Source organism: Rhodanobacter sp. IGA1.0 (assembly GCF_040208325.1).
Classification (GTDB): Bacteria; Pseudomonadota; Gammaproteobacteria; order Xanthomonadales; family Rhodanobacteraceae; genus Rhodanobacter; species Rhodanobacter spathiphylli.
Map to the genome: position 1 here is coordinate 2,270,068 of NZ_CP157948.1, position 113,260 is coordinate 2,383,327.

Annotated in this window: 100 protein-coding genes and 2 pseudogenes (2 of these 102 running past the window's edge); 44 read left to right on the forward strand and 58 right to left on the reverse strand. The window is 66.3% G+C overall.

Annotation, left to right across the window (positions count from 1 at the left end; all coding sequences use genetic code 11):
* Nucleotides 1-123: the 3' portion of an EamA family transporter gene (locus ABNK63_RS10265; RefSeq protein ID WP_350017211.1), read on the forward strand. It extends 777 nt beyond the left edge of the window; 123 of the gene's 900 nt are visible here — the last part of the coding sequence; the start codon falls outside the window, past its left edge; its stop codon occupies nt 121-123.
* Here the strand turns inward: ABNK63_RS10265 and ABNK63_RS10270 are convergent.
* From ABNK63_RS10270 to ABNK63_RS10280, 3 genes are all read right to left on the reverse strand, one after another.
* Entirely contained in the window at nt 117-686 is a 570-nt protein-coding gene (locus ABNK63_RS10270) for a hypothetical protein (RefSeq protein ID WP_007805915.1), read from the reverse strand. The genes ABNK63_RS10265 and ABNK63_RS10270 overlap by 7 nt on opposite strands.
* A 269-nt stretch (nt 687-955) precedes the next feature.
* Nucleotides 956-1,222: a DksA/TraR family C4-type zinc finger protein gene (locus tag ABNK63_RS10275; protein ID WP_350015550.1), complete on the reverse strand. Its 267-nt coding sequence runs from the start codon at nt 1,220-1,222 to the stop codon at nt 956-958.
* 39 nt (nt 1,223-1,261) lie between these two features.
* Nucleotides 1,262-2,026 carry a hypothetical protein gene (locus ABNK63_RS10280; RefSeq protein WP_007805918.1) on the reverse strand — a complete coding sequence of 255 codons (765 nt, stop codon included), beginning with the start codon at nt 2,024-2,026 and terminating at the stop codon, nt 1,262-1,264.
* A 131-nt stretch (nt 2,027-2,157) separates the two neighbouring features.
* Here ABNK63_RS10280 and ABNK63_RS10285 point away from each other — a divergent pair, with 131 nt between their 5' ends.
* Both ABNK63_RS10285 and ABNK63_RS10290 read left to right on the forward strand, forming a co-directional pair.
* Nucleotides 2,158-3,918 carry an acyl-CoA dehydrogenase family protein gene (locus ABNK63_RS10285; RefSeq protein WP_350015551.1) on the forward strand — a complete coding sequence of 587 codons (1,761 nt, stop codon included), beginning with the start codon at nt 2,158-2,160 and terminating at the stop codon, nt 3,916-3,918.
* Between the two features lie 197 nt (nt 3,919-4,115).
* Nucleotides 4,116-4,532, forward strand: a complete 417-nt coding sequence (locus tag ABNK63_RS10290) for an OsmC family protein (protein ID WP_007805921.1) — start codon at nt 4,116-4,118, stop codon at nt 4,530-4,532.
* An 85-nt stretch (nt 4,533-4,617) separates the two neighbouring features.
* Here the strand turns inward: ABNK63_RS10290 and ubiM are convergent, their stop codons facing one another.
* Together ubiM and ABNK63_RS10300 are read right to left on the reverse strand one after the other, a co-directional pair.
* Nucleotides 4,618-5,829 (reverse strand): 5-demethoxyubiquinol-8 5-hydroxylase UbiM, encoded by a 1,212-nt coding sequence (ubiM, locus tag ABNK63_RS10295; protein WP_350015552.1) that lies wholly within the window; start codon nt 5,827-5,829, stop codon nt 4,618-4,620.
* Nucleotides 5,830-5,914: 85 nt separating this feature from the next.
* Nucleotides 5,915-6,154 (reverse strand): hypothetical protein, encoded by a 240-nt coding sequence (locus ABNK63_RS10300; protein WP_007805924.1) that lies wholly within the window; start codon nt 6,152-6,154, stop codon nt 5,915-5,917.
* 279 nt (nt 6,155-6,433) lie between these two features.
* On the opposite strand from ABNK63_RS10300, the gene ABNK63_RS10305 reads away from it, so the two are divergent.
* Nucleotides 6,434-7,093, forward strand: a complete 660-nt coding sequence (locus ABNK63_RS10305; RefSeq protein ID WP_007805927.1) for a glutathione S-transferase family protein — start codon at nt 6,434-6,436, stop codon at nt 7,091-7,093.
* A 119-nt stretch (nt 7,094-7,212) separates the two neighbouring features.
* Here ABNK63_RS10305 and ABNK63_RS10310 read toward each other — a convergent pair whose 3' ends face one another.
* The 5 genes from ABNK63_RS10310 to ABNK63_RS10330 form a co-directional block, all read right to left on the reverse strand.
* Entirely contained in the window at nt 7,213-8,037 is an 825-nt protein-coding gene (locus ABNK63_RS10310; RefSeq protein WP_040672856.1) for an alpha/beta hydrolase-fold protein, read from the reverse strand.
* Between the two features lie 13 nt (nt 8,038-8,050).
* Nucleotides 8,051-9,430 (reverse strand): D-serine/D-alanine/glycine transporter, encoded by a 1,380-nt coding sequence (gene cycA, locus ABNK63_RS10315; protein WP_007805930.1) that lies wholly within the window; start codon nt 9,428-9,430, stop codon nt 8,051-8,053.
* A gap of 95 nt (nt 9,431-9,525) precedes the next feature.
* On the reverse strand, nt 9,526-9,870 hold the full coding sequence (locus ABNK63_RS10320; protein ID WP_040672858.1) for a hypothetical protein: 345 nt from the start codon (nt 9,868-9,870) through the stop codon (nt 9,526-9,528).
* 66 nt (nt 9,871-9,936) lie between these two features.
* Nucleotides 9,937-10,353 carry a hypothetical protein gene (locus tag ABNK63_RS10325; RefSeq protein ID WP_007805933.1) on the reverse strand — a complete coding sequence of 139 codons (417 nt, stop codon included), beginning with the start codon at nt 10,351-10,353 and terminating at the stop codon, nt 9,937-9,939.
* Between the two features lie 174 nt (nt 10,354-10,527).
* Entirely contained in the window at nt 10,528-11,343 is an 816-nt protein-coding gene (locus ABNK63_RS10330) for a helix-turn-helix domain-containing protein (protein ID WP_007805934.1), read from the reverse strand.
* A gap of 103 nt (nt 11,344-11,446) precedes the next feature.
* On the opposite strand from ABNK63_RS10330, the gene ABNK63_RS10335 reads away from it, so the two are divergent.
* Nucleotides 11,447-11,932 carry a DUF3224 domain-containing protein gene (locus ABNK63_RS10335; RefSeq protein WP_238530889.1) on the forward strand — a complete coding sequence of 162 codons (486 nt, stop codon included), beginning with the start codon at nt 11,447-11,449 and terminating at the stop codon, nt 11,930-11,932.
* Nucleotides 11,933-11,953: 21 nt separating this feature from the next.
* Here ABNK63_RS10335 and ABNK63_RS10340 read toward each other — a convergent pair whose 3' ends face one another.
* On the reverse strand, nt 11,954-12,160 hold the full coding sequence (locus tag ABNK63_RS10340) for a hypothetical protein (RefSeq protein WP_007805938.1): 207 nt from the start codon (nt 12,158-12,160) through the stop codon (nt 11,954-11,956).
* Between the two features lie 46 nt (nt 12,161-12,206).
* Here ABNK63_RS10340 and ABNK63_RS10345 point away from each other — a divergent pair, with 46 nt between their 5' ends.
* Nucleotides 12,207-13,670, forward strand: a complete 1,464-nt coding sequence (locus ABNK63_RS10345; protein ID WP_007805940.1) for an FUSC family protein — start codon at nt 12,207-12,209, stop codon at nt 13,668-13,670.
* 77 nt (nt 13,671-13,747) lie between these two features.
* Nucleotides 13,748-14,602: an OmpA family protein gene (locus ABNK63_RS10350; RefSeq protein WP_350015553.1), complete on the forward strand. Its 855-nt coding sequence runs from the start codon at nt 13,748-13,750 to the stop codon at nt 14,600-14,602.
* 77 nt (nt 14,603-14,679) lie between these two features.
* Here the strand turns inward: ABNK63_RS10350 and ABNK63_RS10355 are convergent, their stop codons facing one another.
* The 3 genes from ABNK63_RS10355 to ABNK63_RS10365 all read right to left on the reverse strand — a co-directional run bounded on the left by ABNK63_RS10355 (nt 14,680) and on the right by ABNK63_RS10365 (nt 17,180).
* Entirely contained in the window at nt 14,680-15,042 is a 363-nt protein-coding gene (locus ABNK63_RS10355) for a YciI family protein (RefSeq protein ID WP_007805944.1), read from the reverse strand.
* 105 nt (nt 15,043-15,147) lie between these two features.
* Nucleotides 15,148-16,146 (reverse strand): VOC family protein, encoded by a 999-nt coding sequence (locus ABNK63_RS10360; protein ID WP_350015554.1) that lies wholly within the window; start codon nt 16,144-16,146, stop codon nt 15,148-15,150.
* A gap of 56 nt (nt 16,147-16,202) precedes the next feature.
* Nucleotides 16,203-17,180 carry an alpha/beta hydrolase gene (locus ABNK63_RS10365; protein ID WP_350015555.1) on the reverse strand — a complete coding sequence of 326 codons (978 nt, stop codon included), beginning with the start codon at nt 17,178-17,180 and terminating at the stop codon, nt 16,203-16,205.
* A gap of 145 nt (nt 17,181-17,325) precedes the next feature.
* Here ABNK63_RS10365 and ABNK63_RS10370 point away from each other — a divergent pair, with 145 nt between their 5' ends.
* Nucleotides 17,326-18,192 carry an AraC family transcriptional regulator gene (locus ABNK63_RS10370; RefSeq protein ID WP_350015556.1) on the forward strand — a complete coding sequence of 289 codons (867 nt, stop codon included), beginning with the start codon at nt 17,326-17,328 and terminating at the stop codon, nt 18,190-18,192.
* Nucleotides 18,193-18,337: 145 nt separating this feature from the next.
* Entirely contained in the window at nt 18,338-19,180 is an 843-nt protein-coding gene (locus ABNK63_RS10375) for an MnmC family methyltransferase (protein WP_350015557.1), read from the forward strand.
* A 4-nt stretch (nt 19,181-19,184) separates the two neighbouring features.
* Here ABNK63_RS10375 and ABNK63_RS10380 read toward each other — a convergent pair whose 3' ends face one another.
* Nucleotides 19,185-20,375, reverse strand: coding sequence for a serine hydrolase (locus ABNK63_RS10380; protein WP_350015558.1), 1,191 nt, complete (start codon nt 20,373-20,375; stop codon nt 19,185-19,187).
* A gap of 284 nt (nt 20,376-20,659) precedes the next feature.
* Here ABNK63_RS10380 and ABNK63_RS10385 point away from each other — a divergent pair, with 284 nt between their 5' ends.
* Complete coding sequence (locus tag ABNK63_RS10385; RefSeq protein WP_350015559.1) at nt 20,660-22,444, forward strand: GGDEF domain-containing protein; 1,785 nt, start codon at nt 20,660-20,662, stop codon at nt 22,442-22,444.
* Between the two features lie 80 nt (nt 22,445-22,524).
* On the forward strand, nt 22,525-23,088 hold the full coding sequence (locus ABNK63_RS10390; RefSeq protein ID WP_350015560.1) for a peroxiredoxin: 564 nt from the start codon (nt 22,525-22,527) through the stop codon (nt 23,086-23,088).
* 62 nt (nt 23,089-23,150) lie between these two features.
* On the opposite strand, the gene ABNK63_RS10395 is transcribed toward ABNK63_RS10390, so the two are convergent.
* Nucleotides 23,151-25,097: a peptidase M61 gene (locus tag ABNK63_RS10395; protein ID WP_350015561.1), complete on the reverse strand. Its 1,947-nt coding sequence runs from the start codon at nt 25,095-25,097 to the stop codon at nt 23,151-23,153.
* A 361-nt stretch (nt 25,098-25,458) separates the two neighbouring features.
* Here ABNK63_RS10395 and ABNK63_RS10400 point away from each other — a divergent pair, with 361 nt between their 5' ends.
* Both ABNK63_RS10400 and ABNK63_RS10405 read left to right on the forward strand, forming a co-directional pair.
* Nucleotides 25,459-26,049, forward strand: a complete 591-nt coding sequence (locus ABNK63_RS10400) for a hemerythrin domain-containing protein (protein WP_162098635.1) — start codon at nt 25,459-25,461, stop codon at nt 26,047-26,049.
* A 109-nt stretch (nt 26,050-26,158) separates the two neighbouring features.
* Nucleotides 26,159-27,835, forward strand: coding sequence for an AMP-binding protein (locus ABNK63_RS10405; RefSeq protein ID WP_350015562.1), 1,677 nt, complete (start codon nt 26,159-26,161; stop codon nt 27,833-27,835).
* On the opposite strand, the gene ABNK63_RS10410 is transcribed toward ABNK63_RS10405, so the two are convergent.
* Nucleotides 27,830-28,729 (reverse strand): LysR family transcriptional regulator, encoded by a 900-nt coding sequence (locus ABNK63_RS10410; RefSeq protein ID WP_350015563.1) that lies wholly within the window; start codon nt 28,727-28,729, stop codon nt 27,830-27,832. The genes ABNK63_RS10405 and ABNK63_RS10410 overlap by 6 nt on opposite strands.
* A 119-nt stretch (nt 28,730-28,848) precedes the next feature.
* Between ABNK63_RS10410 and ABNK63_RS10415 the strand changes: the two genes are divergently transcribed.
* Nucleotides 28,849-29,571 carry a pirin family protein gene (locus ABNK63_RS10415; protein WP_350015564.1) on the forward strand — a complete coding sequence of 241 codons (723 nt, stop codon included), beginning with the start codon at nt 28,849-28,851 and terminating at the stop codon, nt 29,569-29,571.
* 115 nt (nt 29,572-29,686) lie between these two features.
* On the opposite strand, the gene ABNK63_RS10420 is transcribed toward ABNK63_RS10415, so the two are convergent.
* The gene (locus tag ABNK63_RS10420; protein ID WP_007805981.1) at nt 29,687-30,406 is read right to left on the reverse strand and encodes a hypothetical protein; all 720 of its coding nucleotides are present in this window, start codon (nt 30,404-30,406) and stop codon (nt 29,687-29,689) included.
* A gap of 106 nt (nt 30,407-30,512) precedes the next feature.
* A complete protein-coding gene (locus ABNK63_RS10425; RefSeq protein ID WP_040672890.1) occupies nt 30,513-31,199 on the reverse strand; it encodes a GNAT family N-acetyltransferase in 687 nt (228 codons plus the stop codon).
* Nucleotides 31,200-31,380: 181 nt separating this feature from the next.
* On the opposite strand from ABNK63_RS10425, the gene ABNK63_RS10430 reads away from it, so the two are divergent.
* From ABNK63_RS10430 to ABNK63_RS10445, 4 genes are all read left to right on the forward strand, one after another.
* Nucleotides 31,381-32,391 (forward strand): hypothetical protein, encoded by a 1,011-nt coding sequence (locus tag ABNK63_RS10430; protein WP_162098636.1) that lies wholly within the window; start codon nt 31,381-31,383, stop codon nt 32,389-32,391.
* A gap of 48 nt (nt 32,392-32,439) precedes the next feature.
* Nucleotides 32,440-33,726, forward strand: coding sequence for a lipase family protein (locus tag ABNK63_RS10435; protein WP_007805986.1), 1,287 nt, complete (start codon nt 32,440-32,442; stop codon nt 33,724-33,726).
* 5 nt (nt 33,727-33,731) lie between these two features.
* Entirely contained in the window at nt 33,732-34,328 is a 597-nt protein-coding gene (locus ABNK63_RS10440; protein WP_157581883.1) for a hypothetical protein, read from the forward strand.
* A 106-nt stretch (nt 34,329-34,434) separates the two neighbouring features.
* A complete protein-coding gene (locus ABNK63_RS10445; RefSeq protein ID WP_350015565.1) occupies nt 34,435-35,058 on the forward strand; it encodes a glutathione S-transferase family protein in 624 nt (207 codons plus the stop codon).
* Nucleotides 35,059-35,083: 25 nt separating this feature from the next.
* On the opposite strand, the gene ABNK63_RS10450 is transcribed toward ABNK63_RS10445, so the two are convergent.
* The 6 genes from ABNK63_RS10450 to ABNK63_RS10475 form a co-directional block, all read right to left on the reverse strand.
* Nucleotides 35,084-36,121 (reverse strand): DUF1176 domain-containing protein, encoded by a 1,038-nt coding sequence (locus ABNK63_RS10450; RefSeq protein ID WP_350015566.1) that lies wholly within the window; start codon nt 36,119-36,121, stop codon nt 35,084-35,086.
* A 95-nt stretch (nt 36,122-36,216) separates the two neighbouring features.
* Nucleotides 36,217-37,518: an MFS transporter gene (locus ABNK63_RS10455; RefSeq protein WP_350015567.1), complete on the reverse strand. Its 1,302-nt coding sequence runs from the start codon at nt 37,516-37,518 to the stop codon at nt 36,217-36,219.
* Nucleotides 37,515-39,083 carry a glycoside hydrolase family 30 beta sandwich domain-containing protein gene (locus ABNK63_RS10460; protein WP_350015568.1) on the reverse strand — a complete coding sequence of 523 codons (1,569 nt, stop codon included), beginning with the start codon at nt 39,081-39,083 and terminating at the stop codon, nt 37,515-37,517. Before ABNK63_RS10460 ends, ABNK63_RS10455 begins: the two co-directional genes overlap by 4 nt.
* A 48-nt stretch (nt 39,084-39,131) precedes the next feature.
* The gene (locus tag ABNK63_RS10465) at nt 39,132-41,648 is read right to left on the reverse strand and encodes a glycoside hydrolase family 3 N-terminal domain-containing protein (protein WP_350015569.1); all 2,517 of its coding nucleotides are present in this window, start codon (nt 41,646-41,648) and stop codon (nt 39,132-39,134) included.
* A gap of 204 nt (nt 41,649-41,852) precedes the next feature.
* Nucleotides 41,853-44,780, reverse strand: a complete 2,928-nt coding sequence (locus tag ABNK63_RS10470) for a TonB-dependent receptor (RefSeq protein ID WP_350015570.1) — start codon at nt 44,778-44,780, stop codon at nt 41,853-41,855.
* Between the two features lie 232 nt (nt 44,781-45,012).
* On the reverse strand, nt 45,013-45,852 hold the full coding sequence (locus ABNK63_RS10475) for an endonuclease/exonuclease/phosphatase family protein (protein ID WP_350015571.1): 840 nt from the start codon (nt 45,850-45,852) through the stop codon (nt 45,013-45,015).
* 264 nt (nt 45,853-46,116) lie between these two features.
* On the opposite strand from ABNK63_RS10475, the gene ABNK63_RS10480 reads away from it, so the two are divergent.
* Both ABNK63_RS10480 and ABNK63_RS10485 read left to right on the forward strand, forming a co-directional pair.
* On the forward strand, nt 46,117-46,464 hold the full coding sequence (locus tag ABNK63_RS10480) for a YciI family protein (RefSeq protein ID WP_007806002.1): 348 nt from the start codon (nt 46,117-46,119) through the stop codon (nt 46,462-46,464).
* A 39-nt stretch (nt 46,465-46,503) separates the two neighbouring features.
* Entirely contained in the window at nt 46,504-47,715 is a 1,212-nt protein-coding gene (locus ABNK63_RS10485) for a DUF6596 domain-containing protein (protein WP_350015572.1), read from the forward strand.
* Between the two features lie 109 nt (nt 47,716-47,824).
* Here ABNK63_RS10485 and ABNK63_RS10490 read toward each other — a convergent pair whose 3' ends face one another.
* The 5 genes from ABNK63_RS10490 to ABNK63_RS10510 all read right to left on the reverse strand — a co-directional run bounded on the left by ABNK63_RS10490 (nt 47,825) and on the right by ABNK63_RS10510 (nt 50,469).
* On the reverse strand, nt 47,825-48,373 hold the full coding sequence (locus ABNK63_RS10490; protein ID WP_350015573.1) for a YdeI/OmpD-associated family protein: 549 nt from the start codon (nt 48,371-48,373) through the stop codon (nt 47,825-47,827).
* Nucleotides 48,374-48,395: 22 nt separating this feature from the next.
* Nucleotides 48,396-48,551 (reverse strand): hypothetical protein, encoded by a 156-nt coding sequence (locus tag ABNK63_RS10495; protein WP_350015574.1) that lies wholly within the window; start codon nt 48,549-48,551, stop codon nt 48,396-48,398.
* Nucleotide 48,552: 1 nt separating this feature from the next.
* The gene (locus tag ABNK63_RS10500) at nt 48,553-49,122 is read right to left on the reverse strand and encodes a DUF1801 domain-containing protein (protein WP_350015575.1); all 570 of its coding nucleotides are present in this window, start codon (nt 49,120-49,122) and stop codon (nt 48,553-48,555) included.
* A 5-nt stretch (nt 49,123-49,127) separates the two neighbouring features.
* Nucleotides 49,128-49,472 carry a YciI family protein gene (locus tag ABNK63_RS10505; protein WP_350015576.1) on the reverse strand — a complete coding sequence of 115 codons (345 nt, stop codon included), beginning with the start codon at nt 49,470-49,472 and terminating at the stop codon, nt 49,128-49,130.
* Between the two features lie 88 nt (nt 49,473-49,560).
* The gene (locus tag ABNK63_RS10510; RefSeq protein WP_350015577.1) at nt 49,561-50,469 is read right to left on the reverse strand and encodes a LysR substrate-binding domain-containing protein; all 909 of its coding nucleotides are present in this window, start codon (nt 50,467-50,469) and stop codon (nt 49,561-49,563) included.
* 105 nt (nt 50,470-50,574) lie between these two features.
* Here ABNK63_RS10510 and ABNK63_RS10515 point away from each other — a divergent pair, with 105 nt between their 5' ends.
* Complete coding sequence (locus tag ABNK63_RS10515; RefSeq protein WP_350015578.1) at nt 50,575-51,093, forward strand: lipocalin-like domain-containing protein; 519 nt, start codon at nt 50,575-50,577, stop codon at nt 51,091-51,093.
* A 78-nt stretch (nt 51,094-51,171) separates the two neighbouring features.
* Here ABNK63_RS10515 and ABNK63_RS10520 read toward each other — a convergent pair whose 3' ends face one another.
* From ABNK63_RS10520 to ABNK63_RS10535, 4 genes and pseudogenes are all read right to left on the reverse strand, one after another.
* A complete protein-coding gene (locus ABNK63_RS10520; RefSeq protein WP_350015579.1) occupies nt 51,172-53,253 on the reverse strand; it encodes an alkaline phosphatase D family protein in 2,082 nt (693 codons plus the stop codon).
* Between the two features lie 185 nt (nt 53,254-53,438).
* Nucleotides 53,439-54,242 (reverse strand): hypothetical protein, encoded by an 804-nt coding sequence (locus ABNK63_RS10525; RefSeq protein ID WP_350015580.1) that lies wholly within the window; start codon nt 54,240-54,242, stop codon nt 53,439-53,441.
* Between the two features lie 141 nt (nt 54,243-54,383).
* On the reverse strand, nt 54,384-54,983 hold the full coding sequence (locus ABNK63_RS10530; RefSeq protein ID WP_350015581.1) for a 2'-5' RNA ligase family protein: 600 nt from the start codon (nt 54,981-54,983) through the stop codon (nt 54,384-54,386).
* 100 nt (nt 54,984-55,083) lie between these two features.
* Nucleotides 55,084-55,419, reverse strand: a pseudogene (locus ABNK63_RS10535) (alpha/beta hydrolase); the annotation flags it as partial.
* Between ABNK63_RS10535 and ABNK63_RS10540 the strand changes: the two are divergent.
* The 4 genes from ABNK63_RS10540 (at nt 55,392) to ABNK63_RS10555 (ending at nt 59,072) form a co-directional block, all read left to right on the forward strand.
* Nucleotides 55,392-56,456 (forward strand): alkane 1-monooxygenase, encoded by a 1,065-nt coding sequence (locus tag ABNK63_RS10540; RefSeq protein ID WP_350015582.1) that lies wholly within the window; start codon nt 55,392-55,394, stop codon nt 56,454-56,456. The pseudogene ABNK63_RS10535 and the gene ABNK63_RS10540 sit on opposite strands and share 28 nt — an antisense overlap.
* 386 nt (nt 56,457-56,842) lie before the next feature.
* Nucleotides 56,843-57,226, forward strand: a complete 384-nt coding sequence (locus ABNK63_RS10545) for a hypothetical protein (RefSeq protein ID WP_007806029.1) — start codon at nt 56,843-56,845, stop codon at nt 57,224-57,226.
* 177 nt (nt 57,227-57,403) lie between these two features.
* Nucleotides 57,404-58,171, forward strand: coding sequence for an alpha/beta hydrolase-fold protein (locus ABNK63_RS10550; RefSeq protein ID WP_350015583.1), 768 nt, complete (start codon nt 57,404-57,406; stop codon nt 58,169-58,171).
* Between the two features lie 205 nt (nt 58,172-58,376).
* Nucleotides 58,377-59,072 (forward strand): DUF4336 domain-containing protein, encoded by a 696-nt coding sequence (locus ABNK63_RS10555; protein WP_350015584.1) that lies wholly within the window; start codon nt 58,377-58,379, stop codon nt 59,070-59,072.
* Between the two features lie 66 nt (nt 59,073-59,138).
* Here ABNK63_RS10555 and ABNK63_RS10560 read toward each other — a convergent pair whose 3' ends face one another.
* Entirely contained in the window at nt 59,139-60,797 is a 1,659-nt protein-coding gene (locus ABNK63_RS10560; protein WP_007806035.1) for a sensor domain-containing diguanylate cyclase, read from the reverse strand.
* 511 nt (nt 60,798-61,308) lie between these two features.
* Here ABNK63_RS10560 and ABNK63_RS10565 point away from each other — a divergent pair.
* Both ABNK63_RS10565 and ABNK63_RS10570 read left to right on the forward strand, forming a co-directional pair.
* A complete protein-coding gene (locus ABNK63_RS10565) occupies nt 61,309-61,962 on the forward strand; it encodes a hypothetical protein (protein WP_350015585.1) in 654 nt (217 codons plus the stop codon).
* Nucleotides 61,963-62,099: 137 nt separating this feature from the next.
* Nucleotides 62,100-62,873 (forward strand): hypothetical protein, encoded by a 774-nt coding sequence (locus ABNK63_RS10570; protein WP_350015586.1) that lies wholly within the window; start codon nt 62,100-62,102, stop codon nt 62,871-62,873.
* 162 nt (nt 62,874-63,035) lie between these two features.
* On the opposite strand, the gene ABNK63_RS10575 is transcribed toward ABNK63_RS10570, so the two are convergent.
* From ABNK63_RS10575 to ABNK63_RS10585, 3 genes are all read right to left on the reverse strand, one after another.
* Nucleotides 63,036-63,839 (reverse strand): DUF3667 domain-containing protein, encoded by an 804-nt coding sequence (locus tag ABNK63_RS10575; RefSeq protein WP_350015587.1) that lies wholly within the window; start codon nt 63,837-63,839, stop codon nt 63,036-63,038.
* A 669-nt stretch (nt 63,840-64,508) separates the two neighbouring features.
* Entirely contained in the window at nt 64,509-64,745 is a 237-nt protein-coding gene (locus ABNK63_RS10580) for a hypothetical protein (protein ID WP_350015588.1), read from the reverse strand.
* A 28-nt stretch (nt 64,746-64,773) separates the two neighbouring features.
* Nucleotides 64,774-65,217 carry a hypothetical protein gene (locus ABNK63_RS10585; RefSeq protein WP_350015589.1) on the reverse strand — a complete coding sequence of 148 codons (444 nt, stop codon included), beginning with the start codon at nt 65,215-65,217 and terminating at the stop codon, nt 64,774-64,776.
* Nucleotides 65,218-65,421: 204 nt separating this feature from the next.
* Between ABNK63_RS10585 and ABNK63_RS10590 the strand changes: the two genes are divergently transcribed.
* A complete protein-coding gene (locus ABNK63_RS10590) occupies nt 65,422-66,126 on the forward strand; it encodes a transposase (protein ID WP_350015590.1) in 705 nt (234 codons plus the stop codon).
* 1,033 nt (nt 66,127-67,159) lie between these two features.
* Here ABNK63_RS10590 and ABNK63_RS10595 read toward each other — a convergent pair.
* The 6 genes and pseudogenes from ABNK63_RS10595 to ABNK63_RS10620 all read right to left on the reverse strand — a co-directional run bounded on the left by ABNK63_RS10595 (nt 67,160) and on the right by ABNK63_RS10620 (nt 74,875).
* Entirely contained in the window at nt 67,160-67,675 is a 516-nt protein-coding gene (locus ABNK63_RS10595) for a DUF3696 domain-containing protein (protein WP_350017212.1), read from the reverse strand.
* 360 nt (nt 67,676-68,035) lie between these two features.
* Nucleotides 68,036-68,263 (reverse strand): annotated as a pseudogene (locus ABNK63_RS10600) (AAA family ATPase); the annotation flags it as partial.
* Nucleotides 68,260-69,444, reverse strand: a complete 1,185-nt coding sequence (locus ABNK63_RS10605; protein ID WP_350015591.1) for a DUF262 domain-containing protein — start codon at nt 69,442-69,444, stop codon at nt 68,260-68,262. The pseudogene ABNK63_RS10600 and the gene ABNK63_RS10605, both read right to left, overlap by 4 nt.
* A gap of 2 nt (nt 69,445-69,446) precedes the next feature.
* Entirely contained in the window at nt 69,447-73,094 is a 3,648-nt protein-coding gene (locus ABNK63_RS10610) for a methylmalonyl-CoA mutase family protein (RefSeq protein WP_350015592.1), read from the reverse strand.
* Nucleotides 73,095-73,359: 265 nt separating this feature from the next.
* Nucleotides 73,360-74,262 carry an alpha/beta fold hydrolase gene (locus tag ABNK63_RS10615; RefSeq protein ID WP_350015593.1) on the reverse strand — a complete coding sequence of 301 codons (903 nt, stop codon included), beginning with the start codon at nt 74,260-74,262 and terminating at the stop codon, nt 73,360-73,362.
* Between the two features lie 10 nt (nt 74,263-74,272).
* On the reverse strand, nt 74,273-74,875 hold the full coding sequence (locus ABNK63_RS10620; protein WP_350015594.1) for a TetR/AcrR family transcriptional regulator: 603 nt from the start codon (nt 74,873-74,875) through the stop codon (nt 74,273-74,275).
* A gap of 109 nt (nt 74,876-74,984) precedes the next feature.
* On the opposite strand from ABNK63_RS10620, the gene ABNK63_RS10625 reads away from it, so the two are divergent.
* The 5 genes from ABNK63_RS10625 (at nt 74,985) to ABNK63_RS10645 (ending at nt 80,468) form a co-directional block, all read left to right on the forward strand.
* Nucleotides 74,985-75,782 carry a M48 family metallopeptidase gene (locus ABNK63_RS10625; RefSeq protein WP_350015595.1) on the forward strand — a complete coding sequence of 266 codons (798 nt, stop codon included), beginning with the start codon at nt 74,985-74,987 and terminating at the stop codon, nt 75,780-75,782.
* A gap of 115 nt (nt 75,783-75,897) precedes the next feature.
* Nucleotides 75,898-76,233 (forward strand): YXWGXW repeat-containing protein, encoded by a 336-nt coding sequence (locus tag ABNK63_RS10630; protein WP_007806056.1) that lies wholly within the window; start codon nt 75,898-75,900, stop codon nt 76,231-76,233.
* A gap of 211 nt (nt 76,234-76,444) precedes the next feature.
* Nucleotides 76,445-77,548, forward strand: coding sequence for a Glu/Leu/Phe/Val dehydrogenase dimerization domain-containing protein (locus ABNK63_RS10635; RefSeq protein WP_350015596.1), 1,104 nt, complete (start codon nt 76,445-76,447; stop codon nt 77,546-77,548).
* Nucleotides 77,549-77,686: 138 nt separating this feature from the next.
* Nucleotides 77,687-79,231, forward strand: a complete 1,545-nt coding sequence (locus tag ABNK63_RS10640) for a phospholipase D family protein (RefSeq protein WP_350015597.1) — start codon at nt 77,687-77,689, stop codon at nt 79,229-79,231.
* Nucleotides 79,232-79,310: 79 nt separating this feature from the next.
* The gene (locus ABNK63_RS10645; protein WP_056715690.1) at nt 79,311-80,468 is read left to right on the forward strand and encodes an isovaleryl-CoA dehydrogenase; all 1,158 of its coding nucleotides are present in this window, start codon (nt 79,311-79,313) and stop codon (nt 80,466-80,468) included.
* A gap of 153 nt (nt 80,469-80,621) precedes the next feature.
* Here the strand turns inward: ABNK63_RS10645 and ABNK63_RS10650 are convergent, their stop codons facing one another.
* From ABNK63_RS10650 to ABNK63_RS10675, 6 genes are all read right to left on the reverse strand, one after another.
* Nucleotides 80,622-82,688 (reverse strand): enterotoxin, encoded by a 2,067-nt coding sequence (locus tag ABNK63_RS10650; protein WP_350015598.1) that lies wholly within the window; start codon nt 82,686-82,688, stop codon nt 80,622-80,624.
* 125 nt (nt 82,689-82,813) lie between these two features.
* Nucleotides 82,814-84,061 carry an RICIN domain-containing protein gene (locus ABNK63_RS10655; RefSeq protein ID WP_350015599.1) on the reverse strand — a complete coding sequence of 416 codons (1,248 nt, stop codon included), beginning with the start codon at nt 84,059-84,061 and terminating at the stop codon, nt 82,814-82,816.
* A 113-nt stretch (nt 84,062-84,174) separates the two neighbouring features.
* Nucleotides 84,175-87,114 carry a TonB-dependent receptor gene (locus ABNK63_RS10660; RefSeq protein WP_350015600.1) on the reverse strand — a complete coding sequence of 980 codons (2,940 nt, stop codon included), beginning with the start codon at nt 87,112-87,114 and terminating at the stop codon, nt 84,175-84,177.
* Between the two features lie 306 nt (nt 87,115-87,420).
* Complete coding sequence (locus ABNK63_RS10665) at nt 87,421-88,350, reverse strand: 1-phosphofructokinase family hexose kinase (RefSeq protein WP_007806078.1); 930 nt, start codon at nt 88,348-88,350, stop codon at nt 87,421-87,423.
* On the reverse strand, nt 88,347-89,270 hold the full coding sequence (locus ABNK63_RS10670; RefSeq protein WP_350015601.1) for a carbohydrate kinase family protein: 924 nt from the start codon (nt 89,268-89,270) through the stop codon (nt 88,347-88,349). Before ABNK63_RS10670 ends, ABNK63_RS10665 begins: the two co-directional genes overlap by 4 nt.
* Complete coding sequence (locus ABNK63_RS10675; RefSeq protein WP_350015602.1) at nt 89,267-90,430, reverse strand: tagatose-6-phosphate ketose isomerase; 1,164 nt, start codon at nt 90,428-90,430, stop codon at nt 89,267-89,269. Before ABNK63_RS10675 ends, ABNK63_RS10670 begins: the two co-directional genes overlap by 4 nt.
* Before the next feature lie 132 nt (nt 90,431-90,562).
* Here ABNK63_RS10675 and ABNK63_RS10680 point away from each other — a divergent pair, with 132 nt between their 5' ends.
* The 3 genes from ABNK63_RS10680 to agaR are packed head-to-tail and all read left to right on the forward strand — an operon-like array spanning nt 90,563 to nt 93,525.
* Nucleotides 90,563-91,468: a fructose-bisphosphate aldolase gene (locus tag ABNK63_RS10680; RefSeq protein WP_350015603.1), complete on the forward strand. Its 906-nt coding sequence runs from the start codon at nt 90,563-90,565 to the stop codon at nt 91,466-91,468.
* 25 nt (nt 91,469-91,493) lie between these two features.
* Nucleotides 91,494-92,735: an amidohydrolase family protein gene (locus tag ABNK63_RS10685; RefSeq protein ID WP_350015604.1), complete on the forward strand. Its 1,242-nt coding sequence runs from the start codon at nt 91,494-91,496 to the stop codon at nt 92,733-92,735.
* A complete protein-coding gene (gene agaR, locus ABNK63_RS10690) occupies nt 92,728-93,525 on the forward strand; it encodes a transcriptional repressor AgaR (protein WP_007806087.1) in 798 nt (265 codons plus the stop codon). The genes ABNK63_RS10685 and agaR overlap by 8 nt, the downstream gene beginning before the upstream one ends.
* A 16-nt stretch (nt 93,526-93,541) precedes the next feature.
* On the opposite strand, the gene ABNK63_RS10695 is transcribed toward agaR, so the two are convergent.
* A complete protein-coding gene (locus ABNK63_RS10695; protein ID WP_350015605.1) occupies nt 93,542-96,376 on the reverse strand; it encodes a S8 family serine peptidase in 2,835 nt (944 codons plus the stop codon).
* A gap of 226 nt (nt 96,377-96,602) precedes the next feature.
* On the opposite strand from ABNK63_RS10695, the gene ABNK63_RS10700 reads away from it, so the two are divergent.
* The 5 genes from ABNK63_RS10700 to ABNK63_RS10720 all read left to right on the forward strand — a co-directional run bounded on the left by ABNK63_RS10700 (nt 96,603) and on the right by ABNK63_RS10720 (nt 103,260).
* Nucleotides 96,603-97,787, forward strand: coding sequence for an acetyl-CoA C-acyltransferase (locus ABNK63_RS10700; protein WP_350015606.1), 1,185 nt, complete (start codon nt 96,603-96,605; stop codon nt 97,785-97,787).
* Nucleotides 97,788-97,948: 161 nt separating this feature from the next.
* The gene (locus ABNK63_RS10705; RefSeq protein WP_007806092.1) at nt 97,949-98,374 is read left to right on the forward strand and encodes a hypothetical protein; all 426 of its coding nucleotides are present in this window, start codon (nt 97,949-97,951) and stop codon (nt 98,372-98,374) included.
* Nucleotides 98,375-98,530: 156 nt separating this feature from the next.
* On the forward strand, nt 98,531-100,138 hold the full coding sequence (locus ABNK63_RS10710) for a carboxyl transferase domain-containing protein (protein WP_007806094.1): 1,608 nt from the start codon (nt 98,531-98,533) through the stop codon (nt 100,136-100,138).
* A gap of 42 nt (nt 100,139-100,180) precedes the next feature.
* Nucleotides 100,181-101,869, forward strand: a complete 1,689-nt coding sequence (locus ABNK63_RS10715; protein ID WP_350015607.1) for a molecular chaperone HscC — start codon at nt 100,181-100,183, stop codon at nt 101,867-101,869.
* Nucleotides 101,869-103,260: a J domain-containing protein gene (locus tag ABNK63_RS10720; protein WP_350015608.1), complete on the forward strand. Its 1,392-nt coding sequence runs from the start codon at nt 101,869-101,871 to the stop codon at nt 103,258-103,260. Before ABNK63_RS10715 ends, ABNK63_RS10720 begins: the two co-directional genes overlap by 1 nt.
* Here ABNK63_RS10720 and ABNK63_RS10725 read toward each other — a convergent pair.
* From ABNK63_RS10725 to ABNK63_RS10750, 6 genes are all read right to left on the reverse strand, one after another.
* The gene (locus ABNK63_RS10725; RefSeq protein ID WP_350015609.1) at nt 103,242-104,126 is read right to left on the reverse strand and encodes an FTR1 family protein; all 885 of its coding nucleotides are present in this window, start codon (nt 104,124-104,126) and stop codon (nt 103,242-103,244) included. The two genes, ABNK63_RS10720 and ABNK63_RS10725, sit on opposite strands and share 19 nt — an antisense overlap.
* A 4-nt stretch (nt 104,127-104,130) precedes the next feature.
* Nucleotides 104,131-104,457 (reverse strand): cupredoxin domain-containing protein, encoded by a 327-nt coding sequence (locus ABNK63_RS10730; RefSeq protein WP_040672893.1) that lies wholly within the window; start codon nt 104,455-104,457, stop codon nt 104,131-104,133.
* Nucleotides 104,458-104,657: 200 nt separating this feature from the next.
* Complete coding sequence (gene cgtA, locus ABNK63_RS10735) at nt 104,658-105,737, reverse strand: Obg family GTPase CgtA (protein ID WP_350015610.1); 1,080 nt, start codon at nt 105,735-105,737, stop codon at nt 104,658-104,660.
* A gap of 148 nt (nt 105,738-105,885) precedes the next feature.
* Nucleotides 105,886-106,143, reverse strand: coding sequence for a 50S ribosomal protein L27 (gene rpmA, locus ABNK63_RS10740; RefSeq protein ID WP_007806105.1), 258 nt, complete (start codon nt 106,141-106,143; stop codon nt 105,886-105,888).
* A gap of 19 nt (nt 106,144-106,162) precedes the next feature.
* Nucleotides 106,163-106,477: a 50S ribosomal protein L21 gene (gene rplU, locus ABNK63_RS10745; protein ID WP_007806107.1), complete on the reverse strand. Its 315-nt coding sequence runs from the start codon at nt 106,475-106,477 to the stop codon at nt 106,163-106,165.
* A gap of 152 nt (nt 106,478-106,629) precedes the next feature.
* Entirely contained in the window at nt 106,630-107,145 is a 516-nt protein-coding gene (locus ABNK63_RS10750) for a DUF2059 domain-containing protein (protein WP_350015611.1), read from the reverse strand.
* A 140-nt stretch (nt 107,146-107,285) separates the two neighbouring features.
* Here ABNK63_RS10750 and uvrA point away from each other — a divergent pair, with 140 nt between their 5' ends.
* Both uvrA and ABNK63_RS10760 read left to right on the forward strand, forming a co-directional pair.
* Nucleotides 107,286-110,228: an excinuclease ABC subunit UvrA gene (uvrA, locus tag ABNK63_RS10755; RefSeq protein WP_007806112.1), complete on the forward strand. Its 2,943-nt coding sequence runs from the start codon at nt 107,286-107,288 to the stop codon at nt 110,226-110,228.
* Nucleotides 110,225-110,680, forward strand: a complete 456-nt coding sequence (locus ABNK63_RS10760; protein ID WP_350015612.1) for a thioesterase family protein — start codon at nt 110,225-110,227, stop codon at nt 110,678-110,680. The genes uvrA and ABNK63_RS10760 overlap by 4 nt, the downstream gene beginning before the upstream one ends.
* A 50-nt stretch (nt 110,681-110,730) precedes the next feature.
* On the opposite strand, the gene ABNK63_RS10765 is transcribed toward ABNK63_RS10760, so the two are convergent.
* Nucleotides 110,731-112,284 (reverse strand): serine hydrolase domain-containing protein, encoded by a 1,554-nt coding sequence (locus ABNK63_RS10765; RefSeq protein ID WP_350015613.1) that lies wholly within the window; start codon nt 112,282-112,284, stop codon nt 110,731-110,733.
* A gap of 337 nt (nt 112,285-112,621) precedes the next feature.
* Here ABNK63_RS10765 and ABNK63_RS10770 point away from each other — a divergent pair, with 337 nt between their 5' ends.
* Nucleotides 112,622-113,260, forward strand: partial view of a DUF4139 domain-containing protein gene (locus tag ABNK63_RS10770; RefSeq protein ID WP_350015614.1) — the 5' end (the start) only. Its footprint extends 813 nt past the window's final position; only the first 639 of its 1,452 coding nucleotides appear in the window; the start codon lies at nt 112,622-112,624; its stop codon lies off the right edge, out of view.

The following is a 113,260-nucleotide window of genomic DNA, read 5'->3' on the forward strand; positions in this document are numbered from 1 at the left end:
ATCATCGCGGCGAGTCTGTACATCGCCTGGCGCGAGCATCGCCTGGCGCACGAACGGCGCCAGCAGGTGGCGCCGGCAACGAGTGTCGAGCCCACCATCTGGGCGGCGCGGCGCGATCAGTAGATGTCGGGCAGCTCGGGCAGGTCCGGCATGTTGGCCAGCTCGTCGAGCAGATCGACCGAAGGCGGTCCCGACGCCTCGGCCAGCGGCCAGCGGCCCACCACCTCGAAGCGTGATTCGCCGAAGAAGCTGCGGATCAGCACGAACTCGCAGGCGCGCCACTGGATCGGCACCACCGATTCCTCGATCGCATCGATGGCGGTGCCGTGCAGCAGGCTGACGTGGGGCAGGAAGCTGGACACCCCGCTGACCTGCAACCCCGCACGGGCCTGCCCCGCCGCAATCGCCTTGCGCAAACCCAGCGCCGCCTCGGCGGTGGCGCTGTCCGCGCAAAGCACGAACGGAAACTGGCCATCGCGGGCGGTGAACCGCATCGCCGCATCGAGGGTGGCCAGGAAAGCGTGTTCCTTCACTTCATTGCCGGCGGCAAGCAGGGCCTGCTCCAGCGGCTGCTGCAGTCGCTCGGGCTTGCCCATCGGGCACAGGGTCAGGTGCAGGCCGTCGACGCCCACCGGCGTGCCGCCGATGCGGTGGGTCTTGCGAAAACGCTCGCCCACGCCCGCCATCGCGGTTCGCGCGCACTCGTCCGGCAGCAACGCAAAGAAATAGTTGATGCCAGCCGCAAGTCCGGAAGGATTCGACGGATTGGAAATGATGGTGTCCCCCTGGTCGCGCCGGCAGCGCTTCGATCGATGCCGCCAAGCTTACCCAAATTGGCGGCGTCGATAGGTCAACGCATCGTCAGTCCGGCGACCTGCAGAGCTTGCCCCCAGCGGGGCGCCCGCACAAGCGGTGTCCGTCGCGACGGATGCCAGCCGGAAGCGTGCCGGGACACCTAGCGCAGCTGGCTGTCCTTGCTGCCCCGGCGGTTGTACGGGCCGCTGCTGCGCTGCTCGGCGTCCTGCGCCTGCTGGCAGCTCACGCACAGGCGTACGCCGGGGACGGCCTGGCGCCGCGCTTCGGGAATCGGCGCCTCGCACTCCTCGCAATGACTCAGTCCCGGGCCTTGCCGCAACTGCTGGCGCGCCCGCTGCACCGCGTCGCTGACGGTGGCGTCGATCTGATCCTGCACGGCGCCGTCGCCGGCCCAACCGGTTGCCATGGTTTGCCTCCGCGAGAGTGAACGGCGGGCGCCGGCAGCTCAGTGCGCCTTTGCCCGCAAATCCTGGATATATCCTAGTTCCCCCAATGACTTGGGTTCGCCGGGGACCAGTTTCAAGCAGCCCTGGTAGGCCTTGGTCGCCTCGTCGAGGCGGTGCAGCTCGACCAGGGCATAACCCTGGCCACGCAGCGCCACGCACTTCAGCTCGGTGGTCGCTTCCGGGGTCGTGCCGCTGATCTCCGCAGTCCCCTCGGCCTCCTGATACAGGGCCAGCATCCGGTTCCAGTCCCCGCTGCGCTGATAGGTGAACGCCAGCTCGTTCTTGTACTGGCTGTCCATCGGCGACAGGGCCAGCGCCTTTTCCAGCTCGGCCCGCGCATCCGCGTAGCGGGCCATTTCACTGTACGCGTAGCCACGCGCCCAGTAGGCCAGCGCCCAGGCCGAACCGATCACCTCTACGGGTACATCCGCCTTGCCATTGACCGTCTTGCTGCCGAGTGTGGCGTAGATCAGCGCATCGCCCACGCCGCGGGCGCAGAACACCATGCCCGCCCTGCCCTTGTAGAGCGCCTCGTACTTGTCGATCACCTCGTTCAGGGGGCCATCGATGGCCAGCTGGATGCGGCCAGCCTGGATCATCTCCAGGGCGCCCAGGACTTTCTTCATGTCCGCATCGGCCCCCGGCTTACCCGCGGCATCGACGTTCAAGGTGATGGTGCTGGCCGGCTTGACCGCGGCGTGCGGCGCGCAGCCGGCCAGCATGGAAGCCGCGACCAGCGCGGCGAAGATGACGAAACGATGCATGGACTTCCCCTGTTCAGATGCACGGCCAGCATAACCCGCCGGCTTGCGTGATCGGCCTGCGGCGATTGGCGCCATCGCCCGGCGCGCTGCAGGTGCCAGAATGCCGCTTCAGCCCCAGCCCGGAGAACGCCGTGAACACGCCCCTGCCTGCCACCTCCACCCTGCGCAGCGAGCACAGCGTCGCCAAACAGCTGTTCCTGGGCAACATCCTCGAAGAGAACCTGTTCCCCTATCCGGAAATCCGCGCCCGCGACCGGGAAATGCTGGGCGCGATGACCGACGCGATCGACCAGTTCCTCGCCGACAAGACCGCCGAGCTGAAACAGTACGACCGCGACGCCGAGCAGCCGGCCGAATTCATCCAGGCGCTGCGCGAGATGGGCCTGTTCGGCCTGATCATTCCCGAGGAGTTCGGCGGACTGCAGCTTTCCAATGGCGCCTATGCCCGCGTGCTGGGCCAGACCTCCAGCCACGACAGCTCGGTCTCGCTGACCATCGGCGCGCACAGTTCGATCGGCATGAAGGGCCTGCTGCTGTTCGGCAGCGACGAGCAGAAGCAGCGCTACCTGCCGAAGCTCGCCACCGGCGAGATGATCGCCGCGTTCTGCCTCACCGAATCCGGCGCCGGCTCCGATGCCGCCTCGATCCGCACCAGGGCGACGCGCAACGACGACGGCAGCTGGACGCTTTCGGGCGAGAAGATCTGGATCACCAACGGCGGCATCGCGGACTTCTATACCGTGTTCGCCCGCACCGACACGCCCGAGGGCAAGATCACCGCCTTCATGGTGGAAGCGGCATGGCCCGGCGTCAGCCACGGCCCGCACGAGGACAAGATGGGCATCCGCGCATCGAGCACCACCACGGTGGCGTTCGCCGACGTGCAGGTGCCGGCGCAGAACGTGCTGGGCCCGGTCGGCAAGGGCTTCAAGGTGGCGATGAGCATCTTGAACAGTGGCCGCACCGGCCTGGGCGGCGGTGCGGTGGGTGGCATGCGTACGCTGATCCGCCTGGCCTGCGCCCAGGCGAAGGAGCGCAAGCAGTTCGGCCAGTCGATCGCCGAGTACGGTCTGGTGCGCGAGAAGATCGCCCAGATGACGATGGACTGCTTCGCCGCCGAGAGCGCGGTGTGGATGGTGGCGCACCTGATCGACGCCGGCGGCAGCGACTATTCGGTCGAGGCGGCGATGAGCAAGGTGTTCGCCAGCGAGGCGGTGCAGCGCGCTTCGTACGAGGCACTGCAGATCGCCGCCGGCAACGGCTTCATGCGCGAGTTCCCGTACGAGCAGGTCACCCGCGACACGCGCATCCTGTCGATCTTCGAAGGCACCAACGAGATCCTGCACCTGTACATCGCACTGTCCGGGCTGAAGGACGTGGGCACCGGGCTGAGCGAGCTCAAATCCGCCGTGGGCGAGATCTTCAACGAACCGATCAAGGGCTTCGGCGTGCTCGGCAGCTATACCGGCCGGCGCATGCGCGAGGCTACCGGCTACGGCATCGACCGCATCGCCCACGAACTGTCGCCGCGGCTGCGCAAGGTGGCGGCCACCTACGAGAAGTACACGGTCGAGTTGTCGAAATCCTCCGACCAGCTGCTGCGTCGCTACGGCAAGAAGGCCACCGACATGCAGCACGCGCAGAAACGCCTGGCCGACATCGCGATCGACCTGTTCGTGGGCCTGTGCGTGCTGTCGCGTGCCGACAGCCTGGAAAAGAAATCGCACCCCGCCGCGGCGCAGGCAGTCAGCATCGCCGAGATGTTCGCCAGGCAGGCGCGCCGGCGGATGGCGCGCAACGTGCGCGAGCTGGAGCGCAACGAGGACGCTGCCGTGGAGCAACTGGCCGGCGCCGTGCTGGCCAACGATGGCTACATGTGGGACGTGATCTGAGAGGTTGTGATTTTTTCAACCTCGAAGCCCGGCCATGGATGGCCGGGCGCGGATCGGTCACGGAAGTGACTGATTCGCGTGAGTACGTCCGGGCACGTACCAGACGTGCGATAGAAGAAAACCACAGGAAGTGGTTTTCTTCACAGGCTCTGAGCTCGCCCGCCAACCTTGTCTTCCCTGCCGCAGGAACCATGCCGATGACTATCTATTCCGTCCACGCCGTCACCGGACAAACGCCGTACACGGTCAGCTTCACCGATGACCAGGGCAACGCCTGGCTGGCCGACGAACCGGTCGAGGATGGCGGCGCCAATGCCGGGCCGGCGCCGCACCGCCTGCTGCTGTCGGCGCTGGGCGCCTGCACCGCGATCACCCTGCAGATGTATGCCGCGCGCAAGCAATGGCCGTTGCACCGGGTCGGCGTGGACCTGCAGTTCAACCCCGAGGGCACGCCGGCCAGCGGCAACGACATCACCCGGGTGATCACCTTGCAGGGCGACCTCTCCGGCGAGCAGCGCGAACGCCTGCTGCAGATCGCCAATGCCTGCCCGATCCACAAGGTGCTGACCGGCGAAGTGCGCATCGCCAGCAGCCTGGCCAGCCACCCGGCCTGAGCAGGCCGGCTCCGGCCATGGCCCGTGAGGAAAACCGTTTCCGTGGTTTTCTTCCATCGCTTCGAAGTTGAAAAATCACAACCTCTCAGGTCGAGCGCCGGCGCAACAGGGCGGGGACGCCGGCCGACTCGGCGGTGAGCCCCGACATCACGAGGCGCTTGAATGGCCCCAGTCGGGCGCCCGCGCCCAATGCCAGCTTGCGCAACACCCGCGCCGGGCGGCGGTCGTCGGTGTACAGGCCGGCCAACATTCGGGTGGCCAGGTACAGCGGCCGGGTCGCCAGGCGATGCCGGCGCTCATAGCGCTGCAGCACCGATGCCTCCCAGAACGGCCGGCCCGCGGCCATCGCGGCGCGCATTTCACGCGCCAGTGTGTCCTGCCCCAGCAGGCCGAAATTGAAGCCGTGCGCGGTGACCGGATGCATGCCCACCGCGGCATCGCCGATCAGCGCGAAGCGCTCGGCCACGAAGCGCTGCGCGTACACCCCGACCAGCGGATAGGCGCAGCGCGGGCCGGCCACGCGCATCGCGCCCAGGCGCTGCTCGAAGCGTTCGGCCATGGCCTGTTCCAGCGCCGTGTCGTCCAGCGCCAGCATCTCACGCATCGCCGGCGGCGACAGGGTCAGCACTACCGACGAGGTGTGCGGATCGTGCAGCGGCAGCAGGGCCAGGGTCTGGCCATGGCCGAACCATTCCCACGCCACCTGCTCGTGCGGCGCCTCGTGGTGCATGCGCAGCACCAGCATGGTCTTGCCGAAATCATGCATGTCGGCGCCGATGCCCATGGCCCGGCGCGTGTCGGAGAAGCGGCTGTCCGCCGCCACCGCCAGCTGCGCGTGCAGTGTCTGGCCATCGGCCAGCTCGACCTCGGCGCCGTCGCGACCGGTGCGCACCGCGCTCACCTGCACGCCGGTGATCCGTTCCACTTCCGGCAACTCCATCACCCCGGCGTACGCGGCGCGACGGATCGCGTGGTTGGACAGCAGCCAGCCCAGCTGCGGCTTGCCCGCTTCGTCGTGGCGGAACATCAGCCCCTCGCGGTCGTCGCCGTCGAGCACCATCGCGTCGCGCAGCGTGCCGATCTCCTCCTCGCGCAGGCGCGTCCACAGGCCCAGTTCGCGCAGCAGGCGTTGCGAGTGATGGGTGATCGCGATCTCGCGACCGTCGTCCGGTGGCGCGATCAGGCCGGCTTCTGGCTGGCGCTCCACCAGCGCGATGCGCAGGCCGCTGCCTTTCAGAGCGCGGGCGAAACACAAGCCGGCGGGGCCGGCGCCGATGATCACGATATCGCAGGACATGGCAGGTACTCCGGAGGAAAGGCCCGCGCGCCGACGCGCGCGAGCGAATGGCGCGCGTTCAACAAGAGACGTGTGTCGATGCGGTTCAGCCGCTGCAGCCGCCGCAGCAGATCGTCGGCTGTTGCGCGACCTGTGCCGGCGCCACCGTCCAGCCGACCTGCCCCAGCACCTCGACCAGGTCGGTGACCGTGGCCGAGGACGATATGCGCATCACCAGTCCGCTCATGTCCAGGTCGACCACGGCCGTGGGATCGACGTCGAACAGCGCGTCCTGAACCACGGCGGGCTCGGGGGATGCGTCGACCAGCGCAATATGAAATTCCATCGAAGTTCCTCGCTGCACCGACATCTGGCCGGTGTCGCCGGTGTCGATCGTGGTCGCCCCGCCGCGGCCTTGCCTTGATCGCGGTCAAGCCCGGTCGAGACAGACGGCGATCCGTTGCACCCGCGGCGCCGCCGCTGCCCGCGCGAATCCGGCACGCCTCGCAGCCGCTGACGCAGCGCGACCTTTGCCGGGGCAATCCGGGAGCGTCGGGCATGGCCTGTCGATTCCGCCCACCTTCGTTCGTCGCCTCCGCATACCTCGCCACCCAGGTCTTCAACCATGACTGTCAAGCTTTACGCCCACCCGTTCTCGTCCTACTGCCAGAAGGTGCTGATCGCGCTGTACGAGAATGACATCGCCTTCGAGTTGCGCCTGCTCACCCCGGACGATGCCGAAACCGACCGCGAATTCACCGCCTGGTGGCCGCTGCGGCGCATGCCGTTGCTGCGCGACGGCGAACGCAACGTGATCGAATCCAGCATCATCATCGAGTACCTGGGCCAGCAGCATCCCGGTCCGCAGCGGCTGATTCCCGACGATGCCGAGGCCGCGCTGGAAGCCCGTTTTCTCGACCGCTTCTTCGACAACTACGTGCATACGCCGCTGCAGAAGATGGTGTTCGACCAGTTGCGCCCCGCCACCGAACGCGATGTCCGCGGCGTGGAGGAAGCCCGCCGCTTGCTCGACACCGCCTATGCCTGGCTCGACCACAAGCTCGCCGACAGGCACTGGGCCACTGGCGGCGACTTCAGCCTCGCCGACTGCGCCGCGGCGCCCGCCCTGTTCTACGCCGACTGGGCGCACCCGATCCCCGCCGCCTTCGCCCGTCTCGTCGCGTATCGGCAGCGCCTGCTGGCGCGTCCCTCGTTCGCCCGCGCGGTGGACGAGGCGCGACCCTATCGCTCGTACTTCCCGCTCGGCGCCCCCGACCGCGACTGAGCCATCACCCCGCCCGCAGAAGCACTCTGTGCGCGAGGCTTTTCGGCGTGCGTCCAGACTCGCCAGAGCATCGCGCACAGGGTGCGCTCCTGCAGGTCAGCCCTGCGGAGTGAGAACCGCTACTTCGGCGCGAACAGCTGGCGGAATATCGCGGGTGATGCGCCGCGATAGATGGTGGCGTGTTTCAGTTCCGGCCACGGCTGGTAGTACCAGCGCAGTCCGCGCGGCGCGTGCTTGCGCAGGGCGTCCCGCAGCAGGCCGCCGCCGCTCTCGTCCAGGCCATCGTCGCCGGTGCTGGCCACGTACAGGGTCGAGGCCAGTGATGGCTGCGCCTGCAGTCGCGCCGCGGCACCGCGGGCCAGCGCCATGTCGTTCCACCACAGGCTGGGGCTGAGTGCGATCCAGGTGTCGAACAGCTTCGGCTGGGCGAAGAACGTCTCGACCACGAACAGGCCGGCCAGCGATTCGCCCACGATCGCGCGATGGCCGTCCGTGCGATAGCGACGCTGCACTTCGGGCATCAGCTCGTCCGCCATGAAGGCGCGAAACGCGGCCGATCCGCCCACGCGCGGCGCGATCTCGCGGTCGCTGGCCAGCGTGGTCGGGCCGGTCATGTCGCGCCGGCGTTCGGTGTTCTCGATGCCGACCACGATCATCGGCCGCATCGCGCCGGCCCGGATCGCCGCGTCGACGTCGGCGGCCACATGCGGGAAGTCTTCCTGCAGGCCGCCGTCGGGCATGTACAACACCGGGTAACGGGCGTCCTTCGCCGTGGCGTAAGTCGGCGGCGTGTACACGTTGATGTGCCGCGCCTCGTGCAGCACCGTCGAATCGATGTTGAACGAGGCATGCGCCGGCATCGCGACGTCCGCCGCGGTGACCTGGCCCGCGACGACCAGGCCCAGCAGCAACAACAGGACTCCCCGCGTGGAACGCCGCTTCATGCCGGGACCGGACTCAGGCGCCGCGCGCCTTGCGCCCCTTCCACAGGTAGCCGATGCCCAGCAGCACGAACCACACCGGGCTGGCGATCAGCGCCTCGCGGGTATCCGGCTGCAGGCTCAGCAGCACCAGCACGAACACGAAGAACGCCAGGCAGGCCCAGCACATGAACACGCCACCGGGCATCTTGTAGGTCGACGCTTCATGCAACTGCGGGCGCTTGCGCCGGTACGCGATGTAGGCAAACAGGATCAGCGACCACACGAACATGAACAGCACCGCGGACAAGGTGGTGATCAGGGTGAACGCGGTGATCAGGTCGGGGATCAGGTAGATCAGCGCCGCGCCCAGCAGCAGGCACACGCAGGAGAACAGCAGGCCCAGCGACGGCACCGCGGCGCGCGACAGCCGCGCGAACGTCTTCGGCGCGTGCTGCTCCTCGGCCAGGCCGTACAGCATGCGACTGGTCGAGAAGATGCCGCTGTTGGCCGAGGACGTGGCCGAGGTCAGCACCACGAAGTTGATCAGGGTGGCCGCGGCCGGAATGCCGGCCAGCACGAACAGTTCCACGAACGGGCTCTTGCCCGGCTCCACCATGCGCCACGGCGTGACCATCATGATCGCCACCAGGGCCAGCACGTAGAAGATGATGATGCGCACCGGGATCGAGTTGATCGCCTTGGGCAGGTTGCGCTGCGGGTCGGCCGTCTCGGCCGCCGTGGTGCCGACCAGCTCGATGCCGACGAAGGCGAACACGGCGATCTGGAAACCGGCGAAGAAGCCGCTGAGCCCCTTCGGGAAGAAGCCGCCGTCATTCCACAGGTTCGCCACCGACGCCTGGTGTCCTGTCGGTGAGGTGAAGCCCCAGGCCACCAGGGCGAAGCCGGCGGCGATCAGCGCGCAGATCGCGATGATCTTGATCAGCGCAAACCAGAATTCCATCTCGCCGAACAGCTTCACCGTGACCAGGTTCAGGCTCAGCAGCAGCAACACGCACAGCACCGCGGGAATCCACGGCGCCAGGTCGGGAAACCAGAACTGCGTATAGGCGGCGATCGCGATCACGTCGGCGATCGCGGTGATGATCCAGCAGAACCAGTACGTCCAGCCGCAGAAGAAACCGGCCCACGGCCCCAGCAGGTCGGTGGAGAAGTCGATGAACGACTTGTACTCCAGGTTGGACAGCAGCAGCTCGCCCATCGCCCGCATCACGAAGAACAGCATCACGCCGATGATCAGGTAGACCAGCAGGATCGACGGCCCGGCCAGGCTGATCGTCTTGCCCGAGCCCATGAACAGACCGGTGCCGATCGCGCCGCCGATGGCGATCAGCTGCAGGTGCCGGTTGGAAAGGCTGCGCCGAAGATGGTCCGGGTGTTCCAGCGATGCGGTCATGCGGCGCGCCTTGGCGTTGGGAAGCCGCCAACATACAGAAAAGCGGGCGCGGCGGCCATGCGGTGTGCTTTCGTCACAAGGTGCGCGGGCGCACGTTACAAGTCCCTGGCGACCTTGTCCCTGACCTCAATGACATCGTGGACCGTGAGCACGTACTTCGAGGCACCCATGTTGCAGTAGTGACCCGGGGGGCCGAGTTCGCCACGAACCACCACGTAAGCCGAACCCCAGGGACCGCCGGGGCCCCTGGCCGGCAACTCCGCCTTGCGGAGATCCCCGCTCAGGCACCAGTTCTCGTTTGTGCCTTCGGGCGTAAACGAGGAAGACTCGAAATTGTAGAAGTACGTGCCGCGATAGATCTGGTCAGGGCGTGGCTTGACGCAGCTGCTGACGAGCAAGAGAAGCGCGATGCCCAATGTGGGGCGTAGGAAGAGTTTCATCGTGCGCTCTGACGAGGTTGTAGAAACCCATGCACCCAAGGCCATCCAGAATCTCCCAGGAAAATGTCAGCCCTCGAGCGCCACGCAAATTTTCTCCCACCGACTGGACAGCTTGCGGGTGATGAAAAAGGTGGCGGCGAACAGAAGAGGCGGCAACACAAGCCACCAGTAATGTTCCAGGAAGCGAATCACGGCGAGCACCGGCCTCCCAGCCGGATGGCCGAGTCGATCCAGTTGGGGTGCCACGAACATGGCATACATCTCGGCCAGGAAGAAAAGAGCAAACAGCAGGAAAGAAAAAATGCCGTACGACAAGCAGGCAACGACGACCACGAACAGGAAGCGACGCGGCATCAGGCGACCGCCCCGGTACGCAACCATGGCGGGCCACCAGACCGTCGCCCACGACATGAGGAAGTAAGTGAGCCCGACCGCAACGATCATCGCGGCCATATGAGGCGGGAAGCCAAGAATGTCTGTCATTGAAGGCTGGCGCCTGGTAGGCCACGCATGAGGGCATGTGCCATCGGATGGTCAGCCTTCAACATTGCCTGGTCAAGCGGCCCCATGCTTCGATCCAACAAGGGTTGCCGGATACAAGCGGCGCGACGACGTCGTCGAATCAGGACCACACCTTGACATCGCGCCGACGCGACCTCAGCCCGCTTGCACCCGCCGCGCATACCCCACCGGCGAACACCCCACCAGCGCCTTGAAGTCGCGGATGAAGTGGGCCTGGTCGAAGTAGCCCAAGTCCAGCGCCAGTTGCGTCCAGTCCATCGGCTTGCCCGCGTCGACGCGTTCGAGTGCTTCGTGCATGCGGTAGCGGTTGATCACCCACTTCGGGCCGATGCCCACGTACTGGTTGAACAGGCGTTGCAGGGTGCGCGGCGTGATGCTCCAGCGGGTCGCCAGGTCGTCGAGGGTGCGCAGGCTGCGGTCGATGGCGATGGCGTCCACCATCTCGCCCACGCGCAGCGCCTGCGCATCGGGTGGCGGCAGACGGGTGACCAGGAAGTCGCTGGCCAGCGACACCATGTGTTCGTCGTCCGGCGATGCCTGGATGATCGTGGCCAGTTCGGCGGCGACGGTGCCGAACACCTGTTCCGGCGCGATGGAGCGATTGCGCAGCACGGATACCGGTTGCCGCAGGAAGCCGTGGAAACCGCCGGGGCGGAACTTCACCCCGAACACGCCGCCGCAGCCTTCCAGCACGGTGCTGAAGCGGCCGGTGTGGATGCCATGGATGCGGTTGCCGGCAGCGTCGCATGCCAGGTGCACGTTCGGGTGCGGCAGCGTTTCGCGCAGCTGCGGCGGGCCGCCCTGCAGATCCCAGCGCACGATCCAGTAATGCTGCACCACGCCGGCCAGCGCCGGCGGTGGCGCGATGCGGGCGTGGTGGAACAGGCCCGTCGACGGCGCGCCTGGCGCCGGACGCAACACGCCACGGGCCTTGCCGACGCCACCGTTCATCCGCGTCGTCCGCAAGGGGTGGCACGCGCCTGTCGCGTTTTTACAATCATCGCGTCCCCAACCGTGTTTTCATTGTCGGCATGACATCACGCGGGAGTCTCCCATGAAAGCCATCCCACGGCTCCTGCTCGTCATCGCCGTTTCGCTGCCTGCGGCAGCGCTTGCACAAGCCCCCACGGAGTCCACCACCATGCACGCCACCGGCCATTTCGACGTCAAGGTTTCCCCGCAGACGCCCGACAATCCCCAGGCCAAAGCTTCGGGCCTGGCGCGACTGTCGCTGGACAAGCAGTTCCACGGCGATCTGGACGCCACCAGCCAGGGCGAGATGCTGGCCGCCGGCGACGGCAGCACGTCCGGCGCCTACGTGGCGCTGGAGACAGTCAGCGGCAAGCTGCACGGCCGCAGCGGCAGTTTCGCGCTGGTGCACCGCGCCCTGATGGTCGCTGGCACGCCGCGGGAATGGACCGTGGTGGTGGTGCCCGGCTCCGGCACCGGCGAACTGGCGGGCCTCGACGGCGCCATGACGATCACCATCGTCGACGGTCGGCACGACTACGACTTCAGCTACACCTTGCCCACGCACTGAGCCACGCCGCCGCCGCGACAATCAGGGCGTCGCGCTCAACGCGCGCATGCAGACCACGGCGATGACGGCCAGCACGGCGGCGATCGCTGCCGCCCACCCGCTCCATGCCTGCAGCCGGCGCCGGAACCGGTCCTGACGCTGCGCATCGCCGCGGAACATCTTCTGTTCGATCGACCGCCCCAGCAGCAGCACGGTCAGCAGCACCACGATCACCGCCACAACGTGCATCGACTCTCTCCCGCGTCGCCCGCCGGCTCGACTACTCTATGCCTCGATGACGCCCACCGACTACACGCCGACCACGGCCCGCAACGCCTTCGACGCCACCACCTCCGCGCTCGGTCGTGCCGGAAGGGAGGCGGTCGTGACCATGCTGGCGATGCTGGCCACCCTGGGCTGCGCCATGGCGATCGATGCCGAGCCCGGCCCCGCGGTGCTGGCCGTGGTGTTGTGCCTGTCGTTCGCGCGCAGCCATCTGGATCGCGACCTGCGCGGCCGACTGGAAGCGGCGGTGGCACTGCCGATCGTCGGCCTGCTGGCGACTGCGGTGGGCATGTTGCTGCTGCATGCGCCGTGGCTGGGCGCCCTCGTCTTCGTGGCCGGCATGTTCGTGTCGATCTGGCTGCGCCGGTTTGGCCCGATGACGCGCCGCGCCGGCTCGCTGATCGCGCTGCCGTTCGTGGTGATCCTGACCACGCCGCATGTACCGAGCCAGCGACTGGGACCGCTGATGGCGGCACTGGTGCCGATCGTCGTGGCGCTGCTGGCGCTGGTCTGGGTGGCGGCCTTCCACGCGCTGGCGCGGCGGCTGCGCGTGCTGCCGCCCGCGCAGGCAGCGACCACCACCGGAATCGCCGTTGCGCCCGCGCACGAGAGCTCGCTGCGGCCGATCGCGAGCACGCGCATGGCCATCCAGATGGCCGTGGCGCTGGCGCTGTCGTTCGTCGTCGGCTACACCTTCTTCGCGCAGCGCTGGGCGTGGATCGTGCTGACCGCCTTCATCGTCAACAGCGGCAACCGCGGACGGCTGGATGTGGCGTACAAGAGCGTGCTGCGAGTGCTCGGCGCCGCGTTCGGCACAATGCTGGCGCTGGGCTTCAGCGTGCACCTGGGCAGCCACGATGGCGCCACCGTCGCGCTGATCCTCGCCGCGGTGTTCTTCGGCATCTGGCTGCGTCCGCTCGGCTACGCCTGGTGGGCGCTGTTCGTCACCCTGGCGCTGGCCTTGCTGCAGGGTTTCGAAGGCCGCTCGGCCAGCCATGACCTGGGGCTGCGCCTGCAGGAGATCGTGATCGGCGCGTTGATCGGCGTGGCCGCCGCCTGGCTGGTCTACCCGGTGCGTTCGCGCAACGTGCTGCGCCGGCGCATCGCCGATGCACTGGCCATGCTCGGCGATGCCTTCGATCCGGCCACGCCGGCGCGGACGCGAGGCGACGTGCTGGCGGCGTGGACGCAGGTCGCACAGATCGCCCCGGCGTTCAGGGCCAGCCGATGGGCCATGCGCCGAGGCGAGGCGGCGAAGCCCGCAGACTGGATCGATGCCCTGCACGCCTGCATCGACCCGGCCATCGCCCTGCTGGAACAAGGCGCAGCGCCGCCGGTCGAGGTGCGCCGAAGCATCGGCGCGGCGCGCAAGGCGCTGCGCGAACCCGATCAGTTGCTGCCTGCGTTGCGGCAATTGCGCGACTGCCTGGACCAGGCCGCGCGCAGCCGACCGGAGCACGCCGACACGGCCTGATGCCGCCTTTCGCCCGGCTTCCCCTGGCCGGCCGATCGGGCGCATCATGCCGCCACCTGCCACTGCCGGTGCCCGCCATGAATCGGATCGTCCGTGTCTTCATGTTCGCGCTCAGCCTTGCCCTGCCCCTGCTTGCGCTCGCCGGCGACGATATCGCCGGTTCGAAGGATCACCCCCTGCTCACCCGCTATCCGGGTTCGTACATCAGCGAATACAGCAAGGCCTATAACGCCACCGAGTTCAAGGTCGGCAAGGGCGACAACCCCACCACGCAAACCGTGGAAGGCGACACCACCAGCCTGCGCTACTTCTACGGCAGTCCCGAGACCCAGGCCAGCCCGCTGCAGATCATCCGCAACTACCAGAACGCGATCAGGCAGATCGGTGGCGAGGTGGTCTACGAACGCCTGCCCAGCGAGGGCGATGGCGGCGAGACCACGCTGAAGGTGCACACCGGCGGCAAAGACGTGTGGGTCAAGCTGGTGCCGGACATCTACGGTGCGCCCACCCAGGATTACCTGCTGGTGGTCACCGAAGTGGCGGCGATGGCGCAGGCGGTGACCGCCAACCAGCTGCGCGACGAACTCGACAAGAACGGCTTCATCACCCTCCACGTGAACTTCGACACCGGCAAGGCGGTGCTGAAACCCGACGACCTGGCCACCATGCAGCAGGTCGCGATGATGATGAAGGCTTCGCCCGCGCTGAAGCTCCGGGTGGAAGGCCATACCGACAACGTGGGCGACGCCGCCTCCAACAAGGCGCTGTCCGAAGCCCGCGCGAACAGCGTGATGGACGCCATCGTGCAGGCCGGCGTGCCAGCCGAGCGACTCGGCGCCGCCGGCTTCGGCCAGGAACGCCCGGTCGCCGACAACCGCAGCGAGGAAGGACGGGCGAAAAACCGCCGCGTGGAACTGGTCAAGGCGGACTGATCAGGGCGACAAGATCGCCGGGCCTGAACCGGCCCGGCGATCCCTGGCCGCCGCGGGTCCCCGGCGGCCGCACCGGCTCACCGCTGCGGTGCGCACTCCTCGTCGACCTGGCGCACCTCGCACTCGATTTCCCAGTCGCTGCCGTGCACGTCGAGGAAGCGCCGGGTCAGCGCCAGCGCCTGCTCCATCGAATCGGCCTGCAGCAGCGCGTAGCCGCCGATCACTTCCTTGGTTTCGGCGAACGGACCGTCCGTGGTGGTCTGCCGGCCCTGCGACAGGCGCACGCGCACGCCTTCCGCCGTGGGCCGCAGGCCTGCCGTATCCAGCAGGCTGCCGGCCGCGGTCATTTCCGCCATCAGCTTGCCCATGTCGGCCATCAGCTGCTCGCTGGGCCGCTGCCCGCTGTTCTCGTTGATCCGGATCATCGAAAGGAATCGCATCGTCATCTCCTGTGGGAAGGCTGCGGTCGCGCGGCAAACCGCGCTCCTGGCATGGCGACGAACGAAGCGCGGCCGGATCGACAGGACGGCCATGCCCCCGCGGCATCAGCCGCCGCAGGGCGAGGTTGCGGCGACGCCGAAGCCTGCGTGGAATTCGACCAGCAGCCCGAGATCCTCCCGCGTCGGTGCCAGAAAGGACGGCCCCAGCAAGCCGCGATAGCCGGCCAGCGGCTTTTCGTATCCGCGTTCGACCTGCCGCCTTGCGCTCGCGATGTCCGCCACGGCCACGCTGATCGCGAGCACTTGCGGGCCACCGCTGCGCAGCGCATCGGCAGCGATCCCCGCGCCATCCGGCTGCAACACCAGAACGCGCTTGCGATCGATCGGCACGCAATACCCGCGCGCGCCCACCTGGGCCACGCTCACCGGCGTGGCGTCGGCAAAACCCATCGCGGCCAGTTGCCGCTGGTCCGTCTCGGCGTTCGACGAAAGCAGCCAGATCGCGGACAGCTCGCGCGCGCCATTGGGATGCACGCGCGCGCTCCGCGCGTCGGCGACGCGGGTCGGCGTGGGTCTGCCCGCGGCGTAGTCGATGAAGAACAGGTTGCTCGAGAGCGGCTGGCGCTCGAACGCGAACAGCCGCCAGCGCGGTGGCGCCGCGGGGCCGTCGCCATCGGGATCATTCGGCGCTGCCGAGAAAATCTCCGTCGGGGCGAAGCCGCGCTGGCGCAGCGACAGGCGCTCCCGATCGAGCGTCGACGAACGCAAGCCGAAGGTGCGGGCGCCCGGGCCACCACGCAGCGCGAACTGATCCGCGCGCATGCCCGGGTCCATCCGCGCGTCCGGCCGGGTGATGCCCTCCAGCTCGACATAGCTTCCATCGGACATCCGCACATAGCGATTGGCCACGCCGTCGGGATTGCGCCCTGGCCGGACCTGGAAACCCAGCTTGACGGTCATCACCGCGCTGACCTGGTCGATGCTGCGCCCCCACAACAGCACGTGGTCGATCCTGCTGGTGTCATCGGGTGACGGCGCGGCAGCGGCAGGCTGGCCCAGGCACAGGCCGGACATCAAGGCGGACAACAGGATGATCGATCGCACGCTACGCAGACTCCATCGGCTTGGGCGGGACGGGCAGCAGGCGGGAAGCCTTTCCATCAGCCGATGCCCCACAGGCGCCGCGCCTCTTCGGCGACGAGGTCGGGGAACTCTTCGGGAAAGAACAGCTTTGCGTCCGGCACGCGGCGCACGCCGCGCGACTGCGGGAAGGTGTGGTCCAGATACTCGGCATCCGCCAGCGCGAAGACCTGGTCGGCGGCGCCCCAGACGATGCGCACCGGTACCGCACTGCGCCTGAGCGCGGCCTCGATGCCGGCCAGCGGATTGGGCGCCAGCGCGATGTGGAACGCCTCGTACTGCGCCCGGCGCAGCGGCGAACTCACCAGCGGCGTGACGTAATACTCGATGGTCTCGTCGGCAAGGCGGGCCGGATCACGATAGACGGCCGCGCCGAACGTCGAGCGCGCCAGCGCCTTGTCGGTGAGCCATCGGGCCGTGGCCTCGGCCAGCGTGCCCGCGCGCGCCATCCCGATCGCCGGCATCACCCCGGCCGGCGGACTGTCCGGTTCGACATCGCAGTTCGTCAGCAGCAGGCTGCGCAAGCGCTCGGGATGACGAACCAGGAACAGCTGGGCCACCGCGCCGCCGCTGTCGCTGGCCACGATGTCGACCTTGCCGACCGCCAGCGCATCGAGCAGCGCGGCGAGCATGCCGGCCTGGGCATCGGCCGCCAGCGACTGCCCCGCGGGAACCTGCGAATAGCCCAGCCCCATGAAGTCCGGCGCGATGCAGCGCCGATGGGCGGACAGCCGATCGAGCGCGCCGCGCCATTGAAAACCGTTCAACGGCGCGCCGTGCAGGAACAGCGCCGCCTCGCCCGCGCCACGCTCGACGTAGGCGATGCGGCCACAGGGCAGTTCGGCGAAACGCCGCGCCTTGCCGAACGCCGACGCGTCGGTCGGCGGCATCGCCACAGCCGTGGCGCGCCGGACGATGTCCGTTCGCGCCATGCACACACCGGCGACACCGCCGGCCAACGCCGCCCCGGTCAACTGCAGGAATTGCCTGCGCTTCATTTCGATCTCCTTGCCATGCGCCGCTGCGCCGGGGACATGCTGACGCCTCGCCGCGGACCGGGCGCGCACAAACGGCCGCTGGCGGACACGGAAGGATGATTTTCGGCACTTGTGCACCACCCCGCGCCGTCGCGAGGATGCGCCGATGAGCGATCGCCCCGCCTGCTATCCCGCGCCACCGACACCGCTGCTGTCGGGCAGCGGCCCGAACCGCATGCCGCTGCTCGATGTGCTCACCTCGCCGGTGCCGTCGGGCCGGTTCGATTCGCCGCTGGACGATCGCCACGTGCTCTGCCTGCATCTGGGCGACCCGGTGCCGGTCAGTTACCGCATGGGCCGGCACGAACGGCGCGGCACGCGCATCCATGGCCAGTTCTGCGTCGTCCCCGCCGGTTCGAGCACGCGCTGGACGCTGACGCGGCCCGCGCGATCGCTGCTGCTGCGGCTGACCCCGGCACTGCTGGGGGATACCGCCGACGCGATGGGGCTGGCATCGCAGGACGCCGGGCTGGCGCCGTCGATCCACATCCGCGATCCCCAGGTCGAACGGATCGGCTGGATGATGCAGGCCGAGGATCACGACGCCTATCCGGGTGGCCGCCTGTTCGCCGACAGCCTCGCCGCGGCGCTGGCGGCGCGTCTGCTCGCCCTGCAATCGCGCAGCCCGGTTCCATCCCCGGGCCGCGCGCTGCCGGCGTGGCGGCTGCGCCACGTGATCGAGTACATCGAGGCGAATCTCGACCAGGACCTCACGCTCGCCGAGCTGGCCGGCGTGGCGGGCTTCAGCCTGTCGCACTTCAAGCCGCTGTTCCGCCAGGCGGTGGGCATGCCGGCCCATCGCTTCGTGATGGAACGGCGCGTGGAGCGCGCGCGAACGCGGCTGCTCGAAGGCGGCGCCAGCCTGACCGACATCGCGCTGGAAGCCGGCTTCGCCCATCCCGGCCACATGGCCCGCTGCATGCGCCGCCTGCTGGGCGTGAGTCCCTCGCAGATCGCTGCTTCGTCGCGCTGAGAGGCGGCTGTTTCGTGAGCGAGTCCGGGCGTGCTGCCGGCCGCGGCCTGTGCGGTTCGCGTGGTCGCCGTGTTCGCCACCGGGTTACGATGCCGCCCCTTCGCCCCGTTCCGCGCGCTGTCCTCGCCCAAGGAGATCGTCCATCGTGTCGCACTATTCCGGCCCCCTGCTCACGCGCCAGCTTGCCGAAGCCCTGCTGGCGGCACGCAACGCCGGCGCCGATGAATGGGCTGGCTCGCTGGACCTGGGCGTCAGCAGCGAGGCGGTCGCGCTGGAGCCCGATGCCTGGCAACGCGGCGGCCTGCGTTATCCGTATCCGGCACGGCTGAAGGACCGCACGATTTATCACTGGGACGGCGACGAGTTCGCCCCGGTGGCGCGCTACGCCAACTCGCTGATCAAGCTGGTGCCCACCGAATGGGGTGCGCCCACGTTCGAGATCGACGGCATCAAGATGCTGCCGACGTCGAAGGAATCACCGTTCGACGACGCCCGCCGCAAGGTGGCCCTGGTCGAACCGCGCGGCAAGGTGGTGCTGGATACCTGCGGCGGGCTCGGCTATTTCGCGGCGTGCTGCCTGGCAGCGGGCGTGGCGCGCATCCACTCGTTCGAGAAGAACGCCGACGTGCTGTGGCTGCGCACGCTGAACCCGTGGTCGCCCGATCCGGAATCGCCCGCCAGCGGCGGCCGCCTGCAACTGACCCATGCCGACGTATCGCAGGCGATCACGCAGATCGCCGACGCCTCGGTGGACGCGCTGCTGCACGATCCGCCGCGCTTCGGCATCGCCGGCGAGCTGTATTCGCAGGCGTTCTACGACCAGCTGGCGCGCGTGCTGCGTCGTGGCGGTCGACTGTTCCATTACACCGGCAGCCCGAACCGGCTGACCAGCGGCCGCGACGTGCCCCGCGAAGTGCAGAAGCGGCTGGAAAAAGCCGGCTTCAGGGCCGAGCTCGCGCTGGACGGGGTGCTGGCCACCCGACGCTGAAACGTCAGTGCGGGGTTCCGCCGTCGACGGCGCGCTTCACCGCATCGACGAAGTCGCGACGCGCGGCGACCAGCTCCTTCGAGGTCGCCTGCGGCCACGCGCCGACCTGCACGATGACCAGCTGGCGTGCCGGATCGACGTAGACCATCTGGCCGTAGATGCCGATTGCCGCATAGCTGCCGTCGGTGTCGGTCCACCACAGGTAGCCGTAGCCATGGCCGGGACTGTCCACGTCCTGCTGCTTGCGCATGGCGCCATGCATCCATGCCTCGGCGATCACCGGCTGGCCGCCGATCTTGCCGCCATCGAGCATGAACTGGCCGATCCGGCCGTAGTCGGCCAGCGTGGCGGACAAGCCGCTGCCGCCGGTGTCGCTGCCGTCGCATTCGTCCTTCAGCCAGTACGCGTCGGAGGCCATGCCGTAGGGCTTCCAGATCGCCTGCGACAGATACGCCGCCAGCGACTGCTTGGTGGCACGCTGGACCAGGATGCCGAGCAGGTCGGTCTCGGCGGTGTTGTAGTTCCAGTGCGTGCCGGCCGGATACGCGCGCGGCAGTTTGGCCAGGTACGAGATCACGTGCGCCTGGCCGTTCTCGCAGGCGGCGCGATACATCTGCGCCACGTCGGAATGCGGGTCGGCATAATCCTCGTTCCAGCGCACGCCCGAGGTCATCGTCAGCAGCTGCTCCACGGTGACCTTGGCATAGGCGCTGTCGCGCAGTTGGGGGATGTAGGTGTCCAGCGTGTCATCCATGCCGCGGATGTCGCCCCGGCGCAAGGCGATGCTCAGCAGGGTCGAGGTGACCGACTTGGCCACCGAGAACGAGGTCCAGCGCGTGCTGTCATCGAAACCCGGCGCATGGCGCTGCAGGCGGATGCGGCCATGCTGCAGCACCAGCACGCCGGCCAGATGGTGCGTCGTCATGTAGCCGGTCAGTGTGGTCGAGCCGTCGTTCCACTGCGGCGTCAGTGCGGCGCCCTGCGGCAAGGCATGCACGTGCGCGCCGTGATCCACGCGGTCGGCGGGAAAGATTTCGTACATGCGCGAGAAGCGCGCCGTGTGTTCGGCCTGGCTCCAGAACAGCACGTCTTCGCGCTGCTGGCCGACCGAGGGCGTTTCGCTGGCCGGCAAGGGCCAGGCTACCGCCCAGCACGACACGAGGCACAGCAGACGCAGGCAGATGGTCGAACGCATGACACTCCCGATGGCCCGGCGAGCGACGCCCGCACCGGACGGAAAGATGAGGAAGGAACCGCATCGCGATGGTGCCGCGATGGGCGAAAGCCCGGCCATTCTAGAACCTCCGCGAATGGCAGCGACCGGCGCCGGGTAGTGGCGGACAGCATCGCGCAACTGGCCTATGATTCCGGGGCTGCCTGCAAAGGGGGGGACAGCCCATGAACATGACCGACGCAACCCGGGCGGCGCGACCGTGCTGAGCGGAACGCGCGAACGCCATCTGGCCGGGCCCGGATCGCATGCGTGAATCACTCCGTGGACTGCGTCGGCTGGCCATGCTGGCCGCTGCGGCGACCTGCCTGCCCGGCCATCCCGTGCATGCGGCCATCCCGGACATATCGCGCATCGACCAGGTCGAAGCGCTGCGCACGAAGGACCACCCGCGCTTCGTGCAGAGGCTGCAGCAACTCCACCGGCAGGTCGACAGCCTGGGCGCCGCGGAGCGGTGGCAGCTGCGCTACCTCGACGCCTGGCAGGCCGCCTACGACGGCGACTACGCCACCGCCGATGCCTCGTTGCAGGACATCATCGACCACGCCGGCGATCCGGCGCTGGTGGCCAAGGCCTCCGCGCGGCTGATGGATGACTTCAGCATCAACCGCCGCTACCAGGCCGCGTTCATGCTGGCCCACCGACTGGTGCTGGACTTGCCGCACATCCAGGACAAACTGGCGCGTTTCATCGTCCTGGCCAATCTCTCCCAGGTCTTCGGCGCGGCCGGCCAGTACGAACTGGCGCTGGACTATGCCCGCCAGATGGAGGACTCGCCGCCCGCCGGGGAAAGCCTGTGCGCCTCGCGCTCGATGCAGGTAACGGCGCTCTTCAACAGCCAGAAGCTCACCTCGACCAGCCCGCTGCTGCCCCAGGCGGCGGATACCTGCACCGCTGCCGGACAGCCGGTATTCGCCGAGACCATGTGGCTGGTGCTGGCCAACCTCCACCTGGACGAAGGCCAGCCCGGCAAGGCCCTGGCCCTGCTGCAACGGATCGCTCCGGGCATCACCGCCAATCAGTATCACCCGCACATGGAATCGGCCGGCGTCATGCTGGGTCGGGCCTATTGGAAACTGGGTGATGCCCGCCACGCCCATGACTACGCGGCCGCTGCCGTGGCCATGGCCAGCCCTGACGAGGTCAACGAGACGCTGCGGGACGGCTACGAAGTGCTCTACCGCGTGGCGAAGCAGCGCGGCGATGCGGCCACCGCGCTGGCCTACTACGAGCACTACGCCGCCCAGGACAAGGGCTATCTCGACGAGGTCAGCGCCCGCGCGCTGGCTTACCAGATGGTGCAGCAACGGGTATTGGCGGAGCAGCTCCGGACCGCCGAACTGGGCCGCCAGAACGATGCCTTGCGCATGCAGCAGGCACTCGACACCCGGGCGGTGGAAACCGGCCGGTTGTACATCGCCCTGCTGCTGTTGACGCTTGCCTTCATCATGCTTTGGCTGTTCCGGCTCAAGCGCTCGCAGCTGCGCTTCAAGTGGATGGCGCGCCGCGACAGCCTTACCGGCATCCTGAATCACCAGCATTTCATCAGCGAGGCCGAACGGCTGCTTTCCACGCTGCAGAGGAAACCCGGTGACGCCTGCCTGGTGTCCATCGACCTCGACCACTTCAAGCAGGTCAACGACACCCACGGGCACGCGACGGGTGACGCCGTGCTGAGGCACGCCGTGGCGATCTGCCAGCAACACCTTCGACCCGGCGACCTGTTTGGCCGACTGGGCGGCGAGGAGTTCGGCATCCTGCTGCACGACTGTCCGTACGACCAGGGCGTGGCCATCGCCAACCGGATTCGCATCGCCATTGCCGCGGCGCCACTGGACAATGGCGATGCGACCGTGGCCATCTCCGCCAGCGTCGGACTGGCCTCCACCGACAACTCCGGCTACCAGTTGCTGCGCCTGTGCATGGAAGCGGACGCCGCGCTGTACCGCGCCAAACGCGCCGGTCGCAACCGGGTCCATGCCGACCACGGGGACGCCGGCGACGCCGGCATCCGGGGTGCGAAGCACGGCTGAATCCGCCGAGCGGACATCCACTCGCCGCGTTCCGGCGTATACAGGTACATTGGCGTCCCGCCCCCACCCCGGAGTCCCCCATGAAGCCAATGATGAAATTCGCCACGCTTGCCCTGCTTGGCGGTGCCACGGTCGCGATGCCGGCGTTCGCCGCCCTGAAAGCCGGCACGCAGGCACCGGAATTCAGCGCACCCGCCTACCTGGCCGGCCAGCCGTTCACCTTCGATCTGGCCGATGCACTGAAGAAAGGCCCGGTGGTGGTGTACTTCTTCCCCGCGCCGCACACCTCCGGCTGCAACGTCGAGGCGCATCTGTTTTCCGAGGCGATCGACAAGTTCAAGGCCGAGCACGCCACGGTGATCGGTGTCACCGCCGGCAACCTCGACCAGCTGGCCGCGTTCTCGAAGGAAACCGAACACTGCGGCGGCAAGTTCCCGGTCGCCGCCGATGCGGGCGCGAAGATCGCCAAACAATACGACGCCACCTTGCTGATGCGCCCGGGCTGGTCCGACCGCACCTCGTACGTGATCGCGCCGTCCGGCAAGATCACCTACGTCTACTCCGACCTCAGCCCCAACAAGCACGTCGAAGAGACGCTCAAGGCGGTGAAGGCGATCGAGAGTGCCGGCACCAGCGGCATGTGATGCCGGACTGATGACTGGCTGGCGCGGAACGAAGCAGGAACTTCGTCCCGCGCGAACCTGGCCTACTTCCGCGCCGCGATGATCTGGCTCAGGTAATCCGGCGTGCCCTCGATGCGCTGCAGGTGCGGGTACTGCAGGCCGTCGTGGTAGTCCACCGGTACGGTGCGGTAGCCGCCCTGGTATTTCAGCAGCAGCTGGATCGGTGCCTTGCCGCCTTTCGCCGCGGCGATCGCTTCCTTCAGCACCTCTTTCGAATAGGCCTGGCCGTTCACCGCTTCCAGCGTGGCGCCGGTGCTGACGCCGGCCTTGAACGCCGGGCCGTTCCAGCGCACGTCGTTGACCTCGCCCCTGTCGTTCATGGTCAGGCCGATCGACCAGGCGAAGTTGTACAGGTGACGCGCGGGCTCGGGCCGCGAGTTGTACTGCTTTTCGAATGCCGTGGGCTGGTCGGTGTAGACCAGCTTCCAGCCGGTGGCTTCGAGGCCGCCAGCCAGCAGCGGATTCAGCGTGTCGACCCGAGCGTGTAGGAAGCTCGCCCAGTCGTCCTTCACCACGCCGTTCAAGGTCGCCACCACGTCGTCGAAGGTGTAGGGCCGGGTCACGTAGCTGCCGTTGTCGACGCCGAAGAACGCATGGGCGAAATCATCCAGCGACTTGCCGTCGCGGGTGAGCGAGCGAATCCGCGCATCCACCGCCAGCCACAGCATCTGGCCGCCGCTGTAGTAGTCCTCGCTCATCTGCCAGCTGCGATACGGCAGGCTGGAACGATGCGCCGCGGTGGCGTCGTTGGTGGTGTCTTCCAGCGTGCGCCACTGGAAGCCGGGGCGGTTGCGATCGTAGTTCGCGGCGACCATCGCCAGCCCGTCGCGGAACTGCTGCGCCGTCCACATGCCCGAACGCGCGGTGAGCACGTAACCCCAGTATTGGGTCTGCCCTTCGTAGACCCACAGCAGCGAGTCGCCCATCGGCACGTTGAAGTTCGGCGTCCACAGGTCAGCCGGGCGGCGGAACTTGCCATTCCACGAATGGGCGTACTCGTGCGCCAGCAGGTCACGCTCCGGCGCATTGCTGTCCCAGGCGGTGAAGTAGTCGGCGCCCAGGCCGTTCTCGCTGGACTGGTGATGCTCGGTGCCGTTGCCGCCGAGCACGTCGGACAGCGAGAACAGGAAGTCGTAGTGGTCGTAGTGATGCGAGCCGAACAGGCTCACCGCCTGGGTGACCAGGGCGCGATGCGCCCTGAGCTGCTCGGGCGACATTTCCAGGTACTTCGGCGCATCGGCGACGATGTCCAGGTGCACCGGTGCGGCGCCACCCGGGTTGAGGTCGACCCGCTTGAAATACTGCCCCGCATAGATCGGCGAATCGACCAGGTTGTTGAACGTCACCGGCTTGAAGGTGGTGGTGTCACCCGACTGCGAGGCCGTCTCCAGCGCCGTGCCCATCCGCCAGCCGGGTGCCAGCGTCACGCTGGGGGCGAAGGTGATCGCGCGCGAGAAATGTCCGGCCGGATACAGCGACATCTTGCTCCATTCCATGTCCATCATGCGGTCGGTGATCTCGAAACCGCCGTCGCGCGGGGACATGTATTCGAACGCCACTTCCAGGCGGGTCACGCCGGCCGGCACGTCGAGATGGAACGCGAACACGTTGTACTTGTCGCGCTTCCACGGCACCGGCTTGCCGTCGGCGGTGATCCTGAGCCCGGCCAGCATGGCGATCGGACCGCTTGGGGAATGGTCGCCGGGAATCCACTGCGGATACAGCAGGGTCAGCGGACCGGCCGCGACGGGAATCGTCTCGCGTACCCGGAAGATGCCCTGCACCGTGTCGCTGGCATCGACATGCAGCGCGATGGTGCCCGGATACGGGGTGTCCTGCGGCGTCGGCACCTGGTCCGCGCCGATCGTTTGCGCCGGCACGGCCGTGGCGGCCAGGGCCAGCATCACGGCGGTGGCGAGCGCGGTCAGCGTGCGCCGGGGACGTGACCAGGTGGAGGTGGGAACGGACATGGGGGAACTCCGGCAGGCAGGTGGATGGACAAAACTATCACCACTGTTCTGCCGGCGGCGCCGCGCACCTGCCACCCAGTGTCACAAATCGTCCCGACCTGCCCGCCGGCTGCCGCCGGGCCGCACGCCGCCGGCCCCGTCGCAGCAGATCCGGTGGCCTGCCGGCGCGGGCTTCGCCACTTGGCGCCAGATGGCACACATTCTGCTTCGCCACTCATGCAGGCACCGCCGCCGGCGGCAGCGGAAGGCGGTCGGAAGGAGCCGGGGTTTGGCGTCTTGCATCGTCCGGGGCTTGCTGATGACCCGGGGCGACAGGGTCGGGTGGAACGGCACCAGCGCAATCAAGCAGGGAGACCAGACCATGAATTTCTTCGGAAGAAAACAGCAGGGTGCAAGATCCGAGGTGTCGCTGGAAGATCAGCTCGCGGAACAGCAGGTCGCCCCCGGCACCCAGCTCCACTACGACAGTCGGCTCGTCGGGCGCCTGTGCGACCACGCGGTCAGCTTGCTGGATCTGCTGGCGCTCGGCGGCAGCGCGGCGCGGGAGTCGAAATTCGACGAGGCGGAAAGGTGTCTGCACCGGTTCCGCCTGCTGTTCAACGAGCATCTGCTGGACAAGAACCTGCGCCTGTATACCTATCTGGGCTGTTGCCTGAAGTCGAACCCGGAGGGCCTGGAATTCATGCGCAACATGCGCCGGGAGACCGGCGAGATCTCGCGCCAGACCACGCGCTTCCTCACCCGTTGCCAGGAAGTCGGCATCAGCGAGGAAAAACGGGACGAGTTTCTCGACGAACTGGCCCTGATCGAGGACCTGCTCCGGCATCGCTTCACCCGCGAGGAGCGCTCGCTGTATCCGATGTACCGACCGCCCCGCGCCTACCAGGCTGCACCGGCGCAGTCGTCTTCCATCGGCAAGCGCGCCCGGGTCTGCTACGGCCTGCCCTGCTGACGGCACGGGCGACGGGCGAGATGGCGGCCCTGTGACAAACGACAGGACCATCGTAAGGTATCGGCAGCGGGGGAATGCGGCATCGGCAATCAGGGCGGGGGACGCTGAAGTGCTCAAACCATTCGGCAAGCATGTGCCCTCGGCGCTGAGCCGGGCCGATTTCCCCAACGTCGCCAGCGCCGCCTTCGACAGCGGCCAGACCCTGCCGCAGATGCTTGTCGACGCATGCCGGCGCCACGCCGGGCGTCCGGCCTTCAGCAACCTCGGGCACAGCTTGAGTTTCGGCGAGGTCGATCGCCTGAGCGGCCTGCTCGCCAGTCATCTGCGCGAAGGCCTGGGACTGGCCAGCGGCGAACGTGTGGCGATCATGCTGCCCAACCTGCTGCAGTTCCCGGTGGCCGTGCTGGGAGTCTTGCGCGCCGACCTGGTCGCGGTGCTGGTGAACCCGCTGTACACCGCGCGCGAACTGCATCACCAACTGGTCGATTCGGCCGCGGCCGCGCTGATCGTGCTGGACAACTTCGGCGCCGTGGCAGCCGAGGCACTGGAAGGCACCACGGTCCGGCACGTCGTCACCACCCGCGTGGGCGACATGCTGCCGTGGCCGAAATCACTGCTGGTCGACGCAGTGCTCAAGCATGTCCGGAAGATGATCCCGCCGTTCCATATCGATGGCGCCATCCGCTGGCCCCGCGCGCTGTCCGCAGGGCAGCGGCTGCCGGCCGTGCAGTCACGCGCCAGCACGACCGACACCGCGCAACTGCAATACACCGGCGGCACCACCGGCCTGTCCAAGGGCGCCGTGCTGTCCCACTCGGCCCTGATCGCCAACGTGGCATCCGCCGAACAATGGCTGGGACACCGGCTCGACCCGGCCACCGACGCGGTGATCGTCTGCCTGCCGATGTATCACATCGCGGCCTACAGCAACGCGCTGTACAACATGGCGCACGGATTCCATTCGGTGCTGGTCACCAACCCGCGCGACATTCCCGGCCTGGTGGCCACGTTTGCCAGGGTCCGGCCGGCCGCCTTTGCCGGCGTCAACACGCTGTACGACGCCCTGCTCAACTCGCCCGACTTCGCCAGGCTCGACCTGTCCGGGCTCAAGCTGTGCCTGCAGGGCGGCACGGCGCTGCGCAGCGGCACCGCCGAACGCTGGAAGGCGCTGACCGGAATGGCGGTGGTCGAGGGCTATGGGCTGTCCGAAACCAGCGCCGCGATCACCTTCAATCGCTGGGACGCGGACAACCCGGTCGGCTCGATCGGCCTGCCGCTGGCCGAGGTGGAAATCACCCTGCGCGACAGCGACGGTCGCGTGGTGGCCGAGGCGGAAGCCGGAGAACTGTGCGTGCGTGGCCCGCAGGTCACCACCGGGTACTGGCAGCAGCCGGGTGAAACGCGCGAGGCCTTTTTCGAGGGCGGCTGGTTCCGTACCGGGGACATCGCCCGCGTCGACGAGAACGGCTATTACTTCCTGCTCGATCGGCGCAAGGACATGATCCTGGTGTCGGGCTTCAACGTGTTTCCCAACGAAGTGGAAGACGTGGTCGGCATGCATCCGGGCGTGCTCGAGGCCGGCGTGGTCGGCATGCCGGACGAGAAGACCGGCGAAGCCGTGCGGCTGGTGGTGGTGCGCAAGGACCCGGCGCTCAGCGAGGAAGAGCTGCGCGCCCATTGCCGCCGGCATCTCGCCGCCTACAAGCAACCAAAGCAGGTCGAATTTCGCGACAGCCTGCCCAAGACCGCGGTAGGCAAGGTGCTGCGACGCGAACTGCGGTCATGACGGCCGCGGCGCCGCCGCGCCGAACTGTTCCACCAGGAAGTCGCTGAACGCGCGCACCAGCAGCGAGGACTGGCGATGCTGCGGATACACCGCGTGCACGGTGAACCCGTCGGGCCGGAACGCCTCCAGCACGGCGCGCAGGCGTCCATCGGCCAACGCGTCGACCACGATGAAGTCCGGCAGGCTGGTGATGCCCAGCCCGGCGATCGCGGCGTCACGCAGCATCTCGCCATTGTTGGCGCGCATCGGCCCGCTTACCGACACCTTGCGCAGCCGCTCGCCCACGCGATACGCCCATTCCGTCCGCGACGCATGACCGTAGATCAGGCAGGCATGCGCCGCCAGTTCATCGGGCGCGGACGGCGTGCCGCGCCGTGCCAGATAGTCGGGGCTGGCGCAGGTGATCAACTGCACCGTGGTGATCGCCCGCGCGATCAGGCTGGAGTCGGCCAGCGTGCCGATGCGCACCGCCATGTCATAGCCCTCGCCGATCAGGTCGACGGTGCGGTCGTTGAGTTCCAGCTCCACCGTGACCTCGGGATGGCGCTGCATGAAGGCGGGAATCAGCGCACCCAGATGCAGGGTGGCGAACGACATCGGCGCGCTGAGCCGCAACAGGCCGCGGGGCGCGGCGGTCTGGCTGGTGATCAGCTGCTCGGCGGCATCGACCTCCTCCAGGATGCGCCGGACGCGCTCGTGGTAGGCCAGGCCCAGGTCGGTGGCACGCAGCTGCCGGGTCGAGCGCAGCAGCAGCCGGGCGCCCAGCCGTTTCTCCAGGGCGGCGATGCGCTTGCTGACGAACTGCTTGGACAGCCCCAGCCGCTCGGCCGCCGCGGTAAAGCTTTGCGCCTCCACCGCTTCGGCAAAGATGCGCATGTCCTCCAGCTGGTTCATTGTCGCTCTCCGGTTGACAGTATTAAGCAACTCACCGTCTTTATTGAAGCATGTGGCGACTCTAACATTCCGCTTCAGATGCAGCAGAAGCTGCGCCCCCTCAACGAGGAGAGAACACCATGATGCAAGTACGCAAGGCTGCCGATCGCGGCGTCGCCGACCACGGCTGGCTGAATTCCCGCCACACCTTCTCCTTCGCCAGCTACATGGACCCCGGCCAGATCGGCTTCTCCGACCTGCGCGTGATCAACGAGGACCGGGTGGCCCCGGGCCAGGGCTTCGGCAAGCATCCGCATCGCGACATGGAGATCTTTTCCTACGTGCTGGAAGGCGCCTTGGCGCACAGCGACAGCATGGGCACCGGCTCGGCGATCAGGCCGGGCGACGTGCAGCTGATGAGCGCCGGCAGCGGCGTGACACACAGCGAGTTCAACGGCTCCGACGAGGCGCCGGTGCACTTCCTGCAGATCTGGATCGTGCCGGAGAAGGCCGGTGGCGCGCCGGTCTACCAGCAGCGTCATTTCTCCGACGCGGACAAGCGTGGCCGCCTGCGCCTGATCATCTCGCCCGACGGGCGCGACGGGTCGCTGCGCATCCAGCAGGACGCCTCGGTGTACGCCGGCCTGTTCGATGGCGATGAAAGCGCCACGCTGACCCTGGACGGCGACCGCCATGCCTACGTGCACGTGGCCCGCGGCAGCATCGAGCTGGACGGCGTGAAGCTTGAGGCCGGTGACGGCGTGCGCCTGCGCCATGCGCGCAGCTTGCGGCTGGACGCCGGCGACAACGCCGAGGTACTGGTGTTCGACCTGCGCCCGCAGGAACTGCCGCAGATGCCGTGAGGCAAGGCAGGCCGGCGGACGGATCGATGCGTTCGATCCGTCCGCCGGCGCTGGCGCGATCGCGTGGCGGCTTCAACGCCGCAGAATGCTCGAAGCACGCAGGGATGCGTTGCCTTTACTGCACGTCGGAAACGCGGCCACCGATGAAGGTCACCTTCATCGTCGGGAAATAGTCGATCTCCTTGCCGCCGCCGAGCTGCACCACCGTGGTCGGCTGGCCGAGGATGGCCAGCACCTGCGTCCTGCTCTGCCCGATGGCCAGCGTGCGCGAGGACGACGCGGCCACCGGCTCCTCATGGCTGGCCGGCTGCACCGACAGCACCTGCGCCAGGGTCTGCATCACTTCGTCGGCCGCCGGGGTGCTGCCCTTGGCGAACGGCAGCACCAGGAAAGCCTTGTAGTGATGGCCGTTGATCATTTCGCTGAGCAGCGAAAGCTGCACGCCGTCGTCCTTCATTTCCACGCCCGTCAGCAGCACCTTCTCGCCGGCCACGAACATGCGCGTGGGCACGGTCGGCTGGTTGCCGCTGGCGGTGAAGAACTTCATCTTGTTGAGGAAGCTCTGGCGGATCTTGCCGCCCTTGTAGGTGTTGTAGGACGGGATCGCCGAACTGATCGCGCACATGAACAGGTCGTCCTTGTTCAGCACCAGCACGGCGCCGGGCTTGACGATCTCGGTGAGGTCGGCGGTGGGCTTGGTCAGCGCGTAGGTGGCCTCGATCCGATCGGGGATCGAACCGGCCTGGGCGTGCGCCGCCGGTGCGGCGATCGACAGCGCGGCAGCGAGCGCGAAGACGGAAACGGCGACGGAAGCCGAAGAACGGAGAGTGCGCATGGGCAATCCTTTGCATGTGGTGGCTCCCTCTGCGGGAGCAGGTGGTATCGGCGCGCGTGGGCGCCGAAAAAAAGGCTAGCATCCTTCAACCGGTGGCACAAACCGATCAGCCGTCCCGGCGCTCCAGCACCGCCACGTTGACCTCGCAGCGCAGCGTGAAGCCCAGCGTCCGGTACAGCGAGATCGCCGCCACGTTGTTCTTCCACGCATGCAGGAAGGCTGTTTCGCCACGCGCCGCGATGGCTGCGGCGACATGCCGGGACAATCGCCCGGCAAAACCGTGGCCGCGAAAATCGGGATGCGTGCACACGCCGCTGAGCTCGGTGCAACCGGCGAAACGGAAACGCTCGCCCGCCATCGCCACCAGCCGGCCATCGACGCGGATGCCGAAGAAACTGCCCATGCGGTGGGTCTGGCGCAGGAACGGACCGGGCTCGGTCAGGGTCGCCAGCGCCAGCATCTCGTCGGCATCCTCGTCATGCAGCGCGAGGATGTCCTCGCCTGGCGGTGGCGGCGCCACCGGCGACGGCGCCACCATCTGCACGCCGCGGGCCAGCTTGACCGGCACCAGCCCGGCGGGAATCGCGATCTCCGGCACCTGCAGGATGAACACCTGCTCCGCGGGCTGCAGCAGTGCCGCCAGCGCCGCCAGCGCGGCCGGGCTGTCGTCACGGGCGGAGGCAAAACGATTGACCTGCGGCTGGTAACGGCGCGCCAGTTCATCGCCGATCGACAGCGGCGCGTGGACCGAGGTCAGGCTGGACCATGCCGGTCGGTCAAGCAGGTTCGTCATCATCAGGCTGGCCTCGCCGGGCTTCGCGAGCGGAAATGCGGGCAGCCGATGATGCCGCAAGCGCCGCCCCGCGTCGAAAAATCCGCCTGTCCGCGCCGCCCCGACCGGCTGCCTTGGCAGGACGCGCACCCGTGCTAATCTTCCGCGGAACAGCCGCCAGTACCCACCGCAGGGAGGCGAGATGCGTCCACGGCCTGATCCCTCGAAGATCGACTCCACCCATCGCCCGCAGGCGATGACGTCACCGCCTGCGTCGGCACGGGCAGTGCCCGGGCGAAGCTGGCGAACCCTGGGCAAGGTGCTGGTCGTCTGCCTGCTGGTCACAGGCTGCCAACCCGACATGGCCGGCGACGGCGGGAGTACAGGAATGTTCGGACTCTTCAAGAAGAAAGCCGAGGCGCTGCCCTCGACGGTGGCGCCCGAGCTGCACGCGACGCTCAAGCGGGAGACGACATTCCCGCACAAGACCGAGGTCGCGAATGGCAACGGCTGCACCGAGGCGCGCGTGGACGGCACGCCGCCGGATGCACGGTTCGTATCCCCTGATTTCACCGGTTCGGTCCATGACGCGTTCCGCGTCGCGAGCCGGCCGGGCTTGCCGGCGCTGGCTGTCGTCAATGGCGCCAGCGAGGTACGGCTGCCGCAGTTCTGGGAACTGGCCTCCGACACCACGCCGACCTTCGTGCGCAACATTCCCGTCCAGCTCGATCCTGCGCAGGGCAGCTGGATCACCGCCAGCGCGGTCAATGTGGGCTGTCTGCCCGGCCCGCTACTGGCACTGGGGCTGGCCTATGCGGATTCCAAAGGCCGTGCGCTCCAATCGATCGTCGTCTACGACCGGCAAACCCATCAGGCCCGCAAAGTTTCCGACGCCACCTATGACGGTTTGTCGGGCACCGTCGACAACCTGTTGGCTACCCGTGATGTCGGGCCAGACCATGCGTTGCTGCTCTACTGCACGGATCAGCTGCGCCTGCGCGCCGAGGTCTACGTGCGCAAATACGATCACATCCTGGTGTTCTCGCCGCGCCATCCGCAAGGCCTGGAAGTCGTCAAGCTCGGCCTCGACGATGGCAATGTGGTCGACTGGATCGTCATCGACAAGACCCTGTGGCTGCACACCTACGATCGGCGCAACGACAAGCAACCGGATGGCATGATCTGGTCACTGGATCTTTCTTCCGTGCTCTGATCGCATCACTTTCCACGCAACGAATCACCAGACTCAAGGAGGGGGAACATGGCGGATTTTGCACTGGCACCGAAAGAGGCAGCCAACATTGCCCTCAATGCCTATTTCGCGCTGAAGGACTGGTCACTGAAGCAACCCACGGCCGGCGTGGAATCACGCGGCAAGGTGCAGGATCTGGTACTCGGCTCGGGTGACACCAAGGGTGTCTTCAAGACCAACAGTTCGGTCGGCAAGAGTTTCCCCGGCGCGCAACTGGGCCAGATCTTCAGCGGCACCACCGGCTGGAACACGGCCTCGGGTTTCGGCTATGTGCTGCATTTCGAGCGTGGCGGGCAGCGCCACGCAGTCATCGCCGTTCGCGGCACCCGTCCCGAACTGGGCTGGTATGACATCGGCACGGATTTCCGCTTCGCACATACCGGTTTCGGCGACTTCGGCCGGGTACACAAGGGTTTTGCCAACGCATTCGGCAGCATCCTGCCGCAGCTGCAGCGCGAACAGGGCGCGATCCTGGCAGCCGACGTCATCCATTGCATCGGCCACAGCCTGGGCGGCGCCATCGCGACCCTGATCGCCGGTCACTACGCCGCGCTGAACCGTCCCGTGCGGCTGTACACGTTTGGCAGTCCACGCGTAGGCTATCGCGACGCGCACCAGGCGTTCGAGCGGCGCATCGGCAAGGAAAACATCTTCCGCACCGCACACAACCGCGATCCGATCACGATGATCGCCACCTACCCCTACAAGCATGTGCTGGCGCCGTATACCGATCCGAACAACTTCACGCTGAACTCGCCGAACGCCAGCATCTCGATGGACAACCACGACATGGAGGCGTATGCGAGAAGCCTGCGCCTCGCTGACAACTGGAGCGCAGTGCGTGGCCTGGCCGCCGCCTGCGACCACTCCAACAGCAAGCTGGCGCAGGCGCTGATGGCTGATTCCAGCATGAGCTGGTTCAAGAAGCTCACCCTCAGCACGCTGGCCGCCCTGCTGACCCTGTTCGAGGACGTGCTGCGCGCGGCGGCACGCGGTTTCTACGACGCGGTGACCGGCGTCGACGTGCTCGCTGCCGTCATCTGCGACGGCGTGAAGTTGCTGGGCGAAGTGGGCGAGCGCCTGAAGTACCTACTGCGTCTGGCCGCCCGCTGGGCCGAGATCCACGTGGCCAACGAGGCGGCACTCACCGACACGGTGATCCGCGCGATCCTGCAGGCGATGACGTCCCGCATCAACCAGGTCGGCATCGCGGCCCTGCAGCGCGCCGCCTCGCTGCTGCGGCCGGCGCCGCTGCTGATTGCCGGCAGCCTGCTGATTTCGGCCTCGGCGCTGTGACCGCGATGGATCGCCGCGAGTTTTCCTGGTTGCTGCTGCATGCCAACGCCCTGCCGATGCTGGCGATGCAGCAGATGATGGACGAGATTCGCGACAGCATGGCGCATGCCCCGCCACCCGCGGACGACGGGCTGACCGAGGAACAACGCGAGGAGCAGTCGCGCATCGCGATGAACGAGCTGGCCGACCGCATCGAGGCCGATCCGGAACTGGCGGCGCTGACCGTCTTCAACTTCGCCGCACCGGCGATGTCGGACGAGGAGATCGACCGGCTGGAGCGGCAATCTCGCGAAGAGGACGCCGCCGCGAAGCAGGCCATGGCCGAGCTGGACGAGCTGCCCGACGGCCCGCTGGACATCGGCAGCTTCCTCGCGCGCGCCTATGCGAAGCCGCTGCCAGCCGCCCGCGTCGATGCCGCCTTCGCCCGTGCCGACGTGCCGTCGCTGCTCGCGGCGATCGCGCAGTTGCCCGGCGACCTGCCGCCGCTGACCGCACCCATGGACGGCGCCGGCATGGCACGCTGGCTGGCATTCTTCCGCACGGAAGACCCGCAGTGCGAGGCGCTGGTGTTCGCGGTCAGCCGTCTCGACGAAGGCGACTGACGCTCGCCTCGATTCCGTCCGTCCGCCCTTCCCCGTGCGTGTCGATTTCCCGACGCGCCATTCGTCGTCATCCCGAAACGCCCACGGGCATCATCGGGAGACACGCATGAAGTTGTACTGGTCGGATGTGCTGGCGCCGCGCAAGGCTTGCGCCGTGGCGAAATACCTGCAGTCGCCGCTGGACTATGTCTACCTCGACCTCGGTCGCGGCGAGCACAAGACGGCGGAATATCTCGCGCTCAACCCGAACGGCAAGGTGCCGACCCTGGTCGACGGCTCGCGCGTGCTGTGGGAGGCCGACGCGATCATCTGCCACCTCGCGGCCCGCAGCGATTCGGAACTGTGGCCCCAGGACGCCCGCCAGATCGACGTGATCCGCTGGTTCAGCTGGAGCGCCCAGCACTTCACCACGCACGCCGGCGCACTGTATTTCGAGTACATCATCAAGCCGCGCTTCGGCATCGGCGAGCCCGATCCGGTCGAGACGGGGCGCGCCACCGAAGCGTGGCGCCAGCACGCCGCCGTGCTCGACGGCCACCTGCGCGATCGCCGCTGGCTGGTCGGCGACACGCTGACCCTGGCCGACTTCGCCGTGGCCGTCGCCCTGCCCCACGCGGAGGACGCGCACATCCCGCTGCAGGACTTCCCCGCGATCCGGCGCTGGCACGACCGCATGAACGCACTCGACGCCTGGCGCGAACCCTTCCCCGAGCCCGCGATGAGCGGATGAGCCCGGGCCGTGCTTCGCGCATCCGTCACTTGATCTCGGTGACCAAGGTGGGGAGTTCCCAGGCGCCGCCGGGCGCCATCAGCTTGCACATGCCTGAGCCGGACAGCGCCGTCTGCATGAATTGCCGACCATCCCACGTCCATCGCTCGGAGGACAGGCAATCGCCCAGGCCACGCCCCTTCTGGCTGGACGCGATGCCGCCATCGGCATAGCCGGAGCCGTCCGTGGTGACCAGCACCGGATCGAAGGGCGGTTGGGGGTGGATGACCCAGAAGGCATAGCCCTCGTTGTAGGCGGCCTGCCAGCACGTGACCGAAACCAGCCAGTGTCCATCGTCGAGTCGCGCCGCCTCGAAGGAAAGCTCGTCCGGCCTGGCCTCGAACAGGTTCGCGCAGTCGTCCGCGCTGGTGGTGGCGGCGAGCTGCTTCTGCAGCGTGGCCGCCTGCCGCTGGAGGACGGGCGAAGGCGTGGTGGCGTGGTCCAGAACGTTCGCCGCATGCACCAGCGGCATCGGCTGCGCCGCCGGCACCTGCTGCTCGTCGTGCGGACCCTTCCTGACCAGTGCGCCCCGGGTGCCGATGCGCCCCTGCACGTCATCCATCTTCAGCAACACCGCGCTGGCACCGTCGCCGGAAAGACGCCATGTATCGCCGGCGGCAAGGAACTCGATCCGGCTCTGCCGGGACAGCGACCCGATCAGCGCCACCACCTGTTCGGCGGAAAGCTGGCCGATCGCGGTCTCGTGACTGACCGACACGGTGCCCAGGGCCTTGCCGTCAATGCGCATCTGCAAGATCGCCGGATCGGGCAGCCGCTCGAGCATCGCCACATCGTCATCGCCATACTGGCCAAGCATCAGTTGGCCGGCCACCGTCGTGCCCGGCCCGGGCTTGCGCGTCAACAGCACCGAGACGGCGTGGGCGTCATCGTCGGCCTGGTAGCCGGCAGCGCGACAGGTTCCGGTGTTGTCGCAGGCGATCTCCCAATCGCCGTGCTGGAACTGGATTCCCGGCCGGCTCGGGCCGGTGGCGCCGGCGTGTGCCGTCATCAAGAGAAGGGCCACTGCGAGAAATCCGTATCGCCTCATGATGCATTCCTGTCGGGGGGTTGATGGGTTGATCCGCGACTGCCGCGATCTTTCCATCTGCTGCTTGTCAGTCAGGTTACCCGCTCGCCCGCGGCCACACGAACCGCGGTCACGTCGGCCGGTGCGGGATGGATGGCCAGGCGCAGCCGGCCTCCGGTCCGCAGCAATCGCAGGTTGCGGTGCCTGACCAGGTAGGCCAGCGCCACGGCCGCCGCGGCCACGCCCGCCAGCGCGCCCACTCCCAGCGCCCAGCGAGCGCCGAAACGGTCGACCACCCAGCCGACCAGCGGCGCGCCGATCGGCGTACCGCCCATCACCACCGCAATCCGCAACGCCAGCACCCGGCCACGCATGCCGCGTTCGGTGGTGAGCTGCATCATGGAATTGCTGGCGGTCATGAAGGTGAGCGCGGCCACGCCCACGAAGAACAGCACGCCGGCAAACAGGAGCGGACCCGGCATCACCGCCGCCAGCGCCAGGGTGACGCCGAACGCGGCCGCAGCGCCGCCCATCAGCACCATGCCGGGCAGTTCACGGCGGGCCGAGAGCAGCGCCCCGCACATGGTGCCCGCCGCCATCGACGAGGTCAGCAGGCCGTACTGGCTGGCGTCGCCGTGGAACACCGTCACCGACATGGTCGAAATGAAGATGGCGAAGTTGAAGCCGAACGTGCCGAGCAGGAACAGCATCACCAGCACGGCCATCAGGTCCGGTCGCTGCCCAACGTAGCGAAACCCCGCGAGCAGGCTGCCGCGCGTACTGGCCGGCCGCGGCTCGGCATGCAGCTCGTTCACCCGCAGCATCCACAGCGACACCATCACCGCGGCGTACGAACCCGCGTTGATCAGGAACAGCCAGCCCTCGCCGACCGCAGCGATCAGCACGCCGGCCACCGCCGGTCCCAGCATGCGGGCGGCGTTGAACGAGGCGGAGTTCAGCGCCACCGCGTTGGCCAGGTCGTCGTCGGTGACCAGGTCCGAGACGAAGGCCTGCCGTGCCGGCGCGTCGAAGGCGGTGACGATGCCCAGCAGCAGGGCAAAGCCGTACACCTGCCACAACTGCACCACGCCGGCGAGGGTGACCAGGCCCAGCCCCAGCGCCAGCAGGCCCGAAACTGCCTGGGTGAACAGCAGCAGCCGGCGCCGGTCGAAGTGATCGGCGGCCAGCCCGGTCAGCGGCAGCAACAGCAGCGGCGGCCCGAACTGCAGCGCCATCACCGTGCCTACCGCAGTGGCGTTGTGCCGGGTCAGCACGGTGAGCACCAGCCAGTCCTGGCCCACGCGTTGCATCCACGTGCCCACGTTGGACACCAGGGCGCCTGCGGCCCACAGCCGATAGTTATGACTGCGCAGCGAATGGAACATGCTGCTCATGGGTCAACGCCCGGACTGGGGGAAACGGCGGCGGTCGGCGCGGCGAGCGTCGCGGCGGTTGGCGCAGCCGTGCCATCGCGTGCCCAGACAAACGTCGCCACGCTGCTGCCGGGCAGGTCGTACTCGAAGCGCAGCGCGCCCTGCCGTACCGACAGGCGGTTGGTCTGCGCGTTGCCGTTGACCGCCACCAGCACCACCGAGCCGTCATCCGGATTCTGGAAAGCCACTTCGTGCACGCCTGCGTTGGTGTTGCCGGACTTCACCCGCACCGCGCCCGGCAGCACGAACCGGCTGAAATGGGCGAACGCGTAATACTCGTCGTTGCGGCTGATCGCGCCCGTGGTGGAATCGATGGTGACCACGCCCTTGCACTCGTCGCAGCCGCCCGCGTGGGGTCCATGGTTTTCGTCCAGCGCCAGGTTCCAGTACACCACGCCCCGCGCCCAGTTCTTCACTCCCATCATCACGATGTTGCGCGCAAACAGCAGCAGCTCGCCGTTGCGGGCGGACGGCCAGTCACCACCCGAGCACTCGGTGAGGTAGGCATCCTTGTGGGGAAACGCGCGGTGCACGGTGGTCTGCGCACTCGGGTCGCCGCTGTAGCAATGCCAGGCGATGCCCGCGAGATAGCGCCGCGCATCGGGATCGGCCAGCACGCTCAGCGGCTGGTCCGGCGCGTCCCAGTTGTGGTCCCAGCCCAGGATCACCGTTCCCGGCTTGCGCCCCGCCAGGGCGGGGCCGAGATACTTGCCGATGATGCGGGCGCGCGCGTCGGCGGGCAGAGTCATGCCCGGGTACGTCAGCGGTTCGAACGCGGGCTCGTTCTGCACGGTCAGCGCGAAGATCGGAATGCCGGCACCCTGGAACGCATCCACGAAGCGCACCAGGTAGGCCGCATAGGTCGCCTCCCAGGATTCCAGCAAGGTGCCACTGACCAGGTTGGCGCTGCTCTTCATCCACGCCGGCGCACTCCACGGCGAGGCGATGATCATCGCACCGGGCTGGATGGCCAGGATGTCGTGCAGCACCGGGATCACGTTGCGCTGGTCCACGACGACGTTGAAATGCTGCAGGTCGGGATCGACCTGGCCGGCGGGCATGTCATCCGGGCTGTAATGCTGCAGCGAGAAATCCGAGGCGCCGATGGTGATGCGCAGCATGTTGAAGTTGAGCCCCGGCGGCGGACCGAACAGCTCCTGCAGCAAGGCGCTGCGCTGCGCAGGGCTGAGCCGGTTCTGGATCAGCCACGCCGACGAATCGCTGAGCGCCGCCCCGAAGCCGGCCATGGCCTGGTACTTCCGGTCGAGGTCGATGACGACGTCGGCCTCGCCGGCACCGGCGACCTGCCGCTGCGCGAAGGTATCGGGTTGCGCCGCCAGCTGCAGTCGTCGATCCGCCGTGCTCAGCCACACGTGGACCCGCGGGCCGGTGAGCGCAAGCACCTTGCCCGTGGTTCCCGCGAACAGGCCCGGGCGCGGCCAGTCCATCGCCGCCAGCGCCACCAGGGTCAGCAGCATCACCGACAGCAGGGGCGTCCAGCGACCCACCCCCGTCGCTTCATCCATGGCGCGACCGCTTGCCCCGCAAGGATCGGTGCATGCCCGCTTCCACGCTCATCGCGCCACCGTCCCGGGGCAGGTCGCCGCCGCGGCACCGGCGCTGTCCGCCGCGATCCGCACATTCGCGAACGCGGCCGAGAACGGCGCTGCGGCAAGCACGCCGAACGGCACGTCGACACGGGCAAGGTCTTCGCCGGACCGGATGAAGCACTGCAACGGGATGGACACCGCATGCCGCCGACCCGTCTTGTACGCGGCGAACATCGCGCCGACGTTCACCGTCCGAGTGCAGCCCTCGCCGCAGCCCATGTAGATCGTGATCGGAGCATGCGCCGGCGTGCCGATCACCAGGTCGAATTGCAACGCGGCATGGGTGGCCAGCAGCGGCATCAGGTCGATCGGCTGCGGACTCTGCGCGAAGAACCGGCCGGGCCCGTGCCAGGTGATCGACTTCGCATCCTGCTGCGTGTTGACCTGCACCGTGCGCAGGCTGAAAACAGGCTGGTCCGCAGGCCACTCGATCACCGCATTCAGGTCCGCACCCACCGCCTGCACCTTCCCGCCGTCACGGCCTGCACCCAGGTACAGCGAAAACGGCGACTGCGCCAGGGTGTGGAAGATCGGCAGCGTCGAGCTGCCGGCGCAAGTGATGACCTCGGCATGCAGCGGCAGCGCCGGCAGCTCGTGGTGGGCGGCGTAGTGCAGGCCGTAGCCACGCGCGAACAGCCAGTTCGCCGCCAGATCACCACCGGCGTGCGGGCACGGCACGCCCGGCCACGGCATCGACAGGGTGCCGGTGAAATCGAACGCGGGCTTGCCCTGCCCGTCGGCGAACAGCAGGTCGGCGATGCCCTCGCCTTCCGAGCCGGGCAGCCAGCCGGCCACGAACGCGTCGGAATGGTTGAGCAGCGCGTTGACGAAAAGCGGACGTCCGGACAGGAACACCGTCACCACCGGCTTGCCCGACGCCGCCGCTTTCAGCACGGCCAGGTCCTCGGGGTGACGATCGCCGTGGCGCAGCGTGGCCGAGGGAAGGATGTCGCCCATGGTTTCCGCGTACGGGGTTTCGCCGATCACCGCGATGATCGCGTCGAACGTCCCGGTATCCACGCCGTCGGGCGTGGCGCGGTAGCTGACGTTGGCCGCGCCGTCGGCCGCGCGGATGCCGGCCAGCACGCTGGTCGCGTGGGGGAAGTCGGCGTTGCCGTTGTCGGTGCCCTGCCAGGTCAGCGACCAGCCGCCGACCTGGTTGGCGATGCTGTCGGCGCTCTTGCCGACCACCAGCACCCTGCTGCCGCGCCTGAGCGGCAGCACGTCGTGGTTGTTCTTCAGCAGCACCAGCGACTCGCGCACCGCGCGGCGCGCCAGCGCCCGATCCTGCAGGCGGCTCGCGTCGCCGGCCCCCGCGCGCTGCGACGGACGCTTGTCGAACGCACCCATCACCAGCTTGGCGCGCACGATGCGGCTCACCGCATCATCGATGCGCGCCATCGGGATCTCGCCGTCCTGCACCTGGCGCGTGGTGTTGGCGATGAAGGCGCGCCAGTCGTCAGGCACCATCACCATGTCGATGCCGGCCTTGATCGCCTGGGGACAACTGGCATTGCTGCAGCCGGGCAGCTGGCCGATCGCGTTCCAGTCGGACACGATGAAACCGGGGAAGCCCATCTTCTCCTTCAGCGCGCCGGTCAGCAGTGCACGGGCGCCGCTCATCTTGCCGTAGTTGGTCCCGTCGACCGCGTCGTCCCAGCTGTTGTACGACGCCATCACGCTGAGCACGCCCGCTTCCAGCGCGCCCACATAGCCCGCGCCGTGCACGTTGATCATGTCGCGTCGGCTCACTTTCGCCACGCCCTGGTCGGTGCCGTTGACGGTCGCGCCATCACCGATGAAGTGCTTGGCGGTGGCCAGCACGTTGGCGTCGCCGAAATGCCCCTGCAAGCCGTCGACGTAGGCGCGTGCGTAGGCATGCACCAGCGGACCGTCGCTGGAAAAACTCTCGTAGGTGCGGCCCCAGCGCGCGTTCTGCGCCACCGCCAGCGTGGGTGCGAAGGCCCAGTCGACCCCGGTGGCGCGCACGGCGCGCGCGGTGGCCGCGCCGATCTGCCGGATCAGCTCAGGGTCATGCGCCGCACCCAAACCGATGTTGTGGGGAAACAGCGTGGCCCCGAACACGTTGCTGTGGCCGTGCACCGCGTCCGTGCCCCAGATGACCGGCACCTTCACCGGCGCATCGACCGCCATCGACGCGTCGTAGTAGCGATCCGCCAGCGCCAGCCAGTCCGCCGTGCCGGCGTGCTTGTTGCCCTGCGGCCACGAGCCGCCGCCGTTGAGCACCGAGCCGATGTAGAACTGGCGCACCTGGTCGGGCGTGATCGACTTGATCTCCGCCTGGGTCATCTGGCCGATCTTCTGCGCCAGGCTCATCCGCGCCACGATGTCGTGCACCCGGGCATCGAGCTGCGGGTCGACCTTCCGGGGCGAGGCGATGTGCGGCCAGTCGGTGTAGTGCGTGGGCTTGCCCGTTCCGGGCGATGCCGTCTGCGCTGCCACCGCACCACGGCCTGCCATCAACATCACCACGCTGGCGCAAGCCAGACCCGCCCACCGGCTACCAATCATCGGAACTCTCACTCGAATCATCAAATCTGCGCGCGAGGCCAGGCCCGTGCGCCACGTACTCATGCGAACCGCGAACCACCACCGCTTCCGATCGTCATCCCCGCCGATGCGGGAATGACGTCGGGGAGAGCCGTCCGGTTTTGCCGGTCCAGCCTACAACTTGTAGTTGATGCCAAACAGGACCGTGCGCCCCCAGGTGTCGTATTCCAGCGGCCGGGTCATCGGCACGTTGTTCGGCAAGGTGGCGACCTGCACCGAGGAATCCGACGAGTTGGTGAGGTTGTTGACCTGCAGCAGCAGCGACAGTCCATCCCAGCGTCCACCACTGAACGCGTAGCCCAGCTGCAGGTCGGTCTGCCGGTTGGCCAGGATCTTCGTGTAGCCCAGTTGGTCGAACAGGGCCACCGCCTCACCGGTGAACGACGAGCGATAACGTTCGGCCACGCGCACCGAGAAGCCGTAGCGCTCGTAGAACAGCGCCAGGTTCGCCACCTTGCGCGACAGGCCGGGCAGGGTTTTCGGGCCGCCCGGAACGGACGAAATCGACGACAGCGGAATCGAGCTGTTGGTCAGCGAGAAGTTCGCCTGCGCGCCAAACCCTTCCAGCGCATGCGCCAGCAGGCCGCCTTCCAGCGCGCCGGAAAGTTCCAGGCCATCCATCTTGCCGCCGGTACCGTTTTCCGGCGTGGTGAACGAACCGATGTTGCTGGTCGGCACCAGGGTCGGCGTGTCGTTGGTGTAGTTGGAGAAGTCGTAGTCCAGCACGGTCTTGTTGTAGATGTAGTTGAGCAGGTTCTTGTGGAACACCGCCGCGGCCACGTAGCTGGCGTTGCCGAAATACTTCTCCCACGACAGATCGGTGCCGACCGCCACGTACGGGCGCAGCTGCGGGTTGCCGCCGCTGCCCGACCACAGCACCTGGCCCGCGCCGGGACCGTCGGTGATCTTCGACACGCCGGCCGAGGTGGATACCTTCTCGTCGTCGATGCGACCGCGCGCCATGGTCTTGGCCAGGCCGAAACGCAGATACTGCCGTTCTCCGACCTCGGCCACCAGGTTCAGGCTGGGCAACACGTTGTTGTACGTCGCCCCATCCCGGATGCTGCCGACCAGGGTGTCGCCATTGGTCTGCAGCGCCTGCGACGACTGGTCGGTATGCACGAACTGCACGCCCACGTTGCCGCGCAGCGGGACGTCGCCCAGGCGCGTGTCGATGTTGAACTTCACGTAGGCCAGCGGCACCTTCTCCTCGACGGAGTAGTTGCGGCTCCAGTCACCCTGCCCGTTCTTGGGCACCCGGTAGAACTGGTTGCCATACAGCGCGCCCAGCACGTTGTAGTTGAGGATGCCGGGGATGCCGCCGTAGCCCAGCGAGGTGGGGTTGTACAGCAGCGAGGGATCGACCGGCGCGCTGAAGTGGTTCTGGTAGGTGTCCTGGGTGGAACCGTTGCCGTCGAGGTAGGCGAACAGCACGTCGGCGTGCTTGGTCTTGGTGCGGTCGGAATACGCCACGCCGAAATCCATGTCGCTGAAGATCCAGCCGACCGCATGGCTGGCCTGCAGGCGCAGCGCGTGGATGGTGTCGTCCTGGCGGTCCAGCTCCTCGCGACCGTTGTAGCCGTAGTTGTCCGGATCGGTGAACACCATCGTGCCGGGGTCGGCCAGATCGGCCACCGGGCGGAAGTCCGGATAGCCGAAGCCGCTGGACGTGTTGAACGCGACGTCGGTGAGCGCGCCGTTCGCCAATCCGCTGAACAGGTAGGCATCGTGCAGCTTCACCCGGGCGCTGGACGAGGACAGGTCGGCCATCAGCGTCCAGTCGCCCAGGTACAGCTTGTTGTTCCAGCCGATCGAGTAGAGCTTGTCGTGCTCCTTGGTGTATTCGTTCTGCAGGATCGGCGCGACGCCGAGGATGGTGCCGCCGGTGACGATCGGCAGCGGTTGGCCGGGCACGGTCTGCACGTTGTCGTAGCCCACGTTGTCGTAGGGGCTGCTCGACCACTGCGCGCCGTTGGTGAACTTGCGCTTGTTGAAAGTCGAGTAGTACATGTCCAGTTTCGAGTAGTAGACGTCGTTCGGCGCCCACTCCAGCACGGTCATCAGGCCGTTGCGCTTCTGGCTCTGCGACTGCGCGCGCAGCTGCATGCCTTCCTGCGAGATCACGTTGTCGGGCATGCCCGGCGTGTGCGGACCGCCCCAGTTCTGGTCGATGCCGGCGCTGCCGTTGTCGGCGCTCCACCACCACGCCTGGTACTGCTTCTCCTGGATCGGCTGGTCGACCGTGGCGACACCGATGGCGAGACCCAGCGTGTGGTTGAAGAACTGGTCGACGTAGGAAAAGCTGGCGCGATGGCCGTTGGTATCGGTGCCGGTGCCCGGGTTCAGCGAGCCGTTGCCGTTGTGTTCGCCGCGCAGGTTGAACACGAAGGTGCGCCTGGACAGATCCAGCGGATTGATCGTGTGCAAGTCCACCGTGCCGGACAGGCCCTGCCCGACCAGGCTGGCGTCGGGTGTCTTGTAGATGGTCACGCCATTGATCAGCTCGGCCGGGTACTGGTCGTATTCCACGCCACGGTTCTCGCCCACCGTGGCCTGTTCGCGCCCGTCCAGCGTGGTGCCGGCAAAATCCGGCGACAGGCCGCGAATGGCGATCGCGTTGGCATGGCCATCGGCGCGCTGGGTGGCCAGGCCCGACACGCGCGACAGGCTGTCGGCGATGCTGACGTCGGGCAGCTTGCCGATGTCCTCGGCGGAGATCGCCTCGACGATGTTGTTGGCATCCTCCTTGGTCTTCATCGAACTGGCGATGCTGCTGGCGATGCCGGTCACCACCACGCCGCTCATGTCCGTCACCGGCTGCTGCGGCTTCTTGGCGGCCTTGTCGCCGGGCTTCGCCTTGCCGTCCTGCGCTGTCGCAGGCGTGCTGACGGGCGCCGCCTGCGGCCGGTTCGTGGTGTCCTGCGCGGCGGCAGGCCCGGCGCCGGCGAAGGCAAGCAACGCGACTGCACACGCGGCAGCCAGCGGACGCGGATGGAAACGGACTGGCGCGGACACGCCACGCAATGCACGACGATGGTTCATGAAGGCCTCCCTTTTGCCCCTGATGTTGATTTGAAGTCGCCCTGGCAGCATGACGCCGATGTTGCGCCAGGCAGCCACCACGAAACGGCGACGCGGTCACTTTGCGATGTGTCGGCGGCCGAGCCTACTCCGTTTGGATCAAATGCCGGAGCACGGGCACGCCAACCGTTCAAGGCGGAGTCCACTCGCAAAAATTTGCGCCACATTCGCGAAGCCGTCGTTCGGCGTGGCGTTACCCGCCGAGTTCGGCCATCACCGGAAAATGATCGGAGGGATAGCGTGCGCCGTCGTGGGTGGTGATCGTGTGGACGGCGATCGCCTTGAAACCGCGGCTCAGTATCCAGTCGATGCGCTGGTCGGGATTGCCGGTGAAATTGTGGAACGTCTTCGCCGGGCCGGAGCGCGACGCCGCCGTCATCCACGCATCCTGCAGGTCATGCGTCAACGCGGCGTGCACCGTCGTGTCGGGCGCGCAGTTGAAATCCCCGGCCAGGATCACCCGCGTGTCCACGGGCAGCTTGCCGATCCACTGCACGATCTCCTTCGCGCTCAACATGCGCGGACCCACATCCTCGTCGCGATACGGGAAGTGCGTATTGAGATAGACAAAGCTGCCACCGCCATCGCGCCGGCGGAACCGGGCCCAGGTGACCATGCGGGGAAAGGGCTGACCCCAGGTCCGGCTGCCGACCACGTCCGGCGTGTCGGAGAGCCAGAAGTCGCCGGAGCGCTCCACCGCCAGGCGGTCCGTGCGGTAGAACACGCCCATGTGCTCGCCCTTGGTGCCGCCGTCGCGTCCCTGCCCGAACCACGCGTAGCCCGGCAGGTGCGCGGCAAGATATTCGCCCTGCTCCTCGGTCAGTTCCTGGGTGCCGAGCAGGTCCGGATGCTGCTCCTTGATCACCTGCACCATCAGGTCGCGGCGGTTCTCCCAGGCATTCATGCCGGTGTCCGCCGGCACCCGCACGTTGAACGTCATCACCCGCAGCGGCGCTTCGGCCGCGCGACCCGGAAAGCACAAGCCAAGCATCAGCACGCAGGCAAACACCGAAGACCAGTGGCGCAGGTTCATCAGCCATCTCCAGAACGGAATTGATGTGGGGACGTCGAGTCTAGCGGGATTGCCCGCCGCTGCAGCTCATGCAAAAACCTGCGGGCAGCAACACCGTCGCGGTCGACGATGACGGTCGACGCACCGCCCCGGGCAGCCGAAGGCACGCCCGCGGATCGACAGCCCCGCCGGGAGTCGACGCGAGGTGTCCAAATCGCCGAAGCTCGCGCGTCATGGAAATGGCGGCGCACACTGCCCGTCGATCACTCACTCTGGAGAACTCCGATGCAATATCTGTTGATGCTGTATGCCAACGAGAACGGCTGGTCGCAGATGACACCGGCCGAGCAGGCCCAGGGCGTCGCCGCCTATGCGGCCTATACGCAGGCACTGAAGGCCGGCGGCGCGCTGGTCGGCTCCAATCGCCTGCAGAACAGCACGACCGCCACCACCGTGCACGTCGCCGACGGCAAGTCGCAGGTGCTGGATGGACCGTACGTTGACTCCAAGGAGCAACTGGGCGGCTATTACCTGATCGACGTGCCGGACCTGGATGCGGCGCTGGCGTGGGCCGCCCGCTGCCCCGGGGCCAGCCACGGCACGATCGAAGTGCGACCGGTCTGGAGCATGTAGTTGGACGCCGCGGCACAGGCGCGCCGTACCGCAGACACCGTGGCACGTCGCAGCTACGGCAAGCTGATCGCCTTCCTGGCCGCCGCCATGCGCGACGTGGCGGCGGCCGAGGATGCGCTGTCCGAAGCATTCGCGTCCGCGCTGGCGGACTGGCCGCGCAACGGCTGTCCCGCCAACCCGGAGGCATGGCTGCTCACCGTGGCCCGGCGCAAGGGCATCGATGGCCTTCGCCGCCGTCGCAGTGGCGAAGCGGCCGCGGCACAGCTGCAACTCCTGGCGGAGATCGACGACACCGCTCCGGCGATCGTGGATGACGAGGCCATCCCCGACCAGCGCCTTGCGCTGCTGTTCGCCTGCGCCCATCCGGCGATCGACGCGGGCATCCGCGCACCGCTGATGTTGCAGGCCGTGCTGGGACTGGATGCGAAGACGATCGCCTCGGCGTTCCTCGCCTCGCCCGAGGCCATGGGCAAACGCCTGGGGCGGGCGAAACAGAAGATCCGCGAAGCGGGCATTCCGTTCGCCATCCCCGCGCGCGACGAGCTGGCCGAACGGCTGGATGGCGTGCTGGATGCCATCTACGCCGCCTACGCGGAGGGCTGGAGCGATCCCGGTGGCACCGACCTGGTCCGTCGCGATCTCACGGCCGAAGCGCTGTTCCTCGCCGACCTGGTGGCCCGGCTGCTGCCGCAGGAACCCGAGGCGCTGGGTCTGCTGGCCTGCCTGCTGCATGCGCAGGCCAGGTGTGGTGCACGCCGCAATGCGGCGGGCGACTACGTGCCGCTGGCCGAGCAGGACGTCGCGCTGTGGGACAGCGCGATGATCGACGAGGCGGAGGCGCTGCTGCTGCGCGCCAGCACGCTGGGCCGCATCGGTCGGCATCAACTCGAAGCGGCGCTGCAATCCGCGCACGTCGAGCGCCGCCGCAGCGGGCGCATCGACTGGACGCCCGAGGTGCAGATCTACGATGCACTGCTTGCGCTTTCCGGCTCACCGGTGGTCGCGCTCAACCGCGCGCTGGCCGTTGCCGAATGGCAAGGTCCGCGCGCCGCGCTGGATATTCTGGAGACACTCGCCGCGGGTGGACGGCTCGTGCAATACCAGCCTTACTGGGCCGCACGCGCGGCCTTGCTGGCCCGAACCCATGCCTATCCCGAAGCCCGTGACGCCTTCGACATGGCGATCGGCCTGGCCAGCGACCCCGCCGTCCGCCGTTTCCTGCAGGGACGCCGGGCCGCGCTGCCACGCTGAATTCAGCGCGAGGCAACCGTCGAGCCCGCGGCCTTCCCGCACATGCGGGCGGGTCTTCCTGATACGTCACTGCATCAAGGCTATCCGCAACCCGTGCCGCGCCAACGCCTCATTCGGCCGCTTCCGGCGCACTGAAAGCCTTGCTGTAGATGCCCGAGCGATCGAAGCAACAGGCGCGGCGCTTGCCGCTGGCAAGCATGTCGCAGGCCGTGCGGATGCGTCGTTCGCGCGTCTCCGCCTTCTTGCCCGAGCTGATCCAGTGAATCCAGTCCCGCCGTGCCACCGGCGTGATGTCGTCCCACGACGCGAGCGCCGCGGGCTGGGCGGCGAGTGCCTTGCGCAGGTCGGCGGGCAGCTTCGGCTCCGGCTCCTCCTCGACCGGTGCGAACGCCAGCGGAATCGTGTCGCCCACGGCGACCCCGGCGGCTTCCCGCAGAGCATGGTCCACCTTGAGCCAGTGGCTGCCCTGTCCGTCCGGCTCCAGCGTGGCCTGGAATGGATGGCCGTCGAACAGCCCATGCACCGTCACCATGCTGCGTGTCGGCAGCTTCGCGCTCGCGGCCGTCGGCAACACCAGGAACGTCCAGCTCGCGTCTTTCGGAATCGCGGGGCGCAGCAGCGTCGCCTCGCATCGGATCGTGTCGGCGGAAGGGTTCATGGCCAGAAATGGTACCCGAGCGTCACGGGCCATGCCGAACCAGGGTCAGCCGCGCACCCATCCGACCGGGTGATGCAGCCTCGACCGGCACACCGATCGGCACCGCATCGAGCACCACGTCTTCGAAGGAGGACGACCAGGGCTTTTCGTTTTCCCACGAACGTCGCCGGTGCAACACCTCAGCGCTTCTTCCCGCCGAAGCCGGGAAGCGCCGCAGCCTGTTGCATCCACGCGGCGAGCTGGCGTTCGTCGAGCTCATCCAGCGACGCAAGGTCCACGCCGCGCGAGTCCTTGCCCATCCCGATCGGCTTGACCGGCGGCACGGGCTGCAGCGAGGTGCCGCGGCCGAAGGTGAGCTTGACGTGGCCGATGAAACCACCGCACGAGAAGCACCAGCCGTCGCCAACGCCGTACCACGCCATGCCCCACTTCACCGAGCGCTTCAGGCCCGGCAAGGTCCTGGCCGCCAGGGCGTCGACGGATTCGGCGATGCCGCGTTGCGGTTGCGGCAGGCTGCGGATATAGGCAAAAACCGGCTCGTCTCCGTCCCTGGCCTTCGCCGAGCTCGCGCGGCCAGTCATGGCTGCCAGCAGCTTCGTGGCGACCACGGGCTCCGCCCTGGCGACCCGGCTGGCCCCGACCTTTGCCACCTTCTCACTTGTCTTCCCGGCGTCGACTGCGCGTGTCATTTCATGCCTCCCACAACAAGAAAGAACCGGGGCGTGGTGGTCCCGTCCGTCGTGCTTCATCCGGGCTACGACTTGAACCGGCGAACTTCCTGGGGCCAGCCGCAGGCTTCGGCCAGCTTGCCGGCCCATCGCCTCGCCGCGGCCTCGTCGGCCACGTCGATCGCGGCGAATCCGCCCAGAAATTGCGGATTCCGCACGTAGGGCCCGTCGCTGAATCTCAACGTGCCGCCGGTCGCATCCGCGGTGAAGGCCGCGTCCGGATCCTCCTCCAGGCCGCCGGCCAACAGATAGACTCCGGCCGCCTTCATTTCCTCCACCACCGCCCTGGCCAACGGACCGCGCGTCGCGAACCACGCTTCGGAATGCTCGCCGACCCACGCCTGGTTGAAGTAGATCAGGTATTCGCTCATGCCATGCCTTCCGGTTGCGCAGCCGCGGCGGCCTTCCTGTTCACGACGAACAGATGCCGTCCGTTTCGACAAACTGACGACACCTTGGTCAGCGGTCGCCTGGGCCGCTTCCCTTCCTCGCCATCCGGCCCAGGTGCAGCTGCGCCTGCTCCATCACGGCTTGCCGCAACCGGGTCAGCGCTGCCGACGGCGCGCCGGGAGCGGTGTGCAGGCACAGCTCCACGCCCGGCAGCGGCGGCAGGCCGTGCTGCTGGCCCAGGCGCATCAGCGTGGACGGAAGATCGGCGGCCGTGCGCACGGTGATGCCCAGCCCCGCGCCCACGCCCGCCCACAGGCTGTGCAGGCTGGCGGTGACGAAGGCCGGCCGCCAAGCAATGCCAGCCCGATCCAGCGCAGCCGTGCCGGCCTGGCGGAAGAAGCACGGCGGCTGATAGAGCGCCAGGTCCAGCACGCTGTCCGGCCGCACGAGCTTGCCCGTGCCTTTCGGCCCGATCCAGCTCATCGGCAGCATGGCCAGGTGTTCGGCGTCCGCGCGAGCGCCCTGGTTCATGGCCAGCACCAGGTCGAGCTCGCCGTGATCGAGTCGTTCGAGCAGCCGCCGGTTGGGTTCGACCAGCACGTCCACGCGCACCGCCGGATAGGCCTTGCGGAACTGGCCCAGCGCCGCCGGCAACCATGACTCGGCAAAATCGCCCGGCAGGCCGAAACGCACCGTGCCCTCGATCGCCGCACCGCGGACTGCATGCACGGCCTCGTCGTTGAGCTCCAGGATGCGCCGCGCGTAGGCGTGCACCCGGTCGCCCGCCTCGGTCAGCGCCACGCGGCGGCCCTGCTTGCGGAACAGCGGTTCGCCCAACTGCGCCTCCAGCTTCCGCATCTGCTGACTGATCGCCGAGGGCGAGCGGCCAACCCGCTCCGCGGCACGCGCCAGACCGCCCAGGCGTTGAATCGCCACCAGGCTGCGCAGCGCATCCATGTCGAGGTTGGGGAGCGGCATCGGTAAGCCATTCGAAAGTGTTGACCTCGAATTATTCGCTTTTTCCACAGGCTTTCAAACCCTACGATCAGTGCGGCCTCCCCCGATTCGACAGAGGAAAACCCCATGAAATCGCATCGCCGCTTCTTCCGTCTTGCCGCCATCGCCTGCCTGCTGCCCGGCCTGGCCTGCTCCGCCGACACTCCGGCAAACGACACCCATGGCGAAATCTCGCTGGCCGGAACCTGGACCCTGGTGGCGGCCGACCTGCTGCATCCGGATGGCTCGCGCTCGCGCGACTACGGCGATGCGCCGAAAGGCCTGCTGCTGATCGACCACGCGGGGCATTACTCGCTGCAGCTCTACCGCAGCGACCGTCCCCGCTTCGCCGACCCGAGCAAGGCCAAGGCGACCGCGCAGGAATACCAGGCAGCCGTGATGGGCTCGAGCACCCACTACGGCACGGTCGCGGTCGAGCCAGACCACCACCTGGTGTTCCGTATCGAAGGCGCCTCCTTCCCCAACTGGGAGGGACAGCAGCAGAGCCGCAGCTTCGAGTTGCGCGGCGACACGCTCAGCTACCGGGTGCCGCCGCGCCCGGACGGCAACGTGCCCATCTCGGTCTGGCGGCGCATCGGCGGTTGAGCCGCACGACAACACCAGTCACCGGCAGCTACGGAGTTGTTCCCGGCGGCATGCTGTTCCGTCTTGTCATGCGGACTTTCACACCGCCAGGCCCGGATCGCCCTCCACCACCGTCTGCCGCATCCGCGGACGCTCGCCGGCCTGCCACAACGGCACTTCGTGGCGGATGCGATAGCGCAGCGGCCCGCCGTCCGGGTTCGGGTTGCGCTGGATCGGGCGCGGGATGCAGACGAAGTCGGTGGCCATCGTGCTGGCGTCGACGCGGATGGTCGCGTAGCCGTGGCCGCCCATGTCGACGAAGGCGAGGTGCGGGGCCAGCTCGGGATTGCTGACGGCGTGCGCCTTCTTGAGGTCGCCGCTCCTGGCGAACTCCAGCGCCGAGCGCACGCCGTGATGCATCAGCAGGTTGACGGTGGCCTGCGTGGGTCCGTTGCCCGGATTGGCGACATACAACGGACGCAGCGGATCGTCCTTTTTCAGGTTGTGCTCGGAGGCTTCGAGCATCCCCGGTGAAATCAGCGAACCGCCCACGAAGGTGACGCCCACCGGCTCGAACGCGGCGGGCGGCAGGGCCTTGGCCGCGTAGCCGGCCCAGAAGCTGTGGCGGTCGCCGGAGACGATGGCGAAGCCAGTGATGCCGGAGTCGCGCACGGCATCGAAGATCTCCGCGCGTTCGTGGTACGCGCCGCCCCAGTCGCTGGTGGCCATCACGGCATAACCTTCGCCGGACCACGCGCCGAGTGCGGGCGGAAGGTGCTGCGGGTCCACGCGCCAGTCGGGCGTGCCCAGCGAATTGCCCCAGATCTTCCAGGTGGCTTGCGCGCCGCGCAGGCGATCGAGGAACCAGGCCTTCTGCTTCGCGCCCAACAGGGTTTGCGCGGACTCATGGACGCGGTAGTTGGCCACGCGCTTGCCGCGGAAGGACAGCTCCGCGGGCGGATGGCCGTCGGCGTAGTCGCGGCCGCCGTCGAGCTGCATCGCCAGTTCCTCCGGCACCCAGCCCAGCTGGTCGCCTTCGAACAGCGGGTTGATTTCGTCGCGCGACCCCGGGTCGCGCGAGCGGAAGCTGTGCTGGTCGGTGAGGATCAGGTCGATGTGCCGGCCCCAGCGCAGGGCGCGGTATACGATCAGGCTGTTGATGGCAGCGAGGTTGTTGGCTTCGCGCCCCAGTCCGTCGTCGTCGAACTCGGTAACCGGGGTATCGACGACGTGCGGCGCGGCGAAGCTGTCCAGGCTGGCGCCCGGCGCCGCAACCCGCGCGGGCTGGTATTCGAACCAGGCCTGGTTGGCGGCGACCTTGAGTGTCTGCGCGGGCACCCAGCCTTCCGTGCCTGGGAACTCCTGGATCGACTGCCAACCCTGCCAGGAGAATTCGTGGTTGTCCCACACCGCCACGAACGGCCAGCGCGCACGCGCATCCTGCAGGTCCGGGTCCTGCAGGTAGCCGTGGTAGAGGGCGCGGTAATCCTCCAGCGAGGCCGGCACCCAGTAACGGTTGTTGGCGACCGTCTTGCCTGTCGGGTAGTGCACCGGGAACGTGATGCGGCGGTCGTAGCGATGGCCGTTCCTGACCTGGTCGGGGTATTGCACGACCTCGTAGACGAAGTCGCCCAGGTGCAGCACGAAACCGATGCGGTCCTCGGGCGCGGCGCGCTCGTCTTCGAAGATCATGCGCCGGTAGGCATTCAGCGCGCCCTCGCAGACGTCCTGGCAACTGACGAAGGCGAAGCGCGCCGGCCGTGCATCGTCGGGCGCGGGGGCCGTGATCGTACGGCCGATGCGGCTGCCGTTGCCCTCCTCGTCCAAGAAGCGATACCAGTATTCGCGGGCCGACGGCAGCTGGCCAACCAGCACCCGGCAGGTCCAGTCGGATGCGGCCGACACCCGCGCCACCGTGGTCGCGATCACCTTCGTGAAGTCCGTGTCTTGCGCCACCTCGACCCGCAACGTGGCGCTGGTGCGCCCATCCGCATACGGGCGCCGCGTCCACAGCAGAACGCTGTTGTCATCCGGATCGCCGGAGGCGACGCCTTGCGGATACACCTCCCGCCGCTCGCGCCAGCCGCTCGACGAAGGACGCAACGGCGTGCAACCCAGGGCCAGCGCCGCGCCCAGCGTGGCGGAAAGCTTCAGGAACTGTCGGCGGTCCATGGTCGGCATGACGTCTCTCCCCCGCAGAGGATCGTGGTGGTCGGTGCGCGGAATGCTGGACCTGACGGCGGGCCGAGGGAGTGTGCCGGAAGTACCGGGAGCCACTGGAGCTCGCCACCACGAACAGGCGGTGGCGAGCAACTTTCATTGGCCATGTCCCTTCAGGTCGGCGTCGCTATTGAAGCCCGCGAGCACTACGCCGGAAAGTATCGATCGACATCCAGCGCCTTGATCCCCGAGGGATGCGCCTGCGCCTGGTAATTCTCGATCGCGGGGTCGTCGTGGGCGCGGCAATTGAGGTAGCGATAAGACGACGCGACTTTCGGGATCGCCTTGTCGAACACGCTTTTGCAAACGCTGCATTGCCGCTTGCAACCATACAGCGCCAATGTGCCGCGCACACTGTCGGGTACCCGACTCAAGGCCGCGAGCAGCTTCTGCTCAGCATGCTCGTTATCCCCCGAACCCACAGTACCTTCGTAGTTGCCAGTGACAAAAACGATGCCCGAGACAGCTGGCGCCGTACCCGTGCCCGGTGGCTGCAACGCGTAACCGACGGGCTTCTTGCCGGCAACTGGCAAGGCGCCGAGGGCAAGCGGATAGGCCAGGTCACGCTTGCCCCCGGCATCGTCGAGGCCGGCAAGTTCGGCGAGCAGAATTTCCGCGGGTGAACCCGGCGGCACGAAAATCTCCTTCGCGCCGAGCTTCATGCGTTTGAAGACGCGTGTCTGGCAGGCCTCGACATGCTCGACGAGTGCTTCCGGCGTCCCGATCAGCAGCTTATCGAGTATGGCTTTCTGCAACACGGTATCGGCATCGTCGTTGTTGGCGACCCACAGCGCATCGCGCACGAAGAGTATCTGCGTCTCCTGCAGATTGCCGCCGCCACTGATCTTCGGTGCCCCCGGCCCCATCAGATAACGCAGGTCGCCATCCGCCTTGACCCGTGCGGCAGCGAGGTTGAGGTACAGGGCCACCTGGTTCATTGAGTAAGCCATGGAAATCCTTTCGATGGTCGAAAATCACGAAACGGCGGTACAGCCCGTGCAGGAGTATCGAGCAAAAGGCACGCCGCGGTCGATCAGGATCAACGACAAGGATCCGAACCCGTCACACGACGCCAAACGTCAGGGACCGCGTTACTGCAGAACCCAACGGGCCAGATGCAGATGCTCCGACTTGCCCACGTTGCTGGCAACGAGATCGACCGCTTCGACGTGGAAGCTGACGGGTTCGATCGACCGGCGTTCGGCCGGCAAGCCGTCGCCATAGCCCAGGGTGAGGCGCGGGACGATGGTTCCCCGGCTGGCGGAAAGACCGAACGGCTTTTGTGCATCGGCCAGCGCGACGCGCAAGCCGTTTACGCTGTTCGTGCTGGATGCATCCGCCAGCGCCACGAGTGCACGGCCGTCGCGCCCAAAGCCGCCCACCAGCACATCAAGGGTGAGCTCGAATGGCCGGTACGAAAAGCCCTCCGCGGCCAGACCCAGGGCCACTTCCAGCGGCTCTCGCAGCCGCCGGGGCACGCCGGCCTCCGCAACACTGACGTGCAATATATCGTCCGGGCGCAGCGTGACCGGTGGAACACCCTGCTGGCGACATGCCTTCTGCCGCCACGCAAGCACTCGTGGCAGATCGTCGGCGGATGGATAGAGCGCGAAGAACACGGGCGCGACGTCACGAATGGCGCCAAAGCCGATGGCTTCCGGCTGCAGTGATTCTGGAAAAAGATCGTTCATCCTCACTCCCTTTCGCAGCGATCGAGATCCCCTGCCGGGGCTGGCGAGGCGGCACGATCGCTCCGCCGCAGCACGACCAGTCTCGTCGATCGTACTCTCATCAATGGCCGTCCAAACCATCGCGCAGCGCCTCGGCGAACGCCTGCGGCTGGTCGATCCAGGCGCAGTGCCCGGCATCACGGATGACGCGAAGGCGGATCTTTCCCGCCTTGGCCAGGGCGGACCACAAGTGGGCCGACGGATCGAGACAGTCGCTGTCGCCCTGGATGACGGTGATCGGCACCGGTTGCGCAGCGATCGACGGACGCACGTCCCAGCCGGTTCGTCGGCGCGGCCGACCGATGTCGTCGCCCCCTGCCGCTGCGCGGGAGCCGTTGCCGTCCAGGCGCGTATCGGTAGACTGGGCCCATGCGTGCAAAAGATGCCGGGTTCCTGCTGGCCTTCTCCACCGCCCTGCTGCCGTGGAGTGCGGTCGCGCTCGTGCGCGGGGGCGTGTCGCCGGAACTGGCGGCGTGGTTCCCGCTGTTCTTCATCTTCGGAGTGGTGCCGGTGATCGACGCGCTGTGTGGCGACGACTACCGCAACTGGGTCACCGCGGACGAGGCCACGCAACTGGAGCACCGCCGCTACTTCCGTATCCTCACCATGCTTGTGCTGCCGCTTTGGCTGGGCACCCTGACGTGGTGCACCTGGCAGTTCCTGCATCTGCCCATGGGCATCGGCGGCCGGCTCGGCTGGGTGGTCTCCACCGGCGTGACCGGCGGCGTGCTGGCGATCAACCCGGCGCACGAGCTGATCCACAAACCCGGACGCCTGGAGCCGTTGCTCGGCGGCATCCTGCTGACCAGCGTGGGCTACCAGGGTTTCAAGGTGGAGCATGTCCGCGGCCATCACGTGCACGTGGCGACACCGCTCGATTCCTCCTCGGCGCGGCTGGGCGAATCGGTGTATGCGTTCGTGCCGCGGGCGCTGTGGCTGAACGTGCGCAATGCCTGGCGCCTCGAGGCCACGCGGTTGCGCGGACGCGGCCAGTCGCCATGGTCGGCGCACAACGAGATGGCCCGCTGGAGCCTGCTGTGGCTGGTGTTGCTGGCGGCTTCCGCCGCGTGGGGCGGCTGGGCCGCCGTGGGGTTCTTCCTGGCCCAGGGCGTGATCGCTGCAGCCACGCTGGAGGTGATCAACTACGTCGAGCACTACGGCTTGTCGCGACGCGAGCTTGCGCCGGGCCGCTACGAACGCGTGACCCACCGCCATTCGTGGAATGCGCCGCAACGCTATACCAACTGGCTGTTGTTCAACCTGCAGCGGCACTCCGACCACCACGCCCAGGCCCGGCGGCGCTACCAGGCGCTGCTGCACCATCCGGACAGCCCCCAGCTGCCAGCCGGTTACGCCAGCATGTTCGTGCTGGCGCTACTGCCGCCGTTGTGGCGCAGGGTGATGGACCATCGCGCCCTGGCGTGCCGGGGCTGACAGCCTGCGGCCGCAGCCGCAGCCGCGCGACAAGAAGAACGGGCCACAGGAATGGAAGGAACGAATCGGTCTTGACCCGCCGTGCGCCCTCGCCGGTCGACAAAGCACTGTTGGAAGAGCTGCACGCTCCGCCGCTGGCTGGTATCGCGCGCGGAGCCTGGGCGTTACCGCGCGGGTGATCGGCCAATATGTCCACGCCGGATCGCCCATGCAGGCGACCGTCGGTCAAATCGATACCGCACCGGACCAGGGCACGGGGTCAGCCCGACGGGCTGATGCACCATCGCCCTCTCCGCGACAATGCCGGCGGAGGCAAGTGAAGCCGAACTATTTTTGGTGCCACGCACCGGCGAACTTTGCCGGCAGTCAATCATCGGGAGATGGACATGAAATTTTCGCGCCGGGTATTCATGCTGGCCGCCGTTTACGGCGTGCTGGCGCTGTTGCCGATGTACTTCCAGGAATCGATGGTGGCGCGCATGCAGCCGCCGGCGATCACGCATGCGGAGTACTACTACGGCTTCATCGGCGTCGCGCTGGCCTGGCAGTGGGCGTTCGTGTTGATCGCGCGTGACCCGCTGCGCCATCGGACCATGATGTTGCCGGCGACGCTGGAGAAGCTGGCTTTCGGCATCGCCGCGCTGGCGCTGTATCTGCAGCACAGGTTGTCGTTGCTGATGCTGGGCGCCGGCGGCATCGACCTGCTGTTCGCCGCCCTGTTCATCGGCTCGTACTGGCGCACCCGCGAGGGTGCCCGCGTGCAGCGCTGAGCGACGCCCTGGCGTGCGCTTCGGTCGAGCGGAAAAATCGCTGCCGGCGCGGGCCCGGCGGCGGCCTCGTCCCGCTGGCGAAGCGCTGGCAGGACGTGTCGCCCGGCACAGGCATCCGATGGCCTAAGATCAACCCTGCCGTCGGCGCCGCGCCGACGATTTCCCAGGACCACGCCCATGCCTCGCTGGTTGCGAAACATCCTGCTGTTGCTGGCGCCGGTCGCGCTGGCCGCCTGCTCCGCGCGGGGCGATGCCACCCGCCCGGTGCCCACCACGTGGGTTGAGGCCTCGGGGCAAGTCCTGCCTGCGCACGAGCGGCGCGTGGTGGTGATGCTGCCCGGCCGCGGCGACGACCTTGCCGGCCTGCAACGACGGGGCGCGGCGCAGATCATCCAGAGCGAATGGCCCGACGCCGATGTCATCCTCACCGGCCTCACCCTGCCCTACTACACCAGCGGCGTGGCCGCGCGCCGCCTGCACGACGAAGTGATCGCGCCACTGAAGTTGCAGGGCTACCGCCAGGTCTGGGTGGCCGGCATCTCGCTGGGCGGCCTGGGTGCGCTGCTGTACGACCAGGCCTATCCCGGCCAGCTCGACGGCATGCTGCTGCTGTCGCCGTACCTGGGAGACCACGCGATCCAGCAGGAGATCCGCGCCGCCGGGGGGCTGTCCGCATGGAACCCGGGGCCGGTGCAGCCGATGGGGCCGCGCACGTTCCAGCGCGAACTATGGCGCCATCTCAAGCAATGGGCACGAGTTCCCGCCCGCACGCAGACGGTGTGGCTGGCCTACGGCGCGAACGAACGCTTCCGTGGGGGCATCGAACTGATGAGTCCGCAGTTGCCGGCCGACCACGTGCGCATGCTGCCCGGGCATCACAACTGGGCACTGTGGAATCCGGCACTACACCAGCTGCTGCGGGCCGTGCCGCCGGACTCGCACTGACGCGGTCCGGGCAGTCCAGCGGGCCGCGCCCTTCACCGGCGTTTTTCCCCGACGCCATTTCCGGGTACATTTTCCCGCGACTCCGGCTTCGAGCAGCTCCTGCTGTCGACAGCCGGCGTCGCTGCGGGCGCGCGAATGTCCCCGGCACGTTGGGGGTTCGGTCCCTGCAACCTGCAGCCTGTCTGCGCAACGGTTGACGATGCCCATGCAGTTGACTGAATTCATTCCGGACCAGATCTGGCTGCTCGATTATCCCGTCAACTACGCCGGGTGCCGTTTCAATGCTCGTATGAGCGTCCTCCGCCTGACAGGCGGCGCCCTGATGCTGCACTCGCCCTGCGACATGGATGACGCGACCGCGAACGCGATTGCACGGCTGGGCCCGGTCAGCAGCATCGTTGCCCCGGGATCGTTTCACCACATGTACGTGGCGAAGGCGCAGGCCCGTTTTCCTGCGGCCCGGACCTATCTTTGCCCCGGTGTTGAACGGAAGGTTCCAGGCCTGCGTTTCGACTGGATGCTGGGGGACCGACCGCCGACGGAATGGGGCGGCACGATGGACCAGGTGCTCATCCGCGGCTGCCGCTTCATGTGGGAAGTGGCCATGCTGCACAGGCCAAGCAAGACCCTGCTGCTGGTGGACGCCATCGAAAACTTCACGGACAGGACCGCCGACGTCAGCTGGCAGGTGAAAGCCTGGTTCAAGCTGTTTGGCATGTGGAACAGGCCCCGCCCTGCCCCCGAGTACCGGCTCGGCTGGAGCGACAAGGTGGCGGCACGTTCTTCGCTGGAAAAAATCCTGGCCTGGGATTTCGACAGCATCGTGCTGTCGCATGGCGACAACATCACCGAGAACGCCAAAGAGCAGGCGCGCCGTGCATGGACGCCGCCGCTCAGGTAGAGCCCGAAGGCAGGCCGGAGTGCGACAGGCCGCTCGTCGTGAGTTCGCGTCAGACCCCGTGCACGATCAGGTGAACCCGGTGCCTTTCCCCGGGTCGCCTTCTTCCGAAAAGACGCACACGCCCAATCCATGGCTCTTGGCCTGGTACATGGCGGCGTCCGCCGCGCGCAGGTAGCCATCGGTGGTGGCGAAGCCGGCCTGGCTGCTGACCACCCCGATGCTTGCACTGCAGGTCACGGCGTGCGGGCCGATCCGATAGGGCGCCGCGAGGGCGGCGGCCATCTGTCGGGCCCGCTCGGCTGCCCCGGCATGATCGACAGACTCAAGCAGTACGTTGAACTCATCGCCACTCATGCGGGCGACCAGATCAACCGCACGCACGCAGGACTCGAGCCGGCGTGCCACCTGCTGCAGCAGTTGGTCACCCACATGGTGTCCCAGCGTGTCGTTGACTGCCTTGAACTGATCGAGGTCCAGCAGCAGCACGGCAAACATGGTGGTGTCGCCCCGGGGCAGTGCGTCAGCAGCCTTCGAAACACTGTCCTGATGCAGCGCGATGGCGTGCTCGAGGCGATCGCGGAACAACGGCCGGCCAGGCAGGTTGGTCAGGGCGTCGTACGAGCTGCCCCGTTCCGCCAGATCGCTCAGTGACCCGGCCATCCGCACGGCCATGCCGTCCTCGAATTGGGCGACCCCGCGCCAATTGAGCCACACCAATCGCCCCGATCCGTGCCGCGCGCGAAAGTCCACTGAAAAGTTCGGGCGGTGGCCGGACAGGTGCCGGCGGTACGCCGTCTGCACGCGCTCATGGTCATCGGGATCAATCAGCTGTTGCAGAAAGTGCCAGCCGTCGTCATGCAGGCTGCCGGTGTCGCTCAGCCCGACGATCTCGCGGAAGCGCTGGGACACATGCAGCACGCCCGTCTGCAGGTTCCAATCCCAGATGCCGTCATTGGAGCCGCGGGTGGCGAGGGCATAGCGGTTGTCCGATTGCACCAGCTCCAGCTCGGTACTTTTTTGCCGGGTCACGTCGATCATCAGGCCGATCATGCGCGTCGGGCGATCGGGGTCGACATCCACGCGGCACAGGTCGCGTACCCAGATGACCTCGCCGGACTTGGCCATCAGCCGGTAACTCATCTCATACGCATAACTGTGCGTCGCGTGGTACGCGGCATCGTCAATGGCCAGTGCTGCCGGCAAGTCATCAGGATGCACATGCGCCCGCCAGAAACCCGGGTCGGACCGCCACTCTTCCACCGAGTAGCCAAAAAGGCGCTCGACCTGCGGGCTCAGGAACGTGTTGCCCACGCCGAGCTCGGCCTCCCAGACCACACCGTCGATGGTTTCCAGCAACCGCAGGAAGCGCTGGCGCACCTCCATCAACACCTGCTCGGTGAGCTCGGTAAGCTCGATCAGAACACCCTGGCGGCTGATCACCCGGCTCGCTGCGTCCGTCTTCGGCTGGAGCTGCAGACGCATCCAGCGATAGTCCGCGTCGGCCCGACGCAGCCGGAACACCGGCATGCCCGACCTCAAGGTTCCGATGTCGTCCGGATGCACGAACTCGAGCAGAGACCGGCCGAGCGCCCCCTCCACCGCATGGCCCGTGAGCTTGTGCCAGGCGGGATTCAAGTACGTGATGTTCCACAGGGCGTCCGTCTGCACCACCGCGTCGGGCAGCAGCTGCAGAAGCTCTTCGGAAGGCGTGGGATGGGCAGGCATGTGCTGTTCATGCTCACCGATGCGCCATCTTCCAGTCCAGCCCCTTGGCGGGATGCCGGGGCGGCACGAGGCTGACGGCCCACCCTCCCCACCTTCGGGTGGCACCGACAGGCGCCGGTGTGGTTTCGCATACGATGCAAGCCGTGGGTCGCCGCAATGTCGGCAGCTTCAATGCGCGCTACCGACGCACGGCAGGCCGCTTGTCGCGCCCTTGTCCACTAGCGCATGGACGAGGGACACCTCGACGATCTTCGCCGGCACGCCCAGCAACGGAGTGCCTGGGGCAGCGAACGCTTTCAGCAGCAAATCGAAGCGCCGACCTGGCGAGCGGTGGGCGCGAGGCCTCGCGGAGAGGCCACCCAAGCCAATCGAAAATCAGAATGAAATGGACCTGGCCCCTGTGTTTTCTGCACGCGCCCGACCTATACCCAGGGCGCATTCCCAGGCCAATGTGCCCGCAAGCATGTGGCATGCTGAGTGCCTCGCCCAGGCCAATTTTAGAGAAATCGACATGGAAGCGTCCGTACTCACGTTCGCCTCGCTGGATGAACGCATAGAAGCGCAGCCCGAGCACCCTTCCTACCAAATCATGCCTACCCGCAGTGTGCGGTGGGGCAACGCGCTTGTCGCTGTTTCGGGCATATCGGCCTTGCTCCTTGGGAAGATTGCGGCCAATGAGCCGTGGGTGGTTTTCGTCTTGCTCGCGTTGCTAGCCGTCGAAATCGGCGGATTGATCGTGGTGATCACGGCACAGCTACCAAGCCTCACGCTCACCTTTGCCAACCAGCGCCGGGAGTACGCCGAAACGTTGGACTTCGACCTGCCGCACCACGACAGCCTGGTGGCGTGGCTGCGCTCGTTCCCACGGACGCGCCTCCAGACAATGAGCTCGTTCGCCACTCACCGGGTTGAACGCTTTCGCACCAAGCTGCCTCTGATGACCGGCGGCATCGAGAGGCTCGGCGCACTGCCCGTCGTCGCGGCCCTCGTCGTCCAGTTCAAGGACATGCAATGGCCGCCGCATCCTAGCTGGACGCAGATCATCCTGTTCACGGGACTGATGCTCTTCTACTGGCTTTGCCTGCCAATGCTGAGCCAGCGCTTCCGGCTCGAACTCCATGACGCCCTTCTGAAGAAGGCGCTAGAGGCAAATGCCTCCAGTTGACCCGAAGAGCACGCCTGCGCACAGACCGCCATGCTGCGGTTCAAATGGCTGCAAGTGAACCTGCCCCGCTGTCCTTGCCGTTTCCCGCACATGAAGCGCTCACTATCATTGCCACATCACGTCAGGGGATTGAACCGTTGAGCCTTACACGAATCGTCGGTGCCTTCGGTGCCATCGCCTTGCTGGCCTTCTTCGTTCATCGCAGCCACGATCCGCTACGCACCTCGCTGCCATTCGGAACAAGCGACCTATCGACAGTGGAACCTGCGCTGCAGCGATTGAAGGCCGAGGATCGCGCCCTGGTCGAAGCCTATGTCAAACGCAGCCACGGCGATGTCCTGTTGCCGTCGATGGCGGACCCCGACCAGCCACTCACCGCCCGCAACTTTGCCGAAGCCATCGCCCTGGAAAAAGCCTGGGACGTCAAGCGTGATGCGCGCGATGCGGTGGCGGCAGAGCAGGTCTCCGCGCGTGACGAAGCGATGGCGCCCCTGCGTGCCATCGTCGAAGCGGATGTCCAGCGCACCGAAATCCTGTCGCCACGCCAGATGGTCGCGCCGGTCGCGCCGATCGACGGCATCAAGTCGGCCCTGCCGAGCGACCAGGCCACGATCTTCGTCGTTACCGTGTCACTGCACAATCTCGGCAGCAAGGCGATCGTTGCCGTGCAGGGGGCGCTCGAGGCAAGGAGTCGTGACGCAACCATGCCGCTGGATCTTTGCTGGGTCGATACCGGACCACACGACCGGATCGATCCGGCCAGCCGCACGGAAATCCGCTGTGCCAATCCCCATCAGCGCGTGAGCGACGAACAACGCGCCTTCATGGACACGCCTGAGCGGTTCACCGTCGTCTGGAACCCGAAAATGCTGCAGTTGGAGGACGGCACGCTTATCCGGAGCGGCCTTTGAAGAACAGCAAAAATGAAAGCAGAACCAGGGCAGAGTCTGAGATCAAATGAACCGGACCACTTTTCGGCCCGGGGCCAATCGATGCGCCATCTTCCTGGATGACAGGATGAAGGGGATGACGAGCTTGAGTCGGTGCCAGTCGTCCCTGGCGCGTTTTCCCTTTTAGCCATGCATCGACATGGAGACCAATACAAACCCCGCGGCAGCCGAGATCAGGGAGCTGACCACCGTGAACAGGATGAAGCCCAGCAAGGCGCGCAGCGCGGTCTTCCAGCGCGAGGAGCTCTGGAAGTACTGCACCAGTGAAAAGACCAGATAGAAGAAGGCAAACGGAACGACCCACATTTGCGCGCTTGGCAGCCACCTCTGGACGAGTACGGCAGCCGCCATGAAGATGAACGTCTGCACAGTCAGGAAGGCTGAGATCACCAGCCATTCGGGGTAATTCAGCCCCCTGCCCTTGAATGCCAGCCAGAAGGCCCCGGCCTGAAACGGCAGGAGAAGAAGCGTAAATGCGGCCAGGTGTGCATTGATCCAGTCTTTCACCGCAACGGCGGTCTTGGCCGACGCTGCAGCCGCTGCGCCTCCCTCAACCCCGACGCTGGAGCCCTCCACATAACCGGCGCCAGCCTGCAGGGAGGGGCCGATCAGATCGCCGCCCAGCAGAAACTTGCCAAGCAATACCACCAGCGCCGCCGAGATCATCAACAGCAACATCGGCTTGACCTGGTTGGCGCGCCGCCCTTCGATGTAGTCGCGCATCAAATGGCCCGGCCGCAGCATCAGCTCCTTGAGCGAATAGAAGATGCCCCGGTCCATGTGCAGCACACTGTGCTCCAGCTCATGCCCGAGGAAATGCCAATCGATGCGATGGGCGGGCGTGGTTTGGCCGCAGGTGGGACAGAATTTCTGGTCAGGACCGGCGATGGCGCGATCGCAATTGGCGCAAGCGCCCGATTGAAGCATTCTCACTGTCTGCCGCCCCCTGGAGTGTCCTGCCTGATTTTTGCACGAGCACGAACAGGAAGCGCGACCACATCAAGGAAAAACCGCGTCTGATCATGGGGGCGGAAGATCGGGTCAAACCGCACGGGGTCGGTTTCGCTTTCCCGCGCCAATGGGGTCTCGCCAACGAGGTCTGCCAACGGGTCAGGTTCACTTGCTGGCATGCGCGGTCGGTCAGCTCCCACGAAGTGGGATGTTCGAGGACGATACAGGCGAGACGGGCGCCCGCCGATCTTGTGGCGCTCGCGATGGGAAGCACCCAAACGAACGCGCCCGTGCCTATCAGCAATGCCTGAACGCAGGCATCGCACCCGACGACCTGCAGCAGCTGAGCGCGCACGCCAGCCAGGAGCGCGCCCTTGGTGACGAGCGCTTCCAGCACATGCTGGAAAGCACCCTCGGACGCCCGGCGGTATGTCGCCCGCGTGGGCGGCCACCGCGGGCGGGCAGTCATGAGTGAATTCAATTAGCCACATCCCCTTTAATATGGCGCGATCCTCGCGCCGCATGAAACACAGCGGCGGGTGGTCAGCGGCAAGACGGGCACTTACTCCTCACGATCACCGGGAAGGGCAAGTGCGCGTCTATTGACCCAGACGGCGAAATGGTGACCCCGTTCTCTTCTCCCGCCTATCCCCGCAAAGGAACCAACCTGTCGTACGGGGGAAGGTTGCTGCTGGCCAGCTCCTCGGCTTCATAGGCAACGCGCAGGGTGGCGGCGGCTCGCATGTAGCCCATCAAGAGATCCTCTTGATCACTGACGTCATCGTCCTCGCCTGCCTGGTCGATTTGCGCTTCCAGAGAGTGGATCTGCGTTTGCACCGCCTGCACGGCCATCAGCAGGGTCTGCCCATCAATATCAGCCATAGTTTTCGCTCATCGTTGGAGTACGGAATCAGGCGCGCTCTACCGAGCGGGCGATGGCGTTGCGTGCCAGGTTATCCAGCGCACCCTTGAATGCGTCGATACGGAGAGATTTGGCCGCGCATTCAATCTGGTAGTGATTTGCCTTGAAGCGCGAGTTGTAGCCGGTCTCGCGGACGACCAATGATGCCGGGACGACCGTACCCTCGGGAATTTCGAAGGACAGCCAGCTCTTGCCCTTGAACACACTTTTCACGTCGAACAGCGAGGTGCCGCCAGCGGATTTCACCCATTCCTGCCCGAGACTGTCGCGATACAGCACCACGTCTGCCTGCCGCATCGATCCATTCGGCAGTGTCCGCGCATAGAAATCGGGATAGAGCACGCCCGGAGCAGGATCATCACCGATCACCGTCCCGTCGGGAAATTCCTCTTTGCGCACGGATCTCCAGAGCGCTTTGTCCGTAGTAGCCATGATGCCCCTCCCTTCGCGTCGGTCCATTGAGCGACGAGTATGCAAGAAAACCATGCGAAGCGGAGTCAGGAAAAAGGAGAAAAGGGGGGAGAAAAAGGGACGTGGCCAATTAAGGGCACGCCTACCGTCGGCGGTCATACCGGCCGACAGCTCTGACCGATCAGTTGCAGCACAGTGGCAGCATGTGTCCCAGCAGCTACTGCCATGCCACGACTGCCGCGTCTCGAACTGAAGGGTGTTCCGTTGCATGTCACGCAGCGCGGCATCAACAAGGGCGCGATCTTTCTCGATGCGGACGATCGCTACCATTTCAGGCGCCTACTCCGCCGAGCTTTTCGCGATCATGGCATTGCACTGCACGCGTTCGTCCTTATGGACAACCACTTCCATCTGCTGGTTACGCCCGATGTCGTCGGGACGTTGTCACACGCCATGGGCTGGATCGGCCAGTCCTACGTGCAGGCCTTCAATCTCAGGCACAGTCGCTGTGGTGCGTTGTGGCAGGGACGCTTCAAGTCCTGTCTGGTGCAAAGTGAACGCTACCTGCTGACCGTCATGCGCTACATCGAACTCAACCCGGTGCGCGCCGCCATGGTCGGGGCACCGCAAGACTATCGTTGGTCGAGTGTGCACACGCATCTGGCCCGAGCCCGCGACCCGCTCATCACGCCGCACCCGCTCTACCTCGCGATGGGACGTGACCCAAGCGAACGCGCCGACGCCTACCAACAATGGCTGGACGCAGGCATTGCACCGGATGACCTGAAGCACCTGCGTACGTACGCCAGCCAAGAGCGCGCCCTTGGTGACGAGCGCTTCCAGCGCATGGTGGAAACCACCCTCGGACGCCCTGCCGTGTGCCGCCCGCGCGGCCGACCACCGCGCACAAGCAGCCAGGAAGACATTTAATTAGCCACGTCCCCTTTAATTCCGTTATTTGGGGGCGATTCAATCCCCTGGCAAAGGGAGATGATGACTAAAAATACCTATAACGATCTTTCCATCAGACTCCGGCACGGGGCCATGAAAGTACACCCGATTTTGATGGGGCTCGAGCTTCTCGTGCCACTCACAATATAACGTCCTCGACCCCAATACGACCTCTCGAGGAGCTCTATACCTAGCCTTCAAACCAACCTCATTTGCTTCTGGCGCCACGGTTAAACCGTAACCAGTGAATCTCCTTTGGATAATGTCCCTTGTCGCCGATCCCGCGGTTGCTGCGACATTCTCTTCAGGCCGTAGTGCAGGCGGGGGTGTAGTAAATATCCAAGATCCGAAGTCGTTCAATACCGATAAACATTTACGCAACTTTTCACTTACTGATGCATAGCCCCCAGCAAAACCTCTAACGCCTCGCCAGACATTGGGAGTAAAGCAAATGTCTGGAAAAGCATGAGGAGCCAATTGCTGAATTAATCGCTCGCCGTCACCGTCCGCAATTTGACTTCGCCAAAAGCCAACGTGATCACTTTCGGACTGTACCCACCACGCAGACGCCGTTCCTAAATGCGATGTTGTTTCGAAGCATCCGCTTCGGGAAAGACTTAGGCAGGCAACTGGGCGTCCTATTCTGTTGCAATGGTGGATCCAAGCTATGTCTGAATTTTCCTCAGCTGGCCCACCGCCAACCTCAACCCACAGGCCGCCTTCGATCCCCTCGGGCCATTCCGTATCCAAGTAACAAGGCGCGCGGCTCAACCAAGACGCAAGTTCTTGCCTCAGTTCACCAGATGCGCCGAGCTGAGATACAACACTCCAGAGATCCAACTCTCCATCCATCGACCTAGTTTGAAAGTCATCTCCTATCCAGACAGTTTCTCGACGATCTTCTGCGATATATGCCCGTTCGATGACCTGCTCAATAGCGCAGAAAAAATTTGCCGTGGACTCAAAACGGTCTAGACTCCACTCAGATCCGTCTATCACAAATGCCATAGACCTATTTGCTCCTTCGAATACGGCCTAACTCAGCAACATCTATTTGATATTGGTCAAAAAAATATTCCGGCCAATCGGAGAGAGTCCCGCGATCAGAAACTGAGATACGTTGAACCAGCGGAAGTCCAGATTCGGAGGAGTCAAAGAAAAGAAGCGACACAGCCTCGCACGCAATGTACTTCATCTTTCCTACAGCGAGGCGGATACCATTAATGACATGGTCTGAGTGAGTTTCAAGGATTACTTGTACACCTTTACTGGCAAGCCACGCTAGAAAGACGCCCATCGTCGACTGGCCGGCAGGATGCAAGTGGGCCTCCGGATTTTCCACAATAAATAGTCCTCCTGATATCGCGGACAATCCGCCTGCAACTATGGGGAGCGCGTACGACACACCGAATCCCATATTTGGCGCTCGGACCCACTCTCCGCCCGGCTGGCGAAATTTCAGAAGTGACACCATTGGATCGGGAAGTTCCGTAGCATCAATCTCAATGGGCCCAACAATCTCAGACATCCATTGCTCAACCTCGTACTTGAAGAGCGATCCTGATAGCTCACTAGCGGTCGGATGGACTCTACTTCCGTCGGAGAGCGGGACACTTCCGAGAGTTGCAAGCAACTGAGCGCAGTTTTCCCCTCTAATCCCAACCTCGACGTCCTCCGCAGGAACGGCGCTAGTCGCAAAGCTCGTGCGTGGACCGAGCCGCTCGGCCGAAAGGTAAGTAAAGCTTCGGGGCGGCCCACTAAAGCAGATCGGCAAATGTTGGGGAGAAGCTACCTTTTGGAGATATAGCGCATCTGACTTAGGAAGGCCAAAACTCCAATTACACCGCACCCCACCATCGTAAGTAAGCGACATCTCGATCATATTCTGCGAACGCCAGTTTTGAACGTCCTCTGCCGTGCCCAACTCCAAGCCAAATGGCCCATTCAACCTAACCGTGTTTCCCCTAGCCCTCACCGCTTCTGCCATCAATAGCAGTGACTGGACAAATGACGTTTTTCCAGCACCATTCAAACCCGTTAGAACTGTCAAAGGCTTTACATCAAACTCTTGATGAGCAAATCTCTTGAACGAGTTGATAGTTACAGAATTTATCATCCTACTATGCTCTTCAGAACGGTTTTTGTGACACTGAGCCTCATAGCAACCGACTTTGGATCGCCAGTTGCTACTGTAACCGCTTTGGAATATTCCGGATCGGAAAATAATTCCCGAAACCCCGTCGCTATCTCCCGCTTATTTGGAAGCAGCTGATCCAGCTTGAAGTCTGACAACGCGATAGCCTGGGATTCAAAAACAGCCCTATTAATAGGTCCACGACGCGCACCGATAGGCCACCGGCGAAACGCTGCATCATCTAAAATTGCCGAGGCATTCAACATGCCGCGTTCGAAGGCCAACTCCAACTCTTTCACCTCGTTTTCGCTAATCACGGGCGCCATGGTCGATACGCCGTCTAACCGGCGAGTAAACTCTACAAGAAAAGCATCGAGACTGGAGTGCTTGCGGTACTCCTCGGCGGAGTAATTTTTGAAAGCGCAAAACCGCAGGACAAGCTCACGGTTAGTCATTCGCCCGCTATCCCTAACGAAGCCACCATTTACGCTCCTAGACCAATAGTGTCTTTTTGTAGCTAAATCAAAAGCCTCTGATTCCGCGAGACGTTTCAGAAATGATCGCGAGAAATCTTTACTCATCGCGTGGCGAATCTCTTGCGCTGACAAAGGGCTACCCAAAGTATTGACACGACTAAAAATGTCGTACTTCACTTCGTCAGGAGTCTGTGGCTCGATAACGTGGACAACAATTTGAGTGCTCCGCAAGCGCCTTGATGCGGGAGGGTCCAGAGAGTCGAACGTGGCTCCATGAAGGTGTTCCAAATATTCGAGATCACTTTTATCTAAGGCGTGCTGATTTCTCATAAAGAGGCTGATTGTCGAGAGGCGCTGCACGCCGTCCACTACCTGATAGGTACCTTCATTAGACTGATTGAAATAAAACGCTGGTAATGGTATTCCCAAGAGTATCGACTCTATCAAACGAGTGCGCTGCCTCGCCTTCCATACGTAATCCCTTTGAAAATCTGGCGCAAGATCAATTTCCTTTTGGGCAATTTGGTCGACCACCTCCCTCAATGAGAAGTTCTTGGTCGTAATCCTTATCTTTGCGGGATTCCATGGCTTTACTTGGTCAAAGCGAGAGGTATCTTCCTCATCGACTAGCTCGGCCGGCTCGAATTCGCCTCGAATTGCGTCCAAATCTGACGGGCTCTGATTCATGCTCACATATTCCTCCGATACTCCCCACCCACCTCATAAAGCGCATGCGAAATCTGCCCCAATGAGTTGTACTTAACCGCCTCGATCAACTGCTCAAACACATTCCTACGCTCCCGCGCCGTCCCCTGCAACACCTTGAGACTGTCGGCAGCCAGCGAGTTCCTCGCCTCCCCATAGCTCCGAACATTGGCAATCTGCGCCCCCTTCTCCTCCTCCGTCGACCGAATCAACTCGATCTCCGTCGCAATCTCCCCAGCATGCTCCTTCGGCAAGAACGTGTTGACCCCGATCAACGGCAACGACCCGTCATGCTTCTTGTGCTCGTAATACATCGACTCTTCCTGGATCTTGCCGCGCTGGTACATGGTGTCCATCGCCCCAAGCACGCCGCCACGCTCGCTGATCGCCTCGAACTCCTTGTACACCGCTTCCTCCACCAGGTCGGTCAGCGTGTCGACCACGTAGCTCCCCTGCCACGGATTCTCGTTGAAGTTGAGGCCGAGCTCCTTGTTGATGATCATCTGGATCGCCACCGCCCGCCGCACGCTTTCCTCGGTCGGCGTGGTGATCGCCTCATCATAGGCATTGGTGTGCAGCGAGTTGCAGTTGTCGAACAGCGCGTACATCGCCTGCAGCGTGGTGCGGATGTCGTTGAACTGGATTTCCTGCGCGTGCAGCGAGCGGCCCGAGGTCTGGATGTGGTACTTCATCATCTGGCTGCGCGCGCTGGCGCCGTAGCGCTCGCGCATGGCGCGGGCCCAGATGCGGCGGGCGACGCGGCCGATGACGGTGTATTCCGGGTCCATGCCGTTGGAGAAGAAGAAGCTGAGGTTGGGCGCGAAGTCGTCCACCTTCATGCCGCGGGCGAGGTAGTACTCGACGATGGTGAAGCCGTTGCTCAGGGTGAAGGCGAGCTGGCTGATCGGGTTGGCGCCGGCTTCGGCGATGTGATAACCGCTGATGCTGACCGAGTAGAAGTTGCGCACCTTGTGGTCGACGAAGTACTGCTGGATGTCGCCCATCATGCGCAGCGCGAATTCGGTGGAGAAGATGCAGGTGTTCTGCGCCTGGTCTTCCTTCAGGATGTCGGCCTGCACGGTGCCGCGCACCTGGGTCAGCGTGTCGGTCTTGATGCGGGCGTAGGTTTCGGCGTCGACCAGCTCGTCGCCGCAGACGCCGAGCAGGCCCAGGCCCAGCCCGTCGTTACCCTTGGGCAGTTCGCCGTGGTACCGCGGGCGCGAGGTGTTGGCGTAGAGCTTGTCGATGTGTTGCTGCGCGGTGGCCCAGCGCTGCGCGTCTTCCTTCAGGTACTTCTCCACGTTCTGATCGATGGCGGTGTTCATGAACATCGCCAGGATCATCGGCGCGGGGCCGTTGATGGTCATCGACACCGAGGTGCTGGGCGCGCTCAAGTCGAAGCCGGAGTACAGCTTCTTCATGTCGTCCAGCGTGGCGATGTTGACGCCGGAGTTGCCGATCTTGCCGTAGATGTCCGGGCGCGGCGCGGGGTCTTCGCCGTACAGGGTGACGGAGTCGAACGCGGTGGACAGGCGCGTGGCGGCGCCGCCCTGGCTCAGGTAGTGGAAGCGGCGGTTGGTTCGCTCGGGCGTGCCTTCGCCGGCGAACATGCGGGTGGGGTCTTCGCCGCTGCGGCGGTACGGATAGACGCCGCCAGTGTACGGGTAGTGGCCGGGCAGGTTTTCCTTGCCCAGGAAGGTGACGAGTTCGCCCCAGTCCTTGGATTTCGGCGGGGCGACCTTCGGGATCTTCTGGTGGCTCAGCGATTCGCGGTAGTTGTCGACGCGGATGACCTTGTCGCGCACCTTGTATTCGTTGACGTCGGCGGTGACCGATTGATACAGCGCCGGCCATTCGCGCAGCTGGTGAATCGCTTCGTGGCTGAGTTCCTTCAGCGCCGCGTTGTAGCGCTGGCGCAGGGTGATGAGGCTGCGGTCGACGCTGCTTTCTCCCCTCTCCCCTTGGGAGAGGGGTCGGGGGTGAGGGTTCGGGGTCAGGTTGGAATCTCGCGCTCCGGCCGTACCCTCACCCTCGGTCCCTCTCCCGGAGGGAGAGGGATGCAAATCGGCGCTGCCGTACAGGTCGAGCGGGCGCGGCAGCTTGTCGTCGCCCAGTTCCTTCAGCGACTCGTAGTAGTGCTGCGCCTTGCTGGCGAATTCGGCCTGGGTCTCGATGCCCTTGTTGATCGCGCGGCCCTGCTCGGCGATCTCGGCGAGGTAGCGCACGCGGGCGCCGGGGATCAGCACGGTGGCGCGGGGTTCTTTCAGGGTGGTGTCGAGTTGCGGGGTCCAGCTGCATCCGGCTTCGGCTGGGGCTACCCCACCCTGCCCTCCCCTGGAAGGGGAGGATTCCAGAGCGGGCTGCCCTGCCTTGGAAGTGGCCGCGCCCAGATGCAGCTTTTCGCGCATCAGGCGGCACAGGTTGGTGAACATCCAGGTCACGCCCGGATCGTTGAACTGGCTGGCGATGGTCGGGTAGACCGGCACGTCGTCATCTTTCACGCCGAACGCGGTGTGGTTGCGCTTCCACTGCTTGCGCACGTCGCGCAGCGCGTCTTCGGCGCCGCGCTTGTCGAACTTGTTGAGCACCACCAGGTCGGCGAAGTCGATCATGTCGATCTTCTCCAGCTGGCTGGCGGCGCCGTAGTCGCTGGTCATCACGTAGACCGGGAAGTCGACCAGGTCGACGATCTCCGAATCGCTCTGGCCGATGCCGGCGGTCTCGACGATCACCAGGTCGTACGGCTGGCTCTTCAGGAAGTCGATGCAGTCGTGCAGCACCACGCTGGTGGCGGCGTGCTGGCGGCGGGTGGCCATCGAACGCATGTAGACGCGATGACTGCGCAACGAGTTCATGCGGATGCGGTCGCCCAGCAGCGCGCCGCCGGAGCGGCGGCGGGTGGGGTCGACCGCGAGCACGGCGATGCGCATTTCGGGGAAGGCGTGCAGGAAGCGCAGCAGCAGTTCGTCCACCACCGACGACTTGCCGGCGCCGCCGGTGCCGGTGAGGCCGAGCACCGGGGTCTGCTTGCCGGCCAGCTTCCATTCCTTGCGCAGGCGTTCCAGCTCGGCGTCGCCGAGGCGGCCTTCCTCGATGGTGGAAAGCATGTGGCCGATGGAGATTTCGTCGTCGACGTCGACCTTGCTGGCGGCGGTTTCGACGCGCTGGTCGACCGCGGCACGGGTGCGGTTCATCACGTCCTCGATCATTTCGACCAGGCCCAGCTTCATGCCGTCGTTCGGGTGGTAGATGCGCTCGACGCCGTAGGCCTGCAGCTCGCGGATTTCCTCCGGCGTGATGGTGCCGCCGCCGCCGCCGAACACCCGCACGTGGCCGGCGCCGCGCTCGCGCAGCATGTCGACCATGTACTTGAAGTACTCGACGTGGCCGCCCTGGTAGGACGACAGTGCGATCGCGTCGGCGTCTTCCTGCAGCGCGGCGCGCACCACGTCCTCGACCGAGCGGTTGTGGCCCAGGTGGATCACTTCGGCACCCTGCGACTGGATGATCCGCCGCATGATGTTGATGGCGGCATCGTGGCCATCGAACAGGCTGGCGGCGGTGACGAAGCGCAGCGGGGTGGTTTCCGTCTGCGGGGCGCTGGCGGGGACGTGCTTGGCGGGGGAACTCATGGCAACTCCGGCATCGATGCTTGAACCCGTCGATTCTAGTGGATCGACGGCGGGCTCGCGGGATTGCCGGCGTACCTTGGCGTACGGACATGCGGCTGTACCGACCCTTGCCATCGACGCGTGCGCGGGGGGCCTCACGGTCGTCATTCCCGCAAAAGACGGGAATCCATTGGCTTCTCGCAAAGCCGAAGGTGGATTCCCGCTTTCGCGGGAATGACGGCAACAGAGCATGGTCTGGAGGCGAAGGAGTCGCTGGCGGGAATGGCTAGAGGCAGAGCGCCAGATTGGGACTGCCAATCACGCGCGTACCCACGTCCTCGCCGCGCACGAAGGCCAGCGCGGCGTCGATGACTTCCGGCGCATCGAGCACGCGGCGATGGCCCAGGCCCTGGGTGGTGAACAGTCGCGCGCCGGGCCAGAACTGGGCATAGCGTTCGCCCTCGCCCCACGGCACGTCGGCGTCGTCGAGGTCGTGCACGATCAGTGCGGGCTGGCCCAGCGCAGGCAGGCGGCGATGCACCTGCAGTTGTTCGACGCTGACGCCGGTGCGGCGCAGCAGCCAGTCGTAGAACGGCTGGCGCAGGTGTTCGCCCAGGCGCACGAAGCGGAAAAAGCGGCTGGCCGCGGCCTTCATGTCGGCCGCGGGCGCCACCAGGATCAGCCGATCGGCATGCCAGTCCTCATCCTGGGCGAAGGTGACGGCGGCACCGCCCAGCGAGTGGCCGACGGCCAGCGCGGCGCGGCCGTAGTGTTCGCCGATCGCGTGGATGGTGGCGGTGAATTCGGGCAGCGTGCACAGCTTGCCGCTGCTGTGGCCGTGGCCGGGCTGGTCGAACGTGACCACGGCGAAGCCCAGCGCACGCAAGCCTGCCACCCACGGCAGGAAGCGCAGGCCGAAGCTGGACCAGCCATGCGCCAGCAGTGCGTACGGCTGGGTCGCGGGATCGCCCCACACGTAGGTGGCGATGGATTCGCCGCGGACCTCCAACTCGCCGCGCTGCATCTGCGCATCGCCCTGCACCGCTTCGGCGCGAACACGGCTGCTGGCGAACGGCGTGGCGAACAGGCGCGCGGCGCGGTTCACGGTGCGCTTCGGCGCGATCCGTCCGCCCAGCGCGAAGCCGGTGCGCACGGTGGTGAGCTTGAGACGGTCGATGACGGTGGACATGGGGCTTGCCTCAGGTTTGCCAGCTGCGCCACAGGCGCTCGAAGGCCGCGCGGGTGCACTGGCCGGCTTCGTCGAATCCGAACAGCCCGGCGTCGTGGTGCAGGCCGAGCATCAGGGCGTAGATCTCGAAGGCGAGCTGGGCGACCTCGGTGTCGCTGCGCAGGTGGCCCAGTTCGACCGCCTGGGCGATCGCCTTCTGCAACTCGTCGCGCCAGCCCGATTGCTGCCGCACCACGCCGTCGTGCAGCGCGCCGTCGCGACCGTCGTATTCGCTGGCGGCGGACAGCAGCACGCAGCCGCTCTGGTGCTCACGCGCCCATGCGAACCAGTTCGCCACGATCGCCCGCAGCCGCGGCAGGCCGCGTGGCTGTCTCAGGGCGGGCATCAGCACCTGGCTCACGAAGCGGTTGCGGCCGGTGTCGAGCACGGCCAGCTGCAGCTCTTCGCGCGAGCCGAAGTGGGCGAACACGCCACTCTTCGACATGCCCACATCGGCGGCCAGGCCGCCGATCGACAGGCCTTCCAGCCCGTCGCGACGGGCCAGCGCGTAGGCGTGGTCGAGGATGGTTTCGCGGGTGGTGGCGCGTTTGCGGGGCTGGGTGGCGGTGGTCATGCGACGGAAAATAGCACGATCGTTCGTGCATTTCATCAACGCGATGTTGATCCCGGCCGTGATTTCCTGCGGTTATGCTCGGAACACGACCGTCCTCGGGGGATCACGCATGAAATACCGCCATCTGCTCGCCGCGCTGGCCGCCACGCTGCTGGCCGGCTGCGCCACCTCGCCCACCGGCCGCTCGCAATTGATGATGGTGTCGGACAGCCAGATGAGCCAGATGGGGCTGACCGCGTTCAACGACATGCGCAAGCAGGGCAAGTTCGTCGACGCGCCGCGCGAGCGCGCCTACGCCACCTGCGTGTCCAGCGCGCTGATCGCGGTGCTGCCGCCGCCGTGGAACACCCAGCAGTGGGAGGTGCAGATCGTCGACGACGACAGCGCCAACGCGTTCGCCCTGCCCGGCGGCCGCATCGGCGTGAACAAGGGCATGTTCAAGCTGGCCAGCAACCAGGATCAGCTGGCCACGGTGCTGGGTCATGAGTTGGCACACGTGGTGGCGCGGCATGGTGCGGAGCGGGTGTCCGACAACATGGCGACCCAGGCCGCGGTGGCGGCCGGCACGATCTACGCCGGCACCCGCGGCACCAATGCCGGCTATGCGGCCGCCGCGCTGGGCATCGGTGCCGAGGTGGGCATCCTGCTGCCGTTCTCGCGCACCCAGGAGAGCGAGGCCGACACGCTGGGCCAGCGCTACATGGCGCAGGCCGGTTTCGACCCGCGCGCCGCGGTGACGCTGTGGAACAAGATGGGCGCGCAAGGTGGCAGCAAGCCGCCGGCGTTCCTGTCCACCCATCCTGCGCCGGGAAATCGTGCGCAGGCACTGGACCGGCAGGCGCAGCAGCTGCTGCCGGTGTATCAGCAGGCTCGCAGCGGCGGCCACGCACCGGCCTGCCGGCTGTAGTCGCGGGCAGGCCGGGCGCAAGCTGAACGGCCTGAGGCAGGCGGGTCAACTGCGCAGCGCGGCCATCGTTTCCCTGACTGCCGACCGACGACTCGGCCAAGACCAGGAGATTCCGATGACCCGTACCCCACTGAACCTTGCCCTGCTGGCCGGACTGGCCCTGACCTTCGCCGGCGCCACCTACGCGCCACCCGCCGCCGCCCGGACGCAAGTGGCGGTGGGCGTGCAGATCGGTGTCGCGCCGCCTGCCCCGCGCTTCGAGCGGGTACCGCCGCCGCGCCGTGGCTACGTGTGGGCTCCCGGCTACTGGCGCTGGAGCCCGCGCGCCCACCGTCATGTGTGGGTCGGTGGTTCCTGGGTGGTGGTTCGCCCCGGCCATCACTATCGGCCGGCGCACTGGGTGCGTCATGGTCACGATTGGCGTTTCCACCCCGGCTACTGGGGCCGCTGAGGCGCCCGCGCGGGCTCCATACGCCAGCGGCTTGCTGCGCCGCGGCACCACCTGCGGGGGCGACGTACTAAACTTGACGCTTTGATTCATCGCCCCGGCTCCGGTCGGGGCGATGAGTTTCCGGCGTTTCCCACCCCCGGCGGGGTGCCACCCCTCCCGCCACCCTCTGCAGATGCCCATCGGCACCGTAAATCATGGAGTCACCGTTGCAATGATCTTTGAAACCATCGAAAAGACGGGTCACGAAGAAGTCGTCTTCTGCCACAACAAGGACGCCGGCCTGAAGGCCATCATCGCGATCCACAACACGGTGCTGGGCCCCGCGCTCGGCGGCCTGCGCATGTGGCCGTACAAGACCGAGCAGGAAGCGGTGAACGACGTGCTGCGGCTGTCGCGCGGCATGACCTTCAAGAACGCCGTGGCCGGCCTGAACCTGGGCGGCGGCAAGGCGGTGATCATCGGCGACCCGAGCAAGGACAAGTCCGAGGCACTGTTCCGCGCATTCGGCCGCTTCGTCAATTCGTTGAACGGCCGCTACATCACCGCCGAAGACGTGGGCATCGACGTCAACGACATGGAATACGTGTTCCGTGAAACCGAATACGTCACCGGCGTGCACCAGGTGCATGGCGGTTCGGGCGACCCGTCGCCGTTCACTGCCTACGGCACCTTGCAGGGGCTGATGGCCGCGCTGCAGTTCAAGCACGGCAACGAGGACGTGGGCAAGTACAGCTACGCCGTGCAGGGCTGCGGCCATGTGGGCGGCGAGTACATCAAGCTGCTGCGCGAACAGGGCGCCAAGGTGTTCGTCACCGACATCAACAAGGACGCGGTGCAGCGCTGCGTCGACGAGCTGGGCTGCGAGGCGGTGGGCCTGGACGATATCTACGATGTCGATGCTGACGTGTACTCGCCGTGCGCATTGGGCGGCACCGTCAACGAGCAGACCATCAACCGCATCAAGGCCAAGATCATCTGCGGCCCGGCCAACAACCAGCTGGCCACCGACGAGATCGGCGACGAACTGCAGCGTCGCGGCGTGCTGTACGCACCGGACTATGCGGTCAATGCCGGCGGCGTGATGAACGTGTCGCTGGAAATCGACGGCTACAACCGCGAGCGCGCGATGCGCATGATGCGCACGATCTACTACAACCTGGGCCGCATCTTCGAGATCAGCAAGAACGAAGGCATCCCGACCTACAAGGCCGCCGACCGCCTGGCCGAGGAGCGCATCAGCGCGATCGGCAAGATCAAGCTGGCCCACATGGGCAATGGCGGCACCCGCTTCCAGGGTCGCATGCGCGGTCAGTAAGCGTGTCACCAGGGGCATGCCGGCAGACCGGCACGCCCCGTTTCCGCAAGGGCCTGCCGTCGATCACGGCAGGCCTTTGCGCATCTGCGACAGCCCACCAATAATCGGAAGCCGGAGGTGCCAGGGATGCGCAGGATCATGATCTGGATGGGTTGGGCCGTGCTGGCCGTGGTGCTGCTGGTCGCCAGCGGCCTGTTGCTGGCCGACCACCTGACCCCGCGCGCCAGCGGCGCCGCCAGCACGACCCTGCCGCTGCAGGCGGCACAGACTCCGATCGATCGCGAACTGGCACCGTATCTCGCCACCCGCCCGGGGCAGACCGCGGCGACCCTGCTGCATGACGGCCTCGACGCCTTCGCCGTGCGTGCCGCTTCCGCGCGCATCGCCGGGCGCAGCTTGGACCTGCAGTACTACATGTGGCACGACGACCTGGTCGGTCACCTGCTGGCGCGCGAGGTGTACGCCGCGGCCGAACGGGGCGTGCGCGTGCGCCTGCTGATCGACGACATCAACACCAAGGGCCTCGACCCGGCACTGCTGGCGCTCGATGCGCACCCGAACATCGAAGTGCGCCTGTACAACCCGTTCCGCAACCGCAGCGGCGTGTGGCGATTGCTGGAGATGGTGCAGCGCTTCTTCAGCGTCAACCATCGCATGCACAACAAGGCGTGGATCGTCGACGGCCGGCTTGCCGTGGTGGGCGGGCGCAACATCGGCGACGAATACTTCGATGCCTCCAGCCGGGTGAACTTCCGCGATCTGGACATGCTGCTGGCCGGTCCGGCCGTGGCTGATGCCAGCGGCATCTTCGACGCCTTCTGGAATTCCAGCGCGGCGGTGCCGATCGCCGCGCTGAACCCGCAGACGCCGCAGGCCTTGCATGCACTGGCCGCGCGACTGGCCAGCGAATCGGCACTGCCCGGGGCGCGGGACTACCTGCGCCGGGTCGCCGCTTCGCCGTCGGCACAGCGGCTGGTCAACCACGAACTGTCGGTGCACTGGAGCGCCAGCATCGTGGTCGCCTCCGACCCGCCGTTGAAGTTCCGTTCCAGCGATCGGGACAGCTGGCTGCAACACCGCCTGATCGCACATCTCGACGGCGCGCATCGCGAGGTATTGCTGATCTCGCCCTACTTCGTGCCCGGCACGAACGGCACGGCGACCCTGGTTGGGCTGGCGCACGCAGGTGCACAGGTCGGCGTGATCACCAATTCGCTGGCCGCGAACGACGTGCCGGCCGTGCACAGCGGCTACGAGCGCTACCGTCGCAAGCTGCTGCACGGTGGCGTTGAGCTGTTCGAGATCCGCCGCAACGGCCCCAAGCCAAACCAGGGCCTGTTCGGCAGCAGCGGCGCCAGCCTGCATACCAAGGCGTTCGTGATCGATGGCGAACGCGGTTTCGTCGGTTCGTTCAACATCGACCCGCGCTCGGCCAACCTCAACACCGAAATGGGCGTGCTGTTCGCCGACGCGGGACTGGCGCAGGACCTGCGCCAGGAATACCTGCGACTGGCCGCGCCGGCGCTGAGTTACCAGGTGCGCCGCGCTCCGGATGGCTCGCTGCAGTGGCTGGACCGCAGCAGCCAGCCGCCGCGCGTGCTGGACCACGAGCCCGACGCCGGCTGGTGGCTGCGCGCCACCACCCGCGTGATGAGCTGGCTGCCGATCGAGTCGCAGTTGTAGTCGCTGCGGTCGTGGTGGCGCGTCATGCGCTAAAATCGCCGTTCTGCATGCCTTGTCCTGCACACCCATGGAGTTCGTGATGCGCCCGTTTCCGCTTGGAGAAGACATCGACCTGCTGCGCGAATCCGTGCATGCGTTTGCGGAAAAGGAGATCGCCCCGCGCGCCGACAGGATCGATCGCGACAACCTGTTCCCGGCCGACCTGTGGCGCAAGTTCGGCGAGATGGGCCTGCTCGGCGTGACCGTGGCCGAGGAATACGGCGGCAGCGGCATGGGCTTCCTGGCGCACATGGTGGCGATGGAGGAAATCTCCCGTGCGTCCGGTTCGGTCGGGCTTTCGTACGGCGCGCACTCCAACCTGTGCGTCAACAACATCTTCCACAACGGCAACGAGGCGCAGAAGCAGAAGTACCTGCCGAAACTTTGCAGCGGCGAGTACGTGGGCGCGCTGGCGATGAGCGAGCCCGGCGCCGGCTCCGACGTGGTCGGCTCAATGAGCTGCAAGGCCGAGCTGCGCGGCGACGTGTGGGTCGCCAACGGCAACAAGATGTGGATCACCAACGGCCCGGATGCTGACGTGCTGCTGGTCTATATGCGCACCGCGCCGCGCACCGCCGGCAGCCGCTGCATGACCGCCTTCATCGTCGAGAAGGGCATGAAGGGTTTTTCCACCGCGCAGAAGCTGGACAAGCTGGGCATGCGCGGCTCCAACACCTGCGAGCTGGTGTTCGACAACTGCGAGATCCCGGCGGAGAACATCGTCGGCGAAGTCAACGAAGGCGTGCGCGTGCTGATGAACGGCCTGGACACCGAACGGCTGGTGCTATCCGGCGGCCCGATCGGCCTGATGCAGGCGGCGCTGGACCTGGCCCTGCCCTACGTGCGCGAGCGCAAGCAGTTCAACGCGCCGATCGGCACGTTCGGCGTGATGCAGGCGAAGATCGCCGACATGTACACCGCGCTGCAAAGCTCACGCGGCTTCGCCTACATGGTGGCGCAGCAGTTCGACGCGGGCGTGAAGTCGCGCATCGATCCCGCCGCCTGTCTGCTCAACGCCTCGGTCAACGCGGTGCAGGTGGCACTGGAAGCGATCCAGACCTTGGGCGGCAACGGCTACATCAACGAGTTCCCCGCCGGCCGTCTGCTGCGCGACGCCAAGCTCTACGAGATCGGCGCCGGCACGAATGAGATCCGCCGCATGCTGATCGGCCGGGAGCTGTTCCACGGCAAGGCGTGAGGCGAGGACGCCGATCACGAGCCATCGGCGCCGGCACACCATATCGACTTCCGCCGCATGGAGATCGGCCGCGAGCTGTTCCACGGCAAGACGTGACGAGATCTGGTGCGAATGACCGGCGTTTCCGCCCGATCATTCGCACCACCCGGAGTATCAGGATCCTGCCGCCACCGGCGTCAGCTCCAGCGTCAACACCTCGAACGGCGCCAGCGTGACCGTGCCTGGCTTGTCCGCATCAAGTGTCATTCCGGGCTTGGCCGCATCGCTTTTCCACGCACTGTGCGCATGGAAACGGCGCACCGCGTCAGCAGGAAGTTCCAGCTGACGTTGCAGGTCGATCACCGCCAGCTGCGCGTGTTCACTCGGATTGCGCAGGGTGATGATCGACTTGCGCGGCGACCACGCTGCCCAACCGTATACGTCGAGCCGATCCGGATCGCCGCCGATCCAGTGTGTGTCGCGCAGCACGTCGGCGTTCGCGCGCGACCAGTTCGCCGCTTCGGCCAGCACGTCCCAGTCGTGATCGCTCAGCAGCGACGGCGTGATGTACAGCTCCTGCAGCTCGGTGCCGCTGGCGAAGTACGAGTGCACCTCGTTGGCGAAGTCGTGGCCCGGATCGGTGTTGAGCTTGCGGTTTTCCTTCGCGTAGATGATGCCGTGGAGCATCAGCGAGTTGATCGGGAACAGCGGGCCCTTCAGCACGATGTTGCGGTAGGTCTGCGCATCGCGATAGGTGATCCACTGCTCGCGCGTGCTGCCGACACCGGTTTCGCTGTCGTCCTCGCCATCGCGCCAGATGGTGTCGGCGTAGCGCAGCCAGAACGGCGACGCCCAGGTGCCGGTGGTGAGGTTGATGAAGGTGTCCGGCTTGGCCGCGCGGATGTCGTCGATCAACTGGATCGCCGCCGCGAAGTCGCTGTCGAAACGGCTGCCCGGGAACACCTTGTCGGCGTTGCCGGTGCCGTCGAACTTGAACTGGTTGATGCCGTCCTTTTTGACCAAATCCATCACCGCGTCGTGGAAACGCTGGTAGTACTTCGGGCCAGACAGGGCCAGGCCACCGTCGATGATTTCGTAACCCGCCTGGGCACCGCGCTCCGCGCGCTCCTTCGCGGGCGGGCCGTAGCCGCCCCACGGCGACAGCCACACGCCCGGCGCGGCGCCGTACTTCGCGGCGGCTTCGCGCAGCGGCACGAAACCTTGCGGAAAGTCCTTGCTGAAGTGCCAGCTGCCGCTGCGGTCGTCCCAGCCGTCGTCGAACAGGAACGAATCCAGTTTCACGCCGCGCTTCACGTACAGCTCGGTGCCCACCATGTTGATGCGGTCCAGCGCCTGCGCCTCGGTATACGGCGTGAAGTAGCCGATGTCGTACCAGGAGTTGTAGTGCAGGAACGGCCGGTACGGATGCGCCCGCTCGCGCTCGACGTAGCTGGCGAAGTCGCGCCGCAGCTGGCCGTCGCGCACCACGCCGACCACCGCCGAATAGTCGACGGTCTTGCCCTTTTCCAGCGGCAGCGTGCGCGTCAGCGTGAGCTGCACGTCGTTGTGCCGTACCGTGCTGTCCGATTGCGGGTTCTCGAAACCGAGGTAGACGTTGCCGGCCACCACCGGCGAGCCGTTCACGCTGCCCACCACCTCGGCATCCACCAACTGCGTTTCCAGCAGCGACACCTTGGCGATCTTCTCGTCCTGCTTCAGCGCGGCGATGCTGACCACCTCGCGCAGGTAGGCCGAACCGTCACGCTGCACCAGCTTCCAGTCCACCCGGAAGCGGCCATTCGCGTCACCGAAGCTGGCCTCGACGGCCTTGCCAGGCTGGCGCATGGCAAGGCGCGAAGCCTTCGCGTCCACGGGCAGCGGGTATGCGCGTGGCGGCGACAGCAGCTTCATGTCGGAAGCCTCGATCGTGCTGCCGTCGGCCAGCAACAGCGCGAACGGCGCGGGCACGGCGAACGTCCGGTCGTGCGCCCGGTCGGTCATCGTCATGTCGACGAGCCGCGTGCCATCCAGCTTCCACGCCGCCTCGATCGCGGCGTTGCCGAAGCGCTCCACGCCGTGCCGATCGGCGAAGGTCGCTGCGCCGGGTTCGAGTACAGCCTTGTCCCGGACGGTGCCGTCACCGGCGTGTGCCGTGCTGAAACCCGTCAGCGCGGCCAACAGGCAGGAAGCCAGCACGCTCATGCGCGACAGGCGAAAGGAATGCGGATGCGTTGCTGCCATGGTTGCCTCTCATGTTGATTCATTGATATCCACCCGCCGGTTGCGCTGGATGCCCGGTGCCTGTGCGGCTTCGCATGACGATGGGCGATGGCGGCATCGAGCGACAGGTCGCCCTGCGGACACGCTTACGGCTGCCTGGGTATCCACTGCTGATAGTCGGACGAATCGCAATCCGCCAGATTCACCGTGCTGTTCTGGCCGGCATCGCCGGCTGCGTTCAGGCATTGATCGGAGCCCACGTTTAACCAGGCCTCCGAGCCCGGCATGTAGAGCCACTCCTGGCTGCTGTCGGCGGTGCAGCTTGCGGCAAGTACGGCACTGCTGCCGTTTGCCTGCAGGCATACGTTGCGATCGATCAGATTCAGCCGGTTGCCGACATCGTTCGCCAGCAGCTGGTTGCCCACCGCCCAGGACGAGCTGTCGCTGCCCGCACAGATATTGAGACCAAGGTGGTTGCCGCCCAACGTATCCGCGCAGTAGTGCTGGACGCGGTTCCGGGCGATGAAAGGCGCCCCGGGCGGCTGGTTGATGGTGGCGATGGCCGTCTTGTCCGGGTTCATCATCGAACTGGCGATGGACGCGCAATCGCCATAGGTTTCTGTCGAGGCGTTGTTGGTTTGCACGGCATTGCCCGCGGGGTCGTACATGACCGGAGCGTAGAACACCGCCGTCGTGGGCGGCACCTGGGAGCAGGAGGAATACTGCTGCGATCCCTGGGTGAAGTTTTCGACGAACTGCGGCACGACGGCCTGCAACAGGCCGTTGCCCGCCGGCGAGTGGATGGTTCCGATCACCGTGGTCGTGCCCATGTCTTCATCGGTGATGGAGGCCTGCCACAGGTAGTTTTCGCCGGCGTCGGCCGCGCCCGCGGGGATCGTCGTCTTTCCCGTGTACTCCACGTGCAAGGTGTACCTGGTCCCTCCCCTCCACGCCGGCTCCTTGCTGCCTTTGGTGGTGAACAGGCATTGGGTGCCGGTGCCCTCGCCACCGAATGCCCGGCATACCGCACCGGGGGCGGAGCCGGGTTTGTCGACATTGGAATCGTAGGTCTGGCCGAAGATCGAAAAGAGAACGGTCTTGGTCTTTTTCGAATTTTGCTGGATCCCGGCATAGCCGCCCTGGTTGACGTTGACCGTCCAGAAGAACTGGGTGGCGTAGAACGTATTGCCGTTGTTGCCAGGCTCATGGGTCACCCGGATGGAAGCATCGATCCCGTTGTAACCGTACAAGCCGTCGGCATTCGCGACGGTCGAGGCGGGGTAGTAGTAGTGATTCGCCGCCATGCCGCCCGCAATCACGGCGTGGGCCGGGCCGGCCAGGAAGGCTCCGATACCTGCAAGCCCATAGGCGAGATGCAACAGATATTTTTTCATGGGATACCTCGATGGATAAGCGAAGGTGATGCCGTCGGCCGCGTGGCGCGGGAGCGTGGTTCGCGGACAATCAGCAGGGGCGGCGCACCGTGTCGGCGCGACGCCCCGCGTCCTCATCGAAAGGTGTAACGGGCGATCAGCATCGTCGTCCGCGGTGCCTGCCAGGTTGCCGCGCCATAGCTCGGGTTGAGGATCGGCGAGCCATCGTTCTGGAAACTGCCGGTGTCGTAGCGCTGCTCCGCATCGATGCCACCCTGGCGATTGGTGACGTTCTGCACCTGCAGATCCAGGCTCAGGTGATTGGAGTCGTTGATGGCCCAGTCGTAGCCCACACCGAGGTTCCATTGCCAGAACAGCGGCGTACGCCCGGCCGCGCCCAGCGGTGCCGGTACGTTGTTGCAGAAGTGGCTGGCGGCGCCGTACTGCTCGGCGGGGTTGTCGATGTCCGGATAAGTGCCGAGGCAGTTCTGCGGCGTGCCGGTGGACAGGTCGAACGTGCTGCCGATACGCAGGCCGGTCGCGAAGTAGTAGATGCCGTTGAGCTTGAGGCTGTGCCGCACGTCGCCGGCCAGGTTGCCGGAGCTGTGCTCCATCAGGCCGGGGAAGTCCCACAGGATCTGCTCGGACGGTCCGCCGTTGGTGCGCGTACCCAGGTTGAGCAGACCGTCGTAGTTACCATACAGATGCGCCCAGGTGTAGCTGAGGTCGAGGAAGTACGGCTCTTCGCTGTTCTGCGTGTGCGTCAATTCCAGCGTGAGGTGGACGTACTTGCGCGTGGGCGCCGGGCCAAACACGCTGCCTGGCACGGTCAGCGATTCCAGCTTGCCGTCGCCGTCGTAGTCGCGCATGAATACCTGGGCGATGCCCGGGTTGATCATTGGGCAGCCGCTGGAATCCTCGTAGTCCGGGTAGCCATGGGCCTGCGCGTAGTCGGTGATGCCCTGGGTGTAGCAGGTGTCCTCGATGGCGCGCTTGAGCGAGGAGTAACCCAGCTCGGCCATCGACGACCAGCTGTTGCCCAGCGTCTTCTGCACGTACACCTGGAACTCGTACTGGTACGGCGCCTTGATGTTGGACGTGGCGACGTTCGCGGCGCTGGGCGCCTGGCCGTTGATCAGCGTCTCCTGCGGACCGATCTGGGTCAGCCCGGTCGGCGCCTGCGTGTTCGGATCCCTGCCGCCGTAGGTGTAGTAGCGGTACCACTGGGTGACGGCGCCAGCCGCACCGTTGTTGACGCTGGACGGGATCGGGATGGTGTACTTGCCGGCGTTCGCACCGACCTTCATCGTGCTGTCGCCGTACACATCCCACGACACGCCGAACCGTGGCGACAGCAGCGGCAGGTGCCAGAAGTTCTGGCCGTTGACGTTCTTGTTGATGAAGGTGTCGTCGCGCAGGCCGGCATACACGATCCAGCGGTCGGACGCCTGCCAGTAATCGTCGATGTAGAACGCCTTGTTGACCGTGTAGAAAGGGCCGCCGGTGCTGATGAAGTACTGCGCCACGTAGCGGCCATCAGCCGGTGCCGGCGAACCGTTCGGCAGCACGCTGCCGGGCTGGGTGTAATAGGTCCAGTCGCCGCCGTCGGTGGTGGTGCTGACGTTGTTGATGAAGTGTTTGTAATGCTCGCCGCCGATAGTGATCTTGTGGTCGCCCAGGTTCCAGGTGAAGTCGCCCTTGAAGCCGCGGCGCCAGTAGGCGAACGGATACAGCTTGCTGCTGGTGGTGGTGAGACCGATGTTCTTGTGCACCTGGGTCACCGGATCGACTTCGATCACATAAGGCAGGTTGGTGCCCGAGGTGGAAGTCGGGCTGAGCGAGGACTGGCTCAGGTATCCGCCCATCAGGCGCAGGCTCATGCTGTCGTTGATCTGCCAGTGGTAGTTGCCGATCAGGAACTGGTTCTTCACCTGGGTCGAGGTCCAGCCTGCGTACGCGCCTTGCGAGGACGGATCGTAGTCGCGCGTCAGGCTGTACCGGTTGTTGAACGTGTTCTTCCAGTCACGGTTGCCGACCACGTTGAACGACTGGTCGGCGTTGATGTTCCAGGTGAGGTTGAGCAGCCCGTTCTTGTCGCGGTTGGCCGTGTCGATGTGCCGGTTCTGCGTGTTGCTCTGACTGGTATTGGCCGGCGAGTTGCCCAGCATGGCGAAGAAGAACAGCTTGTCCCTGACCAGCGCACCGGATGCGAACAGGTACTGGTTGGCCACATTGGCGCTGTGGCTGTTGGAGGAATTGAAGCGGTAGTAGTCGCCCTGCGATGTGCGCGAATCGCGTGCATGCGGGTTGAACCACGAAGTCGCCGGCGTGAAGTACAGCGAATAGCCTGCCTGGAACCGGTTGGTTCCCTGGCGCACGGTGGAGGCGATCGTGCCGCCGGTGGTGCTGGTCCAGCTCACGCCCGCATTGGCGCTCAACACCTGGGTCGAGGTGATCGCCTCGGCCGGCAGGTAGGTGGCACCGAGCCCGTTGTAGTCGTAGGTGCTGTCGAATTCGTTGTAGTAGTAGCGGTTCTCGGCCGGACTCGCGCCGCCCATCTGGATCAGGCCGGTGGTCTGGTTGTCGTACTTCACCTTCGAGCTCAGCAGCGCGACGCTCTCGGGGCCGCGCCCGGTCGGCAGCTGGTTGACCACGCTCATGCTGTAGTTGTTGGAGAACTCCGGCGTGCTCACGTCGATCGGCATCACGTCGGCATCGATGGCTCGTCCGGACACCCGAATCGCGCCGAGATTGGTGGCGCTCGCCGACGCGGTGGCGGCGGCCTCGACGCCGGAAAGCGCCGGCACCATGGTCTGCACGTTGGCACTCACCACGACAGTGCGGGTGCCGATGGTGGAGCCGTCCTGCAACACGGTGACGGTGTACTTGCCCGGATTGAGGCCGCCCACGTTGTAGCGCCCATCGCTGTCCGGCTGCAGTTCGCGGTGGTAGCCGGTAGCCGGATTGGCTACTTCGAGCGTGACATGACTGCCGCCAGGCTCCCTGCCATACAGGCCGCCGGTGATCGATTGCGCCTGCGCGACATTCGCGCCCAGTGACACCAGCAAACCCATGGCGAGCAGCGTTCGCCGCAAACCGTCAGCCCTGTTCCCGGCGCCCGGGTGTGCGGCAGCGATCAACAACTTCCTGCTCCTGCCCGCGACGGTGAAACCATCATTCTTTTCAGCATGCATTGAAATGCCCCTCACGTAGTTCGTTGTCGCCCTGCGCAGAAATGCCCTCCCCTCTGCCACAGGCGGTTGTGGTTATCCGTGGGAACACCTCATGCCCACGAACTCGCTTGCACGTTCTCCAGAATTTCGGACAAAAGCCTCCCTGCCGGACCCATGACTGGCCCGGTTTGACTTCCTGCTTTTCAATCACGCCAGACGCTGCACTCGAACCTTTGCGAGCAACGTCTCAACCGCCCGTCGTTCGACGAAACCGGTTTCCTGACCTTGCGCATTGGCCGAGCCGCAGGCCACGCCCAGACGCAAGATCCCCTCCAAATTCATGTTTCGCGCCATGCCTACCGTCATGCCGGCCAGCAGGCAGTCGCCGGAACCCACCGTGTTGCGTACCTGTTCCAGTTCGATCAAGGCATGCCAGACGCCACTCGCATCGGCAGCCACCGCGCCCAGTGCACCCATCGTCACCACCGGCATCGCGATGCCGTCGGCACGCAGTTCGCGAACCGCGTCGACTGCCGCGGCGAGATCGCCGATCGGACGTCCGAGCAGATCGGCGATCTCGTCGCGATTGGGCTTGACCAGAAATGGTCGAGTCTGCGCCGCGTGCTGCAGCAGTTCGCCACCGGCGTCGATCAGGCAACGCTTGCCGGCATCGCGCACATGCGCTGCCAGTTCGGCATAGGTGGTCGACGGAAACCCTCGCGGCAGGCTGCCGGACAGCACGATCAGCTCGCTGTCATCGACGCCACGACGAAACGCGCGCAGCAAGGCTTCCTGCTGCGCGCCGTCCAGCAGCGGCCCCTGCCCGAGAATCTCGGTGACCTGGCCGTCCGCATCCTGCAACGCGATGCAGGTGCGCAGGCTCTCGGCAACCTCGATGCCGTGGAACACAACGCCGCGTTCGCACAGCAGTCGACCGATCATGTTGCGATGGGCCGGGTCGACCAGGCCGACCAGTTGCACGCGCTCACCCAGCGCGGCAATGGTCTGTGCCACGTGCAACCCCTTGCCGCCGGGATACGCCTGTTCGTCGAGTGCGCGGCTGACTTCGCCGGGACGCAGCGCATCCAGCCGGATGAGCCGATCGATCGCGGTGTTGAAACCGATGACCGTGATCACGACAGGTCCGCCAGCAGGGTGTCCACTTCCGCCACGCTGGCCTGGCCGACCGTGCCGCCGGTTCGGCGCGTGGAGAGGCTGCCGCAGGCACTGCCCCAGCGCATGCAGTCCTGCAGGGTCTGGCCACGTAGCCACGCATGCAGGAAACCGGCATCGAACGAATCGCCGGCGCCGGTGCTGTCGACCGGATGGACCGCAAACGCCGGCACTTCGAGCAGTTGTCCCTGATCCAGACTGGCGCAGCCGAGCTGTCCGCGCTTCACCACGGTTTGCGTGCGCCCGTTGTGCAGCGCATGCAGGCCATCGAGCACTCGCTCGCGGCCAGTGATGGCCGCCAACTCCAGCTCGTTGGGCAGAAACAGGTCGACTTCCTCCAGCGTGCCAAGCAGGTCGGACGCCCACGCCTGCTGCGGATCGAAGCCGGGATCGAGCGAAGTGCTCAGACCGGCGGCATGCGCACGCGCGAACAGCGCGCGGCAATCGGGCCGCAGCGCACGCTGCAGGTAATAGGAGGAAACGTGCAGGTGATCGGCGCTGGCAAGCAACGCATCGTCCACCTCGTCCGCGCGCAGCGTGGCGATCGCGCCGGGGAACGTCACCAGAGCGCGATCCTGCGGCGTCGACAGCGAGACGGTGACGCCGGTGCGCAAGCTCGCCTGCGGCTGCACGGCGGCAATGTCGATGCCGGCGTTACGCAACGCATCGAGACAATAGGCGCCCCAGCTGTCGTCACCGAGCTTGCCGCGGAATGCCACGGGATTGCCCAGCCGGGCCAGCCCCATCGCACAGATCATCGAGGAGCTGCCTGGCGTCATGCAGAAGTCGTCGGCCAGCACTTCGCGGCCTGGCGCAGGCAAGGCATGGCAGTGCTTGAAGACCAGGTCGACGTTGATTTCGCCGACGACCAGGATGCGCTTCATGCTTCCCCCTCATGCTCGTTTTCCGAGCTGCGCTCCCGGTGCATCGGAAAGTGCTCGACCACGCGCGTGAGTACGCCCTGCGACGGCGTGTCGGGTTTGCCACCCAGCTTGAGGCAACGGAAGAACGCGAGCAGTTGCCCCACCACCACATCCGCCAGCAGCGGCAATGCATCGTCCGTCGCGCCCAGGCCCGCCTGCTCGATCGCCACGTCGTGCGGCCCCAGCACATCTGCCGGGATGTGCTCACCCACCAGCACGCGGGTCATGCCCAGCTGCTTGCGTGACAGTTCGCGCAGCAGGTCGAGCTCGTAGGCACGCACCGCCGGGTCCGGTGACAGGAAGCCGACCACCAGGGTCCTGTCGTCCAGACTGGACATCGGGCCGTGGCGCAGGCCGAGATAAGTCTCCGCCATAGTGACCACCGCGCCACCAGTCATCTCCAGCATCTTCAGCGCACATTCGTGGGCCGCGCCGAGCGCGCCGCCACTGCCGAGATAGACGACCTTGCCGAACTCGCCACGGGCAACGGTCGCAAGCGCGTCGGCCTGTTCTTCGAAGATGCGCTGGACGCCGCGCGCCAACCGGGTTGTCGCCGCGATGGTGTCGCTGCCTCCGCGCTGAACCAGGCCGAAGCCGGCCAGCAACAGGTTGGTGAAGCTGCTGGTCATCACCAGGCTGCGGTCATTGGTGCGCTCGTCCAGCACCAGCACGGTGACCCGCGGGTCATTGCGATAACGGGTGGCGAGCTTGCCGTTGGCGTTGCAGGTGATGACCAGGTGGCGATAGTCGGGGGCATCCGCCAGCAGGCGATCCACCACGCCGCAGCTTTCCGGGCTGTCGCCGGAACGCGCCAGCGAAATCAGCAAGCCGGCGCCGGGTGGCAGCACACTGCGCCAGTGCGTGAGCAAGCTGCCGGCTGCAATCGCCTGGGCGGGGATACCCAACTCGACCTGCAGGCTGGGTGCCAGGCATTCGCCGATATACATGGAGCTGCCCGAACCGGTCAGCACGATATGGCTCGGGCGCGGCACCAGCGCTGCCAGCATCAGCTCGCGCAGTTGCGGCTGGCGCAGCAGCTCGGCCGTATCCGACCAGGTCGCCGGCTGCTGCAGGATCTCGCGCAGGGTATCGGCGTAGCCGTGCGCCTGCTGCGCCGCCAACGGGGCTGCATGTAAGGCGTCCAGCTCAGTCGAAACTTTCGTTTTATTGTTTAATTTTGACATTTTGCCAAATTCGATTGAATATGAAAGTATGTAGCTTCCGAACCGAGAGTATTCGAAATGAAACAAAGCTTGCAAGAGGTTTCGAACACCGGCAGCCAACTTTCCCGGCTCGCCCTGTCCCATGGCAAGCGCACCCGTCTGTGGCGGTTGCTGTACGGCTACGGTCCCCGCAACGGCAGCTTGCTGGTGCTCCCGCTCGACCAGGGACTGGAGCATGGTCCCACCGACTTCTTTCCCCACCCGCCGGCCGTCGATCCGAGCTATCAGTTCGAGCTCGCCGCAGCCGGTGGCTTTTCTGCCATCGCGCTGGGCATTGGCCTGGCCGAGAAGTACATGGCCGAGTACTGCGGCCGGGTGCCGCTGATCCTCAAGCTCAACGGCAAGACCAACATCGCCAGCGACGCCGAAGCCACCTCGCCACTGTTCGCCTCGGTCGAGGACGCGGTGCGTCTCGGTGCCGACGCGGTCGGCTACACCATGTACGTGGGTTCGCCGCGCCAGCACGACGAAATTCGCCAGTTCGAAAAGGTGCGCCAGGACTGCGAACGCTATGGCATGCCGCTGGTCATGTGGGCGTATCCCCGCGGTAGTGCGGTCAACGCCAGGGGTGGCACCAATACGCTCTACGCGCAGGATTACGCTGCCCGCGTGGCGCTGGAGATGGGCGCCGACATCGTCAAGCTGCACGAGCCGAACGACAGCGTGGCGAATGTACCGGCGCCTTACGACAAGTTGCAGGAGGATGCAGCTGCCCGCTGCGAACGCGTGGTGCGCTCGGCCGGTCGCACGATGGTGCTGTTCTCCGGCGGCGAGAAGAACGACGATGACGCGGCGGTACTGCGCAAGGTCGAGTTCTACATGCGGTCCGGCGCCAATGGCGTGATGTTCGGTCGCAACATGTGGCTGCGCCCGTTCGATCAGGCAGTGGCGCTGGTTCGCTCCGTCCACGACATCATGGCGAAATATCCGCGCTGAACAGGCAGACGAGGCACGCAACCCGATGAGCGACAGTTCCTCCCGATCGCAATTCCTGATGCAGGCCGGCTGCCTGTGCTGCGCGCCGCCCGGCGGCGCCGGTACGGTGCGCACCGAGGGCAGCAAGAATCCCCTGCAAACCCGGCCTGACGCTGGCAAGAGCGGGTTGCGACTGAAGGACTTCCAGCCGCGCAGCATGCTGCAGGTACCGAAGACGCGCGTCGAGCAACCGCGTTATCCGGTCATCGATGTGCACGCGCACCTGAGCTGGTCGAGCAACGTGCGCAATGGCATCTCGGTGGGCGAAGAAGTGACCTTGTTCGCCCGGCCCGAGGACCTGCTGCCGGTGATGGACCGCAAGGGCATCCGTACCCTGGTGAACCTCACCGGGGGTGTCGGCGCCGGCCTGGAAAAGAGCATCCGCAGCTTCGACCAGGCCGCACCCGGTCGTTTCCTCACCCTCACCGAACCGTCATACGAATATTTTGCCGAACCGAACTACGCGCAGTTGCAGGGAGATGCGATCGAACATGCCAAACATGTCGGCGCGCGCGGACTGAAACTGTTGAAGACGCTGGGCCTCTACTTGCGCGAGCGGATCGATGAAGGCCCGCTGGTGGCGGTGGACGACCGCCGCTTCGATCCGATGTGGGAAGCCTGTGCGGCCCACGACCTGCCGGTATTCCTGCACGTCTCCGACCCGGAGGCATTCTTCCTGCCTACCGACGAGAACAACGAGCGCTATGAGGAACTGGCCAATCATCCGGACTGGTCGTTCTACGGTCCGGAGTTCCCCGGCAATGCGGAGTTGCTCGCCGCGCGCGACCGCCTGATCGCACGCCATCCGAAGACCACGTTCGCCCTGCTTCACGTGGGCAACAACGCGGAAAACCTCGCCGCCGTGGCCGCCTGCCTCGACCGCTTCCCCAACACGGTGATCGACATCAGCGCCCGCATCGGCGAGCTGGGTCGCCAGCCACGCATCGCGCAACGCTTCTTTGACCGTTACCAGGACCGGATCATGTTCGGCACCGACGCGGTACCATCACCGTACGGGGACGACGTGCCGCAGCAGCTGTTCGGCGACGAGCTCTACGAGATCTACTACCGCTTCCTGGAAACCGAAGACGAATACTTCGATTACGCACCGGCGCCGACGCCGCCGCAGGGTCGCTGGTCGATCTACGGACTCGCCCTGTCGGACGAAGTGCTGCGCAAGGTTTACCATGACAACGCTGCCCGAATTCTGAAAATCGCCCATGAGTGAAACCCCCGTCGCCTCCCGCCGCCTGCTGGTCGAAGAACGTCGCCGCCTGATCGTCGAACTGGTCGAACAGCAGGGGCGCGCCACGGTGGAGGAGCTGGCAACCCGCTTCGGCACCTCCACCGTCACCATCCGTGCAGACCTGGACGCGCTCGCGCGCAGCTCGGCAATCGCCCGCTCGCATGGCGGTGCCTTGCCGGCTGCGCCAGCAACGAACGACACCCCGCTCAATATCAAGGAAACCCGCTGGCACGCGCAGAAGCTGCGCATCGGCCAGGCCGCGGCGAAAATGATCCGGGACGGCGAGACGATCATCCTCGACTCCGGCTCGACCACGGTGGAGATCGCCCGGCAGATCCGCCAGCTGAAGTTCGAATCGCTCACGGTGATCACCAACGCGCTGAATATCGCGATGGAGCTGTCCGGCCTGCCGCAGATTCGCGTGATGATGCTGGGTGGCATGCTTCGGCAGACTTCGTATTCACTGGTCGGCCCGGATGCCGAGCAGGCGCTGGCCAAACTTTCCGCGGATCGCCTGTTCCTCGGCGTCGACGGCCTCGATCCGGAGGTGGGCGTAACCACGCCCGATCCGCTCGAGGCGGCATTGAACGCGCTGATGATCCGCGTCTCGCGCCAGACCATTGCCGTGCTCGATGCCAGCAAGCTGGGCCAACGCAGCCTGTCGGTGATCACGCCGGTGAAGAACCTCGACATCGTGATCACCGACACCAGCGCGCCGGCCGAAACCGTCGAGGCACTGCGCGCCGCCGGCGTGCAGGTCGTGCTGGTCTGACGTCGGCGGGCGTCGCTCAGAAGTCCAGACGGAAGTTCGCCGTGGCCATCCTGGCCTGCTGTCGCTGACCGAGATACTCGTCGTAGCCCATCTGCAGGCTTGCGCGCGGGCCCATGCGCCAGTCCAGCGTGGTGCCGAGCACGCCACCATAACGCGACAGCCCGATGCCGCCGACCGGCGCGAACTGGTCGATGCCGCTGAAGCTCGCGTCGAACACTTCGCCACGCACGCCGAATGACTGCTGCCACGACACGCGTCCCTGCAGGCTGAGGCTGCCGCCACCGGGCAAGGCCCAGTCACGCGTGGCCCGCAGGCCCGCGCCGGCCTGCCAGCGCGCCGTGGTCTGAGCCGCCGATTTCAGGCCAAAGCCGTAGGCGCCCCGCTCGTTGAAACCGTCGCGCTGGATCTGCGCATATTGCAGGTTCATGTAGGGTGTGACCTGCGTGCGGCCCAGCGCCAGGCGATAGCCGCTTTCGCCGTAAGCCACGCCGTAACGACCGTTGCCGTCGCTGGCCACGCCGGCGAACTGATCGCCGAGCTGCAGCTGACGGCGCATGGTTTCGCGGTAGCTGCCGATGCCGAAGCGGCCCATCGTGTACCACGAGCCATGGATCACGCCGCCATACAGCATCGCTTCCAGCGCATGGCTGTAGCCCTGGTCCGCACGCTCGGCCAGCCGCCCCAGGCCCTGGCTTTGGCCCAGCGCGTAACCGACGATGCCGTTGCCGTCGACGCGATAGTCCTGTCCGACCAGCGCGCCGCCAAGGTCATAGCCGACGCTGTCGTAGCCACTGCGCGACAGGCCGCCGTGATAGCCGAGGTTCTGCGTCCAGCCACCCACGGCCGGTGCGTCGAGCAGGCTGTCGAAGCGATCGGACAACGCCCGCGTACCGGCATCGATCGCCTCGAACGTCATCGCCGCGCTGGCCGCGTGCAACTGGCCGGAGAGGCTGGTCAGCGAACGCTGCATCACGTCGGTGGTAACGGCGTGCTGCAGGCTTGCGGCGCCAGCGATGAAGCTGGCGCCGACGGGTGTCCCGCCACTGGCGCCCTGCAATTGGGTGTTGATCTGCGCGAACGCGTCCTGCGTGCGCAGCGCGGCGCCATAGCTCGCCGCGGTGTAAGGCAGGCCCTGGATCTGGCTCAGGTTCACCTGCTGCACGTCCAGCCAGGCGCTGGTGGCGTCATAGCCCAGCGTGGCGGTCAGCACCACGCTGGGCGCGGTGTTCAACGCCGAAAACGCCCCCGTGAGACCGCCGCTGGCAGTCAGGACCGTGGTGTGCGAGTCGAGCGTGTAGCCGGTGTTGGCGCCATACACGTAGAGGTCGCCGCCAGACAGGGTGGCCGTGCCATTGACGTGCAACTGCGACCCCAGCGATACCGCCAGTCGACCATTGTCCTGCTGCACGTAGTTGCCGCTGAGATAGACGTCTCCCTGACTTGCCACCAGGACGCCGGCGTTGGTCACGTTGTTGTAAACCGTGAAGCCGACGGGATTCTGCGGCGTGTCGCCGGACATCAAGGTGCCCTGGGCGCCGATCTCGACGGGGCTGCTCAACCCGGCCACGGCGAGCGTGCCCCCCTCGATCCGGGTGAGGCCGGTATAGGTGCTGCTGCCGCCCCAGAGGTTGAGCCTGCCCGGCCCCTGCTTGATCAACCCGCCAGCGCCGGAGATCGCGTTGCCCCAGGTCGAGGTGCCATTGAAATTGACCGTGACATCGCCCCAGTCGAACCTGGCTGGCCCGTTGACCGCCCTGAATGTATTGAGCATGCCGTAGCCAAACGTTGCATCGGGACCGCGTGCGCCAAGATCGTTGGCCGTGCCGAGCAGGGTCTGCCTCACCAGGTCGTTGCTGAAATACGGAAACGCCTGCCACACCAGGGCCGCGGCGCCAGACACCTCCGGTGCCGCGAACGACGTTCCGCTCACGATCCAGTAGGTCGGTTTGGTGCCCGCCACCGTATCCTTGTCGCTGACGATCACGTCACCCGGCGCGGCAAGGCAGTAACTCATCGCCTTGCCACACGCATTGGAATAGCTGGCCAACTGGGTCGGATGATTGCTGTCGACGGCTACCGCGACCAGCCAGCCCGCCTCCAGTTGCGGCGCCAGGCTGGGCAAGGCGGCGATGTCGCTGGGATCGCTGCGCGAGTCGTTGCCCGCGGCAAACACCACCAGCCCGCCATGCTGCACCACGAACGGCTGGTAGGCCTGGGCGAAGGCCTGGTTGATGCTGGCGTTGGCGGTGTCCCAGTAGATGCCACCCCAGGAGTTGTTCATCACCTGCACACCGGCATTGATCAGGGCGGGGTTGAGCGTCTGCGCGAAGAAGTCGGCATCGGCGGCAGTGACTTCGTTGCCCTTGCCCGAGCCGTCGTCCTTGGGCGTGACATCGCTGATGATTCGCGCCGACACCAGGCTGGCGCCCGGCGCGATGCCGCCGGGAAACTGATCGAACGCCTGGCCGGCGGCAATCTGCGAGACCCAGGTGCCGTGGCCGACGACGTCGTCGATCGCCGTGTTGTTGACCGAGGGATCGACATAGACCAGTTCCTGCCGCACCCGTCCGGCCAGCGCGGGATGGTTCCGCATGATGCCGCTGTCCACTACGCCGATGGTCACCCCGACACCCGTGTAGCCCAGGCTGTGTGCCCCGTACGTGTTGGTGAGCGCAAGCTGGGCATCCAGCGGCGGCTGGTTGTTCGAGGTGGTGGGTGGCGGCGAACTCGGTACCGTCGGGGGCGGCGTCGGCCTGACGTTGCCGCCACCGCCGCAGGCGCTCAGGCCCAAGGCCACCGCCACCAGCAGCGCCAACTCGCGGCGCCGCAAAACCGAATCGAGTCTGTTCATCCCGCCCCCCGCACGCGCGCTTCGATCTGACCGCCGTCGGTGCAGCCGCCACCCGGCGCAGTCCCCGCACGCATCTTCGCACAACGAAATTCCAATGAAACACACGCAAGCCCTTGCGCCTCAAGGATTCGTCGCGGTTTGCCCAGCCTCCCGGCGGACTGCGATAATCGTCGAGTTTCCTTTCAGGCGTTCGCGCCCCACCGAAGTCTTGCAAGCGGAGTTGTCCATGTCGGATGTCAGCGTCGTCATCGTCGGTTCGAAGCGCACAGCGATCGGCTCGTTCCTGGGCCAGTTCACCGGCGTCCCCACCCCGAAGCTCGGTTCCGTCGCCATTCGCGCGGCACTGCAGCAGTCCGGCGTGGCTCCGGCCGACGTCAGCGAAGTGATCATGGGTTGCGTGCTTCCCGCCAACCTCGGCCAGGCACCGGCGCGCCAGGCGGCGCTGGGCGCGGACCTGCCGGTCGGCACCGGCTGCACCACCATCAACAAGGTGTGCGGCTCGGGCATGAAGGCGATCATGCTCGGCCATGACCTGATCAAGGCGGGCTCGGCCAACGTGGTGGTGGCCGGCGGCATGGAGTCGATGACCAATGCGCCGCACATGGTCAACGCCCGCACCGGCATCCGCTATGGCGATGGCCAGCTGGTCGACCACATGGCCTGGGACGGCCTGACCAACCCCTACGACGGCAAGGCGATGGGCGTGTTCGGCGAACTGTGCGCCGACAAGTACCACTTCACCCGCGAAGAGCAGGACGCGTTCTCGATCGAGTCGGTCAACCGGGCCAAGGCGGCCCAGCAGAATGGCGCCTTCGCCGACGAGATCGCCCCGGTCACGGTGAGCGGCCGCAAGGGTGACGTGATCGTCGATACCGACGAGCAGCCGGGTCGTTCCGACGTGGCGAAGATCCCCACGCTGAAGCCCGCCTTCCGCAAGGAGAACGGCACGATCACCGCGGCCAGCTCCTCCAGCATTTCCGACGGCGCCGCGGCGGTGGTGCTGCTTTCCGCCGACGACGCGAACAAGCGGGGACTGAAGCCGCTGGCGCGGATCGTGGCGCACGCCACCCATGCGCAGGAGCCGCAGTGGTTCACCACGGCGCCGGTCAGCGCGATCCAGAAGGTGCTGGACAAGGCCGGCTGGAAGGTCGAGGACGTGGACCTGTTCGAGATCAACGAGGCGTTCGCCGTGGTCGCGATGACGCCGATGAAGGAGCTGGGCATTCCGCACGACAAGCTCAACGTCAACGGCGGTGCCTGCGCGCTCGGCCACCCGATCGGCGCCAGCGGTGCACGGCTGGTGGTGACCCTGCTGAACGCGCTGAAGGTGCGTGGCCTGAAGCGCGGCGTGGCTTCCCTGTGCATCGGCGGCGGTGAGGCGACCGCCATCGCGATCGAATCGATTGACTGATCCGGAGGCCGGCCGGCCACTGTCGCGCAATATTCACATGACGGCCGGTTAAATCTGTTTTTAATACGCACTGAAGGGTCGCCATAAACATCTGGCGCAATGTCCACGAAAGCGTTATTAATACACGGCCAAACGGCATTCCACGGCAAAGGAGATCCACCATGAAGTTTACGCGTACCCTACTCGCCGCCGCGCTCGTCGCGCTGTTGGCGGCATGCAGCAACGGCGCGCAGGATTCCGCGCAGGACGCCCAGAAGTCGGCTGATACCGCACAGCAGGCTGCCGATACGGCGCAGCAGGCTGCCGCGGCGGCTCCGACCCCGGCGACTGAGCAGGCTGCAGACCAGGCCAAGACCGCTGCTGACGCAGCTGGCCAGGCCGCCGACCAGGCTGCACAGGCTGCCGTCGCGGCTTCCGCCGCTGCTCCGGCCAACACCGACGCTGCGAAGGACGCCATGTCGCAGGCCAAGGACGCCGCCGGCAACGCTGCCGACGCCGCCGACAAGGCTGCCGACGCTGCGAAGGACGCCGCTGGCAACGCCAAGGATGCTGCCGACAAGGCCAAGGACGCGATGAAGGGTCACTGATCCCTCTCGGTTCTGCATTAAAGAAACGGTCGCCTCGTGCGACCGTTTTTTTTGGCCCGTGATTAACCCGCTGCACGGATTCTTTTGGTGGTGGCACGACGCCCCGCTATCATCCATGGTTTGTCCCCGACGGGAACCGACCGTGAGCTTCCATCCATGAGCGTCATTGCATCGCAGATCGATCCGCGTTCGCCCGAATTCCAGGCCAGCAGCCAGCAGTTGCGCACCGTGGTCGAAGACCTGCAGCGCGAACTGGCCCGCAGCGCGGAAGGTGGAGGCGCCAAGGCGTGCGAGAAGCACGTTGCCCGCGGCAAGCTGCTGCCGCGCGAGCGCATCCGCGCACTGCTCGACCCGGGCTCGCCGTTTCTGGAACTGTCGCCGCTGGCGGCGCACGGCATGTACGACGATGCCGCCCCCGCCGCCGGCGTGATCACCGGCATCGGCCGGGTCAACGGCACCGAGGTGGTGGTGGTCGCCAATGACGCCACGGTCAAGGGCGGCACCTATTTTCCGATGACCGTGAAGAAACACCTGCGCGCGCAGGAAGTGGCGCTGGAGAACCGCCTGCCCTGCGTCTACCTGGTCGACTCCGGCGGCGCCTTCCTGCCGTTGCAGGACGAGGTGTTCCCGGACAAGGAGCATTTCGGCCGGATCTTCTACAACCAGGCGCGGATGTCCGCGCTGAACATCCCGCAGATCGCGGTGGTGATGGGCAGCTGCACCGCCGGCGGTGCCTACGTGCCGGCGATGAGCGACGAGACCATCATCGTGCGCGAACAGGGCACGATCTTCCTCGGCGGACCGCCGCTGGTGAAGGCCGCCACCGGCGAGGTGGTGGACGCCGAAACGCTGGGCGGCGCAGACGTCCATACGTCCATTTCCGGGGTGGCCGACCACTATGCCGAGAATGACGCCCACGCGCTGGCGATCGCCCGCGACATCGTCGGCCACCTCAACCGCAACAAGCCGATGCCGCTGGCCCTGCGTGCGCCGGTCGAACCGAAGTACCCGGCCGAGGAACTGTACGGGGTGATTCCCGCCGACACCCGCCGTCCGTTCGACATCCGCGAGGTGATCGCGCGCATCGTCGACGGCTCGGAGTTCCACGAGTTCAAGGCGCGCTACGGCAAGACCCTGGTCTGCGGCTTTGCGCACATCCACGGCTACCCGGTGGGCATCGTCGCCAACAACGGCATCCTGTTCGCCGAGAGCGCGCTCAAGGGCGCGCACTTCATCGAGCTGTGCAACCAGCGCAACGTGCCGCTGGTGTTTTTGCAGAACATCACCGGCTTCATGGTCGGCAAGAAGTACGAGCAGGCCGGCATCGCCAAGGACGGCGCCAAGATGGTCACCGCGGTGGCCTGCTCGCACGTGCCGAAGTTCACCGTGGTGATCGGCGGCAGCTTCGGCGCCGGCAACTATGCGATGTGCGGCAGGGCTTATGGAGCAAGGTTCCTGTGGATGTGGCCGAACGCGCGCATCAGCGTGATGGGCGGCGAGCAGGCCGCCAGCGTGCTGGCCACGGTCAAGCGCGACGGCATCGAGGCGAAGGGTGGCGAGTGGTCGGCCGCCGAGGAGGAAGCCTTCAAGGCGCCGCTGCGCGAGCAGTACGAGCGCCAGGGCCATCCGTACTACGCCAGCGCCCGCCTGTGGGACGACGGCATCATCGACCCGGTCGACACGCGGCGGGTGCTGGGCCTGGCCATCTCCGCGTCGATGAACGCACCGATCGAGCCGCAGCGTTACGGCGTGTTCCGCATGTAAGCTTTGCCGTCACGCACAACGACTTCACAGGGGAAGTCAGGGATGATTGTCGGTATCGATCTGGGCACCACGCATTCGTTGATCGGCTGTTACGACGAAACGGGGCCGCGGCTGTTCGCGAATGCGCTGGGCGAGTTCCTCACGCCCTCGGTGGTCAGCGTCGACGAGGCCGGCCAGGTGATCGTCGGTCAGCCGGCCCGCGACCGCCTGGTCAGCCATCCGCAGAGGAGCGTGGCCAGTTTCAAGCGCTGGATGGGCACCTCGCGGGAGACCCGGCTGGGCACGCACGGCTTCCGCCCGGAAGAACTGTCCGCGCTGATCCTGCGCTCGCTGCTCGCCGATGCCGAAGCGGCGCTGGGGGAAAAGGTCAGCGAGGCCGTCATCAGCGTGCCGGCGTATTTCTCCGACGCCCAGCGCAAGGCCACCCGCGCCGCCGGCGAGCTGGCCGGCATCCGCGTCGAGCGGCTGATCAACGAACCGACCGCTGCCGCGCTGGCCTACGGCCTGCGCGAGCAATCCGACGGCGCCCGCTTCCTGGTCTTCGACCTCGGTGGCGGCACCTTCGACGTGTCGGTGCTGGAGATGTTCGAGGGCGTGGTCGAAGTCCATGCCAGCGCCGGCGACAACTTCCTCGGCGGCGAGGACTTCCTCGACCTGCTGGAGCAGACCTGCCGCGCCGACCTGAAACTCGCCGACGACGCGCTGGACGCCAGCCAGCGCGGCCAGCTGCGACGGCGGCTGGAGTTGGCCAAGCGCACGCTGGGCAGCGAAGGTCATGCACGCATCGAATTCCCGCTGGGCGACCGGCAACTGGACTGGCGGATCGACGAGGAACGTTTCAACCGGCTGGCCGATCCGCTGGTGCAGCGCATGCGCGCACCGCTGGAGCGGGCGATGCGCGATGCCCGGCTGAAACCGGAACAGCTGGACGAGATCGTGCTGGTCGGCGGCGCCAGTCGCATGCCGCTGGTCGCCCGCACGGTGTCGCGCATGTTCGGCCGGTTGCCGCTGCGTCACGTGAACCCCGACCAGGCCATCGCGCTGGGCGCCTGCATCGCGGCCGGGCTGAAGTCGCGCGACCAGCGCCTGGACGAGATCATCCTCACCGACGTCTGCCCGTATTCGCTGGGTACCGAAGTGGCGCGCCGCGACGAACAGGGACGCGCCGTGACCGGCTTCTTCGAGCCGGTCATCCAGCGCAACAGCACGGTGCCGGTCAGCCGCGAGGAGACGTTCTGGCCGGTCCAGGAGCGGCAAAGGCAAGTGCAATTGGACGTCTATCAGGGCGAGAGTCCGCTGGTCGAGAAGAACATCAAGCTGGGCGAGCTGACGGTGGACATCGACCCGATGCTGTCGATCGCGGAGAACGCGGTGACCGTGCGCTTCACCTACGACATCAACGGCGTACTGCAGGTCGAGGCGCACGTGCACGCCAGTGGTCGCCGCTACGAGCTGCTGCTGGAACAAAATCCGGGCCTGCTCGACGCGCAGCAGATCCGCGAACGCCTGGTGGCGCTGAACGACCTCAAGATCCACCCACGCAGCAAGCAGGAGAACCTCGCCATGCTGGCCCGCGCCGAGCGCCTGTACGAGGAACACCTGCATGCACGCGACCAGCTGCAGGAATGGATCGCGCGTTTCCGCACCGCACTGGAAAGCCAGGACGAGGCGGTCATCCGCGAGCATCGCCGCGAATTCGGCCGCGCGCTGGATACCCTGGAGTCGGCCTGATGTCGCCGTTCGAGCTGCTCGGACTGGCCGCCGACGCCGACGAACGCGCAATCAAGCGCGCGTATGCCCAACGGTTGCGGGGCACCCGCCCCGACGACGACCCGCAAGGGTTCCAGCAATTGCATGCCGCGTACCAGGCGGCGCTGGCCCATTGCCGGGCCGCGGCCGTCCGTGAGTCCGTACCATCGCATGAGCCGATGCGTGAGCCATCCCTGCCCTTGCCCTCCGCATCCTTGGCAGCCACGGCCGCACCGGATCTCCCGGCCGCCATCGAACCACCCGCGCCGCCTCGTTTCGACCTGGACGCCTTCTGCAACGCCGTGTTTGTGCAGGCTTCGATCGGCGATACCGCGGCACTGCAGACGTGGCTGGCGGGTCGCCAGGAACTGTGGTCGCTGCAGCTCAAGACGCGGGTCGGCCGATACCTGCTGAATGAGCTTCACGAACAGACGCCGCCGATGCCGGTCGAGTGCATGGAGACCCTGCTGCGCTTCTTCGATCTCGATCACGCACTGGCCGGCCACGATCCGCTGGCCTTGCTGCAGCTCATGCGACGTTCTCGGCTGGCCTGGCAACTGCAGGACAGCGACGAAGAAGGTCTTGGCGCGCGGCTGGAACTGCGTACGCCGCTGCAACGCTGGCGGGCGCACTGGGTTCTGCGCCAGTTGCAACGCCCGTTCCGCTGGCTGCGCGTGCTCTGGCTGGGTGTGAATTTCGTCATTCCCGAACGCATCGCGAACTTCGTCGCCGAGGTAAGCGACAACCACCCGGAAGACCTGCCCGAAACGATCGACCGCACCCAGCTCGGGTTCTGGCTGGCTGCGGCAAATCGTCAGCGCGTCACTCGTCCGCGGCTGATCCTGGGTGGCGTCCGCAGCACGGGCATGCTGCTGCTTGGCATCCTGCTGGCGCCGCTGCTGAGCTTGCTCTGCACCGACAGCATCGCGTTTCGCCCCATGCTGATCGTGGTCGGCGTGGTGATGGTGCCCAGTGCGCTGTGGGCTCTCTGGATGGCCTGGTCTGCGCTCGTCCTCTGGTACATCGAACGGGAACCGCGCGCCGCGCGCAAGTTCGTGGTGCCGCTCCTGTGCGCTGCCGGCGTGGTGCTCGGCGCCGTCGGGCAGGACGGTCCAGGACTCGTGCTCATCGCGCCGGCCTTGTGGCTGTCGGTTCGTCGCTACTGGTACCACCACGCGAGCCGGTACGCGGTCTTCAACTCGGGCTACGTCCGACTGGCGCTGCTATTGGCCATTCCGGTGCTCCACGCCGTATTGAACGCGGGCCTGGGCGCAGACCTGCTGTCGTCCGGTGACGTGATTGCGGCAGCAGCCATGCTGGCATGGACGGCCGATCTGCGAAGGCAGCCCCGGGGTCAGGCCAGCGTTCGCTGACCGAGGTTCGATGCGGCATCGTCAACGGACGTGGTGCGCGACGGCGTCGTGCCGGGCCGGACTCGCGGCGTTTGCTGACGCCGCATGAAGCGCGCGCCCCACCACAGCACCAGCAGGGTCATGGCGAGGAAGACCATCTGCATGCCGGCCGGGCGGGCGTCGTAACCGATCAGCACGTGGGCGGTCTGGCCCAGCAGCGAACCGTTGCCGAGCAGCCACGAGCTGTCCCACAACGGCTGCCCCCAGGCCGGCAGCAGGTCGGCCTGGATCAGGTAGCGTGCGGCGCTGGAGGCCAGACCGGCAGCCAGCAGCACCAGCATGGCGTTGGTGGCGCCGAAGAAGTGGCGCAACGGAATCCGCAGCAGGCCCGCATACAGGCCGAAACCCACGGCGGCCCCGGCCAGCACGCCAAGCGCCAGCCCGGCCCACAGGTGATCCGCGCCGCCGGCGCGCATGCCGTACAGGAACAGCACCACTTCCGAACCTTCACGCAGCACCGCCAGGGCCACCACCAGCAACAGCAGGCCCAGCGAACTGACGCCGCGGTGCACGGCCGTGCCCAGTGCCTGCATCTGCCGGCTCAACTCCCGCCCGTGGCTGGACATCCACAACACGTGCCAGCCGATCATCAGCACGGCGGCGATCAGGATGCCCGCGTTGAACAACTCCTGGCCCGCGCCGCTGAAGGCATCGGCCAGCAGGCTGGCCGACAGCGCCACCAGCACCGCGCCCAGCACGCCGAGCGCGATGCCACCGCCGACGAACCAGCCGCGCCGCGACACCCCGCGGGTGGCGGCGGCGACCACGGTGACGATCAGCGCCGCTTCCAGCACTTCGCGAAATACCAGCAAGGCGATGGCCCACATGGCGCTACTCCACCACCAGCGTGCCCTGGGCGGTGGGCTGGTGGAAGTCGCCGTAGAAGCGGTAACGACCCGGCTTGAACGGACCGATGAAGATGCTGATGCGGCTGTTCGGCATCACGATCTTCTCCGCCGGGAAATCATCGCTCTCGAATTCCTCCGGTGACGGGTCCTGGTTGACCAGTTCCACTTTCACCCGGGTATTGGCGGGGAGATGCAGCTCGGCGGGCTGGTAGCGGTGGTCTTTCAGGGTCAACGTGTAGCCGGGCACCTCGGTCGCGCTGGCCAGCAGTGGCAGCATCAGGGCGAGCACGGTGGACATCAGGGCTTTCATGGCTTGGGCATGCCTCATCAAGTTGATTGATAATCATTATCAACCATGGCGACAAGAAAGCCCGCATTCAAGTCCTCCCCCCACAAGGCACGGGTCTGGCATCGCTGCGGGCAACGGGCGTCATTCTGGCAGCAGAATGCAAGCGGGCCCCTGATCTGGATCAGGAGCCCGGGCCGCGAGGAGGACGGAGCCGTCGCAGTTCAGTCCTGCGGCGGCTCCCCGCGCAGGCGCACGTCGTTGGGCAACATGTCGGTACGCTCCCGGTTCTCCTCGCGCTGGGACTCGAAGAAGCGCTGCACCTGCTGGCAGACCGGCATGGTGTTGTCGCGGGTGGCGGCGGAAACCAGGAACCATGGCGCGGTCCAGCCCAGCTCGGCGACCACCTTCTCGGCGGCTGCCTGGCGTTCGTCCTCGGCCAGCAGGTCGGCCTTGTTCAGCACCAGCCAGCGCGGGCGCTCCAGCAATTCGGGGTTGAACTTCTCCAGCTCCTGTTCGATCGCCCGTACCTGGCCGGCCACGTCGGAGCCGTCGATCGGCGCGATGTCGACGATGTGCAGCAACAGGCTGGTGCGCGACACGTGGCGCAGGAACTGGATGCCCAGTCCGGCACCTTCGGAGGCGCCTTCGATCAGGCCGGGGATGTCCGCGATCACGAAACTCTGGTCGGTGCCCAGGCTGACCACGCCCAGGTTCGGATGCAGGGTGGTGAACGGATAATCCGCCACCCGCGGCGTCGCCGCCGACACCGCGCGGATGAAGGTCGACTTGCCGGCATTCGGGAAACCGAGCAGGCCGACATCCGCCAGCAGGCGCAGTTCCAGCTTCAGCTCGCGCACGTCGCCCGGCGTGCCCGGCGTGGCCTTGCGCGGCGCCCGGTTCACCGAGGTCTTGAAATGGATATTGCCCAGTCCGCCCTTGCCACCCTGGGCCACCAGCATGCGCTGGCCGTGGCTGGTCAGGTCGCCGATCACCTCGTCGGTGTCGACATTGGTGATCATGGTGCCGACCGGCACGCGGATCGTGGTGTCCTCGCCGCCCTTGCCGTACATCTGGCTGCCCATGCCGTTCTCGCCGCGCTTCGCCTTGAAGCTGCGCTGGTGGCGGAAGTCGATCAGCGTGTTCAGGCCCTCGTCGGCCACCAGCCAGATCGAGCCGCCGAAGCCGCCGTCGCCGCCATCGGGGCCGCCGAACGGGATGAACTTCTCGCGGCGGAAGCTGATGCAGCCATTGCCGCCGTCACCGGCCATAACCTTGATGTGTGCTTCGTCGACGAATTTCATGGGTGGGTCCGGGGAACGGGGAACGGGGAACGGGGAACGACAGTTACAGAGTACGGGAAGCGCATGCCCCGTTCCCTGTTCCCCGTTCCCCGCTTCAAAAACAAAAGCCCCGCCGAGGCGGGGCCTTCGCTATCGCATCGCGACAGGCTTACGCCTGGACGACGTCGACGAAACGGCGGTTCTTGTCGCCACGGATGGCAAACTTGACGGTGCCGTCGATCAGCGCGAACAGGGTGTGGTCACGACCCAGACCCACGCCCACACCCGGATGGAACTGGGTGCCGCGCTGACGCACGATGATGTTGCCGGCTTCGATGGCCTGGCCACCGTAGATCTTGACGCCGAGGTATTTCGGGTTCGAATCGCGACCGTTGCGGCTGGAACCTACGCCTTTTTTATGTGCCATGACTCAATGCTCCAGTTGCTCAGGCGTTGATGCCCGTGATCTCGATTTCGGTGAAATGCTGACGGTGACCCTGCTGACGCTTGTAGTGCTTGCGGCGGCGGAATTTGATGATGCGGATCTTGTCGGCACGGCCGTGCTTGCGCACGGTGGCGCTGACGGTGGCGCCTTCGACGACCGGCGCACCGACGGTGACCGACTCGCCCGAACCGACCAGCAGCACCTGGTCAAAGCTGACCGTGGCGCCCTCTTCGGCGGTCAACAGTTCCACGCGCAGGACGTCGCCCTGCATGACGCGGTACTGCTTGCCACCGGTCTTGATGACTGCATAACTCATGGGAATGCCCTTCTGTCGTTATTCTCTTGGGTATCGCCATGACCCTTTTCCGGTCTGGCGAACCGCGGATTATAGCGACGCGACCCCGCGCTGGTCAATTACTGACCACGCCAGACCCGAACGGCCTTGCCGGGGCCCCCGCGGTGAACCGTTCAGTGGCCCGACCCGGGCACCGGCACGGCCGGCTTCGCGGCCGCGGGACTGGCCGGACACTGGCCATTGGCGTCCAGCGTGCCCTTCTGCTGCAGCTGCCTGATCATCGCCTGGCCGCGCTCGCGGCCCCAGGCCTGGCCCACCTTCATGCCCTCGGCCATCGTTACCGGCATCTGGGTGATCACCTTCTGGCCCAGCGGGGAGCGATAGAACTTCAGCAAACCTGCCACATCCTGGGCGGTGAAATGGCGCTGGTAGATCGGCACCATCTGGTCCAGCAACTGCCGGCTGCCGCTGGCGTCGATGAAACCCTGCCAGTAGGACGCCGGAACGCAGGGCACGGCCTGTCCCATCACCGTGACCATCTGCGTGTTCATCTGCCCGAACATGCGATCCATGTGCATCACCTCGAACAGTTCGCGCACCTGCTTTTCGCTCGGCTGCGCGGCAACGGCCTGTCCGGCGGCGCCCAGCGCCAGCGCTGCGGTGGCAGCGATTCCCGCCCACTTGTGCATGACTTGCCTCCGTACGGGTGAAACCGGCATTTAGCCACAGCCGGCACGGTGAGCCAAATCCGGCCGCCACCTGACGCCGTCGACACTGAACCATCAAAACTCCTTGGTATAGTAATGGTTCCCCCCCATATCCGGCGTCCATGGACACCATACGCATCCGCGGTGCGCGCACGCACAACCTCAAGAACATCGACCTCGACCTGCCCCGCGATCAGCTGATCGTGATCACCGGCCTGTCCGGTTCGGGCAAATCCTCGCTGGCCTTCGACACGATCTACGCCGAAGGCCAGCGCCGCTACGTGGAATCGCTTTCCGCGTACGCGCGCCAGTTCCTGTCGATGATGGAGAAGCCCGACGTCGACCACATCGAAGGCCTGTCGCCGGCGATCTCGATCGAGCAGAAATCCACCTCGCACAACCCGCGCTCCACCGTGGGCACGATCACCGAGGTATACGACTACCTGCGCCTGCTGTACGCCCGCGTCGGCACGCCGCGCTGTCCCGACCACGGCATCCCGCTGGAAGCGCAGACGGTGAGCCAGATGGTCGACGCCACGCTCGCGCTCGATGCGGAGACCCGCTACATGCTGCTGGCGCCGGTGATCCGCGAGCGCAAGGGCGAGCACGTGCAGGTGTTCGAGCAGTTGCGCGCGCAGGGCTTCGTGCGTGCCCGCGTCGACGGCGCGGTGTACGACCTCGACGCGGTGCCGCCGCTGACCTTGCGCCAGAAGCACACCATCGAGGTGGTGGTCGACCGCTTCCGCCCGCGCGACGACATCAAGCAGCGCCTGGCCGAGTCGTTCGAGACCGCGCTGCGGCTGGGCGACGGGCTGGTGATCCTGGCGAACATGGACGATCAGTCCGCGACGGAGCAGCTGCTGTCCTCGCGCTACTCCTGCCCGGTCTGCGACTACTCGCTGCCCGAGCTGGAGCCGCGACTGTTCTCGTTCAATTCGCCGGTGGGCGCCTGCCCGTCCTGCGACGGCCTCGGGGTGACCCAGGTGTTCGACGCCGCGCGTGTGGTCGGCCATCCCGAGCTGGCGCTGTCCAGCGGCGCGGTGCGCGGCTGGGATCGGCGCAACGCGCACTATTTCCAGCTGATCCTGTCGCTGGCGGCGCACTACGGCTTCGACGTGGACGCCCCGTGGCAGAAGCTTCCGGTGGACGTCCAGAAGGCCATCCTGTACGGCAGCGGCAAGGAACGCATCGCGTTCCGCTACATCACCGAACGCGGCGGCAAGGTCACCCGCGAACATCCGTTCGAGGGCATCCTGCCGAACCTGGAACGGCGCTACAAGGAGACCGAATCCGCCGCGGTGCGCGAGGAGCTGGCCAAGTACATCAGCGACCAGCCCTGCCCGGTCTGCGAAGGCCAGCGACTCAACCGCTCGGCGCGCAACGTGTTCGTCGCCGACCATGCGCTGCCATCGCTGACCCATCGTTCGATCGACGACGCGCTTCAGTTCTTCGAAGAACTGAAGCTCACCGGCTGGCGCGGCGAGATCGCGGTGAAGATCGTCAAGGAAATCCGCGAGCGGCTGACCTTCCTCAACGACGTCGGCCTCAATTACCTCACGCTGGATCGCCAGGCCGACTCGCTCTCCGGCGGCGAGGCACAGCGCATCCGCCTTGCCTCGCAGATCGGTGCCGGCCTGGTCGGCGTGATGTACGTGCTGGACGAGCCCTCGATCGGCCTGCACCAGCGCGACAACGAGCGCCTGCTCGGCACACTGACCCGCCTGCGCGACCTCGGCAACACGGTGATCGTCGTCGAGCACGACGAGGACGCGATCCGCATGGCCGACCACGTGCTCGACATCGGCCCCGGCGCCGGCGTGCACGGCGGCGAGATCGTGGCACAGGGCAGCGTGCAGGACATGCTGGACTCGCCACGCTCGGTCACCGGCCAGTTCCTCTCCGGCGCGCGCGCGATCGAGGTACCGAAGGAACGCCGCCAGCCGATCGACGACGAGTCGTGGCTGCACCTGAAAGGCGCCAGCGGCAACAACCTCAAGAACGTCGACCTGGCGATTCCGGCCGGCCTGTTCACCTGCGTCACCGGCGTGTCCGGATCGGGCAAGTCGACCCTGGTCAACGACACCCTGTTCCGCCTCGCCGCGGCCGAACTGAATGGCGCCGGCACGCAGGCAGCGCCGCACAAGTCCGTCACGGGCATGGACCTGTTCGACAAGGTGGTCGACATCGACCAGTCGCCGATCGGCCGCACGCCGCGCTCCAACCCGGCCACCTACACCGGCCTGTTCACCCCGCTGCGCGACATGTTCTCGCAGGTGCCCGAGGCGCGTTCGCGTGGCTACACGCCGGGCCGCTTCAGCTTCAACGTGCGCGGCGGCCGCTGCGAAGCCTGCGAAGGCGACGGCATGATCAAGGTGGAGATGCATTTCCTGCCCGACGTCTACGTGCCCTGCGACGTCTGCCACGGCAAGCGCTACAACCGCGAGACGCTGGAGATCCTGTACAAGGGCCACACCATCGCCGACGTGCTCGACATGACGGTGGAGGACGCGCTGAAGCTGTTCGAGAACGTGCCGACCATCGCGCGCAAGCTCGACACGCTGCGCGCCGTGGGCCTCGACTACATCAAGCTGGGCCAGAGCGCGACCACGCTGTCCGGCGGCGAGGCGCAGCGCGTGAAGCTGTCCAAGGAACTCTCCAAGCGCGACACCGGCCGCACGCTCTACATTCTGGACGAACCCACCACCGGCCTGCACTTCCACGACATCGAGCAGTTGCTCGACGTGTTGCATCAGCTGGTCGACCAGGGCAACACCGTGGTGGTGATCGAACACAACCTGGACGTGATCAAGACCGCCGACTGGGTCGTCGACCTCGGCCCCGAAGGCGGCGCGGGCGGCGGCCGCATCCTGGTTGCCGGCACGCCGGAAACCGTGGCGGCCACGCCCGGGTCGCACACCGGCCATTTCCTCGCGCCGCACCTGAAACCGGCCAAGCCGAAAAAGCCCGGCACCGCCGGGCGCGTCAAGGCCGCCACCAAGCACATCGCCTCGGCCGACAAGTACAAGCCGATGCGCGGCAGCGGAAAGAAGAAGAAACCTTCATGAGCAACTCATCGACCGGCATCGCCGAAAGCGCAACCGGTGCGTCCCATGCGCCGCTGTTCGTCGCCTCCCTCGGGGTGCGCTGGCGCGACCTCGACGCGTTCAACCACGTCAACAATTCCAACTTCCTCACCTACCTGGAAGAGGCGCGGCTGCAATGGCTGCAGCATGTGCGCGACTGGTTCAGCGAGGACGCGATGCCGGTGCTGGCCGCCAGCGAACTGCAGTATCGGCGCCCGATTCCCTGGCCTGCTTCACTGCACATCGAACTGCGCTGCACTCGCCTCGGCACCAGCTCGATGACGATCGCACATCGCATCGTCGACGCCGATGACGCCGGCCGCCTGTATTGCGACGGCCACGTGGTGATGGTGTGGATGAATCCGGTCAGCGGCAAGGCAATGCCGCTTCCCGCCACGATCCGCACCGCTGCCGGTGTCTCGAGCGGCGGCTGATCGCGCTGCCTGGGGCGCCGGAACCGGGAATCCGGTCCGATGACCGAAGGTCACCTGGTCGACCTCGCCGGGCTCTGCGGCGGGGCCGCCCCGCGGGAGCGCGCCTTGCGCGCGAATCGGTCGCCATTCCAGTCGATCGCGTCGCGGGCGGCGTCGTAGCGGAATTCCTCCGGCGGATCGAGCGTCTGCGGCCACGCTGCGAACAGCCCCGCTGCCGCCGGCTGCAGGCGCAGGCGCTGTGCACCGAGTATCGCCACCAGCGCGTCGCCGTCACGCTCCACGCGCAGCGTGCCCAGCCGAGGGCTTTCGAACACGCCGGCGTGTGCATCCAGTTCGCGGAGTGACGGGCGCCAGGCGAACCCGGCCCACCTGGCATCCGCCCGTGCCGTGGCGATGGCATCGCCGCGCCGCTTCACCAGTTTCGCCAGGCGCGCCGGATAGTCGATCACGATCCTCCGCAGGCGCGCATCTTCGCCGTCCTTGCCGGTGGACAGGCCGATGAAGGCCTTGATCGTTTCCAGTTCGAGCCCCTCGATGGCACTGTCACTGTTGATGACCAGCGACAAGCCCGCGTGGCGCGTCGGCAGCAGCACGGTCACGGACACCACGCCGGGATAGGAGCCCGGGTGCATCAGCACCCGCTCGCCCCGGTAACCGCAGCTGTACCAGCCGAGGCTGTAGCCATCACAGTCGATTTCGTGGTCGGCCAGATCGGCGTGGACGATCGGCCGCTGCGCCCGCTCGAAGCTCGCCGTGGTCGGCGTGCCGGAGGGCGAGAGCCGCGCCAGATTGACGCGCGTCCAGCGAGCCATGTCGTCCGCTGAAAGTGCCAGCCCGCCAGCGGCGTGCATCAAGGCATCGGGCTTGGGCGGCAGCGCGCGCCAGCGCTCGCCATCCCACTGATGGTTCCACGCCAGCCGCCGCGGCGCGACAGTCGAGGTCGCGGTGAGCGCATCGGCCAATCCCAGCGGCTGCAGGACTTCGCCGTGCAGCCAGTCCTGCCAACTGCGCCCGGTCCGCACCTGCAGCGCCGCGCCGTAGATCAGGTCGCCGAGATTGGAGTAGCGAAACCCGGGCTTGCGCACTTCGGTGTAGTGCGCAAGCAGATCCGGATAGTCCGTCGCCGGCACCGTGCGCACGTAAGCGGTCAGGTGGTTGAGCGTTTCCGTCGTCAGCGGCTCCTGGTGCGAAAGCAGATCCGCGAGGGTGATCGCTGCCGGATCCGCCGGCGCCGGCAAATGCAGGTCGGGCCAGATCCCGGCCAACGTCGTGTCGAGCGGAAGCACGCCTTCCGCGTCGAGTTGTGCCGCCAGCAGGCCCATGAAGGACTTCGTCTGCGAAGCAACATAGAACAGCGTGGCGTGATCGGCGCGCACGCCGGTGCCGGCATGCGCCTCGCCGTTGACGTAGAGCAACCGGGTGGCGTCACCTTCGACGACAACGGCGGAAACCGCCGGAAACGATCCCGGCACCCGTTGCACCTGTTCCAGCATGTGACGGATCCGCATCGCCGCGACCTGCACGGTCGTGGCCCGTGACGGGTCGGCCGCTGCAAGTACGGGACTTGCAGCGAGCAGCAGCACGCACGCTCGGAGGCCGCTCACCCGGGCTTTCCGCATGCCTCCAGTCCACCCGCCGGCTTCGGGCATCTTGCGGTATTCGCCGACAGCAGCCTTGATCGCACAGGCGATGCCGGGGAAGAAGCTGCCGGGGGTCAGCCGTATGAAGTTCATGGACGCACCGATGGCGAATGTCGGAGCAAGGGATACCATCCGCGCCGAACCGGTTGCAGGCCGGCCGCGGGAACACTCGCCACGGCGCGCGCCGGGCGCATCCCGGTCAAGATGGAAGCGCGGCGTGGTCGAATCGAGTCACCCGCGATTTCCTTTCGCCCATCATCGCTATCATGGTCATCCACTCCCCACGATGGAATGCGCCCCCATGACGACGCCACATCGCACCGCCCTTGCCCTTGCCTGCATCGCCGCCATCGTCGCGTCCGCGGCACATGCCAGCGACACCACCGAACTCACGCTGTACCGTAGCGACAGCGCCGCGCTGTATGCCGGCAACGACGGCGGCAGTGTCAACGACGGCTACGCCGTGGTGCGCGAACAGCGCACGCTGGATCTCGCCACGGGCACACATGATGTGGTGATCGGCGACCTGCCGAATTCGCTCGACGCCGAGGCGCTGGCGCTGGGCTTTCCCGACGGCAACGCGAAGGTGATCTCGCAGCGGCTGCTGCTGGCACAAGGCGCGAACGCGGCCTTGACCGGACTGGTCGGGCATGCGGTGGAAGTGCTCGGCGCCGGCGGCCTGCCACTGGCCAACGGCACCCTGCTGCGCGCGGGCGACGGCCTGCTGATAGACGGCATCACCGGCACCACACTGGTACGCAGCTACGCCTCGGTACGCAGCACCGACGGCAAGTTCCCGCTCGGTTCCAGCCTGGCTCTGCGCGTGGACGCCGCACGCGCTGGCACGTCCCGCGCCGTGCTCAGCTATCCCACCTCGGGCCTGGGCTGGCGCGCTGCCTATGTGGCGACTTTGCAGCCGGGTGCCACCTGCCGCATGCAG

Excerpts from the sequence above, each read along its gene's own strand:
- ABNK63_RS10695 (WP_350015605.1), bottom strand. The coding sequence starts at position 96,376 with ATGAACAGACTCGATTCGGTTTTGCGGCGCCGCGAGTTGGCGCTGCTG.
- ABNK63_RS10300 (WP_007805924.1), bottom strand. The coding sequence starts at position 6,154 with ATGGAATTTCATATTGCGCTGGTCGACGCATCCCCCGAGCCCGCCGTG.
- ABNK63_RS10440 (WP_157581883.1), top strand. The coding sequence starts at position 33,732 with ATGGATCGCCGCGAGTTTTCCTGGTTGCTGCTGCATGCCAACGCCCTG.
- ABNK63_RS10705 (WP_007806092.1), top strand. The coding sequence starts at position 97,949 with ATGAAGTTTACGCGTACCCTACTCGCCGCCGCGCTCGTCGCGCTGTTG.
- ABNK63_RS10490 (WP_350015573.1), bottom strand. The coding sequence starts at position 48,373 with ATGAACCCTTCCGCCGACACGATCCGATGCGAGGCGACGCTGCTGCGC.
- ABNK63_RS10280 (WP_007805918.1), bottom strand. The coding sequence starts at position 2,026 with ATGCATCGTTTCGTCATCTTCGCCGCGCTGGTCGCGGCTTCCATGCTG.
- ABNK63_RS10270 (WP_007805915.1), bottom strand. The coding sequence starts at position 686 with ATGGCGGGCGTGGGCGAGCGTTTTCGCAAGACCCACCGCATCGGCGGC.
- agaR (WP_007806087.1), top strand. The coding sequence starts at position 92,728 with ATGAGTGAAACCCCCGTCGCCTCCCGCCGCCTGCTGGTCGAAGAACGT.
- ABNK63_RS10640 (WP_350015597.1), top strand. The coding sequence starts at position 77,687 with ATGATCTGGATGGGTTGGGCCGTGCTGGCCGTGGTGCTGCTGGTCGCC.
- ABNK63_RS10275 (WP_350015550.1), bottom strand. The coding sequence starts at position 1,222 with ATGGCAACCGGTTGGGCCGGCGACGGCGCCGTGCAGGATCAGATCGAC.
- ABNK63_RS10390 (WP_350015560.1), top strand. The coding sequence starts at position 22,525 with ATGAAGCCAATGATGAAATTCGCCACGCTTGCCCTGCTTGGCGGTGCC.
- ABNK63_RS10420 (WP_007805981.1), bottom strand. The coding sequence starts at position 30,406 with ATGCGCACTCTCCGTTCTTCGGCTTCCGTCGCCGTTTCCGTCTTCGCG.
- ABNK63_RS10505 (WP_350015576.1), bottom strand. The coding sequence starts at position 49,472 with ATGAGCGAATACCTGATCTACTTCAACCAGGCGTGGGTCGGCGAGCAT.
- ABNK63_RS10560 (WP_007806035.1), bottom strand. The coding sequence starts at position 60,797 with ATGCCTGCCCATCCCACGCCTTCCGAAGAGCTTCTGCAGCTGCTGCCC.
- ABNK63_RS10715 (WP_350015607.1), top strand. The coding sequence starts at position 100,181 with ATGATTGTCGGTATCGATCTGGGCACCACGCATTCGTTGATCGGCTGT.
- ABNK63_RS10625 (WP_350015595.1), top strand. The coding sequence starts at position 74,985 with ATGAAATACCGCCATCTGCTCGCCGCGCTGGCCGCCACGCTGCTGGCC.
- ABNK63_RS10370 (WP_350015556.1), top strand. The coding sequence starts at position 17,326 with ATGAGCGATCGCCCCGCCTGCTATCCCGCGCCACCGACACCGCTGCTG.
- ABNK63_RS10480 (WP_007806002.1), top strand. The coding sequence starts at position 46,117 with ATGCAATATCTGTTGATGCTGTATGCCAACGAGAACGGCTGGTCGCAG.
- ABNK63_RS10350 (WP_350015553.1), top strand. The coding sequence starts at position 13,748 with ATGAATCGGATCGTCCGTGTCTTCATGTTCGCGCTCAGCCTTGCCCTG.
- ABNK63_RS10630 (WP_007806056.1), top strand. The coding sequence starts at position 75,898 with ATGACCCGTACCCCACTGAACCTTGCCCTGCTGGCCGGACTGGCCCTG.
- rpmA (WP_007806105.1), bottom strand. The coding sequence starts at position 106,143 with ATGGCACATAAAAAAGGCGTAGGTTCCAGCCGCAACGGTCGCGATTCG.
- ABNK63_RS10525 (WP_350015580.1), bottom strand. The coding sequence starts at position 54,242 with ATGGCTTACTCAATGAACCAGGTGGCCCTGTACCTCAACCTCGCTGCC.
- ABNK63_RS10335 (WP_238530889.1), top strand. The coding sequence starts at position 11,447 with ATGAAAGCCATCCCACGGCTCCTGCTCGTCATCGCCGTTTCGCTGCCT.
- ABNK63_RS10760 (WP_350015612.1), top strand. The coding sequence starts at position 110,225 with ATGAGCAACTCATCGACCGGCATCGCCGAAAGCGCAACCGGTGCGTCC.
- ABNK63_RS10330 (WP_007805934.1), bottom strand. The coding sequence starts at position 11,343 with ATGAACGGTGGCGTCGGCAAGGCCCGTGGCGTGTTGCGTCCGGCGCCA.
- ubiM (WP_350015552.1), bottom strand. The coding sequence starts at position 5,829 with ATGTCCTGCGATATCGTGATCATCGGCGCCGGCCCCGCCGGCTTGTGT.
- ABNK63_RS10615 (WP_350015593.1), bottom strand. The coding sequence starts at position 74,262 with ATGTCCACCGTCATCGACCGTCTCAAGCTCACCACCGTGCGCACCGGC.
- ABNK63_RS10670 (WP_350015601.1), bottom strand. The coding sequence starts at position 89,270 with ATGAAGCGCATCCTGGTCGTCGGCGAAATCAACGTCGACCTGGTCTTC.
- ABNK63_RS10410 (WP_350015563.1), bottom strand. The coding sequence starts at position 28,729 with ATGAACCAGCTGGAGGACATGCGCATCTTTGCCGAAGCGGTGGAGGCG.
- ABNK63_RS10660 (WP_350015600.1), bottom strand. The coding sequence starts at position 87,114 with ATGGGTTTGCTGGTGTCACTGGGCGCGAATGTCGCGCAGGCGCAATCG.
- ABNK63_RS10435 (WP_007805986.1), top strand. The coding sequence starts at position 32,440 with ATGGCGGATTTTGCACTGGCACCGAAAGAGGCAGCCAACATTGCCCTC.
- ABNK63_RS10580 (WP_350015588.1), bottom strand. The coding sequence starts at position 64,745 with ATGGCTGATATTGATGGGCAGACCCTGCTGATGGCCGTGCAGGCGGTG.
- ABNK63_RS10635 (WP_350015596.1), top strand. The coding sequence starts at position 76,445 with ATGATCTTTGAAACCATCGAAAAGACGGGTCACGAAGAAGTCGTCTTC.
- ABNK63_RS10550 (WP_350015583.1), top strand. The coding sequence starts at position 57,404 with ATGCCTCGCTGGTTGCGAAACATCCTGCTGTTGCTGGCGCCGGTCGCG.
- ABNK63_RS10520 (WP_350015579.1), bottom strand. The coding sequence starts at position 53,253 with ATGCCGACCATGGACCGCCGACAGTTCCTGAAGCTTTCCGCCACGCTG.
- ABNK63_RS10620 (WP_350015594.1), bottom strand. The coding sequence starts at position 74,875 with ATGACCACCGCCACCCAGCCCCGCAAACGCGCCACCACCCGCGAAACC.
- ABNK63_RS10380 (WP_350015558.1), bottom strand. The coding sequence starts at position 20,375 with ATGCGTTCGACCATCTGCCTGCGTCTGCTGTGCCTCGTGTCGTGCTGG.
- ABNK63_RS10320 (WP_040672858.1), bottom strand. The coding sequence starts at position 9,870 with ATGAAACTCTTCCTACGCCCCACATTGGGCATCGCGCTTCTCTTGCTC.
- ABNK63_RS10515 (WP_350015578.1), top strand. The coding sequence starts at position 50,575 with ATGAAATCGCATCGCCGCTTCTTCCGTCTTGCCGCCATCGCCTGCCTG.
- ABNK63_RS10530 (WP_350015581.1), bottom strand. The coding sequence starts at position 54,983 with ATGAACGATCTTTTTCCAGAATCACTGCAGCCGGAAGCCATCGGCTTT.
- ABNK63_RS10340 (WP_007805938.1), bottom strand. The coding sequence starts at position 12,160 with ATGCACGTTGTGGCGGTGATCGTGGTGCTGCTGACCGTGCTGCTGCTG.
- ABNK63_RS10725 (WP_350015609.1), bottom strand. The coding sequence starts at position 104,126 with ATGTGGGCCATCGCCTTGCTGGTATTTCGCGAAGTGCTGGAAGCGGCG.
- ABNK63_RS10470 (WP_350015570.1), bottom strand. The coding sequence starts at position 44,780 with ATGAACCATCGTCGTGCATTGCGTGGCGTGTCCGCGCCAGTCCGTTTC.
- ABNK63_RS10645 (WP_056715690.1), top strand. The coding sequence starts at position 79,311 with ATGCGCCCGTTTCCGCTTGGAGAAGACATCGACCTGCTGCGCGAATCC.
- ABNK63_RS10445 (WP_350015565.1), top strand. The coding sequence starts at position 34,435 with ATGAAGTTGTACTGGTCGGATGTGCTGGCGCCGCGCAAGGCTTGCGCC.
- ABNK63_RS10595 (WP_350017212.1), bottom strand. The coding sequence starts at position 67,675 with ATGTCTGAGATTGTTGGGCCCATTGAGATTGATGCTACGGAACTTCCC.
- ABNK63_RS10700 (WP_350015606.1), top strand. The coding sequence starts at position 96,603 with ATGTCGGATGTCAGCGTCGTCATCGTCGGTTCGAAGCGCACAGCGATC.
- ABNK63_RS10610 (WP_350015592.1), bottom strand. The coding sequence starts at position 73,094 with ATGAGTTCCCCCGCCAAGCACGTCCCCGCCAGCGCCCCGCAGACGGAA.
- ABNK63_RS10710 (WP_007806094.1), top strand. The coding sequence starts at position 98,531 with ATGAGCGTCATTGCATCGCAGATCGATCCGCGTTCGCCCGAATTCCAG.
- ABNK63_RS10575 (WP_350015587.1), bottom strand. The coding sequence starts at position 63,839 with ATGCTTCAATCGGGCGCTTGCGCCAATTGCGATCGCGCCATCGCCGGT.
- ABNK63_RS10650 (WP_350015598.1), bottom strand. The coding sequence starts at position 82,688 with ATGGCAGCAACGCATCCGCATTCCTTTCGCCTGTCGCGCATGAGCGTG.
- ABNK63_RS10750 (WP_350015611.1), bottom strand. The coding sequence starts at position 107,145 with ATGCACAAGTGGGCGGGAATCGCTGCCACCGCAGCGCTGGCGCTGGGC.
- ABNK63_RS10685 (WP_350015604.1), top strand. The coding sequence starts at position 91,494 with ATGAGCGACAGTTCCTCCCGATCGCAATTCCTGATGCAGGCCGGCTGC.
- ABNK63_RS10555 (WP_350015584.1), top strand. The coding sequence starts at position 58,377 with ATGCAGTTGACTGAATTCATTCCGGACCAGATCTGGCTGCTCGATTAT.
- ABNK63_RS10510 (WP_350015577.1), bottom strand. The coding sequence starts at position 50,469 with ATGCCGCTCCCCAACCTCGACATGGATGCGCTGCGCAGCCTGGTGGCG.
- ABNK63_RS10720 (WP_350015608.1), top strand. The coding sequence starts at position 101,869 with ATGTCGCCGTTCGAGCTGCTCGGACTGGCCGCCGACGCCGACGAACGC.
- ABNK63_RS10585 (WP_350015589.1), bottom strand. The coding sequence starts at position 65,217 with ATGGCTACTACGGACAAAGCGCTCTGGAGATCCGTGCGCAAAGAGGAA.
- rplU (WP_007806107.1), bottom strand. The coding sequence starts at position 106,477 with ATGAGTTATGCAGTCATCAAGACCGGTGGCAAGCAGTACCGCGTCATG.
- ABNK63_RS10605 (WP_350015591.1), bottom strand. The coding sequence starts at position 69,444 with ATGAATCAGAGCCCGTCAGATTTGGACGCAATTCGAGGCGAATTCGAG.
- ABNK63_RS10590 (WP_350015590.1), top strand. The coding sequence starts at position 65,422 with ATGCCACGACTGCCGCGTCTCGAACTGAAGGGTGTTCCGTTGCATGTC.
- ABNK63_RS10415 (WP_350015564.1), top strand. The coding sequence starts at position 28,849 with ATGATGCAAGTACGCAAGGCTGCCGATCGCGGCGTCGCCGACCACGGC.
- ABNK63_RS10290 (WP_007805921.1), top strand. The coding sequence starts at position 4,116 with ATGACTATCTATTCCGTCCACGCCGTCACCGGACAAACGCCGTACACG.
- ABNK63_RS10395 (WP_350015561.1), bottom strand. The coding sequence starts at position 25,097 with ATGTCCGTTCCCACCTCCACCTGGTCACGTCCCCGGCGCACGCTGACC.
- ABNK63_RS10385 (WP_350015559.1), top strand. The coding sequence starts at position 20,660 with ATGCGTGAATCACTCCGTGGACTGCGTCGGCTGGCCATGCTGGCCGCT.
- cgtA (WP_350015610.1), bottom strand. The coding sequence starts at position 105,737 with ATGAAATTCGTCGACGAAGCACACATCAAGGTTATGGCCGGTGACGGC.
- ABNK63_RS10475 (WP_350015571.1), bottom strand. The coding sequence starts at position 45,852 with ATGAACCTGCGCCACTGGTCTTCGGTGTTTGCCTGCGTGCTGATGCTT.
- ABNK63_RS10425 (WP_040672890.1), bottom strand. The coding sequence starts at position 31,199 with ATGACGAACCTGCTTGACCGACCGGCATGGTCCAGCCTGACCTCGGTC.
- ABNK63_RS10355 (WP_007805944.1), bottom strand. The coding sequence starts at position 15,042 with ATGCGATTCCTTTCGATGATCCGGATCAACGAGAACAGCGGGCAGCGG.
- ABNK63_RS10345 (WP_007805940.1), top strand. The coding sequence starts at position 12,207 with ATGACGCCCACCGACTACACGCCGACCACGGCCCGCAACGCCTTCGAC.
- ABNK63_RS10400 (WP_162098635.1), top strand. The coding sequence starts at position 25,459 with ATGAATTTCTTCGGAAGAAAACAGCAGGGTGCAAGATCCGAGGTGTCG.
- ABNK63_RS10455 (WP_350015567.1), bottom strand. The coding sequence starts at position 37,518 with ATGAGCAGCATGTTCCATTCGCTGCGCAGTCATAACTATCGGCTGTGG.
- ABNK63_RS10430 (WP_162098636.1), top strand. The coding sequence starts at position 31,381 with ATGCGTCCACGGCCTGATCCCTCGAAGATCGACTCCACCCATCGCCCG.
- ABNK63_RS10460 (WP_350015568.1), bottom strand. The coding sequence starts at position 39,083 with ATGGATGAAGCGACGGGGGTGGGTCGCTGGACGCCCCTGCTGTCGGTG.
- ABNK63_RS10310 (WP_040672856.1), bottom strand. The coding sequence starts at position 8,037 with ATGAAGCGGCGTTCCACGCGGGGAGTCCTGTTGTTGCTGCTGGGCCTG.
- ABNK63_RS10365 (WP_350015555.1), bottom strand. The coding sequence starts at position 17,180 with ATGAAGCGCAGGCAATTCCTGCAGTTGACCGGGGCGGCGTTGGCCGGC.
- ABNK63_RS10500 (WP_350015575.1), bottom strand. The coding sequence starts at position 49,122 with ATGAAGCACGACGGACGGGACCACCACGCCCCGGTTCTTTCTTGTTGT.
- ABNK63_RS10545 (WP_007806029.1), top strand. The coding sequence starts at position 56,843 with ATGAAATTTTCGCGCCGGGTATTCATGCTGGCCGCCGTTTACGGCGTG.
- ABNK63_RS10325 (WP_007805933.1), bottom strand. The coding sequence starts at position 10,353 with ATGACAGACATTCTTGGCTTCCCGCCTCATATGGCCGCGATGATCGTT.
- ABNK63_RS10540 (WP_350015582.1), top strand. The coding sequence starts at position 55,392 with ATGCGTGCAAAAGATGCCGGGTTCCTGCTGGCCTTCTCCACCGCCCTG.
- ABNK63_RS10465 (WP_350015569.1), bottom strand. The coding sequence starts at position 41,648 with ATGGCAGGCCGTGGTGCGGTGGCAGCGCAGACGGCATCGCCCGGAACG.
- ABNK63_RS10305 (WP_007805927.1), top strand. The coding sequence starts at position 6,434 with ATGACTGTCAAGCTTTACGCCCACCCGTTCTCGTCCTACTGCCAGAAG.
- cycA (WP_007805930.1), bottom strand. The coding sequence starts at position 9,430 with ATGACCGCATCGCTGGAACACCCGGACCATCTTCGGCGCAGCCTTTCC.
- ABNK63_RS10565 (WP_350015585.1), top strand. The coding sequence starts at position 61,309 with ATGGAAGCGTCCGTACTCACGTTCGCCTCGCTGGATGAACGCATAGAA.
- ABNK63_RS10730 (WP_040672893.1), bottom strand. The coding sequence starts at position 104,457 with ATGAAAGCCCTGATGTCCACCGTGCTCGCCCTGATGCTGCCACTGCTG.
- uvrA (WP_007806112.1), top strand. The coding sequence starts at position 107,286 with ATGGACACCATACGCATCCGCGGTGCGCGCACGCACAACCTCAAGAAC.
- ABNK63_RS10655 (WP_350015599.1), bottom strand. The coding sequence starts at position 84,061 with ATGAAAAAATATCTGTTGCATCTCGCCTATGGGCTTGCAGGTATCGGA.